General features: G+C 72.4%; 87 protein-coding genes and 5 pseudogenes (1 of these 92 cut by a window edge). 61 read left to right on the top strand and 31 right to left on the bottom strand.

Features of this window, described 5'->3' with window-relative positions; genetic code table 11:
* The first annotated feature begins 141 nt into the window (after window positions 1-141).
* Window positions 142-570 (top strand): sel1 repeat family protein, encoded by a 429-nt coding sequence (locus tag ACZ4TV_RS14800; RefSeq protein WP_468134467.1) that lies wholly within the window; start codon window positions 142-144, stop codon window positions 568-570.
* Window positions 571-638: 68 nt separating this feature from the next.
* Here the strand turns inward: ACZ4TV_RS14800 and ACZ4TV_RS14795 are convergent, their stop codons facing one another.
* The gene (locus ACZ4TV_RS14795; RefSeq protein WP_468134465.1) at window positions 639-1,082 is read right to left on the bottom strand and encodes an SSI family serine proteinase inhibitor; all 444 of its coding nucleotides are present in this window, start codon (window positions 1,080-1,082) and stop codon (window positions 639-641) included.
* Between the two features lie 327 nt (window positions 1,083-1,409).
* On the opposite strand from ACZ4TV_RS14795, the pseudogene ACZ4TV_RS14790 reads away from it, so the two are divergent.
* Window positions 1,410-2,146, top strand: a pseudogene (locus ACZ4TV_RS14790) (ABC transporter ATP-binding protein).
* Window positions 2,140-4,611 carry an ABC transporter permease gene (locus ACZ4TV_RS14785; protein ID WP_468134463.1) on the top strand — a complete coding sequence of 824 codons (2,472 nt, stop codon included), beginning with the start codon at window positions 2,140-2,142 and terminating at the stop codon, window positions 4,609-4,611. Before ACZ4TV_RS14790 ends, ACZ4TV_RS14785 begins: the two are co-directional and overlap by 7 nt.
* A gap of 70 nt (window positions 4,612-4,681) precedes the next feature.
* Here the strand turns inward: ACZ4TV_RS14785 and ACZ4TV_RS14780 are convergent, their stop codons facing one another.
* The 3 genes from ACZ4TV_RS14780 to ACZ4TV_RS14770 all read right to left on the bottom strand — a co-directional run bounded on the left by ACZ4TV_RS14780 (window position 4,682) and on the right by ACZ4TV_RS14770 (window position 7,140).
* The gene (locus ACZ4TV_RS14780) at window positions 4,682-5,143 is read right to left on the bottom strand and encodes a Crp/Fnr family transcriptional regulator (protein ID WP_468134461.1); all 462 of its coding nucleotides are present in this window, start codon (window positions 5,141-5,143) and stop codon (window positions 4,682-4,684) included.
* A gap of 161 nt (window positions 5,144-5,304) precedes the next feature.
* Complete coding sequence (locus ACZ4TV_RS14775; RefSeq protein ID WP_468134459.1) at window positions 5,305-5,607, bottom strand: hypothetical protein; 303 nt, start codon at window positions 5,605-5,607, stop codon at window positions 5,305-5,307.
* A 132-nt stretch (window positions 5,608-5,739) separates the two neighbouring features.
* Window positions 5,740-7,140, bottom strand: a complete 1,401-nt coding sequence (locus tag ACZ4TV_RS14770) for an MFS transporter (RefSeq protein ID WP_468134457.1) — start codon at window positions 7,138-7,140, stop codon at window positions 5,740-5,742.
* 78 nt (window positions 7,141-7,218) lie between these two features.
* On the opposite strand from ACZ4TV_RS14770, the gene ACZ4TV_RS14765 reads away from it, so the two are divergent.
* Both ACZ4TV_RS14765 and ACZ4TV_RS14760 read left to right on the top strand, forming a co-directional pair.
* Window positions 7,219-7,803: a helix-turn-helix domain-containing protein gene (locus ACZ4TV_RS14765; RefSeq protein WP_468134455.1), complete on the top strand. Its 585-nt coding sequence runs from the start codon at window positions 7,219-7,221 to the stop codon at window positions 7,801-7,803.
* 221 nt (window positions 7,804-8,024) lie between these two features.
* Entirely contained in the window at window positions 8,025-10,757 is a 2,733-nt protein-coding gene (locus ACZ4TV_RS14760; RefSeq protein ID WP_468134453.1) for a DNRLRE domain-containing protein, read from the top strand.
* 75 nt (window positions 10,758-10,832) lie between these two features.
* Here the strand turns inward: ACZ4TV_RS14760 and ACZ4TV_RS14755 are convergent, their stop codons facing one another.
* Complete coding sequence (locus tag ACZ4TV_RS14755) at window positions 10,833-11,261, bottom strand: DUF3224 domain-containing protein (RefSeq protein WP_468134451.1); 429 nt, start codon at window positions 11,259-11,261, stop codon at window positions 10,833-10,835.
* A gap of 115 nt (window positions 11,262-11,376) precedes the next feature.
* Between ACZ4TV_RS14755 and ACZ4TV_RS14750 the strand changes: the two genes are divergently transcribed.
* Both ACZ4TV_RS14750 and ACZ4TV_RS14745 read left to right on the top strand, forming a co-directional pair.
* Window positions 11,377-12,339, top strand: coding sequence for a helix-turn-helix transcriptional regulator (locus ACZ4TV_RS14750; RefSeq protein ID WP_468134449.1), 963 nt, complete (start codon window positions 11,377-11,379; stop codon window positions 12,337-12,339).
* Window positions 12,340-12,447: 108 nt separating this feature from the next.
* Window positions 12,448-12,933 carry a GNAT family N-acetyltransferase gene (locus tag ACZ4TV_RS14745; RefSeq protein ID WP_468134447.1) on the top strand — a complete coding sequence of 162 codons (486 nt, stop codon included), beginning with the start codon at window positions 12,448-12,450 and terminating at the stop codon, window positions 12,931-12,933.
* A 155-nt stretch (window positions 12,934-13,088) separates the two neighbouring features.
* Here ACZ4TV_RS14745 and ACZ4TV_RS14740 read toward each other — a convergent pair whose 3' ends face one another.
* Window positions 13,089-13,541 carry a hypothetical protein gene (locus ACZ4TV_RS14740; RefSeq protein WP_468134445.1) on the bottom strand — a complete coding sequence of 151 codons (453 nt, stop codon included), beginning with the start codon at window positions 13,539-13,541 and terminating at the stop codon, window positions 13,089-13,091.
* 106 nt (window positions 13,542-13,647) lie between these two features.
* On the opposite strand from ACZ4TV_RS14740, the gene ACZ4TV_RS14735 reads away from it, so the two are divergent.
* Complete coding sequence (locus ACZ4TV_RS14735) at window positions 13,648-13,944, top strand: hypothetical protein (RefSeq protein ID WP_468134443.1); 297 nt, start codon at window positions 13,648-13,650, stop codon at window positions 13,942-13,944.
* Window positions 13,945-13,961: 17 nt separating this feature from the next.
* Here the strand turns inward: ACZ4TV_RS14735 and ACZ4TV_RS14730 are convergent, their stop codons facing one another.
* Complete coding sequence (locus tag ACZ4TV_RS14730) at window positions 13,962-14,396, bottom strand: hypothetical protein (RefSeq protein ID WP_468134441.1); 435 nt, start codon at window positions 14,394-14,396, stop codon at window positions 13,962-13,964.
* 190 nt (window positions 14,397-14,586) lie between these two features.
* Here ACZ4TV_RS14730 and ACZ4TV_RS14725 point away from each other — a divergent pair, with 190 nt between their 5' ends.
* Together ACZ4TV_RS14725 and ACZ4TV_RS14720 are read left to right on the top strand one after the other, a co-directional pair.
* Window positions 14,587-15,885: an MFS transporter gene (locus ACZ4TV_RS14725; protein WP_468134439.1), complete on the top strand. Its 1,299-nt coding sequence runs from the start codon at window positions 14,587-14,589 to the stop codon at window positions 15,883-15,885.
* Between the two features lie 342 nt (window positions 15,886-16,227).
* Window positions 16,228-16,989, top strand: coding sequence for a peptidoglycan-binding domain-containing protein (locus ACZ4TV_RS14720; RefSeq protein WP_468134437.1), 762 nt, complete (start codon window positions 16,228-16,230; stop codon window positions 16,987-16,989).
* A gap of 28 nt (window positions 16,990-17,017) precedes the next feature.
* Here the strand turns inward: ACZ4TV_RS14720 and ACZ4TV_RS14715 are convergent, their stop codons facing one another.
* The gene (locus tag ACZ4TV_RS14715; RefSeq protein ID WP_468134435.1) at window positions 17,018-17,761 is read right to left on the bottom strand and encodes an SDR family NAD(P)-dependent oxidoreductase; all 744 of its coding nucleotides are present in this window, start codon (window positions 17,759-17,761) and stop codon (window positions 17,018-17,020) included.
* 199 nt (window positions 17,762-17,960) lie between these two features.
* Here ACZ4TV_RS14715 and ACZ4TV_RS14710 point away from each other — a divergent pair, with 199 nt between their 5' ends.
* Both ACZ4TV_RS14710 and ACZ4TV_RS14705 read left to right on the top strand, forming a co-directional pair.
* Entirely contained in the window at window positions 17,961-19,037 is a 1,077-nt protein-coding gene (locus tag ACZ4TV_RS14710; protein WP_468134433.1) for an RNA ligase (ATP), read from the top strand.
* A 284-nt stretch (window positions 19,038-19,321) separates the two neighbouring features.
* Window positions 19,322-20,239 (top strand): NADP-dependent oxidoreductase, encoded by a 918-nt coding sequence (locus ACZ4TV_RS14705; protein ID WP_468134495.1) that lies wholly within the window; start codon window positions 19,322-19,324, stop codon window positions 20,237-20,239.
* 14 nt (window positions 20,240-20,253) lie between these two features.
* On the opposite strand, the gene ACZ4TV_RS14700 is transcribed toward ACZ4TV_RS14705, so the two are convergent.
* The 4 genes from ACZ4TV_RS14700 to ACZ4TV_RS14685 all read right to left on the bottom strand — a co-directional run bounded on the left by ACZ4TV_RS14700 (window position 20,254) and on the right by ACZ4TV_RS14685 (window position 27,049).
* Window positions 20,254-23,205 (bottom strand): poly(A) polymerase, encoded by a 2,952-nt coding sequence (locus tag ACZ4TV_RS14700; protein ID WP_468134431.1) that lies wholly within the window; start codon window positions 23,203-23,205, stop codon window positions 20,254-20,256.
* Window positions 23,205-24,989, bottom strand: a complete 1,785-nt coding sequence (locus ACZ4TV_RS14695; protein ID WP_468134429.1) for an RNA ligase family protein — start codon at window positions 24,987-24,989, stop codon at window positions 23,205-23,207. The genes ACZ4TV_RS14700 and ACZ4TV_RS14695 overlap by 1 nt, the downstream gene beginning before the upstream one ends.
* 262 nt (window positions 24,990-25,251) lie before the next feature.
* Entirely contained in the window at window positions 25,252-25,806 is a 555-nt protein-coding gene (locus ACZ4TV_RS14690; RefSeq protein WP_468134427.1) for a hypothetical protein, read from the bottom strand.
* Between the two features lie 55 nt (window positions 25,807-25,861).
* Window positions 25,862-27,049, bottom strand: coding sequence for a DUF418 domain-containing protein (locus tag ACZ4TV_RS14685; protein ID WP_468134425.1), 1,188 nt, complete (start codon window positions 27,047-27,049; stop codon window positions 25,862-25,864).
* A 354-nt stretch (window positions 27,050-27,403) separates the two neighbouring features.
* On the opposite strand from ACZ4TV_RS14685, the gene ACZ4TV_RS14680 reads away from it, so the two are divergent.
* From ACZ4TV_RS14680 to ACZ4TV_RS14670, 3 genes are all read left to right on the top strand, one after another.
* Window positions 27,404-28,447, top strand: a complete 1,044-nt coding sequence (locus tag ACZ4TV_RS14680; RefSeq protein WP_468134423.1) for an NUDIX domain-containing protein — start codon at window positions 27,404-27,406, stop codon at window positions 28,445-28,447.
* Between the two features lie 61 nt (window positions 28,448-28,508).
* The gene (locus ACZ4TV_RS14675) at window positions 28,509-29,066 is read left to right on the top strand and encodes an SRPBCC family protein (protein ID WP_468134421.1); all 558 of its coding nucleotides are present in this window, start codon (window positions 28,509-28,511) and stop codon (window positions 29,064-29,066) included.
* A gap of 457 nt (window positions 29,067-29,523) precedes the next feature.
* Complete coding sequence (locus tag ACZ4TV_RS14670; RefSeq protein WP_468134419.1) at window positions 29,524-30,108, top strand: hypothetical protein; 585 nt, start codon at window positions 29,524-29,526, stop codon at window positions 30,106-30,108.
* A 45-nt stretch (window positions 30,109-30,153) separates the two neighbouring features.
* Here ACZ4TV_RS14670 and ACZ4TV_RS14665 read toward each other — a convergent pair whose 3' ends face one another.
* Window positions 30,154-31,641, bottom strand: coding sequence for a DEAD/DEAH box helicase (locus ACZ4TV_RS14665; RefSeq protein WP_468134417.1), 1,488 nt, complete (start codon window positions 31,639-31,641; stop codon window positions 30,154-30,156).
* A gap of 57 nt (window positions 31,642-31,698) precedes the next feature.
* A complete protein-coding gene (locus ACZ4TV_RS14660) occupies window positions 31,699-32,208 on the bottom strand; it encodes a MarR family winged helix-turn-helix transcriptional regulator (RefSeq protein ID WP_468134415.1) in 510 nt (169 codons plus the stop codon).
* 106 nt (window positions 32,209-32,314) lie between these two features.
* Between ACZ4TV_RS14660 and ACZ4TV_RS14655 the strand changes: the two genes are divergently transcribed.
* Together ACZ4TV_RS14655 and ACZ4TV_RS14650 are read left to right on the top strand one after the other, a co-directional pair.
* A complete protein-coding gene (locus tag ACZ4TV_RS14655; protein ID WP_468134413.1) occupies window positions 32,315-32,629 on the top strand; it encodes an HGxxPAAW family protein in 315 nt (104 codons plus the stop codon).
* 158 nt (window positions 32,630-32,787) lie between these two features.
* Complete coding sequence (locus ACZ4TV_RS14650; RefSeq protein ID WP_468134411.1) at window positions 32,788-32,994, top strand: cold-shock protein; 207 nt, start codon at window positions 32,788-32,790, stop codon at window positions 32,992-32,994.
* 103 nt (window positions 32,995-33,097) lie between these two features.
* Here ACZ4TV_RS14650 and ACZ4TV_RS14645 read toward each other — a convergent pair whose 3' ends face one another.
* Window positions 33,098-33,436 (bottom strand): thioredoxin family protein, encoded by a 339-nt coding sequence (locus ACZ4TV_RS14645; RefSeq protein WP_468134409.1) that lies wholly within the window; start codon window positions 33,434-33,436, stop codon window positions 33,098-33,100.
* Window positions 33,437-33,535: 99 nt separating this feature from the next.
* Between ACZ4TV_RS14645 and ACZ4TV_RS14640 the strand changes: the two genes are divergently transcribed.
* The 3 genes from ACZ4TV_RS14640 (at window position 33,536) to ACZ4TV_RS14630 (ending at window position 35,627) form a co-directional block, all read left to right on the top strand.
* Window positions 33,536-33,805 carry a hypothetical protein gene (locus tag ACZ4TV_RS14640; RefSeq protein WP_468134405.1) on the top strand — a complete coding sequence of 90 codons (270 nt, stop codon included), beginning with the start codon at window positions 33,536-33,538 and terminating at the stop codon, window positions 33,803-33,805.
* A gap of 173 nt (window positions 33,806-33,978) precedes the next feature.
* Complete coding sequence (locus tag ACZ4TV_RS14635; RefSeq protein WP_468134403.1) at window positions 33,979-34,335, top strand: YciI family protein; 357 nt, start codon at window positions 33,979-33,981, stop codon at window positions 34,333-34,335.
* A 56-nt stretch (window positions 34,336-34,391) separates the two neighbouring features.
* Window positions 34,392-35,627: an RNA polymerase sigma factor gene (locus tag ACZ4TV_RS14630; protein ID WP_468134401.1), complete on the top strand. Its 1,236-nt coding sequence runs from the start codon at window positions 34,392-34,394 to the stop codon at window positions 35,625-35,627.
* An 18-nt stretch (window positions 35,628-35,645) separates the two neighbouring features.
* Here ACZ4TV_RS14630 and ACZ4TV_RS14625 read toward each other — a convergent pair whose 3' ends face one another.
* The 3 genes from ACZ4TV_RS14625 to ACZ4TV_RS14615 form a co-directional block, all read right to left on the bottom strand.
* Window positions 35,646-37,130 carry a condensation domain-containing protein gene (locus ACZ4TV_RS14625; RefSeq protein ID WP_468134399.1) on the bottom strand — a complete coding sequence of 495 codons (1,485 nt, stop codon included), beginning with the start codon at window positions 37,128-37,130 and terminating at the stop codon, window positions 35,646-35,648.
* A gap of 160 nt (window positions 37,131-37,290) precedes the next feature.
* On the bottom strand, window positions 37,291-39,600 hold the full coding sequence (locus ACZ4TV_RS14620) for an ABC transporter permease (protein ID WP_468134397.1): 2,310 nt from the start codon (window positions 39,598-39,600) through the stop codon (window positions 37,291-37,293).
* Window positions 39,597-40,307, bottom strand: a complete 711-nt coding sequence (locus ACZ4TV_RS14615; RefSeq protein WP_468134395.1) for an ABC transporter ATP-binding protein — start codon at window positions 40,305-40,307, stop codon at window positions 39,597-39,599. Before ACZ4TV_RS14615 ends, ACZ4TV_RS14620 begins: the two co-directional genes overlap by 4 nt.
* Before the next feature lie 134 nt (window positions 40,308-40,441).
* Between ACZ4TV_RS14615 and ACZ4TV_RS14610 the strand changes: the two genes are divergently transcribed.
* Both ACZ4TV_RS14610 and ACZ4TV_RS14605 read left to right on the top strand, forming a co-directional pair.
* Window positions 40,442-41,308, top strand: coding sequence for a sensor histidine kinase (locus ACZ4TV_RS14610; protein ID WP_468134393.1), 867 nt, complete (start codon window positions 40,442-40,444; stop codon window positions 41,306-41,308).
* A 92-nt stretch (window positions 41,309-41,400) separates the two neighbouring features.
* Window positions 41,401-42,117, top strand: a complete 717-nt coding sequence (locus tag ACZ4TV_RS14605) for a response regulator (RefSeq protein WP_468134493.1) — start codon at window positions 41,401-41,403, stop codon at window positions 42,115-42,117.
* A gap of 89 nt (window positions 42,118-42,206) precedes the next feature.
* Here the strand turns inward: ACZ4TV_RS14605 and ACZ4TV_RS14600 are convergent, their stop codons facing one another.
* Entirely contained in the window at window positions 42,207-43,136 is a 930-nt protein-coding gene (locus tag ACZ4TV_RS14600) for a LysR family transcriptional regulator (protein ID WP_468134391.1), read from the bottom strand.
* A 71-nt stretch (window positions 43,137-43,207) separates the two neighbouring features.
* Here ACZ4TV_RS14600 and ACZ4TV_RS14595 point away from each other — a divergent pair, with 71 nt between their 5' ends.
* From ACZ4TV_RS14595 to ACZ4TV_RS14585, 3 genes are all read left to right on the top strand, one after another.
* Window positions 43,208-44,164 carry an NAD-dependent epimerase/dehydratase family protein gene (locus ACZ4TV_RS14595; RefSeq protein ID WP_468134389.1) on the top strand — a complete coding sequence of 319 codons (957 nt, stop codon included), beginning with the start codon at window positions 43,208-43,210 and terminating at the stop codon, window positions 44,162-44,164.
* A gap of 92 nt (window positions 44,165-44,256) precedes the next feature.
* Complete coding sequence (locus ACZ4TV_RS14590; protein WP_468134387.1) at window positions 44,257-46,062, top strand: serine/threonine-protein kinase; 1,806 nt, start codon at window positions 44,257-44,259, stop codon at window positions 46,060-46,062.
* Between the two features lie 70 nt (window positions 46,063-46,132).
* Window positions 46,133-47,218 (top strand): DUF2330 domain-containing protein, encoded by a 1,086-nt coding sequence (locus tag ACZ4TV_RS14585; protein WP_468134385.1) that lies wholly within the window; start codon window positions 46,133-46,135, stop codon window positions 47,216-47,218.
* A gap of 29 nt (window positions 47,219-47,247) precedes the next feature.
* Here the strand turns inward: ACZ4TV_RS14585 and ACZ4TV_RS14580 are convergent, their stop codons facing one another.
* The 3 genes from ACZ4TV_RS14580 to ACZ4TV_RS14570 form a co-directional block, all read right to left on the bottom strand.
* Window positions 47,248-48,870 carry a carboxylesterase/lipase family protein gene (locus tag ACZ4TV_RS14580; RefSeq protein WP_468134383.1) on the bottom strand — a complete coding sequence of 541 codons (1,623 nt, stop codon included), beginning with the start codon at window positions 48,868-48,870 and terminating at the stop codon, window positions 47,248-47,250.
* 123 nt (window positions 48,871-48,993) lie between these two features.
* Window positions 48,994-49,905 carry a 5'/3'-nucleotidase SurE gene (surE, locus tag ACZ4TV_RS14575; RefSeq protein ID WP_468134381.1) on the bottom strand — a complete coding sequence of 304 codons (912 nt, stop codon included), beginning with the start codon at window positions 49,903-49,905 and terminating at the stop codon, window positions 48,994-48,996.
* Window positions 49,906-50,032: 127 nt separating this feature from the next.
* Window positions 50,033-51,283 carry an MFS transporter gene (locus ACZ4TV_RS14570; RefSeq protein ID WP_468134379.1) on the bottom strand — a complete coding sequence of 417 codons (1,251 nt, stop codon included), beginning with the start codon at window positions 51,281-51,283 and terminating at the stop codon, window positions 50,033-50,035.
* Window positions 51,284-51,999: 716 nt separating this feature from the next.
* On the opposite strand from ACZ4TV_RS14570, the gene ACZ4TV_RS14565 reads away from it, so the two are divergent.
* From ACZ4TV_RS14565 to ACZ4TV_RS14545, 5 genes are all read left to right on the top strand, one after another.
* A complete protein-coding gene (locus ACZ4TV_RS14565; protein ID WP_468134377.1) occupies window positions 52,000-52,752 on the top strand; it encodes a phosphatase PAP2 family protein in 753 nt (250 codons plus the stop codon).
* A 124-nt stretch (window positions 52,753-52,876) separates the two neighbouring features.
* Window positions 52,877-54,478, top strand: coding sequence for a carboxylesterase/lipase family protein (locus tag ACZ4TV_RS14560; RefSeq protein ID WP_468134376.1), 1,602 nt, complete (start codon window positions 52,877-52,879; stop codon window positions 54,476-54,478).
* Window positions 54,479-54,535: 57 nt separating this feature from the next.
* Window positions 54,536-55,543: a LacI family DNA-binding transcriptional regulator gene (locus ACZ4TV_RS14555; RefSeq protein WP_468134374.1), complete on the top strand. Its 1,008-nt coding sequence runs from the start codon at window positions 54,536-54,538 to the stop codon at window positions 55,541-55,543.
* Window positions 55,544-55,658: 115 nt separating this feature from the next.
* Complete coding sequence (locus ACZ4TV_RS14550; protein ID WP_468134373.1) at window positions 55,659-55,898, top strand: hypothetical protein; 240 nt, start codon at window positions 55,659-55,661, stop codon at window positions 55,896-55,898.
* 146 nt (window positions 55,899-56,044) lie between these two features.
* Window positions 56,045-56,863: a polysaccharide deacetylase family protein gene (locus ACZ4TV_RS14545; RefSeq protein ID WP_468134371.1), complete on the top strand. Its 819-nt coding sequence runs from the start codon at window positions 56,045-56,047 to the stop codon at window positions 56,861-56,863.
* Here ACZ4TV_RS14545 and ACZ4TV_RS14540 read toward each other — a convergent pair.
* Window positions 56,839-57,477, bottom strand: coding sequence for a phosphatase PAP2 family protein (locus tag ACZ4TV_RS14540; RefSeq protein ID WP_468134369.1), 639 nt, complete (start codon window positions 57,475-57,477; stop codon window positions 56,839-56,841). The two genes, ACZ4TV_RS14545 and ACZ4TV_RS14540, sit on opposite strands and share 25 nt — an antisense overlap.
* 293 nt (window positions 57,478-57,770) lie before the next feature.
* Complete coding sequence (locus ACZ4TV_RS14535; RefSeq protein ID WP_468134367.1) at window positions 57,771-58,733, bottom strand: alpha/beta hydrolase fold domain-containing protein; 963 nt, start codon at window positions 58,731-58,733, stop codon at window positions 57,771-57,773.
* A 229-nt stretch (window positions 58,734-58,962) separates the two neighbouring features.
* Between ACZ4TV_RS14535 and ACZ4TV_RS14530 the strand changes: the two genes are divergently transcribed.
* The 8 genes and pseudogenes from ACZ4TV_RS14530 (at window position 58,963) to ACZ4TV_RS14495 (ending at window position 67,931) form a co-directional block, all read left to right on the top strand.
* Window positions 58,963-59,403: an ATP-binding protein gene (locus ACZ4TV_RS14530; RefSeq protein ID WP_468134365.1), complete on the top strand. Its 441-nt coding sequence runs from the start codon at window positions 58,963-58,965 to the stop codon at window positions 59,401-59,403.
* Window positions 59,404-59,542: 139 nt separating this feature from the next.
* Window positions 59,543-61,162: pseudogene (locus ACZ4TV_RS14525) on the top strand (AMP-binding protein); the annotation flags it as partial.
* 30 nt (window positions 61,163-61,192) lie between these two features.
* On the top strand, window positions 61,193-61,741 hold the full coding sequence (locus tag ACZ4TV_RS14520; protein ID WP_468134491.1) for an acyl-CoA thioesterase: 549 nt from the start codon (window positions 61,193-61,195) through the stop codon (window positions 61,739-61,741).
* Window positions 61,723-64,053 carry an oxidoreductase gene (locus ACZ4TV_RS14515; protein ID WP_468134363.1) on the top strand — a complete coding sequence of 777 codons (2,331 nt, stop codon included), beginning with the start codon at window positions 61,723-61,725 and terminating at the stop codon, window positions 64,051-64,053. Before ACZ4TV_RS14520 ends, ACZ4TV_RS14515 begins: the two co-directional genes overlap by 19 nt.
* A gap of 11 nt (window positions 64,054-64,064) precedes the next feature.
* On the top strand, window positions 64,065-65,108 hold the full coding sequence (locus ACZ4TV_RS14510) for a carbon-nitrogen hydrolase family protein (protein ID WP_468134361.1): 1,044 nt from the start codon (window positions 64,065-64,067) through the stop codon (window positions 65,106-65,108).
* Entirely contained in the window at window positions 65,105-66,220 is a 1,116-nt protein-coding gene (locus ACZ4TV_RS14505) for a cupin domain-containing protein (RefSeq protein ID WP_468134359.1), read from the top strand. Before ACZ4TV_RS14510 ends, ACZ4TV_RS14505 begins: the two co-directional genes overlap by 4 nt.
* A 19-nt stretch (window positions 66,221-66,239) precedes the next feature.
* Window positions 66,240-67,142 carry a fumarylacetoacetate hydrolase family protein gene (locus ACZ4TV_RS14500; protein WP_468134357.1) on the top strand — a complete coding sequence of 301 codons (903 nt, stop codon included), beginning with the start codon at window positions 66,240-66,242 and terminating at the stop codon, window positions 67,140-67,142.
* A 63-nt stretch (window positions 67,143-67,205) separates the two neighbouring features.
* The gene (locus ACZ4TV_RS14495) at window positions 67,206-67,931 is read left to right on the top strand and encodes a maleate cis-trans isomerase family protein (RefSeq protein WP_468134489.1); all 726 of its coding nucleotides are present in this window, start codon (window positions 67,206-67,208) and stop codon (window positions 67,929-67,931) included.
* A 36-nt stretch (window positions 67,932-67,967) separates the two neighbouring features.
* Here ACZ4TV_RS14495 and ACZ4TV_RS14490 read toward each other — a convergent pair whose 3' ends face one another.
* The 4 genes from ACZ4TV_RS14490 to ACZ4TV_RS14475 form a co-directional block, all read right to left on the bottom strand.
* Window positions 67,968-68,348, bottom strand: coding sequence for a hypothetical protein (locus ACZ4TV_RS14490; protein ID WP_468134355.1), 381 nt, complete (start codon window positions 68,346-68,348; stop codon window positions 67,968-67,970).
* Between the two features lie 186 nt (window positions 68,349-68,534).
* Window positions 68,535-69,368, bottom strand: coding sequence for an NAD(P)H-binding protein (locus ACZ4TV_RS14485; protein WP_468134353.1), 834 nt, complete (start codon window positions 69,366-69,368; stop codon window positions 68,535-68,537).
* Between the two features lie 287 nt (window positions 69,369-69,655).
* Complete coding sequence (locus tag ACZ4TV_RS14480; RefSeq protein WP_468134351.1) at window positions 69,656-73,180, bottom strand: NB-ARC domain-containing protein; 3,525 nt, start codon at window positions 73,178-73,180, stop codon at window positions 69,656-69,658.
* 24 nt (window positions 73,181-73,204) lie between these two features.
* Entirely contained in the window at window positions 73,205-73,513 is a 309-nt protein-coding gene (locus tag ACZ4TV_RS14475) for a hypothetical protein (protein WP_468134499.1), read from the bottom strand.
* Window positions 73,514-73,526: 13 nt separating this feature from the next.
* Here ACZ4TV_RS14475 and ACZ4TV_RS14470 point away from each other — a divergent pair, with 13 nt between their 5' ends.
* From ACZ4TV_RS14470 to ACZ4TV_RS14455, 4 genes and pseudogenes are all read left to right on the top strand, one after another.
* Window positions 73,527-73,856 carry a hypothetical protein gene (locus ACZ4TV_RS14470; RefSeq protein ID WP_468134349.1) on the top strand — a complete coding sequence of 110 codons (330 nt, stop codon included), beginning with the start codon at window positions 73,527-73,529 and terminating at the stop codon, window positions 73,854-73,856.
* Window positions 73,857-73,986: 130 nt separating this feature from the next.
* Entirely contained in the window at window positions 73,987-74,568 is a 582-nt protein-coding gene (locus tag ACZ4TV_RS14465) for a hypothetical protein (protein WP_468134347.1), read from the top strand.
* Between the two features lie 167 nt (window positions 74,569-74,735).
* On the top strand, window positions 74,736-75,362 hold the full coding sequence (locus ACZ4TV_RS14460) for a hypothetical protein (protein ID WP_468134345.1): 627 nt from the start codon (window positions 74,736-74,738) through the stop codon (window positions 75,360-75,362).
* A gap of 412 nt (window positions 75,363-75,774) precedes the next feature.
* Window positions 75,775-75,915, top strand: a pseudogene (locus tag ACZ4TV_RS14455) (hypothetical protein); the annotation flags it as partial.
* Between the two features lie 443 nt (window positions 75,916-76,358).
* Here the strand turns inward: ACZ4TV_RS14455 and ACZ4TV_RS14450 are convergent.
* Complete coding sequence (locus ACZ4TV_RS14450; RefSeq protein ID WP_468134343.1) at window positions 76,359-76,595, bottom strand: DUF6233 domain-containing protein; 237 nt, start codon at window positions 76,593-76,595, stop codon at window positions 76,359-76,361.
* 57 nt (window positions 76,596-76,652) lie between these two features.
* On the opposite strand from ACZ4TV_RS14450, the gene ACZ4TV_RS14445 reads away from it, so the two are divergent.
* The 7 genes and pseudogenes from ACZ4TV_RS14445 (at window position 76,653) to ACZ4TV_RS14415 (ending at window position 89,740) form a co-directional block, all read left to right on the top strand.
* Window positions 76,653-76,847: a hypothetical protein gene (locus tag ACZ4TV_RS14445; protein WP_468134341.1), complete on the top strand. Its 195-nt coding sequence runs from the start codon at window positions 76,653-76,655 to the stop codon at window positions 76,845-76,847.
* 60 nt (window positions 76,848-76,907) lie between these two features.
* A complete protein-coding gene (locus tag ACZ4TV_RS14440) occupies window positions 76,908-77,510 on the top strand; it encodes a DUF4241 domain-containing protein (protein WP_468134339.1) in 603 nt (200 codons plus the stop codon).
* Between the two features lie 569 nt (window positions 77,511-78,079).
* A pseudogene (locus ACZ4TV_RS14435) lies at window positions 78,080-79,930 on the top strand (DNRLRE domain-containing protein); the annotation flags it as partial.
* Between the two features lie 168 nt (window positions 79,931-80,098).
* The gene (locus ACZ4TV_RS14430) at window positions 80,099-82,126 is read left to right on the top strand and encodes an amidase domain-containing protein (protein ID WP_468134487.1); all 2,028 of its coding nucleotides are present in this window, start codon (window positions 80,099-80,101) and stop codon (window positions 82,124-82,126) included.
* Entirely contained in the window at window positions 82,123-82,653 is a 531-nt protein-coding gene (locus ACZ4TV_RS14425; RefSeq protein WP_468134337.1) for a hypothetical protein, read from the top strand. The genes ACZ4TV_RS14430 and ACZ4TV_RS14425 overlap by 4 nt, the downstream gene beginning before the upstream one ends.
* 374 nt (window positions 82,654-83,027) lie before the next feature.
* A complete protein-coding gene (locus tag ACZ4TV_RS14420) occupies window positions 83,028-89,255 on the top strand; it encodes an RHS repeat-associated core domain-containing protein (RefSeq protein WP_468134485.1) in 6,228 nt (2,075 codons plus the stop codon).
* Window positions 89,256-89,371: 116 nt separating this feature from the next.
* Window positions 89,372-89,740, top strand: a complete 369-nt coding sequence (locus tag ACZ4TV_RS14415) for a hypothetical protein (RefSeq protein WP_468134335.1) — start codon at window positions 89,372-89,374, stop codon at window positions 89,738-89,740.
* Window positions 89,741-89,926: 186 nt separating this feature from the next.
* Here ACZ4TV_RS14415 and ACZ4TV_RS14410 read toward each other — a convergent pair whose 3' ends face one another.
* Complete coding sequence (locus ACZ4TV_RS14410; RefSeq protein ID WP_468134333.1) at window positions 89,927-91,042, bottom strand: serine hydrolase domain-containing protein; 1,116 nt, start codon at window positions 91,040-91,042, stop codon at window positions 89,927-89,929.
* 334 nt (window positions 91,043-91,376) lie between these two features.
* Here ACZ4TV_RS14410 and ACZ4TV_RS14405 point away from each other — a divergent pair, with 334 nt between their 5' ends.
* The 8 genes and pseudogenes from ACZ4TV_RS14405 (at window position 91,377) to ACZ4TV_RS14370 (ending at window position 97,018) form a co-directional block, all read left to right on the top strand.
* Window positions 91,377-92,258: an AraC family transcriptional regulator gene (locus tag ACZ4TV_RS14405; protein ID WP_468134331.1), complete on the top strand. Its 882-nt coding sequence runs from the start codon at window positions 91,377-91,379 to the stop codon at window positions 92,256-92,258.
* A gap of 266 nt (window positions 92,259-92,524) precedes the next feature.
* Complete coding sequence (locus tag ACZ4TV_RS14400; RefSeq protein WP_468134329.1) at window positions 92,525-92,794, top strand: DUF5958 family protein; 270 nt, start codon at window positions 92,525-92,527, stop codon at window positions 92,792-92,794.
* 357 nt (window positions 92,795-93,151) lie between these two features.
* Window positions 93,152-93,804, top strand: a pseudogene (locus tag ACZ4TV_RS14395) (transposase).
* 52 nt (window positions 93,805-93,856) lie between these two features.
* Window positions 93,857-94,204, top strand: coding sequence for a hypothetical protein (locus ACZ4TV_RS14390; protein WP_468134328.1), 348 nt, complete (start codon window positions 93,857-93,859; stop codon window positions 94,202-94,204).
* An 84-nt stretch (window positions 94,205-94,288) separates the two neighbouring features.
* Window positions 94,289-94,720 (top strand): hypothetical protein, encoded by a 432-nt coding sequence (locus ACZ4TV_RS14385; protein ID WP_468134326.1) that lies wholly within the window; start codon window positions 94,289-94,291, stop codon window positions 94,718-94,720.
* A 183-nt stretch (window positions 94,721-94,903) separates the two neighbouring features.
* Entirely contained in the window at window positions 94,904-95,263 is a 360-nt protein-coding gene (locus ACZ4TV_RS14380) for a type I-E CRISPR-associated endoribonuclease Cas2 (RefSeq protein ID WP_468134324.1), read from the top strand.
* 202 nt (window positions 95,264-95,465) lie between these two features.
* The gene (locus ACZ4TV_RS14375; RefSeq protein ID WP_468134322.1) at window positions 95,466-95,672 is read left to right on the top strand and encodes a sigma factor; all 207 of its coding nucleotides are present in this window, start codon (window positions 95,466-95,468) and stop codon (window positions 95,670-95,672) included.
* A 299-nt stretch (window positions 95,673-95,971) separates the two neighbouring features.
* Window positions 95,972-97,018: a LacI family DNA-binding transcriptional regulator gene (locus ACZ4TV_RS14370; RefSeq protein WP_468134483.1), complete on the top strand. Its 1,047-nt coding sequence runs from the start codon at window positions 95,972-95,974 to the stop codon at window positions 97,016-97,018.
* Between the two features lie 20 nt (window positions 97,019-97,038).
* Here the strand turns inward: ACZ4TV_RS14370 and ACZ4TV_RS14365 are convergent, their stop codons facing one another.
* Window positions 97,039-99,900, bottom strand: a complete 2,862-nt coding sequence (locus tag ACZ4TV_RS14365; protein ID WP_468134320.1) for a glycosyl hydrolase — start codon at window positions 99,898-99,900, stop codon at window positions 97,039-97,041.
* A gap of 236 nt (window positions 99,901-100,136) precedes the next feature.
* Here ACZ4TV_RS14365 and ACZ4TV_RS14360 point away from each other — a divergent pair, with 236 nt between their 5' ends.
* From ACZ4TV_RS14360 to ACZ4TV_RS14345, 4 genes are all read left to right on the top strand, one after another.
* The gene (locus ACZ4TV_RS14360) at window positions 100,137-101,453 is read left to right on the top strand and encodes an ABC transporter substrate-binding protein (RefSeq protein ID WP_468134318.1); all 1,317 of its coding nucleotides are present in this window, start codon (window positions 100,137-100,139) and stop codon (window positions 101,451-101,453) included.
* 226 nt (window positions 101,454-101,679) lie between these two features.
* Window positions 101,680-102,642 carry a carbohydrate ABC transporter permease gene (locus ACZ4TV_RS14355; RefSeq protein WP_468134316.1) on the top strand — a complete coding sequence of 321 codons (963 nt, stop codon included), beginning with the start codon at window positions 101,680-101,682 and terminating at the stop codon, window positions 102,640-102,642.
* Window positions 102,639-103,544: a carbohydrate ABC transporter permease gene (locus ACZ4TV_RS14350; RefSeq protein WP_468134314.1), complete on the top strand. Its 906-nt coding sequence runs from the start codon at window positions 102,639-102,641 to the stop codon at window positions 103,542-103,544. Before ACZ4TV_RS14355 ends, ACZ4TV_RS14350 begins: the two co-directional genes overlap by 4 nt.
* Window positions 103,545-103,714: 170 nt before the next feature.
* Window positions 103,715-104,140, top strand: the start of a protein-coding gene (locus ACZ4TV_RS14345; protein WP_468134312.1) for a GH1 family beta-glucosidase. It continues 984 nt past the right edge of the window; 426 of the gene's 1,410 nt are visible here — the first part of the coding sequence; the start codon lies at window positions 103,715-103,717; its stop codon lies beyond the right edge, outside the window.

Here is a 104,140-nt window from a genome sequence, read left to right as displayed (position 1 = left end):
CGGCTCGTACTGGACGTACTTGCGCGGTCCGACAACGCCGCGAGGTGCCGTGCCGGGGGCCGTGACCCGGTGAACCTTTCCGGTCACAGCACTAGACTGCGCGTGGCTCGATCGCCGCGCTGCTGTTCCGGGGGGAACGCCATGTCGTATCTGCTGCTGCTCGTCGCCGCCGTGCTCAGTGTGCTCGGCTGGATCAACGACAGTGACGGGCTGATCACCGCGAGCTGGGTGGTCTGGGGGGTCGGCATCCTCCTCCTGTTGCGGCGCTGGCGCCGGGGGCGCCACACGTTCGCCTCGGTGGCGGAGGCCGAGACGGCGGCCGCCGCCGGGAACCCCCGCGAGATGCGCGCCCTCGCGCTGCGTCAGAAGCTGCTCGGCGACTTCACCGAAGCCGAGCGGCTGCTGCGCGCCGCGGTCGAGCTGGGTGACGTCGAGGCGATGTGGGAGATGGGGCGGCTCGTCGAGCAGCGGGACGGGCTGCAGGAGTCCGAGCCGTGGTTCCGGATGGCCGCGGAGGTGGACACTTCTTCGCCAGACGGTTCTTCCGGCCCGGACACGCCCTCAACATGAACGGCGAGAACCCCCTGTGAGCCGGACGGCGCGCTCGCGCGCCGTCCGGCCCACCGCGTCACGCGGGGTCAGAAGTCGAACAGCACGCCCGTGGTGTTCCGCAGACCGCACGGATTGCCGAAGGTGTACGTGTAGTTGAGCCGACGGCCCTCCCACACTCCGTCGGCCGTGACCGTCATCGGGTTCCACTCCCTGGTGCACACGGCGTCGGCCGCGGGCGCCGCGAGCGGGTCCAGCTGAGAGCCGGTCGCGCGTAATTCGCCGCACGCGGCGATCGGGTCCGGGTGCGTCCCGCCGGGCGTCGGCGCGCAGACGAGCGTCACCGCACGCAGCACCGTGCCCGTGTCGGCGTCCGGGCCGGCCGTCACGCCGAGCACGAGCGCGGAGGGCGCGTACAGGCTCTCCGTCCCGGCCGGCGCGGCGCCGGCCGCACCGGGCCAGGCCAGTGCGGTGAGCGCGGTGAGCGCCATGGCGGCGGAACCGAGCCCCAGACCCCTTGCGATGGACCGCATTTCGAACACTCCCTTGCGTTGGTGTTTCGGATAGCGGACAGAGTCTTGCCGACAGCGACCATGAACGCCTGTTCGGACCCCCATTTCTCGTCACCCCTCGTGTACGGATGAGTGCAGACCGCAGCGGTGCCGGAGGGCTGACCTGTGCCGGAGCCGGCCGCCGAATCGGCCGAACACCGCCGGGACATCCCCCCGAAACCTTTGAACCCGCGACCGTGATGTGCCGGAAACGGGGTCTGGAACCCCTCCCGGGGTAGGGCCGGCCCTACCCCGGAAACACGGTCCAGGCCCGCTGCGCCGGGCCGCCCGCGACGGTTGGGTCGAGGCATGGAAAACGACGCGATCCAACTCCGGGACCTCAGCAGGGTCTACGGGGCCGGCGACCAGGCGGTCACCGCCCTCGACCAGGTCTCCCTCGACTTCCCCCAGGGCACCTTCACCGCCGTCATGGGCCCCTCCGGCTCCGGCAAGTCCACCTTGCTGCAGTGCGCGGCAGGGCTCGACCGGCCCACCTCCGGCACCGTGACCGTGGGCGGCACCGAACTCAGCGGGCTCAGCGAGACCCGGCTGACCCTTCTGCGCCGCGACCGGATCGGCTTCGTCTTCCAGGCCTTCAACCTGCTGCCCGCCCTGACCGCCGAGCAGAACGTCGCCCTGCCGCTGCGGCTGGCCGGCCGCCGCCCCGCCAAGGCCGAGGTCCGCGAGGTCCTGGCGCGGGTGGGCCTCGGCGAACGGGCCCGGCACCGGCCCGCGGAGATGTCCGGCGGGCAGCAGCAGCGCGTGGCCCTGGCCCGCGCCCTCATCACCCGCCCCGAGGGCTCTTCGGCGACGAGCCCACCGGCGCCCTGGACTCGCAGACCGGCCGCGAGGTGCTCGCCCTGCTCCGGGCCATGGTCGACACCGACCGCCAGACGGTCGTCATGGTCACCCACGACCCGGTGGCCGCCTCCTACGCGGACCGCGTCGTCTTCCTCGCCGACGGCCGCCTGAACGGCGAACTCACCGGCGGGCGCGCCCAGGACATCGCCGCCCACATGACGATGCTGGAGGCCGCACCGTGCTGAGCATCGCCCTGCGCACCGCCCGCACCCGCTGGGTCACCTTCGTCGGAAGCTTCGTCGCACTGGCCCTCGGCGTCGGCCTGATCGCCACCATGGGCCTCGCGCTCGCCGCCACCCTGGACGCCCCGCAGCGCCAGCCTGAACGATTCGCCCAGGCCCCGGTCGTGGTCAAGGGCAACGACATCCTCCGCGTCGCGAGCCCGATCGGAGACCGCACCCGCACGCTGGCCCACCCCAAGCCCGTCACTCCCGAACTCGCGCGGCGGCTGGCCGGCCTGGGCCGGACCACCGAGGACCGGTCCTTCCCCGTCCGCGCCGAGGGCGGCCCGAGGGAACTCGTCGGCCACCCGTGGTCGGTCGCCGCCTTCGCCCCGTACGCCCTCGACGCGGGCCGTGCCCCGCGCTCCGACGAAGAGGTGGTCACCACCGGCTGGGCCCGGCCCGGCTCCCGGCTGACCACCGACCGCGGCCCCGTCACCGTGGTCGGCACCGTTGCGGCCCCCGGCGGCGGACGCGGTTTCGAGGACGCCGTGTTCTGGACCGACGCCCGCGCCGCCCGGCTCTCGCCCCCCATCGACCAGCTCGTCGTCGCCGCCGACCCGGCCGCCGTACGGGCCGCCGTGGGCCAGGACGCGGACGTCCGGGTGCTGACCGGCCGGGACCGCCGCTACGCCGACCCCGACCCGGAGCGCGACAGCGAAGCCCTGCGCGCCGTCAACGCCATGCTCGGCACCTCCGGCGGGGTCACCGGCTTCGTCTCCGTGTTCGTCGTCGCCTCCACCTTCGCCTTCGCCGTCACCCAGCGCCGCAAGGAGTTCGCCCTGCTGCGCACCGCCGGCGCCACCCCGGGGCAGGTCCGCCGCATGGTGTTCGCCGAGGCACTGCTCCTCGGCGTGCTGGCCTCCGCCGCGGGCTGCCTCCTCGGGGCGTATGGGGCCCCCGTGCTCGCCGAGCGGCTGGTGGACGGTGGCATCGCACCCCACTGGTTCGCCATCGGCGACGCCACCTGGCCCTTCCACGCGGCCTTCTGGACCGGCCTGCTCGTCGCCCTCGCGGGAGTCGTCGCCGCGTCGTGGCGAGCGGGCAGGGTGGGGCCCGGCGAGGCGCTGCGCGAAGCCGCCGTCGAGACGAGGACCATGACCCGGGGCCGCTGGATCTTCGGGGGCGCACTGCTGCTGGCCGGCCTCGGCACCCTCGCGCACGCCCTGCTCGCCGATCCGTCGGACCTGCTCCACCGCAAGACGTACACCAGCCGCCCGATGCTGTTCATCGTCGCCTTCGCGCTGCTGGCGCCGGTGCTGGTACGGCCGCTGGTCAGGCTGATCGCCTGGCTCCCGGCCCAACTGCCGGGCGCCGGCGGGATGCTGATCCGGGAGAACGCGGCCGCGGGCATCCGGCGTACGGCGGCCATCGCCGCACCCGTCCTCGTCACCGTCGCCCTCGCCGGATCCCTGCTCGGCACCACCGCCACGCTGAACGAGGCCAAGGCCACGGAGATCCGGCAGCGGACCACCGCCGACTTCGTGATCACGGGCGGCCCGGGCGGCCCGGGCGGATTCGACCGGGCGACCGTCGAACGGGTGCGGGCCGTACCCGGCACGGAGGTCTCCGCCACCGCCGCGACCGCGGTCCACGCACTGGAGGAGGGCGTGGCGCTGATCCGCTCCGACGCCCGCGCCGCCGACCCGCGGGCCCTCGCCCGGACCGCCGAACTGCCCCTCACCGCAGGCCGGATCACCGACCTCGACGACGACTCCATCGTCGTCACCGAGGAATGGGAACGGCACACCGTCGGGTCCACCGTCGACGTGTGGCTCGGCGACGGCACCCGCAAGACCCTGCGGATCGCCGCCGTGATGAGCATCGGCACCGGCAACAACGGGGCCTACGTCACACCCGCCAACGCCCCCGGCGCGACGGTGGACCGGATCGACGTACGGCTCGTCCCCGGCGCGGACGCGGCGACGGCCGGCGCCGGGCTGGCCGACGCCGCCCGGCGGGCCCGGGGCCGGGTCCTCACCAAGGACCAGTGGGTGGCCGCCAGTTACCCCCAGACCAAGCGCACGACCCGGATGGGCTTCCTGCTGGTCCTCGGCATCGCCCTGCTCTACACCGGCATCGCGCTCGCCAACACCCTCGTCATGGCCACCGCCGACCGGGCCCGCGACCTCGCGGTGCTGCGCCTGGCAGGGGCCACCAGGTGGCAGGTGCTCCGGCTGGTGGCCGGGGAGGCGCTGATGGTCGTCCTCGTGGGCGCGGTCGTCGGCTCCCTCGTCGCCGCTCTGAACCTGGCCGGGATCTGGGGCGCCCTGGCGCTCCTGGACGTCTGGAGCGGCATCGTGATCCCGTGGGACGTGATCGGCACGACGGTCGGCGCCTGCGCGGCCCTGGCGGTGGCCTCCGCCGCGGCCCCGGCCGCGCTGTGCCTGCGGCGCCGTCCGGTCGAACTGGCCGGCGTACGGGACTAGGGGTGTCCGGCACGGCTGCGGCCCGCGCCTCCCGGCCGGGGGAGCGGGCCCCGCCGCTGCTGCGCGGCCGCTAGCCCGTAGTGCTCAGGCGGGGGGCGTACAGCTCCAGCAGCCGGGTGCGCGTCTGCTGGAGCCGCATCGCGAGGACGCGCCCGACCCAGTGCCCGATCGCCGACCCGAAGGCGGGATCGGCGTCCATCAGCATCCGTACGCTCGCGGCGTCGAACTCGTACGCGCGCACCGGCGTCATCGCCGCCGCGCCGAGCTGCCACACGTACGGCGGGAACAGCCAGGACCAGCCCACCAGCTCACCGGGGCCGAGGTTCTCCACCGGCGCGGGCCGGCGGCCCGCCACCGGGATCTCCAACGTCACCGTGCCGGAGCGCACGATCCAGAAGGAGTCCGCCCGTGTGCCCTCGTCGAAGATCCGCGCGTTCTCCGGGAAATTGACCTCGCGGGCCTGGGACATCAGCCGTCCACGGTGCTCGGTGGAGAGGACGGCAGCCAGACGGATGGGGGAAGGTGTGCTCACGACGGCCTCCGATCACGACCCCCCGCGACGCTCCTGCTCTCCCAGTGTCGCTGACACCCGCCGGATCCACGCCGGACTGGGCAGGTTTCTTCTCCGGGCCCGGCGCGGAACCGCACCCGAAGCTCCCCAGGCTCCGCCGGAGCCGCGCGGACCTCACCAGGCTAGTCCTCGGCGTTCGCCTCCAGGCAGGCCAGCTCCATCGCGTCCAGCACCGCCTCGTGGCTGCGTCCGCTCAGCTCGGCGACGTTCTCGATCTGGGCCGTCGCCCAGGCCGCCAGGGTCATCACCAGCACGCGGAGCCCGTCCGTGCCGTACTCGTCCAGGATCGTGTCCGCGACGACCATCGCCTCCTCGGGGACCTGCTCGGGTGGCTCCAGGCCCGCGAGGCCGCGCAGCATCGCGAGGGTGCGGCGGGAGATCTCCGGCGTCATCCCCGCCAGCCGCATGTCTTCTTCGTCGTCCATCCGCGCCGCCCTCCGGTGCCGTGCCATTACTTCAGGGCACCGTAGAGGCGCGCGGCCCCGCGCGGGGCGGTTTCGTCAGGGTGACCGTGTGTGAGCGGGCGTCCACCGTCCGGATCCACGGGTGCCTTCCGGTCACGAGACGGCGGCGCGGCGGCGAAAACGGTTGCCCCCCACCGCGACGGCGAGCGCGAGGAGGATCAGCGCTGCCGCGACCAGGAAGGTGATCCGCGTACCGGTGGCCACGGCCTCGGCGGGCGCCGTGGTGATGTCGGTCGTCGCCGACGCGAGCGCGAACACGGCGCCCATGACGGAGGCGCCGGTGACCAGCCCGAGATTGCGCGAGAGGTTGAGCATGCCGGAGACGACGCCTCGCTGATCCGGGAGGACATCCGACATGACGGCGGTGTTGTTGGCCGTCTGGAACACCGCGTAGCCGGCGGTGACGACGGCGAGCGGAGCGACGTATCCGCACACGCCGGACGCCGCCGGTGCCATGGACAGGACGAAGGAGCCGGCCGCCATCGCGACGAGCCCGACGACGGTCATGCGCGGCGCGCCGAACCGGTCCGCGAGGCGACCGGCCGGGACCCCGGTCAACGCGGCGACCAACGGCCCGGCCGACAGGACGAGTCCGACGGGAGCCTCATCGAGCCCGAGCGCACGAGAGAGGTAGAACGGCCCGACCACCAGGGTCGTCATCATCACCGTCGAGACCAGCGCGCTCGTGGCGAGGCCCGCACGGAGCACCGGATCGCGGAACACCGCCCCCCGGATCAACGGTGATGGCGCTCGCGCCTCGGCGCGCGCGAAGAGGCCGGCTCCGAGGGCGGCGGCCAGCAGCAGAGCCGCGTTGAGCGAACCGAAACCGCCGTCACCGGTGGTCATGGCGAGCGCGTAGGCCGCGAGGGTCAGAGAGAGCAGCAGCGTACCCACGTGGTCGAAGCGGCTGCGACCGGCCTTGGACCCCCGCTGGTCGGCGGGCAGATGACGGTGCGCGAGGAGCAAGGTCAGGAGACCCAGAGGTACGTTGACGAGGAAGATCGCCCGCCAGCCGAGCCCGGCGATCAGGGCGCCGCCCAGCGACGGACCGAGAGCCGTGCCCACCGCCGACATCGTGCCGAGCAGCCCCATGGCGCTACCGGTCCTCGCCTTCGGGACCGTCTCCCCGACGAAGGCCATGGTGAGCGCCATCATGACGGCAGCTCCGAGGCCCTGCGCGGCCCGGGCGCCGATCAGCAGCCAGAGCGTGGGCGCGGCGCCGCACAGGAGCGAGGCGACGGTGAACAAGGAGATCCCGCCCAGGAGCAGCCGTCGGCGGCCGACGAGGTCACCGAGCCGCCCGACGGTGACGATCAGGGCGGTGATGGCGAGGAGGTAGGTGAGGACGATCCACTGGACTTCCTGGAAGGAGGCGGAGAACACCTGCGCCAGCGTCGGCAGGCCGACATGGGCGATGCTGGTGCCGAGTGAGGACAGCAGCATGGAGAGGGAGAGGGCGGCGAGCGCCCACCTGGAATCGTTGTGCGGGCTCATGCGGAGGAGCGTGTACGCGCCGGCTGGCGGGCGGCAAACCTTGTTGCCGTTTCCGGGACAGCGCGATGGAATGGCCGCATGGACAAGCCGCCACCCCACCAAGCGGTCCTCGACGAGGTAGCGCCCCGGCTCAGACGGCTGCGAGCCCAGCGCGGGCTCACCCTGGCCGCGCTCTCCGAGGCGACCGGCATCTCGAAGAGCACCCTTTCCCGGCTGGAGTCCGGACAGCGCCGCCCCAGCCTGGAACTGCTGCTGCCGCTCGCCAGCGCGTACCGCGTGCCCCTGGACGACCTGGTCGGCGCTCCCGAAGTGGGGGATCCACGAGTACGGCTGACCCCGCGCACCCTGGCGAACGGCGGCACGGTCGTACCCCTGACCCGCGGCCCGGGCCCCCTGCAGGCGTTCAAGATGCTCATCCCCGACCGGGGCGCCGAGCCGGATCTGCGGACGCACGAGGGCTACGAGTGGCTGTACGTGCTGGACGGCCGGCTGCGGCTCGTCCTCGCCGAGCACGATCTGGTCCTCGGCCCCGGCGAGGCCGCCGAGTTCGACACCCGGCTGCCCCACTGGTTCGCCAGCGCGGACGGGCGGCCCGTGGAGATCCTCAGCCTCTTCGGGCGGCAGGGCGAGCGCATGCACGTCCGCGCCAAGCCGCGGGGGTGAGGGCAGGGCCCGTCGGGGGCCGGGGCGCGCCCAGGGCCGCGGCGCGTCCCGACCAGTGGCGCGATTTGGCATCCGATGTGTCAAGTGGCATGAACCGAGCGTCGATTCACTCTAGGGTGCGCCCGTAAGCATGCCTGCGGACGGCTGTTCGGCGGTTTCCGGCCATGACTCACCCCGGCCGCGCCACACGCCGCGCCGCCGCACACCGAACTGGGGGGTTCATGCGTAGATCCCGAGGGCTGGCCGCCGCTTTGTCCCTGACCCTGGCCGGCACCGGTGCCGGGCTGGGCCTCGGCCTCGTCCCGCAGGCGGCGGCCGTCACCCCGCCCGTCGCCTTCACCGCCGACGCGCTGTCGACCTGGCAGCCCAACGGCGTCGTCTGGGCCCTCGCCGAAGCGGGCGGCCAGGTCTTCGCCGGCGGCACCTTCTCCACCATGCGCCCGCCCGCGGGCGGCGCCGGCAGCGAGCAGTCGGCGGTGAACTTCGTGGCGCTCGACGCCGCGACCGGCGCCCCGACCTCCTGCAAGCTCTCCTTCACCGTCGCCGCCGGCACCGCCACCGTCCGTGCGCTCGCGCTCTCACCGGACAAGTCGACCCTGTACGCGGGCGGTTACTTCGGCGCGGTCAACGGCACCGCCGTGTCCAGTCTCGCCGCCATCGACGTGGCGAGCTGCACGGTGAAGGCCTCCTTCCGCCCGGCCTTCGCGGCCACCGTCCGCGCCCTCGCCGTCACCGGCGACACCGTATACGCGGGCGGTGACTTCCTCAGCGTCTCAGGACAGCCCCGCCAGCGCTTCGCCGCCGTCGGCGCGGCCGACGGGGCGCTGAGGCCCTTCACCGCCAACGCCGACGAGCCCGGACGCGCCGTCGAGGTCACCCCGGACGGGAAGAGCGTGGTCCTCGGCGGCGACTTCTTCACCGTCAACGGTACGAACACGCACGCCCTCGCCGTCGTCGACGCGACGAGCGGTGCGCTCACCAAGACCTACGCCGGCTTCATCGAGACCAACTCCGTCGTCAAGGACATCGCGACCGACGCCACCGGCTTCTACACCGCCAACGAGGGCACGGGCGGCGGCGTCTTCGACGGCCGCATCGCGCTGAACCTCGGCGACTTCGGCCAGCGCTGGCGCGACACCTGCCTCGGCGCCACCCAGGCCGTGCTTCCGTACCAGAGCGTGCTCTACAGCGCCTCGCACGCGCACGACTGCTCCAGCGTCGGCGAGTTCCCCGACGGCCAGCGCCACCACCTGCTCGCCCAGCCCACCAGCGGCACCGGCAAGCTGGGCTGGGCACCCGACACCAACGACGGCATCGGCGAGGGCATCGGTCCGCGCGTGATGACGGTCGGGTCCAAGGGCGGAGTCTCGTACCTGTGGGTCGGCGGGGAGTTCACCACCGTCAACGGATCGGCGCAGCAGAGCCTGACGCGCTTCGCCTCCACCGGCGACACCGGCGCGCCCACCGTGCCCCTGGTCAGCGCGGTCAGCTTCAAGCCGGGCGAGGTCCAGGTGCGCTGGCGCACCAGCCTCGACCTCGACGACAGCGCGCTGACCTACAAGATCTACCGCAACGGCGCGGCCGCGCCGATCGCCACGGTCACCGCCGACTCGCTGTTCTTCAGGCGCCCGCAGGCCTCCTGGACCGACTCCACCGTGGCGGCGGGCCAGTCGTACACGTACCGGGTGACGGCGACCGACGCGGCCGGCAACACCAGCGCCCTGTCCGCGACCGCGAGCGTCACGGTCCCGACCACGGTCGACGGCTACCCGAACCAGGTCCGCACCGACGGAGCCCAGCAGTACTGGCGCTACGACGAGTCGGTCCTGCCCTTCGCCGCCGACTCCTCGGCCGGCGGCAACCAGAGCGGCGTGCACCTGAACGCCCCCGCCCTGCGCCGGACGCCCGGTGCGGTCTCCGGCGCCAGCACGGCGATCGGCTTCAACGGCACGGACACCCAGGTGTACGGGGACAAGCGGCAGACGGTGGGCAGCACCTACACCATCGAGACCTGGTTCAAGACGAACACCACCCGGGGCGGCAAGCTCTTCGGCTTCGGGAGCAACCAGGCGCGCGGCAGCAATCAGTACGACAAGCACATCTACATGACCAATGACGGCCGGCTGGTCTACGGCGTCTACACAGGAGCCACCCGCACCATCACCACGCCCGGGACGTACAACGACAACGCGTGGCACCACGTCGTCGCCACCCAGGGTCCCGGCGGGATGACCCTCTACGTGGACGGTGCCCAGAAGGGCACCCTGGCCGTCACCACGCACGAGAACTTCTCGGGCTACTGGCACGCCGGCGGCGACAGCCTCGGCGGCTGGCCCGACCGCCCGGCGAGCGAGTACTGGGCGGGCCAGCTCGACGAGACCGCCGTCTACCCGACCGTCCTGAGCGCGGCGCAGGTGCAGAACCACTACGCCCTCGCCACCGCCCCGGCCGACTCGGTCGTCCAGGTGACCGCGGCCGAGGACACCTACGCCAACGCGGGCGCGCCCGCCACGAATTACGGGACCTCGGGCTCACTCGCGGTGCGCGGCACCTCGTTCTACGCGAGCTACCTGCGCTTCGACCTGCCCGCCGCGCCCGCGGGCACGGTGCTCAAGTCGGCCGCCCTCAGCGTCAAGACGAGCACGATGAGCGGCGCGGGTACGACCGACACCGTCTCGGTCGTCCCGGTCACCGGGTCGTGGAGCGAGGGCGGCACGACGTACAACAACCGCCCCGCCCTGGGCGGTCCGGCGCTCGGCGCCTTCGCGGGGATCCCGGACGGTTCGGCGGTGCACACGACCGGGCTGACCGCCGCCGCCGTGGCGGCGGCGCTCGGCGGCGGCTACAGCCTGGCGCTGAGCAGCGCCGGTACGGACGCCCTGTGGCTGTGGTCCTCCGAGGCGCCGGCCAACGACGGGACGCCGCGGCTGACGCTGACCTTCGGCGCGCCGTGACGCCGTACGGCCCGGGCGGCCCACCACGCACCCACCCAGCCACCCACCTACCCGGGCCGGTGCTGCGCCTGATCCTCAGTCCAGGTCATAGGTGAAGGAGTAGGCGACGGAGGGTTCACCGTGGCGGAAGGTGAATCCTCCGGAGCCCGTCAGCCCGGCGAGTTCCCCGGTGGCGGAGCCGGGGACCACCTCGAAGCGGCAGACGGTGCCGGCGGCATCGAAGGTGCCGCGCTCCTCCAGGACGAAGCTGCCCTTGCGGCCGTCGACGCTGCCGGCCAGCAGCTCCATGCCGCTGTAGGTGCCGACGTTCTCCCCGGTGTAGGCGATCGTGTAGTCGCAGGTCGTTCCGGAGGCCTCGATCCCGCCGGTGAAGGCGTTGGTGACGCGGGCGTGGGCGAGCCGCGGGGTCGCCTCGGCCGGGCCGACGGGGCTCTCCTCCCAGTCGGCGAAGGTGAAGCGGCCACTGGTCTCTACGGGCGTGGGCGTGGGCGTGGGCGTGGGCATGGCTGTCCTCTCGGCCGGCCGGACGGTGTGCTCCGCCCGGCGGTTCATCAGGCGATGCCTCAGGCTGGCAGCGGTACCTGACACCTTGTGTCAGGTACCGCGGACAATGGGCGTCATGCGCGCCGACCGTCTTCTCTCCCTGCTCCTGCTGCTGCAGAACCGCGGCCGGATGACCGCGCCCGAGCTCGCCGCCGAGCTGGAGGTGTCCGTGCGTACGGTCTACCGCGACATCGAGGCCCTCGGTGCCTCCGGCGTCCCCGTCCTCGCCGACCGGGGCCCGGCCGGCGGGTACCGGCTCGCCGACGGCTACCGCACGCGCCTCACCGGCCTCACCGACACCCAGGCCGGCTCCCTCTTCCTCGCCGGCGCCCCCGGACCCGCGCAGGAGCTCGGCCTCGGCGCGGACCTGGCCGCCGCCCAGCTGAAACTCCAGGCCGCGCTCCCCGCCGCACTCGCCGGACGGGCCCGGCGGATCCAGGACCGCTTCCACCTCGACGCGCCCGCCTGGTTCCGGGAGGCCGACCCCGTCCCGCACCTCGCGCAGATCGCCCAGGCCGTGTGGGACCAGCGCGTCCTGCGCGCCCACTACCGCCGCTGGCGCGGCGAGGTACGGCGCGAGCTGCATCCGCTGGGCCTCGTCCTCAAGGGCGGCATCTGGTACCTCGTGGCGGGGGTCGAGGGCGCCGTACGGACCTACCGGGTCGCCCGGTTCCTGGCGGTGGACACCGCGGCGGAGGGCTTCGAGCGGCCCGCCGGATTCGAACTCGCCACGTACTGGCAGGAGTCCACCAGCCGCCTGGACGCCGCGCTTCACCAGCAGACCGCGGAGCTGCGCCTGTCTCCGCGCGGCCAGCGGCTGCTGCCGATGCGGTTCGGGGCCGCGGGCGCACGGGCGCTCGCCGAAGCCGGCCCGGCCGACGCGGACGGCTGGGTCCGGTTGCGGCTCCCCGTCGAATCCGAGGCCGTCGCCGTCGGCGATCTGCTCCGGCTGGGCACGGAGGCCGAGGTGCTCGGTCCGCCCGCACTGCGCCGAGCCCTGGCCGAGACGGTGACCGCGCTGGCCGGACGCTACGCCTGACGCGCGCGCATCGGCCGTACGCGCCGGGCCGGCCGACGGGCAGGACACGCCCGGACAAGGCCTAGGGTGGACCGTGTGATCGAAGGCCAGGGGAGAGGCGGAGAACACATGCGGATCGAGCTGCGCGAGACGAGGGACAGTGATCTGGCCGTCTTCTGGGAGCAGATGACGGACCCCGTCCTCCAGCACATGGCGGCGATGACCAGGAAGTACCACGACGACCGGGGCCACTTCGACGCTCACTGGGCGAAGATCCGCAACGACCCCGCCGTGACGCTGCGCACGGTGCTGGCCGACGGAGTCGTGGCCGGCCACGCCGCCGTGTTCGGGCCGCCCGAGGAGCGCGAGGTGACGTACGCGATCGGCTCCGAGCACTGGGGGCGCGGCATCGCCACCCGGGCGCTGGCCGAGCTGATCCGGCTGGAGGACACCCGCCCCCTGCACGCCGGGACGGCGGCCGACAACGCGGGCTCGATCCGCGTGCTGGAGAAGTGCGGGTTCACCGTCACCGGCCGCGCCCGCGATTTCGCGCGGGCCCGCGGCGAAGAGGTGGACGTCGTCCTGCTCACCCTGACCAGTCGCGGGCCCAGTTGACGACGGGGCCGGAGCCGGAATCCGGGCTTATCCAAGCGTCGGGTCCTGGTGACGACGACTCCCGGCGGCGGCCGCCGGGCATGAGGGCCTCGTCCCTCGTCCTGCTTCCGCACGGGTGGCGCGTACGCATCGATCCGCGAGGTCGAACCCCCGCCTCAGCGTGGGGGTTCCACCTCCAGGAAGCGGCGCCGGCGAGGGCCCCGGTACAGCAGGCACACCCATCCCAGCCCTTCCAGCACGGCCGCACAGGCCGTCAGCCGCTCCTGCTCCTCCTCGGCCGCGCCGCCGCCCGGGGGCCCGAGCCAGGTCACCTCCACCCGTCCGGGCTCCGGGCCGGCGGCGACGCGATATCCCGTTCGCGTACGCCGCCCCCGCGCGTCCAGCGCCGACGGCGGGATCCCCGACGCCTCCAGCACGAGGGCCACCGCGCGCGGCAGCTGCCGTACCTCCCACGGCGCGGGAACCGCCGTGCCCGCCGGGCCGTTGACCAGGCGGCGGATCTGCAGCAGCCCCTCGTACGCCGTGCGCAGCTCCGCCTCCCGGCGGCCGGGCGGCGCGGCCGGGCCGTCGCCGGTCGCGGGCTCGAAGCCCTGCCCCGGTTCCGCCATCGCGCACCACCCCGCCCGCCCGTCACGCCCGTCTGAGTACGTTGTGCCCAACGGCCTGAGTATCCGCCCCGATTCCCCGCAGCGCCGCCGCTGATCGAATGGGGTCATGACTTCCGACGCCCCGCGCGGCGAGACCGCCCGCCCGCGCATGCAGCACGTGACCACCGCCGGCTCGGCCCTGGCCGTGGCCCTGGTCCCGCTCGTGGTCGGCGTCCTGCTCGCCAAGTCGCTGGCCGCCGACCCGATGACCCCGGTCAACGCCCTGATCGCGGGCGGCGGCCAGCGGGCCGCCCTGCCGCGGGGCGAGTGGAAGCGGCGCGGCCACAGCACCCTGCGCAGGCTGCGCACGGCCCGGCGCGACACGGCCCGGCGGTGTGCCCACGCCTGCGGCCGCCGCCCCTGAGGTCCCGACCGTCAGGGTCAGCGGCCGTACTGCCGCAGGCACAGGTCGACGATGGACGGCGGTACGACGCCCTCCGCGGCCGCGCACATCTCGTCCATCCCGTGAGGCGGGGCCGGCCGCCGGCGCGGGTGGGCGCTCTGCGGCCCCGGCAGGCGCGTCCGCCGGTGAGGCGGCGCCGCCTTCGCGGGGGCCCGCACGGCAGACGGCTTCGGCCGGGAGTCCCGGTCCTGGTCCCGGTCCGGGTCCGCGTCCGGGCGCGGGTCCTGCGGTGCGGACAGGGGCAGCGACCCCAGGGGCAGGGCCGGCGGCGTCGGAAGGTCGGGTGCGTCGGCGGGCGGTGCGGCGGCGGCCAGTACGGGAGCCGGAGCCGCGTCCTGCGGTCCGACGGAGACACAGCCGGCGCTCGCGAGGAGCGCGGCGAGGGAGAGGGGCACGGCCCGGCGTAACTGCATCCGACCACCTTGCCGTACCTCGCGGCCGGGCCGGTTCCCCGCCTCACGCCTGCGGGTGACCCCGCCCCCTCCGGGGACGGCCGGGGCGTGTGGGACATTGGAACGGCAGTGCGGGTGACGGGGAGGCGCGACCCCGGAGCGCCGGGCTGCCGTGTCGTGCCCGCCGATCGCCCGTACGGAGTACCGATCCATGACCTCAGCCGCCGCGCCCGGCAACCCCGCGCCGCCCCCCGAGTCCGGACCGCGACAGTCCGGACCGCCCGAGTCCGCACCGCCCCCCGGCGCCGGGCCCACGGCCCGGCCGGGGGCGGGCTCCGGACCGTGGAGCGGACCCGCGCCGTGGAAGGGCTGGGCGGCCGTGTCCGCCGTCGCGCTCGGGATCTTCTGCCTGATCACCTCCGAGCTGCTGCCCATCGGCCTGCTCACACCCGTCGGCGGCGACCTCGGCGTCTCCGACGGAACCGCCGGGCTGATGGTCACCGTGCCCGGGCTGGTCGCCGGATTCTGCGCGCCGCTGGTCACCGTTGGCGCCGGGCGGCTCGACCGGCGGCTCGTGCTGTGCGTGCTCATCGCCCTGATGGCCGCCGCCAACCTCGCCGCCGCCCTCGCCCCGGACTTCGCCGTCGTACTGGCGGCCCGCCTGCTCGTCGGAATCAGCGTCGGCGGGTTCTGGGCCATCGCGGGTGGACTGGCCGTACGCCTCGTCCCGGAGCGCCACGTCGGCCGGGCGACCGCGCTCGTCTTCGGCGGTGTCCCCACCGCCTCCGTGCTCGGCGTGCCCGCCGGCACCCTGCTCGGTGAACTCGGCGGCTGGCGCACCGCCTTCGCCGCCGTCGGCGCCCTCGGCCTCGTCACGCTGACCGCCCTGCTCCTGCTGCTGCCCCCGCTGCCGCCCACCCGGCACATCACCTTCCCCGAGCTCCCCGCCCTGTTCCGCGAGAACCGTGCCGTCCGGGCCGGCGTGATCGTCACCTTCCTCGTCGTGACGGGGCAGTTCGCCGCCTACACCTTCGTTCGGCCGATCCTGCAGGACGTCTCCGGCATCGACGCCGGCTACGTCAGCACCCTCCTGCTCGGCTACGGCGTCGCGGGTGTCGCAGGCAACTTCCTGGCCGGGGCGCGCGACGCGTACCGGACCCTGCTCGTGGTCAGCGCCTCCCTCACCGTGGTCCTCGCCCTCATCGCCGTCCTTCCGGGACCGGTCGCCGGAACCACGCTGCTGCTCGCCTGGGGGCTCGTCTACGGCGGGGTCTCGGTGAGCCTGCAGAGCTGGATGATCAAGGCGGCCCCGGCCGCCACCGAGGCCGCGTCCTCGCTCATGGTGTCCATGTTCAACCTCGCCATAGCGGCGGGCGCGCTGTTCGGCGGCCTCGCGGTCGACGCCCTCTCCGCACCTGCCGCGCCGCTCGGCGCAGCCGCCCTGATGCTCGTCGCCGCCGGCACCGTCTGGGCCACCGCCATCCGCCGCGCACCCGGCACCCTCGACTGATCAGCGGGGCGAAAGCGGAAGGACCGCACCCGACAGACGGGATGGACGGGAGCAGATCGGACATCCGGCTTGACCCGGCCCGTGCCGGAGGGAAAGAGTGCGCCGATCAAGAACCACCGCACTGCTTGAGCCGCACTTCGGAGATACGCCAGATGTCCCTATCCGTTCGCTCATCGCTCGCACCGGCCACGATCGGCGGTTCTCCGGCACTCGGCACACCCGGCGTTCCCGCCGCCGCGGCGGCCCCGGCTCCGGCCGCCCGGCGGCGCAGAGCCTGACCGGCCGGGTGGGGGCCGGCGCCGCACCGCCGCGCCGGCCCCCGTCCCAGCCGGGGAGACCACCATGTCCCAGGACCCTGATGAGAGCGGGATCGTCCCCGACGACCGCCTGTTCGTGCGCCCTTACGTCGGTCCCTCGGGCCGACCGCCCCGGTCGACGGCGCCCGCCTGGCCGCAGACCGGAGCCTTCGCCTTCCCCGGCCCGGCACATGGCCCGGCACCCGGCCCGGACCCCGGCGCCCCCGCCGACGCTGCCGCTCCTGCTCCCGGGCCTGTTCCGGCACGCGGCGCCCGCGCCGCCCGGGGCCGCGGCAGCGGCAGCCGGCTTCCGCTGACCGTCATCACCCTGCTCGCGCTCGCCGGGGTGGGCGCCCTGGTGCTCCTCCTGGACGGTCCCGAACCGGAACCGCCCCGGCCCGGGCCGCCGGCCGAGCTGTCCGTACCGATGCTTCGGGCGCCCGGCCCGGGGGCCGGCGAGGAGCCCGGACCCGGCGCGTCCAGTGGGTCCAACGCGCCCTCGGCCGCGGCCACGGGCTCGTCGAGCCCGGCCGCGAGCCAGAGCCAGAGTGCGAAGCCCACGCCCGCGCCGAGCGGATCGGCCGCGCGACCGTCGGGCGCCTTCCGCACGCTGCGGATGGGGGACACCGGCCCCGAGGTGCGCGCCCTGCAGGAACTGCTCTACGGGCAGGGGTTCACGTACGTCTCCGTCACCGGGGTCTACGACGGCCAGACCAAGCGCGGGGTCAGCCAGCTCCAGCGCGACCGGTCCATCAAGGGCGACCCCCAGGGCGTCTACGGACCGGCCACGCACGCGGCGATGCAGTAGCCGCCGCGGGTCTTCGGGAGAGCGGGGATCAGCGCCCGCCGGAGACCCGCAGCACGGTGCCCGTCGTGTACGAGGCGTCCGCGGACAGCAGCCAGGCGATCGCCCCGGCGATCTCCTCGGGCTGACCGGGCCGCCCGAGCGGGATCCCGGCCGCGGCCCGGGCCGGGCGGCCGGGGTCGCCCATCGCCGCGTGCATGCCGGTCTCGATGATGCCGGGCGCCACCGCGTTCACCCGGATGCCGTCCGGCCCGAGCTCCTTGGAGAGCCCCACGGTCAGTGCGTCGGCGGCGGCCTTGGTCGCCGCGTAGTGGACGTAGTCCCCGGGACCGCCGAGGGTGGCGGCCGCGGAGGAGACGTTCACGATCGCCCCGCCGCCGGCCTTCGCCATGTCCCGGGCGGCCCGGCGGCAGCACAGCAGGTACCCGAGGAGGTTCACCTCGACGACCCGGCGCAGGTTCTCGGTCCGGGCGTCGGCGAGCCGGCCCAGCGGGCCGGTCACCCCGGCGTTGTTGACCAGACCGGTCACGGTACCGAGTTCGGCGCCGGCGGTGTCGAAGAGCCGCTCGACGGCGCGCTCCTCGGAGGTGTCGCCGCGTACGGTCACACAGCGGGCCCCGGTGGACCGTACGCGCTCGGCGACGGCCCCGGCCGCCGCCTCGTCGCGGGCGTAACCCAGCACCAGGTCATGCCCGTCGGCGGCCAGCCGCAGACAGGTCGCCGCACCAATGCCCCTGCTGCCGCCGGTGACGACGGTGACCGGGCGACGTGACATGTGAGCCTCCTGAGTACGCGGTACGCGGTACGCGGTACGCGGTACGCGGAACACGGACGCGCGTGACGTCGCGCGGTGCGGCAGGCTAACACCGCGATATTCGCTGGACCAGCGCAAACTGCGGCACGGACAGTGGTGGTCACCGACGCGCCGCACCACCGGGCGTCGGCCGCGTCCCTGCCGACCGTTGGAGCCTCCCATGTCGACTTTGCGAGTCACCGTAGAAGAACTGACCGTCCATGAGCATCCGAACGCCGACGCGCTGGAGCTGGCCCAGGTGGGCCTGTACCGCGCCGTTATCGCCAAGGGCGCCTACCGCACCGGGGAGTTCGCGCTCTACATACCCGAACAGGCCGTGCTGCCCGCCGATCTGATCGAGGAGCTCGGCCTCACCGGGCGGCTCGCCGGCAGCTCCGCTGACCGGGTCAAGGCCGTCCGGCTGCGCGGCGAACTCTCGCAGGGCCTGGTGTGCCGGCCGCGCGCGCTCGCCGGCGTCGACCTGGTGCAGGCGGCCAAGGAGGGCACGGACTTCGCGGAGTCGCTCGGCATCACCAAATGGGCTCCGCCCGTCCCCACCACCATGAACGGCGACATCGAGGCCGCCGCCGACCTCCTGCCGTGGGTCGACATCGAGAACCTCCAGCGCTACCCGCACCTCTTCGAGTCCGGCGAGCCGGTCGTCCTCACCGAGAAACTGCACGGCACCGCCTGCCTGTTCACGTACGTCGTCCAGGACGAGCGGTCCCTCGTCTCCTCCAAGGGATACGGCTCGAAGGGCCTGGCACTCAAGGAGGACGAGCGCAACGTCTACTGGCGGGCCGTACGCGGCCACGACGTGCCGGCCGTCGCGGCGGCCCTCGCCGCCCGGCTCGGCGCGACCCGGGTCGGGATCTTCGGCGAGGTGTACGGCGCGGGCGTCCAGGACCTGGCGTACGGGACCGACGTACGCGCAGCCGACACACCGCCCGGATACGCCGTCTTCGACGTGTCCGCCGAGATCGACGGACAGGTGCGCTGGCTGGACCCGGCCGCCGTCCTCACGGACGGTGAACTGCCACTGGTGCCACGGCTGTACGAGGGCCCGTACGACCTCGACACGGTGCTGGAGCTGGCGAGCGGCCGCGAGACCGTCTCCGGCCGGGGCGTGCACCTGCGCGAGGGCGTCGTCATCCGCCCCTCCACGGAGCGGTACAGCCCCGTCGTGGGCGGCCGCGCCATCGCCAAGGCGGTCAGCCCGGCGTACCTGACCCGCAAGGGCGGCACGGAGTACGAGTGATCACGGCCGTTGCGCACGCTGGCCGCCCCGCCCCGGCTGGCCGCGCACCTGCGGCTCGTGCACGACGTCGCGTACGAGTTGGCGAGCGGATCGCCGAGGGGGCGGACGCGCGGCTCGGGTTCCAGGCCGCCTTTCTCGTGCACGCCTGGACCGGACACGCCCGGACCGGACACGCCGGACCGGACATGCCGCGCGTGGTGGGATGGGCCGGGGCGGGTCCACGAGCACGCGGAGAGGTCGGGTACATGTCCCAGTCGGGCCGGAGCAGCCAGAGCCAGGAGACGATGCGGGCGATGGCGTACGAGAGGTACGGCGGGACGGAGGTGCTCTCCGAGACACGGCTGCCGATGCCCAAGTTCGGCCCCGGTGAGATCCTCGTCCGGGTCAAGTGCGCCGCCGTCAACCCCGTCGACTGGAAGATCATGGCGGGCGGGCTCGACGCGATGATGGACGTCGTCTACCCGGTGGTCCCCGGCTGGGACGTGTCCGGCACCGTCGAGCGGCTCGGCATCGACTGCCCCGAGTTCGCCGAGGGCGACGAGGTCATCGCGTACGCCCGCAAGGACTACGTGCACGGCGGGACCTGCGCGGAGTTCGTCACCGTGCCCGTGCGCGCCCTAGCGCACAAACCCGCCTCGCTCAACTGGGCCGAGGCCGCCGGGCTCCCGCTCGCCGGGCTCACCGCCTACCAGGTGCTCACCCGACTCGGCACCGGCAAGGACGACACCGTCCTGATCCACGGAGCCGCGGGCGGCGTGGGATCCCTCGGCGTGCAGATCGCCCGCACGCTGGGCGCCCGCGTCATCGGCACCGCCTCCCCCCGCAATCACGACCGGGTACGCGAACTCGGCGCCGAACCCGTCGCGTACGGGGACGGACTCGCCGACCGCGTGCGCGCCCTCGTGCCCGAGGGGGTCACCGTCGTCGCGGACTTCGTCGGCGGGGTCCTCGCCGCCACCCGGGAAGTGCTGCGCGAGGACGGGCGGCACGCCTCCATCGCGGATCACACCGTGGTCGGCTCGGGCGGCCACTGGATGTGGGTCCGCCCCGTCGGCAGTGATCTGGCCGAACTGGGGCGGCTCGCCGACCGCGGGCAGCTCACGGTGCCGGTCGCCCGGACCTTCCCGCTGGCCGAGCTGGCGGCGGCCTTCGAGCTGAGCCGGGCCGGACACGCGGCCGGGAAGATCGTCGTCGAGGTCTGATCCCTCCGGCGCGCTCAGGCCAGGTCCGGCACCTCACCGCAGGCCGCCCAGGCGACCTCGACCCCCGGCAGGCCGGCCCTCCAGGGGCCGGCCAGGGCGGCCAGACGGGCCGCGTCGGGCGGCCCGGCGCCGAGGCCGATCGCGTAGCGGGCGAGGGCCGGGCCGGACTCGAAGGGCCGCGGCCAGGCGTGCGCGTCCGTGACCCCGGCCTCCTCCAGGGCTCCGAGCAGCGCCCGCAGCCGCCCGCGCACCCGGCCCAGGGTCTCCTCGAACTCCCCGTCGGACGTCCGTACGGTCACCACCGCCCAGGCGGCGTGCCGACGGTGCAGCGGCGGCGGCGTCGCCAGGGCCGCCGCCCCGAGGCCGGCCTCCAGCAGCTCCCAGGCCCGGTACAACTCCTGAACCAGCAGGTCACACATGCCCGGCCCCACCTGGGCCGTGCAACTACGCACCGGCCCAGAAGGCGTAAGGACCACGACCGGCCCCGGCCCGCCCGCCGCCCCCGCCGCCTGCGGTGCCCCCGGCCCGCCCGGTGTCCCCGGCCCGCCCGCCGCCCCCGGCGCGTTCGGCGTCGCGGGCGGGAGCGCGACCGGCTGGCGCCAGTCCCAGGCGGCCCAGCCGCCGAAGAACTCACGCAGCAGGGCCTCGGGCGGCTGCGCCCCGGCCTCCTGGACCGTCCGCGCCGCGAGGACCGCCCAAGCCAGCCCCGGCAGCCCGCCGAACGGCGCCGCGTCCAGCCCCCGTGCCCGGGCCCACGCCTTCACCTCCCGGGCCAGCCCGGCGAACGCGGCGTGGTCCGCTCCGACCGCGTCCCGTACGGCATCCGCGTCGCTCACCGCGCCGAGCGCGACGGCGGCCGCCTCGCCCAGCTCCGCGCGCCGTGCCACCGCTTGCGCCGGATCCAGCCCGCCGGTCGCGACCGCCACCAGATCCACCGGCAGCGACCCGACGCGGAACCGCAGGCCCGGCACCCGGGCCCCCGTCACCTCGCGCAGCCGCTCGGCCTCCGGGAAGGCCGCCGCCACCCGGTCCCGTACCCCGGCGAGGTCGGCCGGTCCCGGAAGCGCCGCCACCAGGTCCAGGTCGGCCTGCGGCAGTGCGCAGCCCATGCGCCGGGATCCGGCCACATGCACCTCCGCACCGGGCAGAGCCGCCCGGACGCGCGCGGTGACCGATGCGGCGTGACCGTCCGGCGCCGCCGCCGCGAGCCGGTGTCCGGGCCCGGGTCCCAGCTCCGGGGACGGCTCCGGCTCCCAGCGCACCTCGCCCGTCCCCAGCACCACCCGCGCCCGGACCCGCATCGGCCCGTCCCCGCGCCGCGAGAGCACCGCCAGCTCCCCGACCCGCGCGGACACCCCCGCACCGAGCCGCGCCGCGAAGGCCGCGACCGCCCGCTGCGGGTCCCGGCTGCGCCCCAGCGTCAGATGCGGGGTGTACCCCTGCTGCCCGTACCCCCGTTGCCCCTCCGCGCGCCCGCGGCACCCCGGGAACCGCTCCGCCAAGGCCCGCCGGAGCTCCTGCCACGGCGCTTCACCGGCCGCCGCGGGGTCGAGCCAGATGGTGGCGTCCTCGCGGTGCCCGAAGCTGTCCACGCCCTCCAGCCGGGCGTCGAACGGCCGGGTCGCGGCGGCTACTTCGGCCAGCATCGGCAGGGCCTCGGCGAAGGAGGACTCCGGCACGAAGCCGAAGAGCAGGTTCACGTGCGCGGGCCAGCGGCCGGCCTGCGGGTCGTGTTCCCGGCGCAACTCCCGCACCGCCTCGGGGAGGCGGGGCGGCAGCCACGCCACCGCCGTCCGCGCCGTAGCAGGCACGTCCAGCCGCGCCGGCCCGCCGTCTGCGTCCCGCTCCCCGAACTCGACGGTGACCTCCACCCCGAAGTGGTCGGAGATGAACAGCCCCTCCGGGGTCGGCGCGTCGCCGCGCAGCGCCGCCCGCGTCACCCGCGCCCCCGTGGAGCGCAGCAGGATCCGGTCCAGCCGGGACGCCCGCCCCGACAGCGAACCCACCGCGGCCAGCGGGTTGGCCACCGGGTCGAAGGTCGGCGTACGGTCCGCCGCCCCGTGTACGTCGCTCCAGGCATCCCGCATCCCGAGCGCCGCGGCGGGCCCCTCGGCCCCGTCGCGGCCGTCGTTGAAGTCGCCCAGCAGTGCCACCCCGGCTTCGATGCCGCCCAGTCCCTCCGCGAGCCGGGCCAGCTCGGCGTCCCGCCGGACGTCCCCGTTCTCCGTGTGGTCGCTGGTCAGGTGGGTGGCGGCGACGACCAGGGGGCCCGTCGCCGTGTCCACCGTCACGGCGGTGACCGCCTTGTGCGGGCCGAACAGGTGGATCCCCGCCTCCCGCACCGGCAGCCGGCTCAGCACCAGCAGCCCGCACCCGGCGACGTCCGGGCCGCCCGGATCCGTGCCGAGGGTGTAGCCGGCCCGCACCCACCGGGCCGCCAGCAGCATGCCGAGCAGCTCGGGCTCGACCTCCTGCAGCGCGATGACATCGGCATCGGCCGCTTCCAGATCGGCCAGCAGCAGCGGCCTGCGCAGGGCGGTGGCGATGCGCAGGGCGTCGTACCGGTCCCAGAGCGTGTTCCAGGTCAGCAGCCGCACCGTGGCGGGGGCGGCCGCCGCGCTGCGGGGTCCCGCCTGCGCCGGCCGCCAGGCGCCGCCGCCCGCCGGGTCCCACGCGTGCGGGGTCCGCGCGGTGAAGAACGGGGCCCGCAGCAGGCGCGGATCGCGGACCCGCCCCGCCGCGCTGACATCGATCCGGTCGACGCCAGTGGCCCGGTCCCACACCAGCTCGCCGTCCGCCTCGACGAACAGCACCCGGTGCCAGGGAATGTCCCCGCCGGGCACGAAGGAGGGCAGCGGCACCCGCTTCGGTGGAGCCCCGCGCTGGAGCAGCCCGAGGACGAACCGCGCCGGATCGAACCGCGGATCCCACCGGACCTGGTGGTAGAGCTCCTCACTGGTACGCATCAGCACTCCCCGCCTGCCGTGGCCGGGTCGCCCGCGAGGCCGCCCGCCGTGTCCTCGACGTCCCCGCCCGCACCGATGTACCACGTACGGTGCGCCTGACCGGCATACGGCGGGCTGAACCGGTGCAGCTGCGAGGTCAGCACCTGCCGCGGCACCGGATGGGGGCGCACGGCGTTGCGCCGCAGCAGCTCCGGCTCGTCGACCAGCGCCACGGCGTGCGTGACCAGCGCGTCACGCCGCCGCGCGACCGAGCCGGCCAGGCCGCGCTGCTGGTCGGTGAGCGAAGTGGCGTCCCACACCACTGTCCCACCGCGGGCCAGGGCGGCGTCGAGGCGGTCCAGGCCCTCGCTCAACACGTCCGCGTTGGCCCGCTGGTCCGCACGGGAACCCCGGGCGGTGCGCAGGTCGTCGAGACTGATGTAGGTGTCCACGCCGGACAGGCCGCGGCCGAAGGTGCTCTTCCCGCTGCCCGAGGGCCCGCAGAGCTGCACCAGCCGCGGAAACGTTCCGTCGCGCCACTGCCACGTCGCCGCCACCGCCTCCTCGACGACGACGCAGCTGACGCCGGGGCCCCAGCCGAGGCGCGCGGCCGCGATCCCGCCCCGCGCGAACGCGCGCCGGGCCTCCGCCCAGCAGCGGTCGGCCGCCTCCGCGCCCAGCCCGGCGAGGGGCTCGCGCAGCGCGGCCCGCAAGGAATCCAGCGGATCGGGGCCGCCGAGCAGCCCCGCCTCCTCGGCCCACAGCGCGGACCACTCCACGCACTCCCGCGCCTCCGGCTCGCGGGCCAGCGCCCCGGCGAGCGCGTGCAGCAGCCCGAGATCGGCCGCCGCGGCCATCCGGACCAGCCCGGCCCGCCGGTCCGGGTCGGGGAACGGCCGCTGCAGGTACGGGTACAGCCCCACCAGGTCACCGACCCGCCGCGCGAGCCCCATCCCGACCGGACCCGCCGCGAGCCGCGCCACCGTCCGGGCCCGGGGCTCGCGGTGCAGTACGGCGGCCAGCACACCGGCCAGCCGGTCCTCCCCGGTCCGCCCCGCCCCGTCGATCCGGGCGGCGACCTCGGCGACCTCACCCGCGTCGGCGGTAGCGGCCCCGGTCATCCCGACGGCAGCGGTCAGCCCCGCCACATCGGTCTCGGCACCCGAGCGCACCGCCCACAACGGCGCCGTCGGCCCCAGCCCGTTCGGCACCACGCGCGCGAACATCCAGTGCGTGTCCGTCCGCACATGGCCGCCCCGCACCCACTTGGCCACGCACCGCCCGAAGTCCTCGCGCGCGAAACCGGCCGTCGTCCGTACGACGTACCCCTCCTGCCGCGCGGTGTCGAGCCTCAGCTTGCGCAGCGCGCGCTGGTCGAAGGTGCCCCGCCACAGCACGCGCGGGCTGGGCACACCCAGGCCCCGCAGGAACCGTACGGTCCGGTCCCAGTCCAGGCACTGTTCCCCGTCCCACACCGAGAACCCGTAGAACCAGCTGTCGAGATCCTCGTACGGGATCGAGTGCCGGGCGTACAGATTCTCCCCGCACACCCGCCAGCCGGCCGGGATCCCGGGGCCGATCCGGCCCTGGAGGCCCTTGACCCATGCCCGCGAGGGGTGGTGCGCCGAGTCGAGCGACCGCGCGTGCAGGCCGTCCGCGTACAGCGTGGTGTTCTCCCCGTCGAGCTTCTCCGTCACCACGACCTCGCGGCCCGCCAGCCCCGCGAGTCCGACGGCCCGGACATCGTCGGCCGTCGCCCCCGGAGACCAGGGCAGATGCGGCGTGCGGGGATAGTGGGTGCGCATGATCCGCTCCTGCTCGACGACGTGGTGCCCCGTCACTGTAGGTATCCGGAGCAGACACATCCACCCATTAACCCCGCCCGGGCGCCCGGGCCTTCGGGGTGCCGGCGGGGGCCGGCGGAGACCGGCCGCACCCTGCGGCGGCCAGGCTGGCCCGGGCGCCGTCAGTCGCCGACCGGCACCGCCGCGGCCGGCTGACCGGCCGCCACGAAGTGCAAATCGAATCGTCCTGCGGCTCCGAGGGTATGGCCGCCTGAACAACCGCCTAGCGGCACAGGGCCACGATGGCCGGAGGCACCGTGCCCCGGGCCGCTTCGCACAGGGAGGCCATGTCGTACGCGTGCGGCGGCGTGGGCCGGAACTTCGCCGGCGTCGGAGAGCGCTTGCGGGGCTTCGCCGGGGCTGCCGGCTTCGCCTGCTGCGCGGGCCGCGCGGGTTTGGCCCGGCGCGGCCGGTGCGACTGGTCAACTGCGGTCGGCCGCCTGGAAGTCGAGACCGGAGCCGAGACCGGCACCGAGACCGGAGCCGAGACCGGCACCGAGACCGGAGCCGAGACCGGCACCGAGACGGGGACCGGGGCCGAGAGCGGTTCGGGGCCGAGCGGTGTGGCCGCGGGCTCCGCCGTAGTCGGAAGCCGGCCCAACGGCCAGGCGGGAGGCGTGCGTTGGGGTTCCGGGTCGGCGGCCGCGGGCGCCCGGTGCGGCGCGTACGGCGGAGCGGTGGGACGCACCGTCACGCATCCGGTGGCCAGGAGGAGCGCGGCAAGGGTCAGGGGCAAGGCCCGGCGCAGCTGCATCCGCTCACCCTGCCGTACGGGCACCCCGCGAGCCGAACCCGTGACACGGATAGGTGATGATAGGCCCGCCTACCCCCGCCTACCCCCGGCTCCGGCCCTGCGTGGCCAGCCGGAGCGCGTGTTCCAGCGGGCCCCGGCGCAGCGGGCTGTCGGCCCAGATCCGTTGCCAGGCCCACGTCAGGGCAAGCGCCGCGCCGCTGAAGGCGATCCACGCGGACCAGGACGCGGCGCCGTGGGCCGGGCCGGCCAGCACCAGCGCGTGGACGACGTACGCGCTCAGCGCCATCGCCCCGAGCACCGCGAGCGGCCGCAGCAGGCGGGCGCCCGCCCCGTGGCGCGCGGCGAGTGCGCAGAGGCCGATGAGGGCGCATCCCACGCCCGCGTTGCCCAGGGTCTCCAGCGGCGTCTGGCTGTAGGGGTCCGCCACCAGCAGCCAGTCCCACGAGGTGCTCGGCACGGCGCCGTACTGCCCGCGCAGCACCTCCCGCACGGGGTCGGAGGCGGCCAGCGCCTCCGGGTGATGGACGGCTATCGCTTCCAGTAGCCGCTGCCGGGTGCCGAACACATGGGCGGCGAGCCAGGCGGAGCCGTATCCGGCGACCGCGGCCGCCGTGCCCCAGACGGCCATGCTCCGGGCCGCCCTCCGCTCCCGCACGTCGCACAAGCGGGCGAGCGCCATCCCGGCCAGGACGTACGGGAAGTAAGTGGCCAGCGGATACGCCCCGGTGAGCAGCAGCTCGCACAGCACCGAGCCCAGCCCGGACCAACCGGTCAGATCGGCCGCCTCGGGGACCAGCCCGCGTCCGGACGCCGCGTACCCGAACACCGGACCCAGCAGGAACGACAGCAGCGGGCCCACCACCACGGAGCCGCCCGCCACGGCGGTGAGCACCGGGGTGGAGAGCCGGGTGAAGGGCTCCGCCGCCAGGAAGTACACGGCGAAGAAGGCCAGGATGACCAGGATCCCGGGCCACAACGAGGCCAGCCACACGCCGAGCACGGCCAGAAGGGCGCAGCGGATCAGCAGCGGGCGCCAGCGCTCCGCCCAGCCGTCGGGCCCCCGCGCCGGGTCCGTGCCGCGCTGGGCGAGGACCAGGGAGAAACCGGCGAGGAGGGTGAAGAGCGCCGGGGCGCGTCCGTCGGCCGCGACGAGCAGGTATCCGGCGCCTTCGGGCCGGGGGCCGGGGCCGACGTGCACCGCGAACATGCCGAGGACGGCGATCCCGCGCACGGCGTCGATCGCGGCCAGCCTGCCGGAGCCCCTCACGCCACGCCACCGAGACGCGCCGCGGTCCGCCGCTCTCGGGTGTCCCGCCGGGTGCCCGTGGGGGAAGCGCGTCGCATGGGTGGGGCTCTCCTCGGGGCGGTGCGGGTGCGGCTGCGGCTGAAGCTGCAGTGCCGCGCGGTGCCGTGCGGTGCGGTGTCCGACGTTGGTCGGACCGGCGGTTTTCAGGCCGCCAGTCCGCCTGCGGAACGTACCAAGGGAGAGATAACCAAGTAATAAGGAGGTATAGGAGTGGCAAAGGCGGGCCGTCGGCCCCGGTGCGCGGGCCGCCGTAACCCCGGGGCCGCGCCCGCTGTTGCACAGCCGACGGGTCCACCCACGGTGAACGGAGTCCCGATGCCGCAGCTGACCGACCAGGGCGCGAGCGACCAGGCCGCGATCGACGAAGACGAGCAGCAGCGGGCGGGAACCTGGATGACCCCGGAGGAGTACGGCGCCTCGCGGGCCGCCGTATGGACCGCGGCCGTCGTCCTCGTCACCGACGCCGACGGCCGGATCCTCATCCAGAGCGTCGACTACCGCGCCGACCGGCTGCTCCCCGGCGGAGCCGTGGACGCGGGCGAGGCGCCGTCCGCCGCGGCCGCCCGCGAGCTGCGCGAGGAGCTCGGTGTCGACGGCCGCTACCCGCGCGGCCTCGCCGTGGACTGGATCCCGGCCGACACCCCCGGTTTCCCGCCCGAGATGCGGTTCCCCGGCGAGATCCTGCACGTCTACGACGGCGGCACCTGGACCCCCGACCGGATCGACGCCGTCCGCCTCCCGGCCCAGGAGATCACGGGCATCCAGTTCGCCGAGCCGGCCGACCTGCCCGCCCTGATGGACGCGGGCGACGCCCGCCGCGCCATGTCCGCCCTGCGCGCCCGCATCAACGGCTGCGGCACCGCCCTGCTGGAGGACGGCCGCCCCACGGCGCCGACCGCCCTCGACCGGCTCGGCGTGCTCCGCACCCGCCGGATCCCGCAGCACGGCGCCTGGCACTCGGGTCCGGTCCCCGTACAGCTGCCCGTACGGGACCGCTCGGCCTGGCTGTTCGCCCCCGACGGCCGGGTCCTGCTCCTGATCGCCCGGGCCACCGGGGCAGCCCACCTCCCGCCCCCGACGGCCGGCTCGACCGCAGGGCTCCTCCCGCTCGGCTACCGCTGCGGCGGCCAGGGCGCCCACGTCCGCGTCGCGGCCCGCCTCACCGGCCTCCCCCCGGCCGCGGACCCGGCGTACGCCCGTCTGCTGGCCACCCCCGAACAGGTCCGCGAACTGAGCGACTGGGGTCCGGCCGGCGTGGACGAGCTCGCGGCGGTGCACACCGCCCGGGCGCGTCTCTCCCTCCCCGCGCCCACCCGCACTGCGCCCACGGAGCTCCCCGAGGAGGGCGTGCGCTGGTGACGGCCACCGCCGTGTTCGGGAAATCCGGCATCCGAGGTCCGCGGTCCCGCAGCATGGGGCCATGAGCGACAGTGCGATCACCTACACCTTGTATATCCAGGCCGATCCCGCCCGGGTCTGGCAGGCCCTCACCGAACCCGCCTTCACCCGCCGGTACTGGGGCCTGAGCTTCGAGACCGACTGGGCGGTGGGCTCGGCGATGAACTGGGTCGAGCGCGGGACCCGCATCAGCGACCCGGAGCAGGTGGTCCTCGACTGCGTCCCGGACCGGCGGCTCTCCTACACCTGGCACACCTTCACCCCGCAGTGGGCGGCCGCGGTCGGGATCGACGAGGAACTGCGCGCCGAACTGGCGAAGGAGCGGCGCACGAAGGTCACGTACGAGATCGAGCCGGTCGGCGACACCCTCGCGCGGCTCACCATCCTGCACGAGGGCTTCACGCCCGGCGGCACCCTGATCGGCATGTGCGGGCGCGCCTGGCCGATGCTCGCGTCGAGCCTCAAGACCCTCCTGGAGACCGGCGCTCCGCTGCCCGAGCCGGAGCAGGAGACGGGACAGGGGGCCGGCGGATACGAGGCGTACGAGACCCGCCCCGGCGGCGGGACGCGCGAGGACTGACCCGCGGAGCGGAGAGCCGGCGCGTCGCCGTACCCGGATCGCCCGAGGGCCCGGCTCTCCGCATTCCCGCCGGCCGCGACGTCGGGGCGTACCCTCGCCCTCCGCTTCGCGAGCCGGGCGCCGAGGCCTACTGCCCCGCATGCGTCCCAGGCCCTGTCCGGGCGCTCTTCGCGGGCCCGCGACTCACCTGGGCTACCGCCCTACATCGCGACGCAGGGCGCGGCCCGGGTCTGCGGCCGGGCCGCGGCCGAGGTGATCGCGGGGTTGTAGCGCGCCTGCGGCGCCGCTGCTGGGGCTCCGCCCAGACCCCGCGCCTCAAACTCCCCCAGACTCCGTCCGGGGGGACCCCCTGGCGGGGCTGAAGCCCGCTGGGACGGCCCGGGCACGTCACCTCTGAGAACGCCCTGAGGGCACCCTGGCCGCCGGCCGTTCACGGAGGTCGTGTGGAATGGGTGCCATGGGGAGAGGGAAGAGCAAGCAGCAACCCGCCACCGGCACGCCGGCGCGGATCCGGTCCGCGGACGCGGCCACGCCCCCCGAGCACTGGCGCTACGGTCGTCACCTGGAGTCCCTGGCCCTGGCGCCGGGCGGCAGCGCCGAAGCCGAGGCCGTGGCCGCCGTGCTGCGCGACCCCGACCCGGTGATGGCCGAGAGCGCGGTGGTCACCCACCTCGACCGCCGGGCGGCGCGGCTGCTGGCCGACGACGGGTTCCCCGCCTGGGCCCGGGCCATGGCCTCCGCGCTCGCCGGCCGGGCCTTCCCCGAGCGCCGGCTGCGGGAGTGGATCCTGCTCAGGACCATCACCCGCGGCGAGCCCTGGTCCGCCGCGGAGCTCACCGCCGCGTCCGACTGGTGTCAGCGCACCGCTGCCCAGTCCCCGACCTCGTACGAGGCCCTGAGCCTGCTCGCCGCCGGCGCCCGTACCCGCCGCGTGCGCAACACCGCCGCCGAGCGCCTGCGCCGCCGTGGCGCGCTCCGCGGCGGACGCCTCACGACCGCCCGGGCCGCCGCGTGCGCGACGCCATCCGCGCCGACCCCCTGAGGACGCCGGACCGGCGCCCGTCCGCCGCCGTGGCGACGAGGATCGTCAGACGCCCCGGCGCACCCGGGCCGCGCGGCGCGCCTCGGCCTGCTGCCGGGCCTCCAGCGTCTTGCGGGACTCCTTGCCCTTGCCCGGCCGGCCGGGCCGGGTGCCGATGCCACGGAAGCCCAGGTCCGATCCGGAGGGCTTGCCCTTGGCGTCGGTCGGCGCGGAGCCGGCCAGCGGCACCCCGGAGGGTGCCTTCGCGCCGGTGATCCGGCTCAGCGCCGCCTCACCGGACCGCACCTGCGTGATCGTGGGCCGGACGCGGGCGTCCGCCATCAGCCGGACCATGTCCCGGCGCTGGTTCGGGGTGACGAGGGTGACGACCTTGCCGGACTCGCCGGCCCGGGCGGTACGGCCGCCCCGGTGCAGGTAGTCCTTGTGGTCGGCGGGCGGGTCGACGTTGACCACGAGGTCGAGGTCGTCGATGTGGATCCCGCGCGCCGCCACGTTGGTCGCGACCAGGACGGTGACGGCCCCGCTCTTGAACTGCGCCAGGGTCCGGGTGCGCTGCGGCTGCGACTTGCCGCTGTGCAGCCCCTCCGCCCGTACGCCCATGGCGCGCAGGTGCTTCACGAACTGGTCGACCCCGTGCTTGGTGTCGAGGAACATCAGCACCCGGTTGTCGCGGGCCGCGATCTCGGTCGCCGCCGAGATCTTGTCGGCCGCGTGGATGTGCAGCACGTGGTGGTCCATCGTGGTCACCGTGCCCGCCTGCGGGTCGACGGAGTGCGAGACCGGGTCCTTCAGGTACGTACGGACCAGCTGGTCCACATTGCGGTCCAGGGTCGCCGAGAACAGCATCCGCTGCCCCGCGTGGTGCACCTGGTCCAGGATCTCGGTGACCTGCGGCATGAAGCCCATGTCGCACATCTGGTCGGCCTCGTCGAGCACGGTGATCCTCACCCGCTCCAGGTGCACGTCCCGCCGCCCGACCAGGTCGCTGAGCCGCCCCGGGGTGGCCACGACGACCTCGGCGCCGGTGCGCAGCGCGCTCACCTGCCGGCCGATGGACAGCCCGCCGACCACCGTGGCCATCCGCAGCTTCAGCGCCGCCGCGTACGGCTCCAGCGCCTCGGTCACCTGCTGCGCCAGTTCGCGCGTCGGTACGAGGACCAGCGCCAGCGGGCGCTTCGGGTCCGCCTGCTGTCCCGCGGTGCGGGCCAGCAGCGCCAGGCCGAAGGCGAGGGTCTTGCCCGATCCGGTCCGGCCGCGGCCGAGCACGTCGCGGCCGGCCAGCGCGTTCGGGAGCGTCGCGGCCTGGATGGGGAACGGTTCCTTGACCTCCAGCGAGGCCATGGTCGTCACCAGCTCAAGGGGCAGGTCGAGCTCGGCGAACGACTCCACCGGCGCCAGCGCCGGATTCTTCGGTTCGTGCATCGTGAACTCGCCCTGCGGTCCGATGCTCCGGGGGGTCTTGCCGCCGGACTTGGCCGCGGCCCTGGCACCGCCCTTCACACCGAAGCGTCCGTGAACTGACGGGTTCCTCATGCAGGACCTTTCGAAGCAAGGAAGAAGATGGTCAACCGCCCATGGTACCAGCGGGCGCTACGGCCTCCCGGCGTCCGGTTCTCCGGGAGCGGGCGCCCCCGACCGCACCTGTGCGCAGTGGGCGCGGACCTCGGCCGAGGCGCGCTCGAACCAGTCGGCGATCACGGCGATCTCGTCGGGGGTGTAGTCGGCGAACAGGGCGCCCAGCCTGTCGTAGAACGGCTGGTAGACCGCGACGACCCGGGCGGCGGCCTCGGGGTCGGCCACCACCCGCACCCGGCGCCGGTCGGCGGGGTCGGGCCGGCGCCGCGCGTACCCGGCGCGTTCGAGGCGGTTGAGCACTCCGGTGACGGCGCCGGTGGTGAGGTCCAGCAGCTCGGCGAGGTCGCCGGCGGCGAGCGGGGTGTCACCGGCGCCCAGGACGTGGCCGAGGCAGGTCAGGTCGGTGACGTTGAGCCCGAGCCGCTGTGCCACCTCCTGCTGGCCGACGATGCCGAGGGCGACGAACTGGTCCATGCGTGCCATCGCCTCCGCGGCCGTGGCCGGGGGACGGGTCTTGCCCTCCACACAGATACTCCTTAGCATCTAAATTACTTAGCAAGTGAGATGCTTACCTCACCAAATAAGTTTCTCGCCTCCGAGCCTACTGCCGTCCCTCCGACCAGGGAGAACCATGAGCGCGCACGGCCACGTCGACCTCGGCCACACGGTGGCCGGCTGGACCGGTACCACCCTGGCCCTCCTGGGCTTCACCGGAGCGGGCATCTCCGTGTGCGCGGCCTGGGCCCCCGGGATCTGGCTCGGCCTCGGCGTCGTCGCCGTGGCCGGGATCGTCACCTGGCTGCTGCACCTCGCCGGGTGGGGCAAGCCGAGCGGCCCCCGGCCGGAAGCCGACTGGGACTGGCGCACCCGGGACACCGTCGCCCGGACGGGTCACGCCGACTGCCTCGGCTGCCGGGTCGGCGGACCGCGCCGAGCCGTCGCATAAGGGCCCGCTCCCCCTTTTCACGGACAAGGCGACCATAAGTTCGAATGCGCGCCGCGCCACGGTTGGCCGCGTCCAGCGTGTGCTGTGGGGGACCGTTGGGCAGGATCGAGACGGCCGCGTGTGCGGCCCGCAGTGGAACGTTGAGAAGGATCAGCCAGATGGCAACAGGCATCGTGAAGTGGTTCAACTCGGAGAAGGGGTTCGGCTTCATCCAGCAGGACGACGGCGGCCCCGACGTGTTCGTGCACTTCTCCGCGATCGAGACCACCGGTTTCAAGTCGCTGGAAGAGAACGCGCGAGTCGAGTACGACGTCACCCAAGGCCCCAAGGGCCCCCAGGCTGAGCGGGTGGTCCCCCTCAGCTAGACCGCTTCACGAGCCCCGCCCGTGAACGAGACCCCGCCGGTCCGCCCGGCGGGGTTCGGCGCGTCCGGGGCCCGAGCCGCCTGCGGCCGGCCGATGGCGCGGCTCAGACGTGGGCGTCCAGGAACGCCCGGAACTCCTCGCGCGTCATCGGCCCGGCCTGGCTCGCCACCGCCTCGCCGTCCTTGATGAGCACCGCGGTCGGCGCGCCGGTCACGCCGTAGCGCCTGGTCGGCCCGGGGCACCGGGTCATGTCGGTGCGGACGGCGGTGAACCGCGTCCCGTACTCCTGCGTCAGTTCGCCGACGAGCGCGTCCATCGCGCGGCACGGCTCCACGGCCTTCGGCCAGCTGCCGCAGAAGTACGCGAGAACGGGTCCCGACGTCATCGACAGGATGAAGTCGAACTCCTGGTCCTCCAGTGGCTGGTGTACCCGACGTGCCATGCGTACCGCTCCTCGCTCGTGCGCGCCCCTGCGCCCGCGACCGGGGGAGGCGGCCACCATCATCGCCCGTTGTCAGTGCCGCCTGTGAAGCTGAGTGCCATGGACGACAGGATGCTCCGGCGCCGGGTCTACGGCGCCGACCACGACGACCCCGACCCGGGCCCGCGCCCCGGCCACGTCTACGGCGAGCTCGTGGGCGGCCCCCTCGACGGGCTCCTGCTCGACGTCACCGCCTGGAGCGCGCCCCAGCTCGCCGAAGAGGCCCGCCTCCCGACGGAGATAGGGCGCTACGGGGCGGGCGGCCGTGCCCACTACCGCCGCCGCGCGGCGGACCCGGACCACTGGGACTGGGTGGGCGACAGCCGCTGACGGGGGTCGCGCAACCGGCCGGGCAGGTCCGTCCAGGTCCGCTCCGGTGGTCCGGTGGCCGCCCCGGGAAATTCTCTGAAGAATTTCCCGGGAGCTGTCGATCCGGGCGCCTCCCGTTCGACGCAGGGGTGAGAGGCGGGGGAAGCCCCCGTCCACCCGACCGAGGAGTCACCATGCCGCGCTTCCTGACGATGATCCGCATCGACGAGCAGAACCTGCCGCCCGAGGAGTTCCCCGCCGAGTTCCAGCAGCGGATGGGCGCCCTCCTGGAGGAGATCACCAAGGCCGGCGTCATGCTCGACACGGCCGGCCTGCTGCCCACCGCCGAAGGCACCCGGCTCAGCTGGTCCGGTGGGAAGATCAGCTACACCGACGGTCCCTTCACCGAGACCAAGGAGGTCGTCGGCGGGTACTCCCTCACCCAGTGCAAGGACAAGGCCGAGGCCATCGAGTGGACCCGCCGCTTCCTGGAGATCCACCCGGCGCACTGGAACGTCAGCGCGGAGGTCCGGGAGATCCAGGAGATGTGATCCTCGCGCGAAGACCGCGCCGCGTTTGCCCTGCCTCGTCACGGCTGCTCTGATGGGTGGCCGTGACGGCAGCGAGTACGGCCCAGGCGGTCGAAGCGGTGTTCAGGATCGAGTCCGCGCGGATCATCGCCGGTGTCGCGCGCATCGTCCGGGACGTCGGCATCGCCGAGGAGATCGCGCAGGACGCCCTCGTCGCCGCGCTGGAACAGTGGCCGCAGGCGGGCGTCCCGGACCGGCCGGGCGCCTGGCTCATGGCCACCGCCAAGCACCGCGCGATCGACCTGGTCCGCCGCAAGGAGACGTACGCGCGCAAGCTCGCGGAGGTCGGCCGGAGCCTGGAGGACGCGGCGCCGTCCGGCGAACCGGCGGACCCGGACGACATCGACGACGACCTGCTCCGGTTGATCTTCACCTCCTGCCATCCCGTCCTGGCCACCGAGGCCCGGATCGCGCTCACCCTGCGCCTCGTGGGGGGACTGACGACCCAGGAGATCGCCCGCGCCTTCCTCACCTCCGAACCGACCGTCGCCCAGCGCATCGTCCGCGCGAAGCGGACGCTGGCCAAGGCCGGGGTGCCCTTCGAGGTCCCGTACGGCGCCGACCGCGAGGCACGGCTCTCCTCGGTCCTGGAGGTCATCTACCTCGTCTTCAACGAGGGCTACTCGGCCACCGCCGGCGACGACCTCGTCCGCCCCGCCCTGTGCGAGGACGCCCTGCGGCTGGCCCGCCTCCTGGCCGCCCTGGTGCCCAAGGAACCCGAGGCGCACGGCCTCGCGGCGCTCCTGGAGTTCCAGGCCTCCCGGATCGCCACCCGCACCGGCCCCGACGGGGAGCCCGTACTGCTCGCCGACCAGAACCGGGCCAAGTGGAACCGCATGCTGATCCGCCGGGGAGTCCAGGCCCTGAGCCGGGCGGGGAGCGGCCCGTACTCCCTCCAGGCCGCGATCGCCGGCTGCCACGCGGCCGCCGTCCGCTACGAGGACACCGACTGGCCGACGATCGCCGCACTGTACGGGCGGCTCGTCCTGCTGATCCCGTCACCCGTGGTGGAACTCAACCGCGCGGTCGCCGTGTCGATGGCCGAAGGACCGGAGGCCGCCCTGCCGCTCGTCGACGCCCTGGCGCGGGAACCGGCCCTGCGCGCCTACCACTTGCTGCCGAGCGTACGGGGAGACCTGCTGGAGCGGCTCGGCCGGCAGCAGGAGGCCCGCGCGGAGTTCGAGCGGGCGGCCTCCCTCACCCGCAACGCGCGGGAACGCGCCCTGCTCCTGCGCCGCGCGGCCCGCCTCTGAGGCCGCGGAACGCCCGGCTCAGCGGCGGCGCGTCGCGTACGCGGCCACGTCCAGCGGGGTCCGTACGGGCCGCCGCGGCGAGGTCAGCGCGATGGGCCGGCGGAAGCCGCCCGAGCGGGCGATCTCCTGGACCGTGAGGCGCAGCGCCTCCTGTAGGCCGCCCATGGTCCGTCGGGCCGCCGGGGTGTCGACGTAGAGGGAGTTCATGTGCAGCCCGTCCGCGTCCCGCTGGAACCAGGAACAGGCCCCGTTGGCGCGCGCCGACCACACGTGGGTGGTGGGCCGCCACTCGTCGTGGCGCTCGGCGCCCTCGAACTTGCGCATGTCGATGTACGAGAAGAAGTTCACCGGATACGGCCAGGAGCGGGCGGCGAACTCCTCGGGCGCCAACAGCTCCCACGCCCGGACGAACGGCACGTCGACATGACTGATCATCTCGCTGAAGCCGGCCCGGACCGAGGCCATGACCTGGGCGAAGTCCCGGCCGGGCGAGGCGTCGAACTCGATGGGCATGGTGTTGACGAACCAGCCCACCGAGTTCGTCCAGGCCCCCCGGCCGCGCTCGCTGACCGGCATGAGGCCGCGGTAGACGCCGGGCCCGCCGGCCTCCCGCAGGCACACGGCGACGGAGGCGAGCACCCCCATGAACGGCTTGCCGCCGGCCGTCAGGCAGGTCTTCTCGAATACCTCCGCCTCGGCGGCGTCCAGCAGCGGTGAGGCCTCGTTGACGATCGGGTACATCCGGTCGGGCTCGACACCGAGGTCGAGCGGGAAACGGGGGAAGAACTCGCCGCCCCGCCCGATGAAGGCCTTCCAGTAGTCCAGACGTTCGTCGCGGGCGTCGATGGAGAGGTAGCGGCGGCGCTGCTCGTCGGCGAAGTCGAGGTAGCTGGGGGCGGGCGGTAGTTCCACGGCCTCGCCCCGGCACAGGGCCTCGTAGGAGGTCAGCACCTCGCGGACGACGATCGGCATCGACATGCCGTCGCAGACGATGTGGTCGAAGGCGAGGTAGACGGTGGCGGAGTCCTCGCGGAGCACCGCCCCCATGATGAACAGCGGCCAGGAGAGGGTGTCGATGCTGCGCTTGAACCGATCGACGAGGAAGTCGCGCAGCAGGTCGGAAGTGTCGAAGGTGCCCACGTGCTGGGCGTCGAGGGCGAGTTCGGCCGGGTCGAAGGGCTCGCAGGCCAGCTGCCCGGCGAGACGGCGGAAGGCACACCGCAGCACCTCGTGCCGCTGGACGAAGGAGAGCAGGGACTGCGCGAGGGCCTGCTCGTCCAGCGCGCCGTCCACTTCGAAGGTGACCGCGACCCAGGACGCGACCGGGTCGTCGGCGGCCCTGCTCTCCTCGGCGACGGTGAAGTGCTTGTCCTGGTTGAAGGACGCCTTCCTGCTCGCCGGGTCACGCGTGCCGCCGGCCTCCGCCGCCGCCGTGGACCTGAGCCGCCACTCGACCACCCGTCCGGGTGCCACGTGGTGCATCTCCAGAGGAAACTGCCGCATACCGTCATCCCTTCGCCCCCGAGTCAACCCCCCAGGCCCTAACGACCCCCGGCCCGGGGAGGTGACGAAATCACTCGACGGTCCGGGAAGCGGCCCCGGTGGCGGTCCCGGTGGCGGCCGCCTCTCCGGGCTCGGCAGCACAGTCGAACAGGCCTGGACATCACTCGGTGTGGAGCACCGAGGCGATCGTCATCCGGGCCGCCGACCGGGCGGGGACCAGGGCGCCGAGGACGGCGATCGCCACCCCCGCCAGCAGCATCGCGGCCAGCTGCGGCGCGTGCCACACGTCCTTCATGGACTCGGGGAAGACCACCACCCCGACGCTGTCCACGACCAGCCGGTGCGCCAGCATCCCGAGCGGGATCCCGAGCAGCCCGCCGACCGCGCCGAGCCCGGCGACCGAGGTGACCGTCATCACCACCACCTGGCGGGGCGTCATCCCGATGGACTTGAGCATGCCCAGGTCACGGCGGCGCTCACGGGTGTTCAGCAGCACGGTGTTGAAGACGCCGAGCGACGCGACGACGGTCAGCAGCACCGTGAACACCGTCGAGAAGGTGACGACGGTGGTCGTGCCGGCGTTCCCCGAGTCCGCCACCGACGCGCGCAGGCCCGGATCGAGCGCCTCGACGGCCTCGGCGTAGGCCCGGGCGTCGGCGCCGGGAGCGAGCCGTACCGTGTACTCGGTCGCTTGCGCGTCCGGTGCCAACTGGGCGAGGGTCCGCCAACCAGCCGCCAATGCCCGGGCGTCGCCGTCGATGAGCACACCCACCACGGCGGCCGGGACCTTCCGGCCGTTCAGCTCGAGAGTGACCCGGTCGCCGACCTTCAGCCCGCGCTCCCTCAGGAACGACGGCCCGGCCACGAACTCGCCCGCCGCAGCCGGTGCCCGGCCCCGGACGATCGTGTCGGCGTACACGGTGTCGTCCCCGCGGTAGAAGTCGGCGTAGACGGGCTGCGTCTGCCCGACCAGGTTCGCCTGGGAGAACGCCCGCGCCCGTACCCCCGTCGCGCCCGGGAGCGTACGCAGCCGCTCCCCGATCTGCGGATCGCCGAGCAGCGGCGGGGGCCGGTCGCTGCCCGGCCCGCCCGCCTCCACCTGGATCCTGGCGCCTCCGTCCCCCCGGCCGACCTCGCCGAACGCCAGCATCGTGCTGGTCAAACCCGTCGCCAGGGTCACCGTGGTGACGCCGAGGACGATGGCCGCCAGGGTCAGCAGCGTGCGGGCCGGGCGGGCGAACGGCTGGCCCAGGCCCAGGCTGACCGCACGCGGCAGTTCCGTGAAGCCCAGCACCCGCTGGACGCGCAGTCCGCGCCCGGTCCGCGGCGCACCGCCCGCGCTGATCGCCCGGGCGGCGGGCAGCCGGTGCGCCCGCAGGGCGGGGACCAGCGCGGCCAGCAGGACCAGGGCCGGCATGCCCAGCAGGCAGACCACGGACACCCACGGGTCGAGCTCGCCGACCGGGGCCCGGCCGGTCTCGATGCCGCTGAACGCGACCCTCAGGATCGGCCCGGCCAGCGCGTTGCCGAGCAGGGTGCCCAGCACGGCGCCCACGACGGCGGGGACGCAGACCATCGTCAGATAGACGGCGACCACCTGGTTCGGGGTGAAGCCCAGGGCCTTGAGCATCCCGATGTGCCGGTATCCGGAGACGACCGCCCCGCTGACCACGTTGCCGACGATCAGTGCGGAGACCAGCAGGCCCAGGACGCCGAAGAGCGTGAGGAACGGGAGATACGAGTCGGCCAGCGCCGAGAAGGCCTGCTTGAGGGCGAAGTAGGTCTGCACACCGGTCACCGACTCCTCCGGCAGCCCGGCGGTGGCCCCGGCCAGTGCGGCGCTCAGTCGTGCCGGCGTCGAGGCGTCCGTGAACCGGTAGAGCATCTGGGCGGAGGTGGGCTGCAGCGCCGCCATCTGCTCCGGTGAGACCCAGGCGCTCGCCGACCGGCTCATGCTCGTGGCGAAGCCCACGACGGTCAGTGGCGGTGATCCGCGGACCTCCAGTCCGGTGCCGAGCAGCTTCGGGCCGGGGGAGCCCTGCGAGGACCAGTTGACGACGATCTCGCCGGGCGCGGTGGCCCAGCGGCCCTCCAGCAGCTCGATCCGGTCCACCTCGCCCGCCGGATCGGCCCGGCCGACGACGGTGAGGGCGCCGCCCGCGGTCCAGAGCCAGCCCCTGGGGATGTCGATCACGGCCTGCCCGAAGGGACCGGCCGCGGCCTCCACCCCCGGCTGCCGCGCGGTCAGCGCCAACTGCTCCCGGGAGACCCGCGCCGTGTCGAAGGTCGCCACGGCGTGCGCCCCGCGCTGGGCGGCGTACGCCTTGTCGAAGGGCCCCGAGGCGGCGGCGAGCAGCCCCAGTGCGAGCAGGACGGTCGTGGTCGAGCAGAGCACGACGAGTCCGATGACGAAGGTCTGGAGCCGGCGCCGCTTCACGGCCGCGCGCGAGGCCCGCCACACGGCGCTCACGCGGTCGCCTCCAGCGCGCTCTGCCGCGCGACCCGGCCGTCGGCGACCTCGACCAGACGGCTGGCGCAGCGCGTGGCCAACTGCGGGTCGTGCGTGACGATCAGCAGCGTCTGGCCGATCTGGTTGAGGTCGATGAGCAGGTCCATCACCTGCTCGCCCGAGCGGCTGTCGAGGGCGCCGGTCGGCTCGTCCGCCAGCAGCAGCGCCGGACGGTTCATCAGAGCCCGGGCCACGGCGACCCGTTGGCGCTCCCCGCCGCTCAGCGTCGCCGGATAGCTGTTCCTGCGGTCGGCGACGCCGAGTTCGTCGAGGAGCTCCAGGGCCCGGCGGCGCGCCTGCCGGGCCGGGGTGCCGGTCAGCTGGGCGGCCAGCGCCACATTGTCCAGGGCGGGCAGATCGTCGATGAGGTTGAAGAACTGGAAGATCATGCCGATGTGCCGGCGCCGGAACAGCGCCAGCCCGGTCTCGTTGAGCTTGCCCAGGTCCTGGCCCTGCACCTCGACGGTGCCCGACGTCGGCCGGTCCAGCCCGGCCACCATGTTGAGCAGCGTGGACTTGCCGCAGCCGGAGGGCCCCATCACGGCCACCGCGTCCCCGGCCCGGATCTCCAGCGACAGCCCGTCCAGCGCCTTCGCGTCGCCGTACTCCTTGTGCACACCGTCCAGCCGTACGACGACCTGCCGCGCACTGTCGTGATCAGTTGTCATGGCCCGAACCTAAGGTGGAGCCCGCGGGCGGGGCGTCAGCCCCCGGATGTAAACGTCCGGGCAGGTCATCCCGGGGATGTACGCCGCCCCGTCGGGCACAATGACATCCAGCCGTACGGGGTGGGGAGTTGAAGGTGGCGCTGATCATCGCCGTGGCCGCGGCCTGCCTGTCCGCGGCCGTGGCCGGCTGGCTGGGCGTGGCCCTGCTGCGCGCCCGGCGCGGCCACCGGGCGGCGATCGGGGAGCGCGGCTGGCTGCTGGAGCGGGAGCGCGAGAGCGCGGCCCGTACCGCCGTCGACGCCGAACGGGCCAGGATCGCGGCGGAGCTCCACGACATCGTCAGCCACAACGTCAGCCTGATGGTGGTCCAGGCCGGGGCTGCCCGCGAGGTGCTCGCCAGCATGCCGGAGGAGGCCGCGGCGGCGATGGGCGCCGTGGAGCGGGCCGGGCGGACCACGATGACCGAACTGCGGCACCTGCTGGGCCTGCTCGCGCCCGCCCAGGACGGCGCGGACGAACCGTACGTACCGCACGAACCGTACGAGTCCGCGGCCGCCCGGCTGTCGCCGCAGCCGGGCCTCGGCCGGCTCAGCCCGCTCATCGACAGGTTCGCCTTCGCCGGCCTGCCGGTGGAAGTACGGATATCCGGCGATCCGCGCCCGCTCCCGGCCGGGATCGACGTCACGGCGTACCGGATCGTCCAGGAGGCGCTGACCAACGCGCTCAAACACGGAGACGGAGGCAAGACGCAGGTGACGGTGCGGTACGCGGAACACGCGCTGCGCGTGGAAGTGCTCAACGGCGGACCGAGCGTGCTGTCGGGCGGCGCGCCGCCATCCCGGCCGGGCGGTGGCCGGACCCGGCCGAAGGCCGAGGGCACCGGCCGCGGACTGCTCGGTCTGCGCGAGCGCGTCGCCGTCTACGGCGGCGACCTCGACTTCCGCCGCCGCCTCGGCGGCGGCTACCGGGTCCGTGCCCGCCTCCCGCTGGACCGGCCGTGACCACGCCGGCGGGGCCGGGTCCCGCGCCCGCCGGGTCCGTACCCGCGTCCGCGCCCGCCGGGTCCGTACCCGCGTCCGCCGAGCGGGCACCCGTGCCCGCGCCCCGCGTGGTGATCGCCGACGACCAGGACCTGGTCCGCACCGGCTTCCGGCTGATCCTGGCGGCCCGCGGGATCGACGTGGTCGGTGTGGCCGCCGACGGGGTGGAGGCGCTCGACGCGGTGCGCCGCCTGCGCCCCGACGTCGTACTGCTCGACATCCGGATGCCGAACATGGACGGTCTGGAGGCCGCCCGGCGCATCCTCGCCGAAGCCCCGTACTGCCGGGTGATCATGCTGACCACCTTCGACCTCGACCAGTACGTGTACGCGGCCCTCGCCTCCGGAGCCAGCGGCTTCCTGCTCAAGGACGTCACCCCCGAACACCTCGCCGCCGCGGTCCGCCTGGTCAGCACCGGCGACGCGCTGCTCTCCCCGTCGATCACCCGCCGCCTGGTGGAACGCTGCGCCCCGGGCGCGGCCGGGCCGGACCGCGCTACGACGGCCGACGCCCAGCGGGAGCTGGCCGCACTCACCCCGCGCGAACGCGAGGTGCTGACCCTGATGGGCCACGGCCGCTCCAACGCCGAACTGGCACGGGAGCTCACGCTCAGCGAGGCCACGGTGAAGACCCATGTGGCGCGGATCTTCGCGAAGTTGTCGCTGCGCGACCGGGCCCAGGCCGTGGTCATCGCCTACGAGACGGGCCTGGTCACCCCGGGCTCGGTCCCCCCGTCCCGCTCGGAACGTGGTCCATCGCTTGCGGAGTGACTATGGACGATTGAGGCGCGGGGTGCGGGGGCAGCGCCCCCGGAACGGCGGCCAGGGCGGCAGCGCGGCGAGCCCGCACAGGAGGCGGTTCACGGGCGCCCTTCGGCCCGCGCCGAGGCGGCGGCGGAGCTCAGGGCGTCGGACAGGGCATCGGTGTAGGGCTGCGCGCGGCGTCGGCGCGGGAGGACCAAGCCGATGTGCCGGGCGGGGCGCGGGGGTTCGACGCGGACCACGGCCAACTCCCGGCCCGGTGCCTGGGCCGGGGCCAGCGAGACCTGCGGGACGAGGGAGACGCCGACGCCCGCCGCGACCAGCGCCTGCGCGAAGAAGTAGTCCGTGGTGGAGGCCCCCACGCGCAGGTCGAAGCCGGCGAGCTCCGCGTAACGGCGCAGGAAGGCCTCGGTCTTGAGGCAGCCCAGCACCCACCGGTCGGCGGAGAGTTCGGTCAGGCCCACCGAGGGCCGGTCGGCGAGGCGGTGGCCGCGCGGCAGGACCAGCCACAGCGGATCCTCCATCAGCGGCACCCAATCGAGCCCCGGGCGCTCCCCCGGACGCACGGGCGCCGGCCCGTCGAAGTGATAGGCCAGCGCGAGATCGGCCGCGCCGCCGCGCACCATCGGGACGGCATCCTCCGGCTCGCTCTCCAGCACCGTCAGCTCCACCTCCGGATGCGCGTCCACGAACCGGGACAGCGCCGCGGGCAGCAGGTGCCGGCCCCCGCTGGTGAAGGTGGCGACGGTCAGGCGCGGACGCTCCACGGTGAGCCGGTCGATCGCGCGGCGGACCTGGTCCAGTTCGGCGGAAATGGTCTGCGCCGCCTCCACCAGCAGCCGGCCGGGCTCGGTGAGGGTGACCCCGCGCGTGCTGCGCACCGCCACCGGACGGCCGAGGGTCCGCTCCAGCGCCGCGATGTGCTGGGAGACGGCCGACGGGGTCAGCAGCAGGGCTCCGGCCGCCTTGTTGAAGCTGCCGTGCTCGGCCACCGCCCGCAGGACGCGCAGCCGCTGCACATCGATCATCAGTTTTCCTTAACGCCGGTTCAGCAGCTCGTCAGTTCCGCTGGGGACGATACAGCGGCAGAGTCGCACGCATGAAGCGGATTCTTGTCATCGGCGGTAGCCGGTACTTCGGAAAGACCCTGGTCAGCCGCGTGCGCGACGCGGGGAACGAGGTCACCGTCCTCAACCGGGGCTCCAGCGCCCCGCCCCCCGGCGTCGGCCACCTCCTCGCCGACCGCGACGACGAGGAGCGGCTGCGGGCGGCGCTGGGCACGCGCGATTTCGACGTGGTCATCGATCAGGTCTGCTACACGCCGCTCCAGGCCGCCGTCGCCCGGCGGGTGTTCGCCGGGCGGACCGGGCGCTATGTGATGACCTCGACGATGGAGGTGTACGACCCGGCCACGCTCCCCGTCCCCGCCACGCTCCCCGTCCCCGCCACGCTGCCCGCCCCGATGCCCGCTCCTGTCACCGAGGAGCACCTCGACCCCGCGCGCCTGCCGCTCGCGGCGCCGGCCGGGCCCGCGCTCGGCACCGCGCTCGATACCGCGCGCGCCTACGCCGAGGGCAAGCGGCAGGCCGAGGCCGTCTTCCTGCGCGAGCCGGCCTTTCCGTACGTCTCCGTACGCACCGCGCACGTCCTCGGTGGCGGCCGGGCGGAGTTCACCGGCCGGCTGGCGCACTACGTCGAGCGGATCGGCGCCGGGACCCCGGTCGAGGTCCACGAAGCCCCGTACGCGACCTCGTTCATCCATCACCTGGAGATGGCCGGCTTCCTGCACTGGACGGCGGAGCAGACCTTCACCGGGCCCGTCAACGCGGCCTCGCACGGCGCTCCGGACGTGATCGCGCTCTGCGAGACGGTCGCCGGGCAGGTCGGGCGGCGCCCGCGCTACCGGGTCGTCGAGAAGGGCACCGCCGCCTCGCCGTTCTCCTTCGACCGCGCCTACGCCATGGACAACGGGCGGGCCACCGCCCTGGGTTTCGGATTCGGCCGGGTCGCCGACTGGCTGCCCGGGGCCGTCGCCGAGACCCTGCGCTCCGCCTGACGGGTCACCGGTCGCCGACGCGCCGAGGCGGGCGCGATCGTTGGGTAGGGTGCCGGTCGACAGGAAAGATCTGCGGGGGGAGACATGAGTTGATGAGTGGTCACCAGCCGGGCCGGGACAGTTCCCCCCAGGTCTTCAAGCCGCTCGACGCGGACGACCCGACCACCATCGCCGGATACCGGCTGGCCGCCAAGCTCGGCGCCGGCGGCATGGGCAAGGTGTACCTGTCGTACACCCCCGGCGGCCGGCCCGTGGCCATCAAGGTGATCCGCCCAGAGTTCGGCGAAGACGCCGAATTCCGCCGCCGGTTCGCCCAGGAAGTGCAGTCCGCGCAGCGGGTGCAGGGCCTGTTCACCGCTCCCGTCATCGACGCCGACACCGACGGCGCGCAGCCCTGGCTGGCCACCGCGTACGTGCCGGGCCCCTCGCTCGCCGACGCGGTGGCCGCGCACGGGGCGCTGCCCGTCGAGGCAGTGCTGCTGCTGATCGCCGGGATGGCCGAGGCCCTGCACGTCATCCACGGCGCGGGCATCGTGCACCGCGACCTCAAGCCGTCCAATGTGCTGCTCGCCGCCGACGGGCCCCGCGTCATCGACTTCGGCATCGCCTACGCCGCCGACGCGACCTCGCTCACCGGCAGCGGCGTCACCATCGGCACCCCGTCCTTCATGGCCCCCGAGCAGGCCGCGGGACGCAAGGTCACCCCGGCCACCGACATCTTCGCGCTCGGGCAGGTCGCCGCGTACGCGGCCACGGGAGCCCCGGCCTTCGGCGAGGGCACCTCGCACGGCGTGCTCTACCGGATCGTCCACGAGGAGCCCGACCTCAGCGGGGTCCCGGACCGGCTGAGCGAACTGGTCACGCGCTGCCTCGCCAAGGACCCGGAGGCCAGGCCCTCGCTCTCCGAGGTCATCGCGCTCTGCCAGGCCGCGAACGCCGAGACGGTGCTGCGCCGCCCCGAGGACTGGCTCCCGGCCCCCGTCGCCGCCGACATCACGGTGCGCGCGGCCGCTCCCGCCCCGCTCCAGACCCCGCCGCCCCCGTCGAGCCCGCCGACCGCCCCGGCCGCTCCCGCCGTGGCGGCCTACTCGCCCACCACGCCGGTGGCCCCGGCCACGCCGCCCCCCGGCTACGGGCCGCCGGCCCCGCACCCGGCCCCGGGGCAGTACCCCACGCCCGCGCCCGCCCCCGTCCCCGCTCCTCCGCAGGTGCAGGCCCACCACTACGCCCCCACCCAGTTCCCGGGGCAGCCGCGGCCGCAGCCGCAGCCGTACCCCGGATTCACCGGGCACCCGGCGCCCCAGCCGCCGAAGAGCCAGAGCCGGCGGGGCGCGATCGCCGTCGTGGCCGTGATCGCCTTCGGCCTCATGGGCAGCGTCACGGCGTACGCCCTGCTCAAGGACAGGGGGCAGCAGACGCAGGGCGGCGGCTCGTCGCAGAGCCCGCAGAAGACCGGCGAGGGCGCGGCGGGCGACGCGAAGCCGAGCGCCAAGGCCGATCCGAAGCCCACCGACTTCAAGGGCATCAACCTCACCGCCGGCTACCACTTGACCCTCGGAGACGACGAGGTCCGGCCCCAGCAGGGCGAGGACGGCGGATACGAACTCTCCTACGACACCGGCGGATACCTCGACGCGGAGGCCTCGGGCGGAAACCTGGCACTGCTCGATCCCGGCCAGGAGGGATCCCTCGCCGCCTGCCGCGCCGAGACGCGGTTCGCCGGCGACCTCTACCTCAACAAGATCGCAAAGGGGCGGCAGGTCTGCGTCACCACGGGCACCGGGCACATGGCCCTCGTGACCGTTCAGGGCTTTTCGCCCGAGGGATCGCCCAGCAAGTACATCACCCTGGACGTGACGGTCTGGCGCAACGCACTGCGCTCCGGATCCGGCAGCTGAGCAGCGGACCGATCAAGGTGGTCACCCGCGGAACCGGATCACGCAAGTGATCGTCTGAGACCCCGTGTGGATGAAACGAAGAATTCTCGCCGTGCTGTTCGCTCTGCTCGCGACCCAGCTGGGCGCGCTGGTCAACCCCGCCCACGCGTGCGGCTGCGGGGCGATGGTTCCCGACGGCCAGTCCCGGATCGGGGTCGACCGGGAGACCTCCGTCGTGCGCTGGGACGGCCGGACGGAGCAGATCGTCATGCGCTTCACCGTCCGCGGGGACGCGCGGCGGGCCGCCTGGATCATGCCGGTCCCGGGGCGGGCGACGGTGGAGCTGGGCGACGGGGACATGTTCAAAGACCTGGAATGGCTGACCCGGCCCGAACGCAAGACGCGCAGCTACTTCTGGCCGCGCGGCCGCGACTGGCCCTTCTCCTCCGGCCGCGGGGACGGTGCGAGCGCACCGGCGCCGGGCAGCGCTCCGGAATCGGTCGGCGTCGTCGGCCGCGAGCAGCTCGGTGACTTCGACGTCGCACGGCTCACCGCCACCGACCCGGACGCCCTGAAGAACTGGCTGGAGAGCAACGGGTTCAAGCTCCCCGACCGCCTCGCCGCCGAGGTCAAGCCGTACGTCGACCAGCGGTGGGAGTACGTGGCGATACGGCTCGCCCCGCGGCAGCAGGGCATGGTGCTGGGGGGTGACCTGGACCCGCTGAAGATACGCTTCGAGAGCGACCGGCTGGTCTACCCGATGCGGCTCTCCCGGATGGCGAAGACGCCGCAGTCCCTCGGCCTGTACGTGCTGGCCGACCACCGCATGGAACCCGCCACCCGGATCGGCGGCTCCGCGCCGAAGGTGACCTTCGCGGGGACCGTCCAGCCGAAGGACGGCCCGCTCGCCGAACTGGCCGGCGCCCAACCGGTGTTCCTCACCGCGATCGACCAGGAGTTCCCGGAGCCCGACCGCATCGACGCGGACCACGAACTGCGCGCCACCGCCAAGGACACCCCGTACCGCCGGGTGGTCTACCGCGACCGGATGCTGACGGTGGGCGACGGCATCCCGGTCTGGCTCCTGACGGTGTCCGCCGTCCTCGTGGTGCTGGCGTCCTCCTTCGCGGTGACCCGGAGCCGTCGCCGCCGCCCGGCTCGCGTGAACGTCCCCTAAAGGGTGTCGGCTCCGGGGTGAGGGCCGCCTCAGACCGGACGGGGCGGCTGGGTCCGCCAGAAGGCGCACTGGTGGTCCGCCCCGAAGGAGGTGGTCGTCCGGGTCGCCGACGGATGGAGGGTCAAGGCCGTGCCGTCGCCGGCGCCGGTCGGCGGCCAGGGAGTCTGACCCGCCACGACGGGGGCGCCGAAGCGTGCGAACGCGCCCCAGTAGCGCTTCATCCGGGTGCCGAGAGCCACCTGGACCGGGGTCAGCGGGCGCTCGCCCATGGTGAAGTCGTGCAGATAGGCCAGCTCCGCGCTGTGCGCGTTCGACTCGTCCAGGCCCGGCACCTGCGCACCCGCGAGCGTGGGCGACCGGGGGTCGTCGAACTCGTAGACGAACGTCGGGACCTGGGACGCGAAGAGCTGAGCCGTCCACGCGGTGTGGCAGGCGAAGGTCGAGTCCGTCATGACGGCCGACAGCGCCAGATACGGCGAGCCGTGGTCAGCGACCGGATAGCGGGCGAGCACCTCGGCCCCCGCCGCCCCGTAACCGGCCAGGACCTGTTCCGCGTACTGCTCGGCCGTCAGGTGCGGCTGGGTCAGCGCCACGAAGAAGCGGGCCTCGGAGCGGGTGCTCCCGATCAGGACCGGCACCTTGTTCCACGCACCGCTCCCGATGGCCTGCGCCGGGGTGAGCGGAACCAGCCCGTCACCGGACGCCGGACCCGGCGTGGGCAGCGTACGGGCCGCCTCGACCAGCGCCGCTCCGGAGGCGGCGCGCAGGCAGCCGGCCACCTCGGCCGCGGTGGCGCACCCCACCCGCGCGGCGAAGGACAGCGCCTGCGCCTCGGCGCTCGCGCTGTCCGGCGTACGCAGGAGGGTGCAGGGGCCGCTCTGCAGCACCGCGCGGTGGAACAGGCCCGCGGCAGACGGGGCGGCCAGCAGCGCACAGACGGAACCGCTGCCCGCGGACTGCCCGGAGACGGTGACGCTGTCCGGATCCCCGCCGAACGCGCCGATGTTCTCCCGGGTCCACCGCAGCGCCGCGAGCTGGTCCATCAGGCCGAAGGACCCGGAGCGCAGGTCGTTCTCCCGGCCCAGCTCGGGAAGGGCCAGATATCCGAGCTGCCCCAGCCGGTAGTTGATGCTGACCACCACGCTCTGGGTGAGATCGGCCATGGTGCGCCCGCCGAACTGGGTACCCGTTCCCTGGCTGTACGCGCCCCCGTGCATCCAGAGGATCACCGGAAGCCGGGCTCCGGGGCGGGCCGTCCGGGGCCGGTACACGTCCAGGTACAGGCAGTCCTCGCTGACGGCCCCCGGATCGCTCAGGCCGAACGGCGAGAACTGCAGGCAGGCGGGGGCCTGCCGGACGGCGTCCCGCACCCCGTGCCAGCGGTGCGGCGGCTGAGGTGCCCGCAGCCGTGCGTCCCCGACCGGGGGAGCGGCGTAGGGGACACCGAGGAACTCCTGTGCGCCGTCGCGCGATTGGCCGCGCAGGGCGCCCTGCGCGAGCGTGACCACCGGGCGCGGTGATCCGCCGGACGCCGCTGCCGGTGGCGACGCCCAAGCAAGCAGGGCCGCCACAGCGAGGGCGGCGGCGAGCAGGGATCTCGCGTGGCCGAGCAGGGATCGCGCGGAGGGCAGCCGTGTCCCGGGCCTGTTCATCCGTCCTCCTGGAGTCTTGCCGCGTGCTTGCCGAATGCGTGCGGGTACTTGCCGAGGTGGTGCCGGGTTCGACCGGCGGGGGCCGAGCGGCACACCGCTCCGCCCCCGACCGGTCCGCAGGGCCTACGGACGGAGCCCGGAGATCAGGGCGGAGGTCACGGCGTGATCGGCGGGGCCGGTGTTCCAGTCGGCGTTCATCGGGCTGACGGCGATCCGGCCGGCGCTCACGGCCTCGATGTCGCCGCCCTTCGCGGCGGGCCGCAGGGCCACCTTCACGGTCACCTTCCATGTGCCGTCGCCGGCATCGGTGAAGTCGGGTTCGAGGAGGGTCTGCGGATCCTGGAAGGTCGCGGCCACGCCGGCGGCCGTGCCCTTGCCGTCCGCGCCGACGACCGGGTGGTTGACGTTCAGGCCGACGCCCTCGGGGAGCAGGGGACCGGACCGGGCCCGCGCCCGCAGCCGGTCGATCAGCTTGACCGCGAACTCGACCGTGGGACCCATCGCGTTGACCGTGGTGACCGGGTCGGGCGCGGAGAGGCCGCCGGTGCTCAGCGCGATGGCCGGCACGCCGTGTTCGAGCGCGGCGACGGCGCCGCCGACCGTACCGGAGTGGGTGGCGAGCCCGGCGACGTTCGGGCCGAAGTTGGTGCCGGAGACGACCAGGTCGGGGGCCTTGCCGGCGAAGACCTCGGCCAGTGCGAAGGCGACGGAGTCGCCCGGAGTGCCGTCGACGGCCCAGACCTTGGGCTCGGGATGCTTCACCGCGATCGTGGGGGCGCTCATCATCTTCGTGCCGGTGCCGCTCTGGTTGGTGAGCGGGGCGACGATCGTGACGTCGTGTCCGGCGGCGGTCAGACGCTCGAAGGCCTTGCGGATGCCCGGCGCGTCGTAGCCGTCGTCGTTGGTGAGGAGGATCCGCAACGGGGCGGCGGTCGCGGGTGCGGTCTGCGGCGAGGCGACCGCGGGTGCCGTGCCGGCCAGGGCCGGCGTGCACAGCATCAGGGCGGCCAGCGGCAGAACGCGCTTGCGTCTCACAGAATGCTCCTTCAGAGGGGACGGAGAGGGAGGGTGGGCGGGGAGGGTGCCCGGCGGGCGCGCGACCCTCGGCGCGCGCCCGCCGGAGTTCCGGCCGGGCTCTTCGGCGACGGGCCCGGGCAGGAAGTCAGCGCACGCTGCGGATCGGGAGGATGGCGAGCGCGCCGATCAGGGAGAGGGCCCCGCCGACCAGGAAGAGCGGGGTGTAGCCGCCCAGGCCCGTGACGACGGCCGAGGCGACGAAGGGGGCGATGATCTGCGGACCGGCGTTCGCGATGTTCAGGACGCCCATGTCGCGGGCGGCGTCCTCGGCCCGCGGGAGGACCAGGGTGACGAGCGCGGTGTCGACGGCCATGAAGCAGCCGAAGGCGAGTCCGTTGAGCGCGCTGAAGACGAGCATGCCGGTCCAGGTCGGGCTGACCACGGGGACCACCATGACGAGCCCGGCGAGGGCGGCCGATACGCCGACGAAGACCTTGCGGCGGTTCCAGCGGTCGGACAGCAGACCGCCCAGCACGGTGGACAGGGCCATCGCCACCATCGACACGGGGGTGAGGACGGCCATCGCGGCGGGCGGCGTGAGTCCGGCGGGCAGTGCGATGTGGTCGCCGAGGATGTAGAGCTGGTAGCCGACGACGGAGAAGTAGCCGAGGACCATCAGGGCCCGGCCGATGAAGGCCCACCGGAAGTCGTGGTTGGCCAAGGCCGAGAGGAAGGCCGCCAGTTGGCCGCGCTTGGGCGTGGGCGGCGCATCGGCGGCCTCGGTGCGCGGGACGTCCCGGCAGAAGCCGGTGAGCAGCAGCGCGGCCACGGCGACGATCGCGCCGAAGACGAGATAGCCGGTGCGCAGGTGTTCGGCGGTCTGGGAGGCGACGAGCACGCCCACCGTGCCGCCGATGGGCAGGCCGAGCCCGACCAGGGCGGAGGCGGTGCCCCGGCGGGTGACGGGGATCCGGTCGGGCACGATCGCGGTGACCGCCGCCTGGTAGACGTTCATGGTCGCCTGGATCAGGCACCAGCCGATGCCGACGAGCAGCGCGGTGCTCACGCTGCCGAGGAAGGCCAGGCAGGCGAGGGAGGCCAGGGCGCCGCCCAGGATCCAGGGGTTGCGGCGCCCGCTGCGGTCGGAGAGGGCGCCGGCGATGGGGTTGAAGGCGGTCGCGAAGATCGCGCTGATGCCGCCGATCAGGCCCAGGACGGCGACCTTGTCCGCGGGAGCGATCGCGGCGATCTGAGTGGGCAGCAGGACCGAGCCGACGCCCATGTAGACCGCCATCATCGCGGAGTTGGCGACCAGCAGCAGGGGCAGGAGCCCCCGCTGACGGGTGGGTTCCGGTATCGGCGGGACGGGCGGATCGACGACTTCGTGCGTGGCCATGACGACTCCTCGGGGGACGGAGCGGGGAGGTGGCGTGCGTGGGGGGAGAGGGGCGGGCCGGCGCTCCGCGAGCGGACGCCGGGTGGCGTTGTCGCCGGGAGATGCGGCGGACGAGCGCGGTGGGGACGAACGCGGTTCACTTGGTGCTGTTACACGTGTCACCAACTGCGTTGGAGACTGTGTAGCACCCATTTCCAGGCACCGCCAGGGTCTGAGATGGGTCGTTGTGCAGATCGTGACCGGAGTCCACCGTCGAAGGGGGAAGGCGTGTAACCGCGGCATCGAGGCCACTGCGCAGGGCTGATGTGTCGAAAAACCCTCTTGCACTTGTGGCGGCCGTCACGCATCGGTAATACTCCGTGCCGCACCGCGACGACCTCGCTGCCGGAGGTCGTGTCCCTCCCCGCCCCGGCGGTAACGAGCCGTCTCCTCGCATCGAGTCCGGCCCGCGGCCCGCCCGGCAATGGCTCGGGAACCGCGGACGATCCGGGCTTCACGTGCCTGATCGGCCAGGAACGGGCCCTTCTTTATCGGCGGCCCGTGCGTCCCCCGCCGCCTCCCGCTCTTCGCTTCCCTCGTTTCCTTTCGCCCCCTCTCGCCCCCTCTCGCCCCCTCTCGCCCCCTCTCGCTCCCTTTCGCCCCCTCTCGCTCCACGCTCCTGTGCCCGCTCTCCGCGTGCCCCCACCGCCTGGGGAGACGACCGTGAAAGGCCCGCCATGTTCCCCTCGTCCTCCCTCGTGCCGCCTCCCCGTCCGTCCCGCCCGCCCCAGCCGCCCCGGCACCACCTTCCGGCGGCCCCGCCGCGTCACGCGCTCGCCTTCGGGATCGGCCTCCTGCTCCTGTCGCTCCTGATCGGACTGCTGCTCCGGCTCGACCGGCGGCCCTACTTCCAGGGGCTCGACGACCGCTGGGCCGCCTCGGCGAACGATTCCTCCGCCGGGGGCTCGGGCGGCTCCGGCGGCTCTGACGGGCTGGGCGGTTTCGCCATCGTCCTCGACCGGCTCGGCGGCCCGATCGGCCTGGTCCTGCCGCTCGCGCTGGTCGGCTGCCTCTGCGTCTACGGGCGCTGGCGCTCGGGGCTGTTCGTCTTCTCGGCGGCCGTCGCCGCCAACGTCCTCGTGCTGCTGCCCCTCAAGCAACTGGCCGACCGCCCGCGCCCGCCGGACCCGTGGGTCCTGGTCAACGACGGCTCGTACCCCTCCGGGCAGGTGTTCAGCGCGGTGACGCTCGTGATCACGGTCGCGGTGGTGGTGTTCCCGCCGCGTGCGCGACGCTGGTGGTGGGCGATCGGCGCCTCGTACGTCCTCGCCATGATGGGGAGCCGTACCTGGCTACGCGCGCAGTGGCTCAGCGACACCTTCGCCGGCGTCCTCCTCGGCCTCGGAACCTGTCTGGTGCTGTGGCGGGTCTTCGAGCCGCTGTTGCGGACGGAGTCGGAGCGCATGGCCTCGGACAGCCTGTGGCTCTGAGGGCAGGGGTGAGGCGCCGAGCGGCCCCCGGCATATCGTGAATGATTGACGTCCGCCAAAATCGCGCCATAATCTCGAACTGTCGGTGCGCATCCTGTGCGCGACAGCCAGGAAGGAACGGCTCATGCCTCACTCCCCAGGCCGGGACCAGACGGTGGTCGAGCTCCCCGCAGGGCGCCTGCGCGGCGCGACCGAAGGCGGTGTCGCCGTCTTCCGCGCCGTGCCCTACGCCGCACCGCCGGTCGGTGACCTGCGCTGGAAGCCCGCTCGGCCGCATGCCGGCTGGAGCGGTACGCGGGACGCCACCGCCGACGGCCCGAGCGCGCCGCAGATGTACCGGGAAGACGGCGACCCGGTGCTCGGCGGGCACGGGGCGCCGCCCTTCGACGAGGACTGCCTGACCCTCAACGTCTGGACGCCGGCCGCCGACGGCGCCCGCCGCCCGGTGCTCGTCTGGATCCACGGTGGCGGCTTCGTGTCCGGCTCCGGCTCGCTGCCCGGCTACTCCGGCGAGACCTTCGCACGCGACGGCGACCTCGTCGTCGTGAGCGTCAACTACCGCATCGGGCCTCTGGGTTACCTCTCCCTGGGCGAGGGCGACAAGGGCGACGAGGGCGACGAGGGTGAGGGTGGTGGCAAGGCTGACGCCGGCGGCAACCACTGGCTCACCGACCAGCTCGCCGCCCTGCGCTGGGTCCGGGAGAACATCGCCTCCTTCGGCGGCGACCCGGACCAGATCACGGTCGCCGGGCAGTCGGGCGGCGCGGTATCCGCCGCCGCCCTCGCCGGCCACCCGCAGGCCCAGGGCCTGATCCGGCGGGTGATCCTGCAGAGCCCGCCCTTCGGCCTGGACCTCCCCGGCCCCGACGCGTACCTGGAGCGCACCGCCGCCTACCTGGAACTCGCCGGCGCCAAGGACCTGGCGGAGCTGCGCGTACTGCCCTGGCAGGAGCTGATCGCAGCGGGCGCCGGTCTCTTCGAGCGGACCACGCGGTGGGGGTACTGGCCGACGCCCTTCCTGCCCGTGATCGACGGAGTCACCCTCCGGACCCATCCGGCGCAGGCCCTGCTGAACGGCGCGGCGACCGGCATCGACGTCCTGATCGGCTGGACCCGGGAGGAGGCCAACTTCGGTTTCGCCCTCGACGAGGGGTACGCCGCCGCCACCCGGGAGCAGGTGATCGACCGGATCGCGGACACGTTCGGGAACGAAGCCGCCGCCGACGTGTACGCGGCGTACGAGCGCGCCAGGCCCGGAGCCCGTCCGGCCGACGTCCTCATGGACCTCATCACGGACGAGCTCTTCCGGGTGCCCGCCGTCCAACTGGCCGAGGCCAGAGCCGAGTCGGGCCACCCGGTATGGGCCTACCAGTTCGACCTTCCCACGCCCGCTTACGAGGGCCGTCTGGGCGCCGCGCACTGCCTCGAACTCCCCTTCGTCTTCGACAACTTCGAGCAGTGGTCGCACGCGCCCTTCCTGGCCGGGCTCACCCCTGCCGTCCGCGACGGACTCGCGCACGCGATGCACCGGGCCTGGATCGCCTTCGTCCGTACGGGCGACCCGAACCATCCCGGGCTGCCGCGGTGGCGACCGTACGACACGCAGGCACGCACCACGATGCGCTTCGACTCGGTCGTGACCGCCCTCGACGACCTCGCGGGGCCCTCCCGGCTCCTGCACGGGCCCGTCCGCACGTCTGTGCACACCACCGCTCCCTTGATTTAACTCGTGTAACCTGAAAAGGAAGGAGCAGGACCAGCCGAGGAAGCATCGAGGGACGTCATGGCCAAAGACACCCACGTCCCCGCGTCCGTCACCAGCACCGATGTGGCCCGCCTCGCCGGAGTGTCGCGCGCGACGGTCTCCTTCGTCCTCAACGACACCGAGGGCCACCGGATCAGCACCGGCACCCGGGCCCGAGTGCTCGACGCGGCGAAGCAGCTCGGCTACGTGCCCCACGCCGCCGCCCGTTCCCTGCGGGCCGGCCGCAGCAACCTCGTCCTGATGCCCGTGTCGGTCTCCGCGATCGGCCGCCTCGTCAGCGACTGGGTCGACGATCTGCACAGTGAGCTCGACCGTCTCGGCTACACGGCCGTGCTCCACGCGGGCCGCTTCGCCGACCCCCTCGAAGCCGCCCGGGCCTGGGCCGAACTGCGCCCCGCGGCCGTCGTCGCCCTGGACGGCGACCGCTTCACCCCTCAGGCGGCCGACCTGCTGGGCCGTGCCGGGGTGCGCGGCCTGCTGGCCTTCGCGGCCCACCCCCTCGCGGGCGTGCACACCATCGGCTTCGACCACGCCCACATCGGCGCCGCCGCGGCCGAACACCTCATCGCGCGCGGCCGGACCAGGATCGGCGTGGTCGTGCCCCAGGAGCGTGGCCTCGCCACCCTCGCCCAGCCGCGCCTCGCGGGCGCCGAGTCGGTCGCGGCCCGGCACATGGCGACCGTCACCCCGGTGGAACTGGCCTACACGCGGGACTCCGCCGGCGCCCTCGCCCGCCGCTGGCGGGACCTCGGCCTGGACGCCGTCTTCACCTACAACGACGAGTACGCCGCGCTGCTGCTCCACGCCCTCCAGGCCGAGGGCATCGCCGTACCGGACGAGGTCGCCCTCGTCGGCTGCGACGACCTGGTCCTCGCCGCCCTCCAGCAGCCCGCGCTCACCACGGTCCGACTGGACCTGCCGTCGGCCGCCCGGATCGCCGAAGCCGTGCACGAGCTGATCGAAACCGGGACGGCGGCGCCGGTACCGGCCGTGGAAGCCGTCCTGATCCACCGCGCGACCTCCTGACCGTGCCGGCAGGTGCCTTCTGAGCTGCGCTTTTCACGTTTCCTGCGCCGAGTTGCTCTAAGAGGCATACGCGCAGCGCACGCCCCGCCAAGGTGGACGAACAGGAATGGAACCGGTGAGCGTGGTTGTGGCAGGGGGAACGGTGGCGATGGGCTACCTGGTGCGCATCGCGTACCGCGCGATCAAGGAGCGGTCCGATGTCCGGCGTGCGGAGGTGGCCCAGCAGGGACGGGTCGATGTCCACCACCTGCGCGCGAGCCTGTTCGACCACTTCCACGCGTACCTGAACACGCTGCACACCCGGCTTCTCCGGCTCTTCGAGGACGCCGAGGGCTCCACCACGCTGGCGCCCTGACGCGCTGATCTGTACCGGGATCCCGACCGTCCGACGGTCGGGATCCCGGTCCGCATGCGTACGACCGGCCGCGCTGACCTGCCGACGCACCGGCGCCTGCGCCGTGTCGGGTGTAAATGCTTCGCGCCCTTGATAGTGATGGTCCTGTGAGCACACACCGATGGCTCAGGACGATCCTGACTGGTGTCACCGCGGCGGTGACCGCGGCCGTTGCCCTGAGCGCCTGTGGCTCGGCGCGGCCGGCTCCGGCCCCTGGCGGCAAGACCGCGACTGCCTCTCCTCGCGTTGTACGGCCGGCCCCGAGCACGACACCATCTCCGATTCCCCAGAAGCCACGCCCCGTCGACTGCCGCAAGACGCGCTGCGTCGCCCTGACCTTCGACGCGGGACCAGGCCCCGATACGGCTCGACTGCTGGACACCCTCAAGACCAAGGGCGTCAACGCGACGTTCTTCCTGCTGGGCGAGAACAGTGTGACCCGCTATCCCGACATGGTGCGGAGAGAAGTGTCCGAAGGGCACGAATTGGCCAACCACACCTGGACGCACCGGAACCTGGCTACGGCATCGGTGGAGGAGATCCGCCGCGAGCTCGTCCTTCTCCAGGAACGCGTCAAGGAGCTCACCGGCCGGACTCCCACCCTGATGCGTCCACCGCAGGGACTGACGAATCCGCGCGTCGCCGAGGTCTGCCGCTCGCTCGGGCTCGCGCAGATCATGTGGACCGTCACCGCCAAGGATTACCGTGACCACAATCCCGAGGTCATCACGAGCCGGGTCCTGCAAGGTGCCCAGCGCAACGGAATCATCCTCCTGCACGACGTGTATCCGGGCACCGTTCCTGCCGTGCCCGGGATCGTCGACGGGCTGCGGCGGCGCGGCCTCACCCCCGTGACCGTCTCCCAGCTCTTCGCCCCCCGGCGACCCGAGCCGGGCAGGGCCTACTGGAACGCACCCTCCGCCTGACCCCGGGCCGCCCCACCCGATTCCCGGGCGAGCGCCGGGTGGAAGAGCCACCACGCCAGGAGTCCCGCCCCCGCACCTGCGGCGGCCCCGGCCACCGTGTCGCTGAGCCAGTGCGCGTGCAGCCAGGTGCGGCTCCACATCATGGCCAGGGTGAAGGCCGCGCCCCCGAACCACCACACCCGCCGGCGGGCGGCCGGGACCAGCAGCGCCCCGACGACGATGACGAGGAGCGCCGCCGTGGCCGCGTGGCCGGACGGGAAGGAGCCGTGGTCGACGCGGACCAGGGGGTCGGTCGGGCGCGGGCGGTCCACCAGGTGCTTGAGCCCCTGCACGACGAGCATGTTGCCGCCGAGGTAGACGGCGAGCAGGAAGCCCGCCGACGCCCACCGCCCGCGTACGAGCAGCAGCACCAGCAGGGAGAGCGGGAGGAGGGCACCGACCGGACCGCCGAACCAGTCCAGGGCAGTGGCCGCGGCCGAGTACAGCCCCTGATGGGGGCCGCCCATCCAGGTCAGCCAGCGGTCGTCCAGCCCCTGGAAGGGCGGATCCGCGACGTCGGAGCGGACGACGAGGGCCGCCAGCGCGGCGGCCCCCAGGAACAGGAGACCCGTCACGAGGACGGCGGGGCTGCGCGGTGCCTCCGACCGGGTCCGGCGGTCGGTCCTGCGGGGTCCGCGGGGTCCGTGCGGTCCGCGGGGTCCGTGGGGTCCGTGCGGTCTGTCGTACGGGGTGGTGGCCGGGTTGCCGGACATGGCTGCCTCTCGCGACCGGGGAGTGCCCGCGGCCGTATGTGCTCTGCATCTGAAGGGAACGCGGGGCGCGGGGCGCCGGGCGCGGGGCGCGGGGTGCGGGGGACACGGCCGGGCGGCCGCGCCCCCGCGACGGAACGCGAACGCGGGACGGGGAATCAGGCCTGCGCGCCGAGGTGTCGCGCCAGGAAGGCGACGCTCTCCTCGACGATCGGCGCGATGTCCGGGGCGCCGAGGAAGATGTGGTCCGCGCCCTCCACCGGCCGCAGGGTGACCTCACCCCCGGCGCTCGTCAGGGCCTCGGCGAGGACCTCGCTCTGGCTGTACGGGACCAGGCCGTCCCGCGTCCCGTGCACCAGCAGGAACGGCGGCGGGTTCGAGCCTTCGGCGTACGTCACCGGGCTCGCGGCCCGCGCCAGGTCCGGCCGCGCGGACACGGCCGCGCCGAGCAGGGCCTCGTAGGGATCGGGGAACTCCGCACCGGGCGCCATGGCCGGCATGGACGGCATGGGGTGAGCGGCCAGGGCGCCCACGTCGGAGACGCCGTACCAGTCGACGACCGCGAGGACCCCGGTCTCGCCGGAGCCGACTCCCTGCGTGCCCTCCAGCGCCGCACCCTGCGGGCTGCCGGGGCCGACCAGACCGGCGAGCGCCGCCAGATGGCCGCCCGCGGACTCGCCCCAGACGCCGATCCGGTCCGGGTCGACGCCGAGGACGCCGGCGAAAGCGCGGACGTAGCGGATCGCGGCCTTCACATCGTGCAGCTGCGCCGGGAAGGGCGCTTCGAGACTGTGCCGGTAGTCGATGGACACGAGCGCGAGCCCGGCCGCCAGCACCCTCCCGTGCAGCAGGGCGGCGGGCACGGTCGGCGGCGGGTAGCGGCGGTCGCCCTCCAGCCAGCCGCCGCCGTGGATCCAGACGACCGCGGGGAACGGTCCGTCGCCGGCGGGCACCTGGACGTCGAGCAGCCGGGGGCGGTAGCCGGGCGTGGTCGCGTAGGTGATCCCGTCGAAGCGGCGCACGCCGTCCGTGCCCGTCACGGGCGGCACGGGGGACTGGTACGGCGGAGGCGGCCAGGTCATGTCGGCGACGTCGAACTCGACCGGAGGAGATTGCGTCATTGCGGCCCTTCCAAAGGCGGCGGGATCCCGGCGGGGCGGGTGCAGGCTTCGCGTGGTTTGTCCGAAATGCTTGCGCGAGCCGCCGGGCGAGGCGTAGCGTGTTACACGTGTAATCACGACTCTAGCGACGCCTTTCCGTTGACCACAAGGTCGCTCGTGATCTGAATCCAGGATTAGTTACACGAGCCACCGACGTGGCTGCGCCGCCTTCCCCCTCCGGGAGCACGTCATGCTCACTTCCACCGGCAGTCCCGCGATTCCCGCGGTCCGAAGCTTCGTCCACTGGGTCGCCGACCCCATCGCCGCGAGCGTTCCGCAGGTCAGGGCCCGTGTGCGGACCAGGCTCGAAGGCTGGGGGGTCCCCCTCGACGTGGCGGACGTCCTGCTGCTGGCCGTCAGTGAGCTCGTCGGCAACGTCGTCCGGCACGCGGGCGCCGGCCGTATGCGGGTCGCCGTCGCGGCCGGCGGCGGCTGGCTCCGGCTGGAGGTCGCCGATCAGGGGGCCGGCCTGCCGCGGCTGCCCGCTCCGCGCGCGCAGATCGATCCGGAGTCCGAATGCGGGCGCGGACTGCTGCTCGTGCAGCTGCTGACGGCCGAGCTGGGCGGCGAACTCTCCATCATGGCGCACGAGTTCGGGAAGTCCGTCCGGGTGTGCATCCCCACGGCCTGAGTCGGCTCGGGGGTGCCCGCAGGGTGCCACGAGGAGACGACCCGCACTCCCCGAATATCGCGAGATGTTGACGGACGCCAAATATTCGACATACCTTGCTCCCGTCTCCCCCGCTGCTCCCTGATCGAGGTGCCGCCCCATGGAGCTCTCCCCTTCCGCGCATGCCGATTCCTTCTGTCGTGATCGGCTGCCGCCCTTCCCCCTGTGGCCCGAACTCCACTTCGACCTACCGGAGTTGGACTACCCGGACCGACTCAACTGCGCTCAGCGCCTGCTCGACGACGCCGTCGAACTCCACGGCCCCGACCGCCCCTGTCTGCTCACCCCGACCGAGCGCTGGACCTACGGCGAACTGCAACACCGCGCCAACCAGGTCGCCCAGGTCCTCACCGAGGACTTCGGCCTGCGCCCCGGCAACCGCGTCCTGCTGCGCGGCCCCAACAACCCCTGGCTCGTGGCCGCATGGTTCGGCGTCCTGAAGGCCGGCGGCGTCGCCGTCACCACCATGCCGCTGCTGCGCGCCGCGGAACTCGCCGAGCTCACCGACATCAGCCGGCCCTCGGTCGCCGTGTGCGACCACCGCTACGCCGACGAGCTCGACGCGACCCGCCGCCCCGGCCCGCCGGAGTTCCCGGAGCTGCCGGTCCTCACCTACGGAGGTCCCGGACCGACGGACCTGACCGCGCGCTGCGCGGGCAAGGACGGCCGGTTCGCCACCGTGGCCACGGCCGCGGACGACGTGGCGCTGATCGCCTTCACCTCCGGCACGACCGGCCGCCCCAAGGCGACCCTGCACTTCCACCGCGACGTCCTCGCCAACGCCGACACCTTCTCCCGGCACGTCCTCAAACCCCGCCCGGACGACGTCTTCACCGGCACGCCGCCGCTCGCCTTCACCTTCGGGCTCGGCGGACTCGTGGTCTTCCCCCTGCACGCCGGGGCCGCGACCCTCCTGATCGAGCAGGCCGCCCCGGCGCAGCTGGCCGAGCTCGTCGCGGCCCACGGGGTGACCGTGCTCTTCACCGCACCCACGGCCTACCGCGCGATCATGGAGGCCGGGGCGGTGGACCGGCTGGCCGGGCTGCGCCGCTGCGTGTCCGCCGGAGAACCGCTCCCGGCCGCGGTGTGGCACGCGTTCCACGCCGCCACCGGCCTGCGCGTCATCGACGGCATCGGCGCCACCGAGATGCTGCACGTCTTCATCTCCGCGGCCGACGAGGACATCCGGCCGGGCTCCACCGGCCGCCCCGTACCCGGCTACCGCGCCGCCGTCGTCGACGAGAACGGCGATCCCGTCCCCGACGGACAGCCCGGTCTGCTGGCGGTCACGGGCCCCACCGGCTGCCGGTACCTCGCGGACCCGCGCCAGACCTCGTACGTCAGGAACGGCTGGAACATCACGGGCGACACCTACGTCCGCGACGCGGAAGGCTACTTCTGGTACGTCGCCCGCAGCGACGACATGATCGTCTCCTCCGGCTACAACATCGCGGGCCCCGAGGTGGAGAAGGCCCTCGTCACCCATCCCTACGTCGAGGAGTGCGCGGTCGTCGGCGCCCCGGACGAGCGGCGCGGCATGCTCGTCAAGGCGTACGTCGTCCTGGGCGCCGGTGTCCCGGCGGCCGAGGCGACCGTCCGCGAGCTCCAGGCCCACGTCAAGCGGGCCATCGCCCCGTACAAGTACCCGCGCGCCGTCGAATTCGTCACGGAACTCCCGCGCACCGGCACCGGAAAGCTCCGCCGCGGCGAACTGCGCGAGCGCGCCCGCGCCGATGCGGATCCTGCCGCGATGCCTGCCGCGTCGCCTGCCACGGCGCCCACCGTGACGCCCGCCGCACCGCCCCCGCCGTCCCTGCCACCCAGCGTCGTCGTCGAACGCCGCGTCGAGTGGACCGACACCGACGCCGCCGGCCACTACCACCACTCCACCGTCGTGCGCTGGGTCGAGGCGGCCGAGGCCGTCCTGCTCCACCGCCTCGGCCTGTCCCACCTGTTCGGCAGCACGCCCCGGGTCCACTTCGAGGCCGACTACCGGGCGCGGCTCTGGTTCGGCGACGCGGTGCGCACCGAGCTGAAGGTCACCAAGGTCGGCTCGGCCTCCCTGCACTACGCCTTCACCGTGCGCGGCGAACAGGGCGTGGAGGCGGCCGGCGGCCGCATGGTCATCGCCCATTCGGCCTCCCACGCGACCGGCTCGACCCCCTGGCCCGACGACGTACGGCAGCTGCTGGCCACGGCGGGACCCCAGGAACCGGAACTACTCACCACCGCGGAAGCACCAGGAACACCAGGAACACCAGGAACAGCAGGAGGTACGTCGTGCGCGTCGCAGTCATAGGAGGAGGGCCCGGCGGACTGTACTTCGCGGCCCTGGCCAAGCGGCTCTCCCCGCACTGGGAGGTCACCGTCTGGGAACGCAACGCCCCCGACGACACCTTCGGCTTCGGGGTCGTCTTCTCCGACGAGACGCTCGACGGCATCGCCCAGGCCGACCCGGAGGTCCACGCGGCCATGTCGGCCGAGTTCGCCCGCTGGGCCGACATCGACGTCCGCTACCGGGGCAGCACCCTCACCTCGGGCGGCCACGGCTTCGCCGCCCTCGGCCGCCGGCACCTGCTGCGGATCCTCCAGCAGCGCTGCGCCGCCCTGGCGGTGGACGTCCGCTACCGCACCCAGGCCCCGCCCGCCGCCGAACTGGCCGCCGCGTACGACCTGGTGGTGGCGTGCGACGGCGTACGGTCGGCCACCCGCGCCGCCTACGCCGACACGTTCGGCACCGAACTCGACGAACGCACCGGCCGCTACATGTGGCTGGGCACGGACAAGGTCTTCGAAGCCTTCACCTTCATCGTCGACGAGCAGGAGTTCGGCACCCTCCAGGTGCACGCGTACCCCTACGACTCCACCCGCTCCACCTTCATCGTCGAGATGGAGGAGGAGGCGTGGCGGCGCGCCGGCTTCGCGGAGTTCGCCGCCCGCGACCATCCGCCGGGCACCAGTGACGAGGACAGCATCCGGCGCTGCGAGGAACTCCTCGCGGGCCACCTCGACGGCCACCGCCTGCTCCCCAACAACTCCAAGTGGCTCCGCTTCACCACCGTCCGCAACCGCACCTGGCGCCGCGGCAACATCGTCCTCCTCGGGGACGCCGCCCACACCGCGCACTTCTCCATCGGCTCCGGCACCAAGCTGGCCATGGAGGACGCCCTCGTCCTCGCCGCCAGCCTGCACGAACACCCCGACGTGCCCACCGCGCTCGCCGCGTACGAGGAGGAGCGCAGGCCGGTGGTGGAGTCCACCCAGCGCGCGGCCCAGGCCAGTCTGGAATGGTTCGAGCACATCGACCGGTACACCGGCCAGGACCCCCACCAGTTCGCCTTCAACCTGCTCACCCGCAGCCGCCGCGTCACCTACGACAACCTGCGCGTGCGCGACGAGGGCTTCACCACCGCCGTCAACCGCTCCACCGTGCCGCCGATGTTCCGCCCCTACCCGCTCGGCGGACTGCTGTTGCGCAACCGGGTCGTCGTACCGCCGACCGCCCTGCACACCGCGCGCGACGGGGTCCCGGGCGACTTCGACCTCGTCCACCTCAGTACGCAGGCCCTCGGCGGCGCCGGCCTGGTCCTCGCCGGGATGACGGCCGTCAGCGCCGACGGCCGGGCCACCCCCGGCTGCCCCGGCCTGTGGACCGACGAGCAGGAAGCGGCCTGGCGGCGCATCACCGACTTCGTCCACGGTCAGTCCGACACCTGCCTCGGCATCCAGCTCACGCACGCCGGACGCCGGGCGGTCCCCGGTGACCGGCAGCCGATCGCCGCCTCGGGCCTGGCCTGGGACGAGCGGAGCCCGGTACCGCGCGAGGCCGACCGGGCCGACATGGACGCTCTCGTACGGGACTTCGTGAGCGCGGCCCGGCGAGCCGACCGGGCGGGCTTCGACGCGCTGGAACTCCAGTACGGGCACGGCCATCTGCTCTCGGGCTTCCTGTCGCCGCTGACCAACCTGCGGAGCGACGCGTACGGAGGCGGCCCGGAAGGCCGGCTCCGGCTGCCGCTCGAAGTGCTGCGCGCCGTACGGGCGGTGTGGCCGGCCGGCAAGGCGCTGCTCGTGCGGATCTCCGCCGCCGACTGGGCCGAGGGCGGCACCAGCGAGGCCGACGCGGTCACGATCGCCCGCGCGCTCGCCGAGGCGGGCGCCGACGCCATCGACGTCTCCACTGGCGAGGTCGTCGCCCACGAGCGGCCCCGCTACGGCCGCAGCTACCAGACCCCGTACGCCGACCTCATCCGCAACGCCACCGGGGTCCCCACCATCGCCGTCGGCGCGATCTCCACGTACGACGACGTGAACTCGATCATCCTGGCCGGCCGCGCTGACCTGTGCGGCGTCGGCCGTGCCCAGCTCCACGACCCGCTGTGGACCCTGCACGCCGCAGCCGCCCAGGGCTACCAGGGCCCGGCCGCGCCCTGGGCGCGCGCCTGGAGGGCGGGCAGCGGGCGGCCTCCGGCGGCCCGGACCGACCGCGTGCCGCCCCGCCTCGAACTCCTGCGGCAGCCCGCCGCGTCCGTCCACCGGCGCTGGCTGCCGCGCGCTGCCCCCGCCCCCACCCCGGCCCCTGCCCCCTCACCCGCCGCCGTCCACCGATAGCCGAGGCCCCCATGCCCATGGACAGGGACCACCTGCCCCGTTTCACGGCGGCGGCCGTCCAGGCCGCGCCCGTCTACCTCGACCCCGCCGCCACCGTCGACAAGGCCGTCGCCCTGATCGCGGAAGCCGCGGGCAACGGAGCCGAACTCGTCGTCTTCCCCGAGGCGTTCGTCCCCGGATACCCCTACTGGAACTGGACGATGAATCCGGTCCAGGGCTCCCCCTGGTTCGAGCGGCTCCAGCGCTCCTCCGTCGACGTCCCCGGCCCGCACGTCGACGCCCTGCGCGCGGCGGCCCGCCTGCACGGCGTCGTCCTGGTCATCGGGGTCAACGAGCGTGCCCCGCACAGCCTCGGCGTCCTCTACAACACCCTGCTCACCATCGGCCCCGACGGCGAACTCCTCGGTGTCCACCGCAAGCTGGTGCCGACCTGGGCCGAGAAGCTCACCTGGACCGGCGGGGACGGCAGCTCCCTCGTCGTCCACCCCACCCCCATCGGGCCCCTCGGCGCCCTGGCCTGCGGCGAGAACACCAACACCCTGGCCCGCTTCACCCTCCTCGCGCAGGGGGAACTGGTCCACGCCTCCTGTTACATCGCCCTGCCCGTCGCCCCCGCCGACTACGACATGGCCGACGCGATCGCCGTGCGCACCGCCGCCCACAGCTTCGAGGGCAAGGTCTTCTCCGTCGTCGCCTGCTCGACCGTCTCCCCGGAGATGATCGACACCCTCGCCGGGGACGACGAGGAGCTGCGCAAGCAGTTCACCCGTCCCCGCAGCGCCCTGTCGGGCATCTTCGGCCCCGACGGCCGCCCGGTCACCGAACCCCTCGTCGACGACGAGGGCATCGTCTACGGCGAGATCGACCTCGGCCGGTGCATCCAGCCCAAACAGATGCACGACATCGTCGGCCACTACAACCGCTTCGACGTCTTCCGCCTCGAAGTCGACAACCGTCCCCGGCCGCCGGTGACCTTCAACGCGCCCGCGCCCGCGCCCACCGGCCCAACCGGCCCCACCCGCCCCACCGCCGCCACCCCTGAGGAGGACGTATGACCATCGAGCAGGACGACACGATGCTCGGCCGCGCCCGGGTGTCCGAGACCCCCGAACTCACCGCCTACTACGAAGAGCTCGGCGCCCTGGACGCGGGCGCCCTGTGGACCGTCGCCAACGACATCGAGCCCTGGTACCCGCAGCCCAGGTCCGTGCCCGCGCTGTGGCGCTACGAGGACCTGCGCCCCCTGGTCCACAAGGCCCTCGGCCTCGTCCGGGGAGACGACGCCGGCCGCCGGGTCGTCATGCTCGTCAACCCGGGCCGCAAGGACGTCAGCGCCGCCGCGGGCCTCCTCTACACCGGGCTCCAGATCATGGGGCCCGGCGAGGCCATGACCGCCCACCGCCACCAGGCGGCGGCCCTGCGCTTCGTCCACGAGGGCACCGGGGCCTGGACGATCGTCGACGGCCAGAAGCTGAAGGTCGGCCCCCGCGATTTCGCCATCACCCCGAACGGCACCTGGCACGAACACGGCAACGACGCCGACGACGCCCCCGTCATCTGGCAGGACGGACTCGACATCCCGCTGGTCAACGCCCTGGACGCCGGCTTCTACGAGGTCCACCCCGAGCTGTACCAGACCCCGGGAAAGCTCATCAACTCCTCGGTCCTGACGTACGGGGCGAACCTGCTGCCCTACGGGGTGGAGCAGTGGACCCGGCCGTACTCGCCGCTGCTCGCCTACCCCTGGGAGCCCACCTACGAGGCCCTGCTGAACCTCGCCAAGGCGACCGAGGGCTCCCCGTACGACGGAGTGATCGCCGAGTACACCAATCCGGTGACGGGCGGCCCGGTCATGCCCACCATGGGCGCCCACATGCAGTTGCTGCGCCCCGGCCAGGCCACCCGCGCCCACCGCCACACCGGCTCGGTGATCTACACGGCGGCCAAGGGCCACGGATTCTCGGTGATCGCCGGACAGCGCTTCGCGTGGAAGCAGGGCGACGTCTTCTGCGTCCCGTCGTGGGCCTGGCACGAGCACCACAACCTCGACCAGTCCGAGGACGCCTGCCTCTTCTCCTTCAACGACTTCCCCGTCATGCGCTCGCTCGGTTTCCACCGGGAAGAGGCGTACGCCGACCACGGCGGCCACCAGCCCGTCGCCGCCTGACCCACGAGGAGCCCCCAGCATGCGCATGCTGACCTTCACCACCGGAACCACCGAACGCCTGGGCGTCGAGGCCGACGGTCTCGTCCTCGACCTCGCGATCCTGGCCGAACACGCCGGCGTACGACTCCCGCACGATCTGCTCGCCTTCGTCCAGGCCGGCCCCGCCGCCCAGGAAGCCGCCCGCCGGCTGCTCGCCGCCGGTCCCGCCGGCCGGCCGGGTGGGGCCGTCCACCCGCTGGAAGCCGTGACCCTGCGCGCCCCCCTGCGCCCCGGCAAGATCATCGGGGTCGGCCTCAACTACATCGAGCACGTCGAGGAGTCGAGCCGCAGCCTCGACACCGACAAGGACCTGCCGCCGCGCCCCGTCCTCTTCGGCAAGCCCGCCACCGCCGTCACCGGCCCGGGACAGCCGATCCTGCACAACGCCGACCTGACCACCCAGCTGGACTGGGAGTGCGAACTCGCCGTCGTCATCGGCCGCACCGCCTTCCGGGTGAGCGAGGAGGAGGCGTACGACCACGTCTTCGGCTTCAGCGTCATCAACGACATCAGCGCCCGCGACCAGCGCCGGTCCGGCCAGTGGTTCTTCTCCAAGGGCCAGGACTCCTACGCCCCCTTCGGCCCGGTGGTCGTCACGCGTGACGAGATCCGCGACCCCATGGCCCTCGACCTCTCACTGCGCGTCAACGGCGTCACCAAACAGAAGTCGAACACGCGGCACATGCTCTTCCCCATCGCCCGCCTCATCGCCGACATCAGCTCCGGCATGACACTGGAACCAGGCGACGTCATCGCGACGGGCTCGCCGTCGGGAGTGGGCGCCGGCATGGTCCCGCCGGAGTTCCTCACCCCCGGTGACACCGTGGAGGCCACCGTCGAGCTGATCGGAACCCTGACCAACCCCGTCGTCGACGCCCGCTGAGGAGTACCCGTGTCACCCCGCACCTACCGCATCGGCCAGATCGTGCCGAGCTCCAACGTCACCATGGAAACCGAAGTCCCCGCCATCCTCCGGGCCCGCCGGGCCGTCGCGCCCGACGAGCGCTTCACCTTCCACTCCAGCCGGATGCGCATGACCCACGTGACGCCGGAGCAGCTCAAGGCCATGGACGCCGACTCCGACCGCTGCGCCGTGGAACTCTCCGACGCCAGGGTCGACGTACTGGGCTACGCCTGCCTGGTCGCCATCATGAGCATGGGCCTCGGCTACCACCGCACCTCGGAGCGGCGACTGCACACCCGAACCGCCGAGAACGGCGCACCCGCCCCCGTCGTCACGAGCGCCGGAGCCCTCGTCCACGGCCTGCACACCATCGGCGCCAGGAAGATCGCGCTGCTGGCCCCCTACATGCGCCCCCTCACGCGGACCGTCGTCGACTACCTCACGAACGAGGGCATCGAAGTCCTGGACTACCAGGCCCTCGAAATCCCGGACAACCTCGACGTCGCCGCCCACGACCCGGCCCGGCTGCCGGGCCTCGCGCGGGCGCTGGAGTACGCCGACGCGGACGCGGTCGTGCTCTCGGCCTGCGTGCAGATGCCGTCCCTGGGCGCCATCGAGGAGGCCGAACAGCTCCTGGGCAAGCCGGTGGTGTCCGCCGCGGTCTGCACCGCCCACCAGATGCTGCGCGCCCTGGACCTTCCCGCCATCGCTCCGGGGGCGGGCCACCTGCTGTCGGGCGCGTACGCCGAGGCACCCCTGCCGGGGTAGCCGCTGGGGGCCCGGGGGTGGGGGAGGGGCGGTCGCCTACGGCAGCGGCGGCACCGTGTACCTCGGGATCGAGGGGTCCTTCGGGTCGAAGGGCGTCGGCTTCCAGACCATCGTGGGGGAGTGGGTGGGCGCCGGAGGCGGGTTCGGGCCCCGGTGCGGGTTCTGCGGGATCTGCGACGCACGCGCCGTGGTCCGCTGCGGCGTCGGCCCGGCCGCGCCGGTGGCCGGCGTTTTCGGCTCCACGGGCGGAGCCGTGACTGAGGGCGCCGGCTGCGACACCGAGGGGGACGGCGGGGCCGACGCCGAGTCGGGGCTCGCGGTCGGCGCACCCGGCTTCTCCGCCGCCGGAGGAGTGGCACCGCCCCCGCCGCCGGAACAGCCGCTCAGCATCAGGCCGCCCACCAGCACCACCGTCACGACCCCTGGCACTCTGCCGCTGGCACTCACGCCCACCACCCACCATCCCCGTGCTGCTCACCCGATCGACGCGGGCGATCGTAGCTCAGCCCCGAGCGCCCGACCCCGGCAGGATGATCGTGACCCCTCGCACCGCGGCCGTGCCCAGCACGGCCGGCGCCGCGGGGGCCTGGTGAGCCTGCCGTTTCAACGGAAGGCGCTGGCGTTCTCTGAGGCCCACTGCTGGAACGGGCGGGCTGGCGTTCCGGTGACCTGTGAAACGGTGTCGCGCACCATCAGCAGCTCGTCGTTCACGTCTCCGCCCGTGACGTCGAGCACCGCGTCCGCTGCCTCGGGCCCGAAGACCGCGGCCATCTGTGCGCGGGCCTGCTGGCGGCTGATTTCGGCGAAGGGAACCTCCCGACCCAGTGCTGCCGCGATGGCCTCGACCTGCTGTCGGGCGGTCACCGGTTCTGGACCGGTCAAGGCATACGTGCGTCCGTGGTGGCCGGGCTCGGTCAGTGCCACGCGTGCCACCGATGCGATGTCCGCGGGGTGGATGGTCGGCAGCGCGGTCTCGGCGTACGGCGCGCGGACGGTCTCGTGGCCACGGATGGAAGCGGCCCACATCAGTGCGTTCGAGGCGAACTGCGTCGGCCGCAGGATCGTCCAGGCCATGCCGCTTGCCTCGAGCAGTTGCTCCACCGCCCGGTTCTCGCCGGCGGGGCCGAGGTGCGGATGCGTCTGGACGGTGATGGACGACACCAGCACCACATGCTCCACGCCCGCCTGATGGGCGGCTTCGAGGATGTCGGCGTCCGAGCCCAGACGCGACACGAGAAACAGCGAGCGCACCCCCTCCAGCACGGGCTTCAACGAGGCCGGCTTCGCGAAGTCGCCCTCCACGGCCTCGACCGCTTCGGGGAAGACGGCCCGTGCGGCATCACGGGTGAGTCCTCTCAGCGGCCCGACACCGCGAGCGTGCAGCTCCTTCAGCAGGGCACTGCCTATGTTTCCAGTGGCTCCGGTCACGAGGATCACGGGGCGTGTCTCCCGTCGTCAGATGATCAAGTAGGTGACACGCTAGAACCTCAATCACGCTTCGGGTCAAGAAGACGCCTGGCCGTGCCCGCGGCTGGGCACGTTCATCCGTACTCGGTTGGGCATGTTCACGTGTACGCCGGCACGTGCGGAGCCGTAGGACGGCTTCGGCTCGGCGACGTGCACGAAGTCCAGCAGCACGTGCGGCGTGACGCCGCGTCGGCCGGCCTCGGGGTGATCAGGTCGGCCCACTCAACGCCGGTCGCATGCGCCACCCCGCGTCCACGTCATGGACAGAACTCGTAGGTGTACAAACCCCGTTCACCCGCCGCCAGCAGGCGCCGGCCACCCGGCAGCCAGGCACAGCCCGTCACAGGCGTCTCTGCGCGGACTGCCGCGACCGTACGGCCCGTGGCCTGGTCCCACACCCGCAGCATGCGCCCGGCCGTGGCGATCCATGCCCCGTCCGGGGAGATCGCCAGGGCCTGGACCCCATCCGGGTCGTCGGTGAAGGATCCGGTGGACCGGCCGGTCACGGGGTCCCGCAGCCGCACCGCCTCGTTCCACCCGGCGGTGGCGTACCAGCTGCCGTCCGGTGCGACGGCCACGGCGGTCAGCTCCCCTGCGCACACGACCTCGTGGCGGACCCGGCCGGTGGCGGTGTCCCACACGAGCACCACACCCCCCGCGTGCTCCGTCTCCCTGCCGACGGCGGCCAGCCAGCTGCCGTCCGGGGAGACGGCCAGCGCGTTTGGCCGGCGGAGGCGGCCGCTGAGAGTGGCGGTACGGGTTCCCGTCGCGCGGTCCCAGAGCTGGATGGCGCCCCCGGCGTCCGCGACGGCCAGCCAGGTGCCGTCGGGGGCGGCGGCGAGCGCCCGCACCTCGGGGGCGCCGGTGTCGTAGACCGCCTGCACCTGCCAGGACCCCTCCGGGTCGTGCAGCGCCACCCGCCCCCGCTCTTCCGCGACGGCGCACCAGCTGCCGTCCCGGGGCAGGGCCACCGCCCGCACCGGCCGCGGCGACGGTTCGTCGCCTGCGCCGCCGGTCCGCACCCGCGGCAGTGGGCGCGGCAGGCGCCCCACGCGCGCCCGCCGGAACTCCACGGTCCCGTCGGCCGTGGCGGTGACGGTAAGGCCGTCTTCCGCCGCCACCGCGAGCGCGGTCACCGGCCCGCGGTCACCGGCGGACCCGGTGTTCCGCGTGCCCGCGGCCCAGATGCGGACCGTCCGGTCGTGGCCGGCACTGGCCAGCCACCGGCCGTCCGGGGAGACTGCGACGGTCAGCACCGCACGGGAGTGCCCGAGGTGAACGGCCATGGCCTCACCGGTGTGCAGGTCCCAGGTCCGTACGGTGCCGTCCTCGCCCCCGGAGACCAGCCACCGGCCATCCGGGGAGACGGCCACCGCGTGCACCTGCCTCCGGTGCCCGCGCATCCGGGTGACGAGGCGGTGGGTGCCGCTCTCCCACACCGCCAGCGAGCCGTCCCTGCCCGCCGCGACGAACAGGTTCCCGTCGGGGGTGAAGGCCACCGCGTTCACCGGCCTGGGCGGGGCAGGTCTGGGCCGAAGGGCCCAGGTGAGGTCCCGGTCGACGACCTGGACCCCCCGGCTTCCGCCCAGCACCAGCCGTTCCCCGTCCGGGGAGACGGCCACACAGGTGTAGGGGGTGTTCCCGATGTCCGTCCTGTGGATGCTGCCGCCACCGCGCGCATCCCAGATCTCCACCTTCCCGGCCGAGTTCACGGACACGATCCAGGTGCCGTCGGGGGAGATCGCCAGGGCCTGGACGGGGTTGACGACCAGCCCCGTCGGCCCGATGACGAGTGTCTCCTCGGTATCCCGCCCCACCGGCCTGAGGTGGATACGGCCGTCGTACTGGGCCGTGGCGAGCCAGGTCCCGTCGGGAGAGACGGCCAGCGCCTGGAACCGGTATCCCGGCACGTCCACGGTGAACCGGCCCCCTACGGCAGGGTCCAGACCGCGCGCCATGCCGTCCCACCCGACCGTGACGAGCGAGCTGCCGTCCGGTGTGAAGGCCAGGGCCTGCACCGGGCCGCGGCTGTGGCCGGTGAGGGTCCGCAGCAGGCTCGGGTCGGGGAGGTCCGGCGGGCGCTCCGCGTTGCGCAGCAGGGGCCGCAGCCCGGGGTCCTGCTGCCGGGCGGCGATCTGTTCCCGCCAGTGCGGGAACGGCTCCAGGCGGCTGTGCAGGACGTTCGTCAGCAGGCCCGGCGGATCGGTGGGGGTGAGCAGATGCGCGGCGCGCGTGAGGTCGTCGGCCAGGGCGGCGGCCGCGTCGGTGGGCACCGCCGACAGGTCTCCCCAGGCCGCCAGCGGACCCCGCTGGTGAACCCGGGCCTCCACCCAGCGAATGTCCCCGGCGACCCGTTCGGCCTCCTCGGTCCGCCCGGCCGCGAGCAGGTGCTCGACGAGATGGTCCAGGAGGTATCCGTCGGCGGACTCCCAGGGGCGGGTGCCGGCCGTGCCGGCGAGGATGCCGTGCAGCCGGACCAGCGCGTCCGGCCCCAGCTCGCCCCGCAGGTAGTCGCGGAGCACGTCGTGCAGGGTGATCCGGCCGCCACCCTCGGGACTCAGCGAAATCAGCGAGAGACGGCTCAGCTCGGTGCACAGCGCCCGGCCGGCCTCCTCGGTGAGCCCGCCGGTGGCCTCCCACAGCCGCAGCACCAGCGGCACCGGGACCGCCTCGTCCTCCACGAACACTGCGAGCTCGGCCAGCCGGAGCGCCCCGCCGGGCTGCCGGAGGAGGCTGGTGGCGGCCTCGATGGTGGCCCGTACGGCCCTGGCCCGGCGCTCCGGATCGTCGAGGTCCAGCGACTGTACGGGCCCTTCCCCGGCTGCCGGGCCACCGGAACGCAGCCTCTGCAGCGCACGCCCGGCCGTCATGGCCGGGTCGGCTCCGGTGGCCACGTGCTCGGCGATCAGCCGGTTGGTCAGGTGCAGCAGCAGAGCCCACCGTCCGGTGGCGCGTACCAGTCCCCGCACCAGCTCCTTGGGGAGCTCAGGCAGTTGCCAGGTCAGTACCGCCCGGGCCTGGTCCGGTGACATCTCGTCCACCCGTACCCGCGTACTGCCGGGTGGCAGCAGCGCGGGGATCCGGGTGGTGACCAGCCGTACGCACCGCTCACCGCCCCGCAGGAAGGGGTCGAGCTGGTCGGCCTCCCACACGTCGTCCAGGACGAGAAGGATCCGCGGCCGGGCGTCGAGCAGCCGCCCGAGATGGTCCCCGGCCTGGTCCGGGTGGGCAAACGCGGTGGTGTCCCCGGTGATGAACCGGGTCACCTCGGCCACCTTGGCGGCGATGGCCTCGCGCCCCCGCACGTCCCGGCCGACCGTCACCATGTACACCCGCCCCTTGAACCGCCTGCGGACCCGGCGGTCGGCGCACACGATCGCCGCCAGGGTGGTCTTGCCGAAGCCGCCAGCGCCTTCGAGGGCGGTTGTGATGCCCACAGCCCGGCCGCCGGCGCCCCGTCGACCGCAGACCGCGGCGACGGCGGCGCGAGACTCGTTGCGGTCGATCACCCATTCCGGGACGGGCGGGGGTGCGGGTGCCGGTAAGTCCGCTGGGGTGGAGCCGCCGCTGGAGAGCAGCACGGTCACCACGGCGAGCACCACGGCCCCGGCCCCCAGTCCTGCCACCCAGGGCCAGGGATCTTGCCGGATCCCGTCGAGTAGACCGGGCCAACGGGCCTGGGAGGTAGCAGCGTTGGCCGCGAGGGCCGCCAGTGCGGCCACAGCCGCTGTGAGGGCGCCCGTCAGGCACCCCGTCACCACCTTGACCACCGCGCCGCGCATCCCCCGTACCTCCTGGGCGGGAGGTTAGCGCCGCCCGCGCGCCCCTCGTAGGGGTACGGCCAAGGAACTGCTGGAGCCGAGCACCCGCACGGACGCGAGGAACGCGCGGACCAGCTCGTAGAACTCCGCGTCGATCGACGACTTCGGCAGCGCCTCCGCCTTCGCCTCCGCCTTCGCCTCCGCCTTCGCCAGATCGGCGGCCGACGCCTCGGTGACGTACAGCTCGGCGGCGGTCTCCGGGAGCTTGCCCGCGAACGCGGCGGCCTCCTCGACCCGCCGGTGGAACGGGAAGCCGCACTTCGGCGATCCAGGACCGCTGCTTGAGCAGCTCAACCCCGGAGACCAGGTGACCGGCACCGTCTGGCGGGGCGACATCATGGCCCTCGCCGAGGGGGACGTCCGGCAGAACACCGCCGACGAGCCCCGCGACGAAGCTCCGATACTCGCCGGCATCGGCACGTACGCGGGTCTGGTAGCGGCCCTGGGCCTGTGGTTCGGGGCCGCACGACTGACCGGGCGACGTCGTCTGCACGAGCCCCACACCTGGCGCGGGCTCGGGCGGCCGCTGCTCATCGCCATGGCGGTGTCTGCGCGGCCGTGGCTGTCAGTTGCGCAGCTTACGGCGGACCGCGGCGGCGGGCGCTGGACCTGTGCGGCGGGCCGCATCATTCGATGAAGTAGGCGTCAGGTCGATGTGAAGATCATTGCGCGTTGTCATGCGCGGCTCAGGAGCAGGTAAGGGCTGCCGGGCGCCGAGCAGTCTGTGTGAGACTCCCTCTCATTGATCACTCGGGGGGAGTTTCGCGTTGAACGCGCTGTTGAAGAGGGTGTGGATCGGGCTGGCCGCGACCTTGATCGTGAGTCTGGCCGCCGTGGTCCTGCCCGACCACATCCAGATAGACGACGACGGGCGCATCCACCTGGGCGCGCCCGCGCCCACGCCGTCCCCGTCCACGGCGGCGCCCACACCGGAGTCCACGTCACCGCCCCTCACACGGGACGCCGTGGACGAGGTGATCCGGACCGCGGTCAGCGCGGCGGGCCTCGACCCGGCGCAGGGCCGCCCGACCGTCGCGGCCGGCGCCAACTCGAACAGGACGGGCTGGATGGCCGTCCGCGAGAAGACCGCCGCACAGTCGGAGATGAACGCGATCTGCGCCGACCTGGAGCGCCAGGGCTGGACGCTGAACCCGAGCGGCGACCGCCCCGACGCCTCCCGCAGCTACAAGCGCGGGGGCTGGTACCTGCTGGTGAGCACGCGCGGGAAGACCCAGGCGCCGTCCACCACCTCCGCCTTGACCGACTCGCAGACCTACCTGACCCTGACCGGGCTCCAGCTGAACCTTTCCGACATACCCCTCCCCGAGATCACCGTCCGCATCGGCTGACCCCTCACAGAAGAGCCCCCACCGTCTTCCCGCCGCCCAGGTGAGCCGGGCGGTCGCCGGCCACGAACGGGGGGACGGCGAGAGATAGGCGACAGAAGCAACTACCGTATTGGCATGCCGACAGTTTTCCCTGTCATTCAGGACCTTCCCGCAGGTAAACTTGTCGCATGGATGATGCAGTGGCGATCCCCACCCCCGACAAGAACGACGACAACTTCTGGCCTACCGTCATGACTCAGGTGGACCCCGCCTGGAGCGAGCCCACCGAGGACGACGCGTTCACCATGGACGACAAGGTGCTCGACGCGGTCCGCGCCCTGGCCGAACGGATCTCGACGCGTGCGCTCGCCTATCGCACCGCCGGCAAGCCCTTCGACACCGCACTGATGGCCGCGCCCGATGTACAACTGGCGCTGCTACGGGCGCTGTACGAAGCCAAGCGGTCTGTCGACCGGCTGGCGGAGAGCGCTGCCACCGTCGCCGGCCGCAGCGGGGCCAGCTACACCCAGCTCGGCGCGGCCTGGGGCGGCATCAAGCGCCAGTCCGCCCGCCTCAAGTGGCCCCACGCGGTAGCCAGGAAGTCCGCCAGCGAGTCCATCCCCCTGCGCTACGCAGGCGGCGCCGCCGTCATCCACCATGACCCGGATGCCGATGCCTGGTGGTACACCGCCACCGCCGCGAACCACCGGGACGAGGAGTCAGAGGCCGTTTACAACACCTCCGCGCAGGCCATCGCGGGGGCGACCGAGTTCCTCTTGGCGCATGCCCAGCCCGCCGCCAAAGAGTCGGCGTGATCTTGCCCGGAGTACGGCCGGAGTAGCGGGGGCGGGCGGGGTTACCGCCATCGCCGGAGGCGCTGTGCCGGTACGGCGCCGACTGGACCGCGACCCAGGATCCGCTGGAGACGAGGGCCGCCACTCCGTTCTTCGGGGGTAGCGGCCTTTCGTCGTGTTGTCCGGCCTCCTCCAGCGGACAGGACGGGTGAATCCGACCTCGCGTACGCGAGCGCGCGGCTCGTGCGGCGCGCTTTCAACTCGCCTCAGTGCCCCCACGGAATGCAAAGACGTGCACGGTAATGTCCGCGGTCCGGGATGGAGCCAAGGAGCAGCGGCCGGCTTGGAGTCTTTTGTCCGGCTCTTGTCGGGTGTTCCTTGCAGCACAGACGCTTGGGCTTGCCCCGACGTCTCAAGTCTTCGTCGGTACCTCATGACCGCTGTGGTCCTGCTGCTGCTCGCTCTGCTGAAGAACTCCGAGCGCCGGGCCGAACACGCCGTGCAGCGCAAGCTGGACGCGATCGCGGCATGGCTGCGTCCTCCCGTCGGGGCCGCGTCGCCGACGGGAGGATGATCCGCCGCTGACCATGGCGAACGCCCCGGTCAAGACGACGGTGGCGGGGTGGTCACTGAGGCCTGCTTCGCTCCGTGTCAGGACTCATCGTGGACGGCTCGAGCTCGTGTGGCCTGTGGCGGTAGTAAAGCGGAAAGACGATAAGCAGGATCGCTGCTGCCGCGAGGGCCCGGATCCAGGGGGCGCCGCCCACCAATTTCGTGAGGTGCGATATGCCTATTGCGTAGAAACATGCCCACAAGAGAGCGGGCGCTGCGGCGGCAAGCCGCCGCTTGAAGCTGATTGCGATCTGGTGATCGGGGGTGGACATGGTGTGCTCCTCCCTTTCGGCGGATTGCGGCTGTGACGCTCTTCCATGTACTCAGAATGAGCGCCACCTGCCGGTGGCCCGAGTCCCGGAAACCAGTGACTTGACAGTACGGGGAGGGGTTCTCTCTGCCCGGTCACTCCAGCACTCCGAGCGCGGTGTCGGGTCGGCAGTGGACGCAGGCGGCCACGCCTTCGGCCAGCAGCCGCCGTATCTGCTCCGGGGTGGCGGGGGCGCGGCGGTAGCCTTCGGTTGACGGCGGGAGACAACCGAAACCGATCACGCCCATCCGGTGCGTCAGGTTGGTCGGCGGCAGTGAACCGGGCCCGGTGTACTTCGATGTCGGGAGCGGTCCGAACGTGCCGTCGACCACGCACTGGTCGGCCTACGACAGCCGGGCCCGCCGTCCGCCGCCGAGGCCCTCTGGGCGGTGTGCGCGTGCGGATGGCGCAGCGCGTACCCCCTGGACTGGGACACGATCGGCGACCAAGCCCTGTACGAAGCGGACGTCGACCTCGCGGGACCGCTCGCGGACTGGACTGCGCACCTGTCCGTCGTCTGCGACGCTGCCGTGCCGCTGTCGAGCCGTTGGCCGCGCTCCTGGTCGAGATGGCCGGGCAACTGACCGCCACGGCTACGGCCGCGCCGTTGGCCGCCCTGCGCGCCGCCGGGGTGCTGGAGAGGATTGACCACTATTCGTGTACCCAGTGGCCGGCTCGTTGTGGATGCGCCCTGGGACGACGATAACGTCTGGCGATACGCGCAAGGGGTGCCGACGCGTCCCCCGCTGGAGCTGGCGGTGCGCATTCCCCCGGGCGTCTACCCGGTGGAGATCGCGTGGACGGCGGGCCCGTACGAGTTCTTCGGCGAGCAATTCGACGGCGTGGAGTGCGCAGCGACGCGTCTGCGTATCGGCGGTGACCCTGTGGCCGGGTGGGAGATCGGCCTGGGTGTCGCTGACGACATCGACCGCCTTCCGCCAGGGGAGGACCTCGGTTCGCAGCCGACCACAAACGTCGGCTGCTTCGCCGACGCCGGCGCGTGGACGACCCTGTCCGCACCATTTCGCACGTGCGTGGACGGCCGGTGGGAACCGCGTGGAAGCGGGCCGCTGACGGACGGGTGCGGGCGGATCAGTGACGAGTCGCAAGAGGCCGACCTGGTGACGTTCGGGGAGCGGAGTCAGGCGGCATCGTCTGGTTGGGGCGGACCGAGACCGGCGACGTGGCCGCCATTGTCGTCACCAGTGGCTTGTCCGGCGCCGAAGCGTGACCTCTCGCGGCTGTGACTAGGGCAGAGAAGTCATCGAACATGTTGCCGATATGGGGTCGGCTCAAATCCGCTCTCCCAGGAGTGCCGAACCCGGCTTGTGGAGCCACAGCAGAAGCCCGGCGCCCGTGGTTTCTCAATCTTTGGCTATGCGTACTTCCAGTTCGGGGTCGACTCTCTCGTGAGTCTGAGGCAAAGGCCTGCGCCAGCTCGATGTCATGGGCCCCCGCCCCGACCCCGGCGTGGTCTATCTTGCACCAGCAGGCAGTGTTCACCGCTGAGTTCACGGCGATCTGCCCCTGGTCCGTCCAGAACACCCTGCAGCCAGAACCCAAGTTGTGCGCATTTCCACTGCAGCACGCCCCCTGGACGAGAGCCGCGTCGACAGCGTCGGCCACGACACCCCTGGTCTCCACCTCGGACGGGTGTCAGCTGCGGGAACACGTTTCAGCCGCGGCGTGAATTGCGTCACTGGGCTGTGGGTTGTGTCCCCCATGTCCGTTTGCTGGCACGAACTGGCTGGTCAGGGCGCTACGTTGCTCCCCTCGTACCTGGTTCATCGGGTACTCGCAGAAAGACCGAGGAAGTATGGCTACTCGCTTCTCCGCGGCAAGACGCCGCGGAAGAGGGCCCTGGGGGACTACCCACTGGATAGCGGGCGGAGCGGCACTCATCGTGACCGCCACCCTGATCCAGAGCTCGCACCCGGCCGACGCCGCTCCGGCCGCGGCCAAGTCCGGCGCCGTGACCGAAGAACTCAACCTGGCGCGCGCCCGGGTGGCCGCGCGGACGGCCGGCCACCGCGTGGAAGCCGTCTCGGAGCGGTCCGAGACCTCCACCACGTGGGTGAACCCGAACGGCACGCTCACGACCGAAGTGGCCGCCGGGCCGATCCGCTTCTACGACCAGAGCGCACGCGCCTGGCGCGGGGTCGACGTGGCCCTGGGCCACGCCCCGGACGGGTCCGTCGCGTCCAAGGCCCACCCGCAGGGCCTGAAGCTGGCCGCGGGCAGCCTCCCGCGGATGGCCAAGGCCGCGCCCCAGGCCGCGCCGTCCGTCAACTACATCAGCACCGACCTCGTCACGCTGGGCGAGGGCGACCAGCAGATCACCCTCAAGTGGAAGGGCGCCCTGCCGTCCCCGAAGCTCGACGGGGCCCGCGCCGAGTACACCAACGCCGTCCCCGGCGGTGACGTCGTCGTCGAGGCCACGCGCAGCGGCTTCGAGCAGTTCGTCGAGCTGAAGCAGCGCCCGGCCGGCGGGAACTACTCCTACACCCTGCCGCTGGTGGCCAAGGGCCTGAAGGTGGAGCAGCAGGCCGACGGCAGCGTGCAGTTCACCGACCGCAGGAGCAAGAAGACCGCGGTCATGCCGGCGCCGGTGATGTGGGACTCCACGGTCGATCCGGTCTCCGGCGAGCACACCCGCAAGGTGCCCGTGGCCATGAAGGTCGTCCATGGCAAAGGCATGGTCGACCTGGTCGTCACCCCGGACGCGAAGTTCCTCGCGGACCCGGCCACCAAGTACCCGGTGACCGTGGACCCCTCGACCTCCTCACTCGGCAACGTCTTCGACACCTACGTCCAGCAGGGCGAGACCGTCGACTGGTCCAACGACACCGAGCTCGACCTGGGCAACCCCGGCACCAAGAACGCGGACGGCACCTTCCGCACCGCGCGTTCGTTCATCACCTGGAACACCGCACCGATCGCGGACGCCCTGGTCTCCGACGCCAAGCTGTCGCTGTGGAACTTCCACTCCGGGAACACCGACTGCGTCGCGCAGCCGTGGGAGGTCTGGAGCTCCGCCGCCGCGAGCACCGCGTCGCGCTGGACGAGCCAGCCCGCGATGGGCACCAAATACGCCACCTCCACTGAGACCCGCGGCAACCCCGGCTGCGGTTCGGCACCGGACGGTTGGATCAACGCCGACGTGACCACCCTCGTGCAGACGTGGGCGTCCGCGAAGGCGCCGCTGTCCAGCATGGGCCTGCGCGCCACGTCGGAGTCGGTCGTCGGGCAGTGGAAGCGTGTCAACTCCGCGAACGCCGCCTCCAACCCGCCGAAGCTGACGGTGACCTACAACTACCGGCCGCAGACCGGCACCAAGCAGGAGGCCGGCCCTCCGTTCGTCCAGGACATGACCCCCGCCTGGCGCGTCGAGACGACGACGCCGACCCTGCGCGACACGTTCGCGGACAAGGACGGCGACACGGTCAACGGCACCTTCCAGATCTTCGACGCGGCCACCAACACCCAGGTCGGCGGCAACCTGGTGTCACCGTTCGTCCCGGCCGGCACCCCCGCTTCGGTCATCGTACCGGCGGGCGTGCTCCAGCACGGGCGCATGTACCGCTTCCGTACCTCGCCCTACGACGGCACGCACTACAGCAACAGCTGGTCCCCATGGTCCAACTGGACCACCTTCACGGTCAGCCCCCTGCCCGACGCCCCCCGCGACCTGCAGGCCGGCGCTCAGCAGACTCTGACGCCCATCCTCTCCACGGTCGTCTCCGACGCGTCTCAGGGCCGGGTGAGCGCGGAATTCTCGCTGAAGGACTTCTCCGGCAACCCGGTGCCCGGCCTGACCCTGCAGCCCGTCTCGCAGATGAGCGGCGGTCGCGCCGCGCTGCAGGTCCCCGAGGGCAAGCTGACGGACGGCGCGACCTACCGGTGGTCCGTGCGCGCCTGCACGGGTGTGGGTTGCTCGGCCTGGTCGGCGGAGCAGAGTCTGACGGTCCGCGTCCAGCCACTGCCTCAGATGCCTGCCACGCAGTCCCTGACTGTCACCAGTAGCGCCCTCACAACCGTGTCGGCGCCCACCGACTGCGACACGCCGGGCTGCGCCACCCTGCCGAACGACCAGCTACGGATCGGCACGGCCGACGGCCGCCTGTGGGCCACTCACCTGAAGGCTGATCTCGGTGCCCTTCCCAAGGGAGCCCGGGTCACCTCTGCCAAGCTCGTTCTGACCAGGTCCGACTGCACCACGCAGTGCGTGGAGCAGAAGCCTGAGGTGTACGAGCTGTCCTCTCCATGGACCACCGCGCAGAGCGGCAAGGAACTCCTCACCGCCGCCGGCGAGGAGAAGTACACCTCCGACACCGCGCTGCCGGAAATCGACTTCGGCGTCCTGGTTCAGTCATGGACCGACCGCGGCGGGAACGAGGGGATGGCGCTCATCGTCCCCGGCACAGCAGCTGCAGCGGCCTACCACTCGGGTGCGGCGGCGGACGCTGCCAAGCGACCCAAGCTGACCATCGAGTACCTGCCGCCGACCGCCCCGGGAGCCGTCAGCGAGGTCGTCGCCGTTCCGGGCGACACAGGGCTCGTCGCCACGTGGAACGCTCCCCTGGACAGCGGCACGACCGGTGACCTCACCTACGTGGCCGAGGCCGAGAGGAGCGACGGCTCCGTCGTCGGTACCTGGGAGGGACCGACACCGCGCGCCGTCTTCGGCGGGCTCGACAACGCCATCTCCTACCGGGTCGCCGTAACGGCCAAGAACGCCCTGGGCAGCGGTCCCGTGTCCCGGTCCGCGCTGGCGCGCGGCGCCACCGTGGCCGGCGGAGCCGCGCAGTACAAGGACTATGTCCAGGCGTACCTGAACGCACGCAACAAGGTCATCATCGGTACGAGCCTGACCGCCGCGGACGCGGCCGCCGAATCCCCGCATGGAGCGGTTTTCGGCGAACTGCTCGGCATGCAGGAGGCCACCCTCGTCGGAGCCCGTGAGGCCCTGGCCCCCAGGAACCAGTCCTACGTCGGAGCCACCTCGGCCCTGACGGAGGTGGTGGCGGGCACCGATGCCGTCACCGGACAGCCGGTGCTGAGGGCCACCGTCTCGGAGACGATGACGATCCGGATCGACGGCGCCGACCAGGTGTCGGAGAACCAGAACGCGAAGCGGTACCTGTTCTCGGTGTCCGGTGCCACCGTCAAGCTCCAGAACGAGTCCGACGACGGCCAGGCGGGTCAGACCCTGTCGGCTACGGCGGCCGCCGCCACCCAGGTGATGGCCACCCCGGCCGACGCCGTCGGTCCGCCGGCCGACGAGACGGGAGCGCTGACGCTCGGCACGGACGGCTTCCCCACAGGCGAGGCACCCGCAGAGGGCGTCCGCACGGCGTCCTACGCCGCGTCGTACATCAACGGTCTGGGCACCGGCAGCTGGGCGTACAACAACACGGGCGTCAAGTGGGAGTACAAGTACGACTGCGCGAACTTCGTCTCCAAGGCCCTCTACTACGGTGGAGGCATGAAGATGCGGTCGGGCTGGTACAAGCGCGACGACGTGTGGTTCAAGAACCCCTGGTGGAACAGCTGGCCGGTGAAGGCCAGCTACACATGGTCGGGGGCCGACAATCTGCGCCGCCACCTGGCCTGGAACCGGCCAAGCTACTTCATCACCAATGTCTACTACGTCCGCAAGGGCGACATACTCTTCTTCAAGTACAAGGGTGACAGCGTCTACGAGCACGCCGCCGTCGTCACCGCCAATTACAGTGGACGGATCCACATGGCCCAGCACGGCGGACCCGCCCACACCACATTGGACGACGCCATCGCCCGCAACAAGCGCACTTCCGAACCGATCGTCTCGATCGTCGTGATCCGCCCGACAGGGGCGCGATGAGGGCGGTTCCGGCCGTACGGGCTGTCGTGGTGGCTGTCCTGGCAGCGGTGGGTCTCAGTGCCTGCGGTGCCAATGATGACGAGCTCCAGTACGCGACGGACTACGCCAATCACGAGCCGCTGGGCGTGGTCGGGTATCCCACGTCCGACTCCCTCCAGGTCACGCAGAACCTGGTCTGGCGGCTGGCCGACGGCCGGACCGACGAGCTGGAGTCGCTCGCAGCCGATGCCGATGGAGCGAAGGGTGAGGTCGAGAAGACCGCGCAGAACTGGATTCAGGCCTTCCAGAAGGGGGCTGGCGGGAAGGTGACCGCGGAGTTCTACGACGAGGGGTCCGTTCGGCAGTTCGTCGTCGTGTACTTCCACGACACCGCGCAGGTCAAGGGATTCTCGGTCCGCCTCACCGGAAGCACCGGAGAGGGCGGCTGGCGCGTGGACATGCGTGAGCCGGACCCGAAGGAAGCCTCGGCGGCTCCCGATTGGGTTCCGAAGACTCCCGGGGGCCTCGGCTCGAAGACACCGCGTTGAGATAGCCGGAAATTTCCTCCTGAGGGGCGTCGTTCCGTGGATCGTTCCACGAGGCGGCGCCCCTTCCTGCTGGCGAGAACAGGCTGGTCAGAGGTGGTGTGGGTGCATTGGTCGTGAGCAGGCGCCCATTCTGCTCACCTTTCCATAACGCTTGATCAGATACGAGTACGCCATGGGCTGTTCTGTCCGCTTTGGAGTCTGAGGCTCCAGTTAGGTTCTGATCCGCACCGGCCATATTCGGCCATGTGCCTCGTGGTTCTCTCTCTGGGGAAGCAGTGAATTTTCGTAGTAGACCCGGCACCCGCTGGTGGGGTGGCCGGGCATTGACGGCTGGTCCCGTGCGGCTGGGTGTCACCGCAGCCGGTACGGCGCTGGTGGTAGCGGCTTCGGCGCTGCAGGGCCCCGGGACCGCCTTCGCCACCGGGACCCAACAGGCGCCCGTGGGGCAGGTCGGGACGGCCCCGGCCACCACGGCCGCAGACATACCCTCGGCCCGCGTAGCCGCACGTTTGTCGGGCCAACGGGTCGAAGCCTTGTCGGAGCGTTCGGAGACGTCGACGACGTGGGTCAACAAGGACGGCTCGCTGACCTCGGAGGTCGCGGCCGGCCCGATCCGGTTCAAGGACGCGGCGGGCCAGTGGCGTGATGTCGACGTCGACCTCACCACGGCGCCCGACGGCTCTGTGACGTCGCAGGCACACCCGCAGGGGCTGCGGCTCTCGGGGAAGAAGGGGGCGAAGGCCCGGTCGCTCAGCGCTGCCCAGTCCACGCCGGGCACCGACCTGGTGACACTCGGGCAGGGCGACGAGGCGATCACCCTGCAGTGGCGCGGCGGATTGCCGACCCCGGTGCTGGACGGCACCCGCGCCACCTACCCGGACGCGGTGCCGGGCGCGGACGTGGTCGTCGAGGCGACCCGTACCGGCTTCGAGCAGTTCGTCGAGGTCAAGGCCAAGCCCGAGGCGAGCTTCGGCTACACGCTGCCGCTGAAGACCAAGGGCCTCAAGGTCGAGCAGCAGCCGGACGGCAGTGTGCTGTTCACCGACAAGAAGTCGAAGCAGACGGCGACGATGCCCGCCCCGGTCATGTGGGACTCGACCGTGGATGCCGCCTCCGGTGAGCACACCCGGCGGGCGAAGGTCGGTCTGAAGGTCGTCAGGACCAAGGACGGTGTCGACCTCGTCATCACCCCCGACGCTGCCTTCCTCGCCGATCCGGCCACGAAGTACCCCGTGACCGTCGACCCCTCGACGTCCTCGCTGGGCAACCTCTTCGACACCTATGTCCAGCAGGGCGAGACCGTCGACTGGTCCAACGACACCGAACTCGACCTCGGCAACCCGGGCACGAAGAACGCTGACGGCACCTTCCGTACGGCGCGCTCCTTCATCACCTGGAACACGGCACCGGTCGCCGACGCGCTGATCTCGGACGCGAAGCTGTCGCTGTGGAACTTCCACTCCGGGAACACCGACTGCACCGCCCAGCCCTGGGAGGTGTGGACCGCCAACGGCCCCACCACCGCCTCCCGCTGGACCAACCAGCCGGCGATGGTCACCAAGATGGCCACCTCCACCGAGACCAAGGGCAACCCGGGCTGCGCCACGCAGCCCGACGGCTCGATCAACGCGAACGTCACCAATCTGGTCCAGCACTGGGCCAACAACAAGTGGACTTTCTCCAGCATGGGCCTGCGGGCCACGGACGAAACCAACATCAAGCAGTGGAAGCGGGTTAACTCCGCCAACGCCGCCACCAACCCGCCCAAGCTGACGGTCACCTACAACTACCGTCCGCGTACCGGCACCAAGCAGGAGGCGGGCGCCCCGTTCTTCTCCTACGGCGGTGCCTACGTCGTCAACAGCGTCACCCCGACGCTGCGCGACACGTTCATCGACGCCAACGGTGACAAGGTCCAGGGCGCGTTCCAGATCTTCGACAACGCCACCAACGCACAGGTCGGCGACGTCCTTCGATCGTCCTTCGTGCCCTCCGGCCAGGTCTCCTCGGTGACCGTCCCGGCCGGTGTCCTCACGGACGGGAAAACGTACCGCTTCCGTACGTCCCCGTACGACGGCACCCACTACAACCTGGGCTGGTCGGCAGAGAAGACCTTCACGGTCGACACCACCGCCCCGCAGCCTCCGTCCCGCGTGGTCTCCACGGACTACCCCACGAGCGGCTGGGTCAAGGGGGCCGGACAGGTTGGCACCTTCACCGTCACACCGCCGCCGGGTTCCGACCACCAGTGGATGGAGTGGTCCCTGGACGGTGTGACATGGACGAAGGTCGCGACCAACGGCAGCCCCGCCGACGTGGCCCTGTCCGTCACTCCGCCCAACAACGGCACGCACGCCATCGAGGTGCGCTCCGTGGACAAGGCGGACAACAAGTCGCCGGCCGTCGAATACACCTTCCACGCCGGACCGGGCGGGTTCCTGCAGCCAGCGGACGACGAGAGTACCGCGCGCCGCATCACCCTCGCCGTCGAGGGCGACGCCGCCCGCTACGACAAGGTCTCCTTCTCCTGGCGCCGTTCCGAGGCCGACGCCTGGACGCAGATTCCCGTCACCCACGTTACGTCGGGCGGAGCACCGCTGGCTGCGTGGCCCGTGCCGCTGACCGCGGGCAAGAACGCGCCCCTCGTCTGGGAGGCCACGAGTACGGTCGACCCTGACGGCAGCATCCAGATCAAGGCGGACTACACCGGTCCCGCCTCCGCATCCGGCAGCACCGCGCCCCTCTCTGTCATCGTCGACCGTGACGGCGACGGAGCCGCGGCGACTCCGGTCGGCCCCGGTTCGTTGAACCTCCTCACCGGGGACCACCGCCTGTCCCAGACGGACGCGGCCTACTTCGGCATCGCCGTCGGCCGCACCTCCTCCTCGCGCGACCCGCAGGCGGGCGGACAGGCCGGCCAGGCGCCCGTTTTCGGCAACGAGTGGATCTCCGGCATACAGGCGGAGGCGGCCGCCTCCGCGTTCAGCCACGTCCGGCGGATCTCGGACACCGCCGTCGCGGCCGTCGGGTCCGACGGCGGCGAAACGCACTTCACCGCCAACGCGGCACGAAGCGGGTGGATAGCCCAGGCCGGCGCCCAGCAGCTCAGCCTCCAGGGCTCAGTGACCACCGACTTCACGCTGTCGGAGCCCGACGGCACGATCACGAAGTTCACCAAGCCGACCCCCGCTTCGCCGACCTGGCAGGTCTCCAGCACGCAGATCGAGGGGATCTCGGACTCGACCACCACGGTCGTCTCCGAGACGGTCACCGTCGGCACCGAGCAGCTCGCCCGGCCGGCGAAGGTCATCGCACCGACCTCGGCGATCACCGCGAGCACCTGCAACGCCACCCCCTCCACCAAGGGCTGTCGCGTCGTGGAGTTCGTCTACGCCACGAGCACCACGGCGACCACGCTCGTCCTCGGTGACTTCACCGGCCGGGTCAAGGAACTCCGCCTCTGGTCCACCGTCCCAGGTGCGGCGAGCGCCACCGCCAAGACCGTTGCGACCTACCGGTACGACAACGGCGGCCGTCTGCGCCAGGAGTGGAACCCGAACCTTCCGGAGACCGCCAAGACGCAGTACGCCTACGACGCGGCCGGCCGCGTCACCTCGCTCACGCCGGGCTCCGACCTGCCTTGGACCCTCACCTACGGCAAGGCCGGCACAGGGAGCGCGGCCAGCGACGGCATGCTCCTCAACGCGTCCCGTTCCGCCCTGAAGCAGGGCACCGCAGACGTGCAGGAGGGCACGGCGACCACCTCGGTCGTCTACGAGGTGCCCCTCACGGGCGGCTCCGCACCCCACAAGATGGGGGTGAACGACGTCAAGGCATGGGGTCAGGCCGAGGGCCCAACCGACGCGACCGCGGTCTTCCAGGCGGACGCCGTCCCGGCCTCGCACGTGGGAACCGGTCTCGGTGCCGGCGACTACGGTCGCGCCACCGTCCACTACCTGGACGCGTCGGCACGCAAGGTGAACACCGCCCAGCCGGGCGGCCACATCAGCTCCACCGAGTTCGACCGGTTCGGCAACACCGTCCGCGAGCTGTCCGCGGGCAACCGCGCCATCGCGCTCGGCATCGGCTCCCAGGCCGCTGCCGTCCACGCCGACCTCGGCATCGGATCGCTGCCCACCGCGGAACGCGCCGAACTGCTGTCCACCCGCACGGTCCGCAACAGCACCGGGACCCGTGAACTGGCCGGCTTCGGACCGCTGCACAGGGCAACCCTCGCGCAGGACCTGAAGAGCGGCGCCACCACGCTGGTCGCGGCGGGCACCTCCGTCATCGCCCGCGCCTGGACGGTGTCCGAGTACGACGCGGGACGTCCCACCGACGGGTCCGCGGTCATTTCCGACCAGATCACCCGACGGACGGTCGGAGCCCAGGTGCGCGAACACCCGTCGGTGCACGCCGACACGCGCGTCTCCCAGACCGTTTTCGACTGGACTCGAGGTCTGGCCGTCCAGGAGATCCAGGACCCCTCCGGTCTCGCGATCACCACGACCACCGAATACGACGCACAGGGAAGGGTGACCAAGAAGATCGCTCCCGGTGGCACCGGGAACGACGCGGCCACGACGGTGACCACCTACTGGTCCGCCACCGGTATCGGCACCTGCCAGGGCCGTCCCGAGTGGGCAGACCGGGTGTGCTCCACCGGCCCCGGCGGCGCCATCACCGGCGGCGGTTCGAACCCCACCGCGCGGACCACCCGTACGAGCGAGTACGACTGGTGGGGCAACACGGCCAAGATCACGGAGAGTGCGAACGGCGCCACGCGCACCATCGCCACCGCGCACGATGCCGCCGGCCGGCCGACCACGGTGACGGTCACCGGCAACGGCGGTCAGGCGGTTCCCGAGGTGACCACCGAGTACGACGCCGTATCCGGCCGTGCGACCAGGACCGCGTCACCCACCGGCGGCACCATCACCAAGTCGTACGACAAGCTGGGCCGCCAGATCTCGTACGCGGACGCCGACGGTGGCACCACGAGCGTCTCCTACGACGTTCTCGGCCGTCCCGTCCAGGTCGCCGACAGCGTTCCCAGCACGCGTACCTTCACCTACGACCACACGGCCGAACCGCGCGGCCTGGCGACCAAGGTCGTCGACTCCGTGGCGGGCGCCTTCACGGCGGCCTACACCCCCGACGGCAGCGTGGACAGCGAGACGCTGCCCGGCGGCTACCGGCTGAAGAACGTGGAGGACCCCTCGGGCGGCCGCACGCAGCGGACGTACACCCGCGACAGCGACGGAGCGATCGTCTATTCGGACACCGTGACCAACACCGTGCACGGCCAGGCCGCCACCCGTTCCGGCTGGTCCGAGCAGGAATACGGCTACGACGCGGTCGGGCGGCTCACCACCGTGGCGGACACCGCGGAGACCGTGTGCACCACGCGCTCGTACGCCTTCGACCGGCGCAGCAACCGCACGGCGCAGGTCACCGCCTCCGCCACGCCGGGCGCGGCCTGCCCCACCTCGGGCGGGACCGTGCAGGACCAGTCCTATGACACCGCGGACCGTCTCGTCTCCGGCGGCCGCACCTACGACGCCTTCGGCCGCCTCACCACGCAGCCCGGCGTCACGGGCATCGAGTACTACGCCAACGACCTGGTCCACCGAGAGACCGTGCCCGGCAAGCGCCAGACCTGGCAGCTGGACGCCGCGCACCGCTTCCGGTCCTGGACGGTCGAGTCGGGTAGCGGGTCGACGTGGGTGCAGAACGCCGCCCGCGTCAACCACTACAACAGCGACTCCGACAACCCGAGCTGGATCGTCGAGGACGCGGCCACGGGCCAGGTGACCCGGAACGTGGACTCGCTCAGCGGCGGCCTCACGGCGACCACAGGCAAGACCGGCCAGGTCGTGCTCCAGCTGTCCTCGCTCCACGGGGACGTGGCGCTCCAGCTACCGCTGGACTCCGCGGTCGCGCCCGTGGTCCTCGACACGGACGAGTACGGGCAGCGCCGGGCCGGGAGCCCGTCCACCCGCTACGGCTGGGTGGGCACCGACCAGCGTTCCGCGGAGACGCAGTCCGGCATGGTCCTGATGGGGGCGCGGCTCTATGATCCCGCCACCGGACGGTTCACCTCGGTCGACCCGGTCGAAGGCGGCAACGCCAACGCCTACGACTACTGCTCCGGCGATCCGGTCGGCTGCAAGGACGTCAGTGGAAACTTCGGCATCAATGACATCTGGCACGAGGCGAAGGCGTGTGCCAGGTATTGGTGGGCCTGCTGGGGCGTGGCGGACGTGAGCTGGTGGGCATCCCAGACGGCCAAGAACGCCTACAAGGACTCCAACAAGCAGAACGCCTACCGGCACTGCATCTGGCAGGCGATGCTCGTGTGGGACTTGGGCCACACGATCGCCAAGGCGTTCGGTGACGCCCACGAGGTCAAGCACCGGTACACCAAGAACAGGAAGGACCGGGCCGACTCCATGGCGGACTTCCACAACAACAGGGTGGGACGCAGCATCGGCTCACAGATCACGGCGTGGACGCGCTGGGGTGCCCAGAGTGCCGCCTGCAGCCGCTGCCAGCGGGCATGGAACACGGGGAGGATGGCCAACCGCGGCGACTACATGTGACCGACCGCGGGGGGGGGGGGGGGGGGGGGGGGGGGGGGGGGGGGGGGGCTTCCCCCCCCCCCCCCCCCCCCCCCCCCCCCCCCCCCCGCGCCCCACCTCACCTCACGGAGATACGCATGCCGGTGAACCAGATGCCGCGCCCGTCCCGGCGGCTGCCCGTCGGCTGGGCCATCGCCCTTTCGTTCGACTTCCTCGCCACGGTCCTGACGGCCCTCGTGCTGTGTGCCCTGGGCCTGCTGCTGCCCGGGATCACGGAGGACTACGGCCCCGCCACCGAGCCCACGTCGCCCAGGGCCCTGGCCTTCTTCCTGGCCGCGCTCGCGCTGGTCTCGTCACTTGGAGGGACGGCGGTCCTCCTCTCGCGGGCCGGGACCGGGCGCTCGCGTACCCTCGGCCTGTGGCTCTCGGCCGTTCGGCTCGGGCTGATCGTGCTCTCGGCCGCCGCCTTCGTCGCGTACGGCATCGTCACTGTCGAGCTCGCCTGACGCGAGCCCGGCCTACGCCGCCGGTGCCAGGTTGCGGGCGCGGGCCGTCTCCACACGCCGCTCGCCCGCAGGTTCGCCGCCGAGCAGCTCGCCAAGAGCCCGGGCAACGGGCTGCTACGGCAGCGGTTCATGGCGGCCCGGGCGCTCCTGGAGGCGACGGATCCGGCCGTCGAGACGATCGCGGCGTCAGTGCAGTCCGCTGTAGGCGGCCATCACCATCTCCATGCCGCGGTTGTCCTCCTGCGAGTCCCGGTCGATCATCTGGTTCATGACATAGGCCACCGTCATGCGTGAACAGGGATCGCTCACGACCAGCGAGCCGCCCCAGCCGCCCCAGCCGAAGGTGTTGCCGAACTTACCGAAACCCACCGTCCAGCACATCGGGGTGCCCAGCACGCGGTCGTCACCGCGGAACACTTCCTGCCACGCGGGCTCGCAACCCTGGGCGGACAGCAGTCGCACGCCGCCGGCCGAACCCTGGTTCGCCAATACCGACTGCACAAGGGCGACAGAGCGAGCGTTACCGAAACCGTTCACCGCAGGGATCTGCACACGACGCCAGGCCATGGAGTTGGCCTCCTTGACCCGGATCGCCGCACCGGTATTTTGCCGGTGTGTGCCATCAGGTCCGAGCGGTGCGCTGGCGGCGTACTCGTCGGTCAGTGACGGCGGCGGGATGAGCGGTGCGACGCGGTGGTCATGTTCGGTGGAGAGCCCGATGTGGAAGTCCGCGCCGAGCGGTTTGGCCACCTCTTCGGCGAAGAACTCGCCGAGACTGCGGCCGGTGATGCGGCGGACGATCTCGCCCATAAGGAAGCCGAAGGTGAGCGCGTGATAGCCGGCGGCCGTTCCCGGCTCCCATTCGGGCGCCTGCGCAGCCAGCCCTGACGTCACGCTCCCCCAGTCGTAGAGCTCCTCGACCGTCGTCGGCCCGGACAGGTCCGGCAGCCCCGCGGTGTGCGACAGCACGTGCCGCACCAACACGTTCTCCTTACCGGCCGCGGCGAACTCGGGCCAGTAGACGACGACTGGCGCAGACAGATCGAGCTCGCCCCGGTCGGCCAGAATCAGCGCGCACAGGGCGGTCATGTTCTTGGTCGTCGAGTTCACGCCGGTGAGGGTGTCGCGCTCCCAGTTGACGGAGCGGTCCGCATCGGCGTACCCGCCCCAGATGTCGACCACCGGCTCGCCCTCAACGTAGACGGCCGCCGAGGCACCCACGTCGTCCTTGCCGAGCAAAGCTGCGAGGGCCGCCCGGACTGCCACGAACCGCGGCTCGCAAAACCCCTTAACATCAGTCATGGGCGTAAGCCTCATGCAACGCCAGGCTTCCTGCCCAACCATTCCCGCACTGGTTTTGTCGGGCGGGGCGCGATCAAATCTTCTCTACTCCAGCGGGGCGGCTTGACGGCGCGCGGTAGGGCTGCCGGACCCCTCGGTCGACCGCTCCTATCTTCGCCTCGCAGTCGGCCGATGGCCCGGTCGGCGCCCCGGACCGCAGCGCCGATGACCACCGACCCGCCGCGCGCGCCGAACGGCTCCGGCCTGGACTCGGGTGCCGGCCGCTGTGGTTCCTGGGCTGTTCGGCAGGGTGGGCGTTCCTCTGTGGAGACGCAAGACGGAAGGACGGATACGCGTGCTGGAGCGGCTGAATCAGGCGCTGGACCACCTTGAGGCCTGCCTCGACCAGGAGGTCGATATGGCGGAGGTGGCCCGGATCGCCGCGGTGTCGGAGTACCACTTCCGGCGGCTGTTCTCCGCACTCGCCGGGATGCCGCTGCCGGTCTACGTGCGGCGCCGACGAATGACGCTCGCCGGGGCCGAGGTGCTGGCCGGGAAACCGACGCTGCTCGATGTCGCGGTGCGGTACGGGTACAGCTCGGGCGAGGCGTTTGCCCGGGCATTCCGATCGGTGCACGGCATCGGGCCGGGCGAGGCCCGGCGCACGGGTGCGGTGCTCACGGCACAGCCGCGCATGTCCTTCCGTGTCGTCGTCGAAGGGAGTACGACCATGCGCTACCGGATTGTGGAGAAGGAGTCGTTTCGGGTCGTCGGCAGGAAGGCCCGGCTCCCGCTCGTGCGCGAGGGGGTCAACGCGGCCGCCGCGGCGCACGTGGAAAGCCTGGAAAAGCAGGCAATCGTGCGGATGAAGGAGCTGGCCGGCCAGGAGCCGGACGGGATCCTGTCGGCGGTGGTGTACCTGACCGACAGCCGGGAAGAGGGCGCCGAGGCGGACTACTGGATTGGCGTGGTGACCGGTCCCGAGGTGGCCGCCGAGGAGCTCGACGCCCTCGACGTGCCGGCCGGGACCTGGGCAGTCTTCGACAACCACGGGCCCTATCCGAGCGCCCTCCAGGAGCTGTGGCGAGACGTGTTCACGCAGTGGTTCCCCTCCAACCCGTACACGAGCCGGACAGGTCCGGAGCTCCTGCGGACGCAGCCGGTGGAGATCGGCGCCGAGACCGACTCCCAGCTGTGGATCCCGGTCGAGCGGGCCAGCGGGAGCGCCGGGGCGTGAACACCGGTACCTGGACGTTGCCCACCGCGCGGAAGCCCACCCACGACCTGCGGACAAAGATCAGACGCAGTTCACAGCAGCTTTCACAAACGGCCCTTTGCGCGAGCAAGATCAACAACCGGCCGCCGGGACCCCCGTCGACTCTGGATTCCTTCGCAGAGCCCGTTCTCACTTCTCACTCAAGCGAGGGGGAGGACCCCTTCTGGGACTAGCAATCTGCGAAAGTCCGGTCTCATGACGGACCCTCAGCACTGCGGCATCACTGCGTGCAGGCGCGTGCCGTCACCGAAGACGGACCGGAGAGCATCCGACGTGCGGGGCTGCGCCCGACGCACACCCCTGCGGTTCTGATCAACCGCGGCACGATCGACCAGCAACTGGGGAAGATCGCTGGCCTCACCCCTGTCGACGAACGCCGCAAGGCGTTCCGGCTGCTGGTCGCGGTACTCGCGGTCGCGGACGGACGGCGCCGCGAACGCTTCTGCTCCGGCGGATGCGGTCACTGGTGGCACAACCTGCCCGGCGCCGGCAGGTGATGACGAGTCCCCCGCGCCGCTGTTTGCCGCGCCTGGTGTATGCGGCCAACTGCCCTCACGCGAACCTCGCCTTCGAGCGGGCCAGCTGAACCACCCCCGGGCGGAAACGGCAGCGGCGGTCACCAGCACGGTGATCACCGCTGCCGTGTGTCCCCGCCCCTGGGTCGTCGAACGAAAGCCGGATTCTCCGTCATGAGCGCGGCTGCTGTCGCCGTCCCGCTCTTGCTGCGAGACCAGCCTCAGAGGTCCTAACAGAAGCTGATGATCATGTGACTTTCGGTCCGGGTGGTCGTTGGCCTGGCTGTGGGGAAACGTCAGTCGTGTCCGTGGATCGTGTCGGATGAACTGTGGTCGCTGATGGAGCCGTTGTTGCCTGAGCCAGCACCGAAGCAGGCGGAGGGCCCGACCGCGGGTGCCGGACCGGCAGGCCTTGTGCGGGATCCTGTTCGTCCTGCATACCGGTATCCAGTGGGAGTATCTGCCGCAGGAGCTGGGCGTCGGTTCTGGGATGACTTGCTGGCGGCGTTTGGCGGCGTTTGGCCGCGTGGAACGAGGCTGGCGTATGGGACCAGCTGCGCCTGGTGCTGCTGAAGAGGCTGCGGGTGGCGAAGAAGTTGGACTGGTCTCGGGCGGTGTCGTTGACCGGCGGGAACCGCAACGATGTCACCCTCATGCCTCTCCTACAGAAGATCCCGCCGGTCGCCGGTCGCCGGTCTGGTCGGCCGGCCCCGCAGACGGCCGGACACACTCCTGGCCGACCGCGGCTACGACCACGACAAGTACCGCGGCTGGTCTGGGCGACCGGGGCCGAACCCGTGATCGCCCGCTGCGGCGTCCCACACGGCTCCGGCCTCGGCGTCTACCGGTGGGTCGTGGAACGGACCATCGCCTGGCTCCACGTCATCCGCCGGCTCCGCATTCGGTGGGAACGGCGCGACGACATCCACGAAGCCTTCCTCGGCCTCGCCACCTGCCTCATCACCCACCGCCACGTCCAACGCCTTTGTTAGGACCTCTAAGTACGCGATCCCCGAGGCGCCCGAAGGTAGATCCGACCTGACGATGAAGAAGGGCGCACCGAACAAGTCCGGCTCGATGGCCATCGCGGTCGACGGTGACGGCACCGCCTACACCCCGTTCGGTTCCACCCGCATCTGGGCCGACATCTGGTACTACGGCCGCCAGCTCACCTTCTACAGCGACGGTTCGAAGAACCTGGGCGACTACTCCTTCCGCGACCAGGCGTCGTCCACCTGCAACAACGACGAGACCGGCGGCATGGCACTCTACGACTGGCGCACCGGGATGCCGGCCCCGTCCATCATCACCGGACTGGGCGGATGCCTCGGAAACCTGCACAGCTACAGCTACCCGACCGGCGGGAACTGGGCGACAAGGCCGACGAACTGACCATGTAACACCCCACTGTCACCCGAGCCCTCGCACTGACTACGGTGTGGGGGCTCTCCCATTCCTGCACCCGAGGAGCCCGCCTTGATCACACGCCGTCTGCTGCTGACCGCAGCCCTCCTCGCACTGGCCGGATGCTCACTGGAGCAGCACCCGAAGGGAGACCTCGCCGTACCCGACCGTCTCACACCCCAGCCCCACGGGTTCTACCACCAGGACGAGGCCAGGGACGGAGAACTCTTCAAGACATGGACAGCCTCCGAAAACAACTCGGACTGGCCCGTCGTGAGCCACGTGGAGGCGGTGCAGCGCGTGGTGGAGGGAGACGTGGTGTACGCCTACATCCACACCGACCTGAACCCGAAGAAGGACGACCCAGACATGCAGGCCCAGGCGATCGGAGAGGCGTATGCACAGTGGCCTCAGCGTGCCACGGACGCGGTCCGGATCGGTGTCTTCGACGCACAGGGCAAGCGCATGGGAAGGGCCATGATGGTGGAGCCTCAGCGAAGCTGACGACATCACCGGTATGGCAGAGTCTGAATACGAAGACATTCGTGGGCATCTGCGATGCTATCCGCACGAAGCGACGCAGCGTACTGGTGGCCGGAGGAGCAGTACTCGCAGCAGGAGTGGGCACCATCGCCCTGCGGGGAGGCGACAACGACGCACCCTACGACGGCGTCAAGGACGTAGCCCGTGACATGGCCCGCACTGGATGGTGGAGGCCAGCGCGGCGTCGGCAACCCCAGCCGCCGGATCCGCGACCGCCTCTGGGAACTCCTGGCCATCAGAATCGGCGACGGCCAGGCCATCTTCATCGAATCCTCCGCCAAAGAACAGGGCTGGGCTGTCCGCACCGCAGGCCGCGACCGCAGGCAGCCCGTCGACTTCGACGGTCTGATCCTCTCGGCCCGCCCCCAAACGCAACTAGACGAAACAGCCACCTCGGCCGATAAAGCCCCAGCTCAGAAAGCATCGACCCTGCGCCCGTGGGGATGGTCCGGTGTCGTCGTCGCCGTACACCGTCAGGGTGCCGTCGAGCTGGAAGACACATGAGAGTTCCGGACATCACCGAGGCGATCACCGCTGCCGGCGCCAACTGACGCGCCTTCCTGTTCACGGCCGTCTCCCCCCCGCTCGCTCCGTGCATGCCCAAGGCGGCCCCGGCCCCGCTGCGCCCGGACACGGCTGGAATAAGGCGGTCTACTCCGAGCACACTACGCCGACGACTCCGGGTGCCACACGGGGAGCAACGGATGTGACGGACGCGGCGGGCTACCGGTCGCTGCTGTTCTCCATCGCCTACGGGATGACCGGGTCCGTGGGCGATGCGGAGGACATCGTGCAGGACGCGTTCCTCGGCCCGCGAGTGCGGCGGGAGACCTACGTGGGGAATGGCTGCCCGAGCCGGTCGTCGTGTCCGCAGACCGACCGGGGCTGGCCGAGTACGCCGAACTGGCCGTAAGCCGTCCTCACCCAGCCCGCTCGCCGTCGAGCCCTACGCCCTACGCCGACCTCCGTTAGGAGCTGCACGATTTCCCCGGCGTCGGGCGCCTGCGCCGTGCCGCGGTCCGGAGGCGGCGTCCTTGAACGGGCCGGACACGCGGTTGAGATGGCGAAGGTCGGGTCACCCGCGCTTTCACCCGTTCCCCGGCGATCCCGCCACGGTCAATGGGTGAGAGCGCTCTCCAGAATTCTGGGACCGGATATTCTGCTGGTGTCCGCCCCGTTGTTCCGCACGTCGTCCGCCGTTGTTCCGAGGAGATCCCTTTGCCCGATCCGAGTTCTGCCGGGCGGCCCACGCTGGAAGCAGTCGCGGCCCGTGCAGGGGTGTCCAGGGCAACGGCCTCGCGCGTCGTGAACGGCGGCGCCGGGGTGCGGGCCCTGCTGGTCGAGAAGGTGCGGGAAGCCGTCGAGGAGCTCGGCTACGTTCCGAACCACGCCGCCCGGACCCTGGTGACCCGGCGCAACGGCGCGGTAGCCGTGATCATCGCCGAGCCTGAGTTCCGGATCTTCTCCGACCCGTTCTTCGAGCAGCAAATGCGCGGGATCAGCCGTGAACTCACCGCGCACGACAGTCAATTGGTACTGCTCTGGGTGGAGGGGCCGGGGGACTACGAGCGGATCGCCCGGTACCTCGGCGGCGGCCACGTCGACGGCGCGCTCGCCTTCTCGGTGCACAACGACGACGGGCTGCCCGCCGTCATCCGGCGGGTAGGGGTCCCCACGGTCTTCGGCGGGCGTCCCGGATGGCCGGGCCGGTCCGCCGGTGCGGCCGCACGGTACGTCGACTGCGACAACCGGGGCGGGGCGCGGACCGCGGTACGCCATCTGCTCTCGCTGGGCCGCGAACGCATCGCCCACATCTCCGGTCCACGGGACCAGACCTCGTCGATGGACCGGCTCGACGGCTACCGCGACGTCCTGCTGGACATCGATCCGGGGCTGCTGGCCCAGGGCGACTTCACCGAGCAGAGCGGCGCACGGGCGATGGAGCTGCTCCTCGACCAGCGCCCGGACCTGGACGCCGTGTTCGCCGCCAATGACCTGATGGCCTCCGGTGCGCTGCGCGTGCTGAAGGCCCGGGGTCTGCGGGTGCCGCAGGACGTGGCGCTGGTCGGATTCGACGACATGGTCTCGGTCGCCGAGGCCACCGATCCGCCGCTGACGACCGTTCGCCAGGACATCGAGGGCATGGGCCGGCTGATGGTCCGGTTGCTGATGCGCGGCCTGAACCAGGACGAGCCCGGGGCGGATGCCCCGGACTCGGTGATCACGCCGACGGAACTGGTCCGACGTGCTTCTGCCTGACGTACGAGCCCGCGGTGCGATTACTGGTACGGGATGACGAGGACGGACCGGTCCGTGCCGGTCTGTAGCCGCGACGGGCCGTTGCCGATCGCGGGCCACACCTCCAGTCGCACCGTGCCGCCGCGCAGGTCGCCGAGCGTGCCGGTAGCCGCCTTCAGTCCGCGTGCCTGACTGTATTCCTCCCAGCCGGCCACCGGGTCGGTGGCGAAATAGTGGTAGGTCTCGGTCCGCTCGAACGTGCCGTCACCGGTGAGGTCGTAACTGATCCGGGCCTGCTGCCCGAGCCCCACCGCCGTGTCCGCGTCGACCTGGAGCCGGAACGCAGTCGCGGCGCCCGGCTTCAGCGTTCCGTTGACGGCTCTCACCTCGTACACCAACGGCTGGTACGGCGTGCCGTCGTGGTTGGCGCCGGCCGCGGAGGCGATGGTGTCGCTGCCCGGCGTGCTTCCGGTCGCCGTGGTGAGGACGCCGCCGGTGCGCAGCTGGAAGGTGTTGCCGGTGGTGGGGCCGGGGTCGGTCGGGTCGGTGGTTCCGCTGCCCGTGCCGGTGGCGGTGGAGCGGGCCGGGACCGTGAGCTTGGCCCCGTCGGAGAAGGTGACGGTGCGGGCGGTGGCGCCGTGGTTGTGGGCGACGTACGTTCGTACCGCGCCCTTGGTGAAGGCGGCCGATGTGGGCAGATCGCCGGTCACGGACGCATCGGGTGCCCCGAGCGTGTCCAGGGTGGTGATCCAGTGGTAGGTGTGCGCCTTGGATTCGCCCTGCTCGGGGGTGTAGCCGCTGTGGCCGGAGTCCCACTTGGCCTTGGCCACGGCCGGGTCGGCCAGTGACTGGAACTCCCAGAGGATGTCCCGCCATTCGACGGCGGGGCCGCCGTTCTCGCGCTCCAGCTCGGCCATGTTGCGCCGGATGGCCGCCTTGTGGGCGCCGAGGTGCAGTGAACCACCGGTCACGGGCAGGACGTTGATGCCGTGGATCTCTTCGGGGTTGGCCGTCCACCAGGTGGCGTACGCGACGCCGCTGCCCCACACCATGCCCGCCGTGTCGTGGCCGAAGGAGGAGGGGAAGACCTGCTGGTCGGCGTCGAACCAGTACTGCGCGATCGCGTCGGACTCGGTCGTCAGCAGGTAGGTGCCGAGGTCGCGCAATGCGGTGTCGCCGGTGGCCGAGCCCCAAAGGATCAGGCCGGCGCTGAGGTTCGCGGACTCGGAGGAGGACTCCTGATTGTTTCCGGCGGCGAAGCCCTGGTGGCCGGAGGCCCAGCTGTGGCCCGCGTACACGTCGAAGCCGCGCAGGAAGGGGAAGGCGGAGTCGGTGCGGCTCGGGTTGGCGGCGTCCCGTACGAGCGTCTTCACCATGCCGCCCCACGCGGAGTCCGCGGCCCAGGCCGGGTCGTACTGGGCGACGACGGCCGCCGCGAACACGTAGTACGAGTAGTGGAAGTGGTGGTCGTTGAGCTCGGTGTCGCTGCCGTAGGAGGCGGGGTACCCGGTCAGCGTGCGCCAGTTGGGGTCGTAGGAGAACTCGCTCGGCCCGCCGGCCGTGAACCACTCCTGGAGACGGCCCTTGATCAGGCCGAGCAGTTTGTCGCGGGTGGCGCTCTCGCCCGCCTGCTCGGCGAGGGGCACGAGTTGGGCGAGGCGGCCGAGGGCCTTGCCGGTCCAGTAGGTGTCGGTGGCGCCGGAGAACGGATCGGCGGCGTTCGCGGCCTCGCTGAGATAGCCCCGCAGCCGGGTCGCGTCGGTGCCCGACGCCTTCGGCAGGGCGGGCAACACGGCCGCGGCCTTCTGGCTGGTCGTGAAGGCGGTGGACTCGCGGACCTTCATGGTGCCGCGCGGTGAAACGTAGGTGTGGGCGGTGAGCGGGTCGGTCGTGCGCATCCACTGGTGCCGGTAGAGGGCCTGGAGGGTGCCCGTCTCGGTGCCCTCCTGCGGTTGGGTGGTGAGCCTGTACGTGGCGCGGGAGGTGCCGGACGCGGAGCTCCAGGAGACGCGGGAGCCGGTGACGAAGCTGTAGGCGTACTTCTGGTAGGCGGCGAGCGCGCTGGTGGCGGGCAGCACGGCCAGGGAGAAGTAGTCCTTGGCGCCGAGGGCGGCGGTCAGGGTGGAGCCGGAGATCACCCAGTCGCTGCCCGTGGGGGCGAACAGCGCGTAGTGGTGCCCCGCGATGGTGATGCCGACGACGTTGCCCTGGTCGGCGAAGACCGTCGGGGCGGTGGCCGTCGTGATGCGTGCGCTGCCGCCGGTGCCCTTGGCGTACACGAAGGGCAGGCCGTGGCCGATGGTGGTCCGCAAGGTGCGCGTTCCGTCGGACCAGTAGGGCGTGACGGTCCAGTCCGACCAGGCGTCGGCCTTGGTGTCCGGTGAGTTGAGACCGGTGAGGCCGAGGGTGAGGTCGCGTTTGTGGGCGAACTCGTACTGGCGGCCGTCGCCGACGATCGCGGGGGAGGTCGGGTAGCCGATGTCCAGGCCGGCGGCGGTGGCCTGGTAGGTGAGCGGATGTCCGTACATGGGGGTGGAGTAGGGGTTGTCGCCGTAGCGCTGGAAGGCCAGGGAGGACCACCAGTCGTTGGTGGGCACCGGCTTGCCCTGGGCGGCCGGGGTGACCTTGGGGGTGACCGGTGCGCCGGTGTTGGTGGTCGGGCCCGAGGTGCCGGCGGGGCGGGTGTCGGAGTAGCTTCCCGCACCGACGGGGACGGTGGCCGCGGCAGCGCTGGAGGCGCCGGGTCCGGTCAGGCCGACGGCGGCAAGGGCGGTGGCCAGGCCGGCGGTTCCGAGGAATCGGGGGAGGGAGCGGAGCGCGGGGAAGGAGCGGAGCGCGGGGAAGGAGCGGAGCCGGGGGAGGGGACGCGAGCGGGAGGGCGGGCCTGTGCGGGGGGCTGACATGGCGGCACCTCGGGGGAGGACGGCGGTGGAGAGAGTCGGAGAGAGCGCTCTCACGTGCCCTGGAACGTAAAACTCTTGAAACATGTCTGTCAATAGAGCTGCATCGCGGGGGAGTTGATCGAAGAGTCACGTCGATGTGTGTTCGGGTCTTGACGGGAGAGGCGCGGTGGGGGCACGCTCCAGGCACACTGCTGAGAGCGCTCTCAAGCGCTTCTCGAAGCCAAGGAGACTTCCCCATGTCCCTCCCCCGTGCCGCCACGAGCGCCGCCGTCCGACTCGGTGCCGTCACGCTCACCGGCGCCCTGCTCGTCGCCTGCGGATCCGGTACATCGGACGGTACATCGGACGGTGCGTCGGACGGCGCGGGCGGCAAGCTCACCCTCACCGTCGACCTCTTCGGCTCGTTCGGCTACGAAGAGGCCGGACTCTACGCCGAGTACGAGAAGCTCCACCCCGGGATCACCATCAAGCAGTCGGACACCGAGGACGAGCAGGACTACTGGAAGTCGCTGCAGACCCGGCTCGCGGGCGGCGGCGGGCTCGCCGACATCCAGGCCATAGAGGTCGGCCGGATCGCCTCGGTCACCCAGCAGCAGGCGGACAAGTTCGAGGACTTGAAGAAGTACGGCGCCGACGGCCTCAAGGACCAGTTCGCCGAGGCGAAGTGGTCAGCGGCGATCACCCAGGACGGCCAGGTGCTCGGCCTCGGCACCGACGTCGGACCCGAGGCCATGTGCTACCGCACCGATCTCCTCGAACAGGCCGGGCTGCCCACCGACCGCGAGACACTGGCCGCGAAGTGGTCCACGTGGGAGGGCTATCTGGCGCTCGGCAAGGAGTACAAGGCCAAGGCCCCGGCCGGCGGCGCCTGGCTGGACAGCGTCGGCAGTCTCTACGCGGTCATGACCGGGCAGGAGAAGGAGCGCTACTACGACGCCTCCGGCAAGCTGGTCTACGAGACCAACCCTGCCGTCAAGACCGCCTGGAACACCTCCACCGAGGCCGCCGCGGCCGGATTGAGCGCCAAGCTGGACCAGTGGTCCCCGCAGTGGAACCAGGCCTTCGCCGCCGGCTCCTTCGCCACCCTCCCGTGCCCCGCCTGGATGCTCGGCTACATCAAGGGCCAGGCCGGTGAGTCGGGCAACGGCAAGTGGGACATCGCCAAGCTGCCCGGTGGCGCGGGCAACTGGGGCGGGTCGTACCTGAGCGTCCCGCGCGCGGCCAAGCACAAGAAGGAGGCGTACGAGCTCATCCAGTGGCTCACCGCCCCCGAGCAGCAGGCCAAGCTCTTCCGCAAGCAGGGCAACTTCCCCTCCTCGACGGGCGCGATCGCCGCCGTCGCCGATGCCACGGACCCCTACTTCTCCAACGCCCCGATCGGACGGATCTTCGGTGAGGCCGCGAAAGCCGCCCCCGTGCAGATCCTCGGAGTCCACGACAAGAACGTCGCAGACCAGATCACCAACGCGCTGAGCGAGGTCGAACGCAAGGGCGTCGACGCGGACAAGGCGTGGGCGAACGCGAAGAAGGGCGTCGAGAACGTCATCGGCTGACGCCGCCCCCTCCCGCGCCGCCTAGTGCTGTGACCGGAAAGGTTCACCGGGTCACGGCCCCCGGCACGGCACCTCGCGGCGTTGTCGGACCGCGCAAGTACGTCCAGTACGAGCCGCGGTCCTCCGCCTTGCGACGCACCGCACCGGACGCCGCGACCCGGCAAACCTTTCCGGCCACAGCACTAGGCCCCCACCGCATCCGTACCGATTCCCGAAGGGCCGCACCGTGACCCTCACCGCTCCGGCCGAAGCCCCCGCGCCCCGGCCGCCCGCTCCGGCCCGGCCCTCCGCGGCACGTCGCACGTGGCGCATCGTCTCGCCGTACGCGTACATCGCCCCCTTCTTCACCCTCTTCGCCGCCTTCGGCCTCTTCCCGCTGATCTACACGGCTTTCGTCTCGCTCTACCGGGTGGAGCTCCAGACCCCCGGCGACATGCAGTGGCGGGGGCTCGCCAACTACACCGCCCTCTTCACCGACCAGTTCTTCTGGATCTCACTGCGCAACACCTTCACCATCGGGGTGCTCTCCACCGTCCCGCAGCTGGCGATGGCTCTCGGCCTGGCCCACCTGCTCAACTACCGGCTGCGCGGGCGGACCTTCTTCCGCACGGCGATGCTGCTGCCGTACGCGACGTCCGTCGCCGCCGCGACCTTGGTGTTCGCGCAGCTCTTCGGCCGTGACTTCGGCCTCGTCAACTACGTACTGGGACTGGTCGGGTTCGGGCCGGTGGACTGGCAGACCGGCACGGTCGCCTCGCAGATCGCCGTCTCCACCATCGTGATATGGCGCTGGACCGGCTACAACGCGCTGATCTACCTCGCCGGCATGCAGTCCATCCCGAGCGAGCTGTACGAGGCGGCGGAGATGGACGGAGCCTCGCGGTGGCGGCAGTTCCTCCACGTCACCCTGCCGGGCCTGCGCCCCACGATCGTCTTCACCGTCGTCGTCTCGACGATCGGCGCCACCCAGCTCTTCGGTGAGCCGCTGCTCTTCGAAGGCTCGGCTTCCGGCGGCATTTCGCACCAGTACCAGACCCTCGGCCTCTACCTGTACGAGCAGGGCTGGGGCTTCTTCCACCTGGGCCGGGCCGCCGCCATCGCCTGGGTGATGTTCCTGCTCATTGTGGTGACGGTCGGGGTCAACGCCCTCGTCGCGCGCCGCCGTTCCCGCAAGGAGGCCGGCCGATGACCGCGCTCGCCGCCCCACCGTCCGAGCCCTCCACCACCACACCCGCCCCCGCGCCCGTACGTCGCAAGAGGTCGCGCGCCGGGCGCACCACGCACGGCGGCCCACTCGCGTACGCGGTCCTGACGATCGCCGTGCTCATCTCGGCGTTCCCCTTCTACTGGACGATCGTCGCCGCCAGCCGCTCCAACGCCGATCTGGCCAAGGTGCCGCCGTCGCTGCTGCCCGGGCCGCACCTGATGCGCAACTTCGAGGCGGTACTGGAGGAGGCCGACATCGGCACAGCCCTCCTCAACTCGCTGATCGTGTCGGGCTCCATCACGGTCGGCACGGTTCTGTGCTCCACCCTCGCCGGCTTCGCGTTCGCCAAGCTGCGCTTCCGGGGCCGGGGAGCGCTGCTGACCGTCACGGTCGCCACCATGATGATTCCGCCGCAGCTCGGCGTGATCCCGCTCTTCATGCTGATCGCGAAGCTGGAGTGGGTCAATCAGCTCCAGTCCGTCATCCTGCCCGGGCTGGTGTCCGCGTTCGGGGTGTTCTTCATGCGGCAGTTCCTGGTGCAGGCCCTGCCGGACGAACTGATCGAAGCGGCCCGCGTGGACGGGGCGTCCACCGCGCGGATCTTCTGGTCGATCGTCATCCCTGTCGCCCGCCCCGGGATGGCCGTCCTGGGCCTGCTGACGTTCATGGCCGCCTGGAACGACTTCTTCTGGCCGATCGTCGCGCTGTCCTCGCAGAACCCGACCGTGCAGGTCGCACTGCGCCAGCTCGGCGGCGGCTATGTCCACGACCAGTCGGTGATCATGGCGGGCACCCTGCTGGGCACGCTGCCCGTGCTGCTGGTCTTCGGCCTGCTCGGCCGCCAGATCGTCGGCGGCATCATGCAGGGCGCGGTCAAGGGCTGACCTCGGGCCGCCCGCCCGCGAGCCGTCCGATCTGCGAGCCGCCCCTCCGGGCGGTCCGCCCCTCCAAGCGGTCCGCCCCTCCAAGCGGTCCGCCCCCCGAGCCGCCCGTTGCCCGCCGCGCCAGGTTCCCTCCATCCTTTCACCCTTCGCCTGTTGGGAGTCCCCTTCTCATGACCGCTGTTGACGCACGCCGTCACCCGACGGCGGATCTCGCCTTCCCGGCCGGATTCCGCTGGGGCACGGCGACCGCCGCATACCAGATCGAGGGTGCGGCGGCCCAAGACGGCCGCACGCCGTCCGTATGGGACACCTTCAGCCGCACGCCCGGCAAGGTACGCAACGGCGACACCGGTGATATCGCCGTCGACCACTACCACCGGATGCCCGAGGACGTCGCCCTGATGAAGGACCTCGGCGTCACCGACTACCGGTTTTCGGTCGCCTGGCCGCGCGTACGGCCGACGGGAAGCGGCCCGGCCAACGAACGGGGCCTGGACTTCTACCGGCGGCTCGTCGACGAGCTGCTGAACGCCGGCATCCGCCCGGTCGCCACGCTCTACCACTGGGACCTCCCGCAGGAGCTGGAGGACGCCGGC

It is taken from the genome of Streptomyces sp. NPDC028910, assembly GCF_055564955.1.
Note: the sequence above shows the minus strand (reverse complement) of the source record. Positions and strands in the feature narration are given on the sequence as shown.

Coding starts and splice junctions, on each gene's coding strand:
- ACZ4TV_RS14800 (WP_468134467.1), top strand. CDS start 142: ATGTCGTATCTGCTGCTGCTCGTCGCCGCCGTGCTCAGTGTGCTCGGC.
- ACZ4TV_RS14795 (WP_468134465.1), bottom strand. CDS start 1,082: ATGCGGTCCATCGCAAGGGGTCTGGGGCTCGGTTCCGCCGCCATGGCG.
- ACZ4TV_RS14775 (WP_468134459.1), bottom strand. CDS start 5,607: ATGGACGACGAAGAAGACATGCGGCTGGCGGGGATGACGCCGGAGATC.
- ACZ4TV_RS14770 (WP_468134457.1), bottom strand. CDS start 7,140: ATGAGCCCGCACAACGATTCCAGGTGGGCGCTCGCCGCCCTCTCCCTC.
- ACZ4TV_RS14765 (WP_468134455.1), top strand. CDS start 7,219: ATGGACAAGCCGCCACCCCACCAAGCGGTCCTCGACGAGGTAGCGCCC.
- ACZ4TV_RS14760 (WP_468134453.1), top strand. CDS start 8,025: ATGCGTAGATCCCGAGGGCTGGCCGCCGCTTTGTCCCTGACCCTGGCC.
- ACZ4TV_RS14755 (WP_468134451.1), bottom strand. CDS start 11,261: ATGCCCACGCCCACGCCCACGCCCACGCCCGTAGAGACCAGTGGCCGC.
- ACZ4TV_RS14750 (WP_468134449.1), top strand. CDS start 11,377: ATGCGCGCCGACCGTCTTCTCTCCCTGCTCCTGCTGCTGCAGAACCGC.
- ACZ4TV_RS14745 (WP_468134447.1), top strand. CDS start 12,448: ATGCGGATCGAGCTGCGCGAGACGAGGGACAGTGATCTGGCCGTCTTC.
- ACZ4TV_RS14740 (WP_468134445.1), bottom strand. CDS start 13,541: ATGGCGGAACCGGGGCAGGGCTTCGAGCCCGCGACCGGCGACGGCCCG.
- ACZ4TV_RS14735 (WP_468134443.1), top strand. CDS start 13,648: ATGACTTCCGACGCCCCGCGCGGCGAGACCGCCCGCCCGCGCATGCAG.
- ACZ4TV_RS14730 (WP_468134441.1), bottom strand. CDS start 14,396: ATGCAGTTACGCCGGGCCGTGCCCCTCTCCCTCGCCGCGCTCCTCGCG.
- ACZ4TV_RS14725 (WP_468134439.1), top strand. CDS start 14,587: ATGACCTCAGCCGCCGCGCCCGGCAACCCCGCGCCGCCCCCCGAGTCC.
- ACZ4TV_RS14720 (WP_468134437.1), top strand. CDS start 16,228: ATGTCCCAGGACCCTGATGAGAGCGGGATCGTCCCCGACGACCGCCTG.
- ACZ4TV_RS14715 (WP_468134435.1), bottom strand. CDS start 17,761: ATGTCACGTCGCCCGGTCACCGTCGTCACCGGCGGCAGCAGGGGCATT.
- ACZ4TV_RS14710 (WP_468134433.1), top strand. CDS start 17,961: ATGTCGACTTTGCGAGTCACCGTAGAAGAACTGACCGTCCATGAGCAT.
- ACZ4TV_RS14705 (WP_468134495.1), top strand. CDS start 19,322: ATGCGGGCGATGGCGTACGAGAGGTACGGCGGGACGGAGGTGCTCTCC.
- ACZ4TV_RS14700 (WP_468134431.1), bottom strand. CDS start 23,205: ATGCGTACCAGTGAGGAGCTCTACCACCAGGTCCGGTGGGATCCGCGG.
- ACZ4TV_RS14695 (WP_468134429.1), bottom strand. CDS start 24,989: ATGCGCACCCACTATCCCCGCACGCCGCATCTGCCCTGGTCTCCGGGG.
- ACZ4TV_RS14680 (WP_468134423.1), top strand. CDS start 27,404: ATGCCGCAGCTGACCGACCAGGGCGCGAGCGACCAGGCCGCGATCGAC.
- ACZ4TV_RS14675 (WP_468134421.1), top strand. CDS start 28,509: ATGAGCGACAGTGCGATCACCTACACCTTGTATATCCAGGCCGATCCC.
- ACZ4TV_RS14670 (WP_468134419.1), top strand. CDS start 29,524: ATGGGGAGAGGGAAGAGCAAGCAGCAACCCGCCACCGGCACGCCGGCG.
- ACZ4TV_RS14665 (WP_468134417.1), bottom strand. CDS start 31,641: ATGAGGAACCCGTCAGTTCACGGACGCTTCGGTGTGAAGGGCGGTGCC.
- ACZ4TV_RS14655 (WP_468134413.1), top strand. CDS start 32,315: ATGAGCGCGCACGGCCACGTCGACCTCGGCCACACGGTGGCCGGCTGG.
- ACZ4TV_RS14650 (WP_468134411.1), top strand. CDS start 32,788: ATGGCAACAGGCATCGTGAAGTGGTTCAACTCGGAGAAGGGGTTCGGC.
- ACZ4TV_RS14645 (WP_468134409.1), bottom strand. CDS start 33,436: ATGGCACGTCGGGTACACCAGCCACTGGAGGACCAGGAGTTCGACTTC.
- ACZ4TV_RS14640 (WP_468134405.1), top strand. CDS start 33,536: ATGGACGACAGGATGCTCCGGCGCCGGGTCTACGGCGCCGACCACGAC.
- ACZ4TV_RS14635 (WP_468134403.1), top strand. CDS start 33,979: ATGCCGCGCTTCCTGACGATGATCCGCATCGACGAGCAGAACCTGCCG.
- ACZ4TV_RS14625 (WP_468134399.1), bottom strand. CDS start 37,130: ATGCGGCAGTTTCCTCTGGAGATGCACCACGTGGCACCCGGACGGGTG.
- ACZ4TV_RS14615 (WP_468134395.1), bottom strand. CDS start 40,307: ATGACAACTGATCACGACAGTGCGCGGCAGGTCGTCGTACGGCTGGAC.
- ACZ4TV_RS14600 (WP_468134391.1), bottom strand. CDS start 43,136: ATGATCGATGTGCAGCGGCTGCGCGTCCTGCGGGCGGTGGCCGAGCAC.
- ACZ4TV_RS14595 (WP_468134389.1), top strand. CDS start 43,208: ATGAAGCGGATTCTTGTCATCGGCGGTAGCCGGTACTTCGGAAAGACC.
- ACZ4TV_RS14590 (WP_468134387.1), top strand. CDS start 44,257: ATGAGTGGTCACCAGCCGGGCCGGGACAGTTCCCCCCAGGTCTTCAAG.
- ACZ4TV_RS14585 (WP_468134385.1), top strand. CDS start 46,133: ATGAAACGAAGAATTCTCGCCGTGCTGTTCGCTCTGCTCGCGACCCAG.
- ACZ4TV_RS14580 (WP_468134383.1), bottom strand. CDS start 48,870: ATGAACAGGCCCGGGACACGGCTGCCCTCCGCGCGATCCCTGCTCGGC.
- ACZ4TV_RS14570 (WP_468134379.1), bottom strand. CDS start 51,283: ATGGCCACGCACGAAGTCGTCGATCCGCCCGTCCCGCCGATACCGGAA.
- ACZ4TV_RS14565 (WP_468134377.1), top strand. CDS start 52,000: ATGTTCCCCTCGTCCTCCCTCGTGCCGCCTCCCCGTCCGTCCCGCCCG.
- ACZ4TV_RS14560 (WP_468134376.1), top strand. CDS start 52,877: ATGCCTCACTCCCCAGGCCGGGACCAGACGGTGGTCGAGCTCCCCGCA.
- ACZ4TV_RS14555 (WP_468134374.1), top strand. CDS start 54,536: ATGGCCAAAGACACCCACGTCCCCGCGTCCGTCACCAGCACCGATGTG.
- ACZ4TV_RS14535 (WP_468134367.1), bottom strand. CDS start 58,733: ATGACGCAATCTCCTCCGGTCGAGTTCGACGTCGCCGACATGACCTGG.
- ACZ4TV_RS14530 (WP_468134365.1), top strand. CDS start 58,963: ATGCTCACTTCCACCGGCAGTCCCGCGATTCCCGCGGTCCGAAGCTTC.
- ACZ4TV_RS14520 (WP_468134491.1), top strand. CDS start 61,193: ATGCCTGCCGCGTCGCCTGCCACGGCGCCCACCGTGACGCCCGCCGCA.
- ACZ4TV_RS14510 (WP_468134361.1), top strand. CDS start 64,065: ATGCCCATGGACAGGGACCACCTGCCCCGTTTCACGGCGGCGGCCGTC.
- ACZ4TV_RS14505 (WP_468134359.1), top strand. CDS start 65,105: ATGACCATCGAGCAGGACGACACGATGCTCGGCCGCGCCCGGGTGTCC.
- ACZ4TV_RS14500 (WP_468134357.1), top strand. CDS start 66,240: ATGCGCATGCTGACCTTCACCACCGGAACCACCGAACGCCTGGGCGTC.
- ACZ4TV_RS14495 (WP_468134489.1), top strand. CDS start 67,206: ATGGAAACCGAAGTCCCCGCCATCCTCCGGGCCCGCCGGGCCGTCGCG.
- ACZ4TV_RS14480 (WP_468134351.1), bottom strand. CDS start 73,180: ATGCGCGGCGCGGTGGTCAAGGTGGTGACGGGGTGCCTGACGGGCGCC.
- ACZ4TV_RS14460 (WP_468134345.1), top strand. CDS start 74,736: ATGGATGATGCAGTGGCGATCCCCACCCCCGACAAGAACGACGACAAC.
- ACZ4TV_RS14430 (WP_468134487.1), top strand. CDS start 80,099: ATGAGCGGCGGTCGCGCCGCGCTGCAGGTCCCCGAGGGCAAGCTGACG.
- ACZ4TV_RS14425 (WP_468134337.1), top strand. CDS start 82,123: ATGAGGGCGGTTCCGGCCGTACGGGCTGTCGTGGTGGCTGTCCTGGCA.
- ACZ4TV_RS14415 (WP_468134335.1), top strand. CDS start 89,372: ATGCCGGTGAACCAGATGCCGCGCCCGTCCCGGCGGCTGCCCGTCGGC.
- ACZ4TV_RS14410 (WP_468134333.1), bottom strand. CDS start 91,042: ATGACTGATGTTAAGGGGTTTTGCGAGCCGCGGTTCGTGGCAGTCCGG.
- ACZ4TV_RS14390 (WP_468134328.1), top strand. CDS start 93,857: ATGAAGAAGGGCGCACCGAACAAGTCCGGCTCGATGGCCATCGCGGTC.
- ACZ4TV_RS14365 (WP_468134320.1), bottom strand. CDS start 99,900: ATGTCAGCCCCCCGCACAGGCCCGCCCTCCCGCTCGCGTCCCCTCCCC.
- ACZ4TV_RS14360 (WP_468134318.1), top strand. CDS start 100,137: ATGTCCCTCCCCCGTGCCGCCACGAGCGCCGCCGTCCGACTCGGTGCC.
- ACZ4TV_RS14350 (WP_468134314.1), top strand. CDS start 102,639: ATGACCGCGCTCGCCGCCCCACCGTCCGAGCCCTCCACCACCACACCC.